The 90501-nt window shown below is 36.6% G+C and carries 91 protein-coding genes, 6 tRNA genes, 2 rRNA genes, 2 pseudogenes and 1 riboswitch; of the genes and pseudogenes, 74 read left to right on the top strand and 27 right to left on the bottom strand.

The genetic code is table 11. The features are described from left to right. Both JIN86_RS15625 and rrf read left to right on the top strand, forming a co-directional pair. Nucleotides 1–125 (top strand): 23S ribosomal RNA (locus tag JIN86_RS15625); the annotation flags it as partial. 115 nt (nucleotides 126–240) lie between these two features. Beyond that, nucleotides 241–356 (top strand): 5S ribosomal RNA (gene rrf, locus JIN86_RS15620). A gap of 120 nt (nucleotides 357–476) precedes the next feature. Here rrf and mbcS read toward each other — a convergent pair. Further along, nucleotides 477–2063: an acyl-CoA synthetase MbcS gene (gene mbcS, locus JIN86_RS15615; RefSeq protein ID WP_202342348.1), complete on the bottom strand. Its 1587-nt coding sequence runs from the start codon at nucleotides 2061–2063 to the stop codon at nucleotides 477–479. Between the two features lie 269 nt (nucleotides 2064–2332). Here mbcS and JIN86_RS15610 point away from each other — a divergent pair. The 16 genes and pseudogenes from JIN86_RS15610 to JIN86_RS15535 form a co-directional block, all read left to right on the top strand. Further along, a tRNA-Asn gene (locus JIN86_RS15610) sits at nucleotides 2333–2409 on the top strand. Between the two features lie 113 nt (nucleotides 2410–2522). Then, nucleotides 2523–2597, top strand: a tRNA-Glu gene (locus JIN86_RS15605). A gap of 55 nt (nucleotides 2598–2652) precedes the next feature. Next, a tRNA-Val gene (locus JIN86_RS15600) sits at nucleotides 2653–2728 on the top strand. 18 nt (nucleotides 2729–2746) lie between these two features. After that, a tRNA-Tyr gene (locus JIN86_RS15595) sits at nucleotides 2747–2830 on the top strand. 14 nt (nucleotides 2831–2844) lie between these two features. Continuing rightward, nucleotides 2845–2919, top strand: a tRNA-Gln gene (locus JIN86_RS15590). Between the two features lie 13 nt (nucleotides 2920–2932). After that, nucleotides 2933–3005, top strand: a tRNA-Lys gene (locus tag JIN86_RS15585). Nucleotides 3006–3190: 185 nt separating this feature from the next. Beyond that, on the top strand, nucleotides 3191–4096 hold the full coding sequence (gene rocF, locus JIN86_RS15580; RefSeq protein WP_131521039.1) for an arginase: 906 nt from the start codon (nucleotides 3191–3193) through the stop codon (nucleotides 4094–4096). Between the two features lie 133 nt (nucleotides 4097–4229). Further along, nucleotides 4230–4793: an RNA polymerase sigma factor SigW gene (gene sigW / locus JIN86_RS15575; protein WP_004225410.1), complete on the top strand. Its 564-nt coding sequence runs from the start codon at nucleotides 4230–4232 to the stop codon at nucleotides 4791–4793. A 13-nt stretch (nucleotides 4794–4806) separates the two neighbouring features. Further along, nucleotides 4807–5433, top strand: coding sequence for an anti-sigma factor family protein (locus tag JIN86_RS15570; RefSeq protein WP_004225400.1), 627 nt, complete (start codon nucleotides 4807–4809; stop codon nucleotides 5431–5433). A 149-nt stretch (nucleotides 5434–5582) separates the two neighbouring features. Then, on the top strand, nucleotides 5583–6419 hold the full coding sequence (gene cdaA, locus JIN86_RS15565) for a diadenylate cyclase CdaA (protein ID WP_004225397.1): 837 nt from the start codon (nucleotides 5583–5585) through the stop codon (nucleotides 6417–6419). Beyond that, nucleotides 6412–7488, top strand: coding sequence for a CdaR family protein (locus tag JIN86_RS15560; protein WP_004225396.1), 1077 nt, complete (start codon nucleotides 6412–6414; stop codon nucleotides 7486–7488). The genes cdaA and JIN86_RS15560 overlap by 8 nt, the downstream gene beginning before the upstream one ends. Before the next feature lie 213 nt (nucleotides 7489–7701). Beyond that, on the top strand, nucleotides 7702–9054 hold the full coding sequence (gene glmM, locus JIN86_RS15555) for a phosphoglucosamine mutase (protein ID WP_004225394.1): 1353 nt from the start codon (nucleotides 7702–7704) through the stop codon (nucleotides 9052–9054). 127 nt (nucleotides 9055–9181) lie between these two features. Next, nucleotides 9182–9697, top strand: coding sequence for a type 1 glutamine amidotransferase domain-containing protein (locus JIN86_RS15550; RefSeq protein ID WP_004225393.1), 516 nt, complete (start codon nucleotides 9182–9184; stop codon nucleotides 9695–9697). A 594-nt stretch (nucleotides 9698–10291) separates the two neighbouring features. Then, a complete protein-coding gene (gene glmS / locus JIN86_RS15545; protein ID WP_202342347.1) occupies nucleotides 10292–12094 on the top strand; it encodes a glutamine--fructose-6-phosphate transaminase (isomerizing) in 1803 nt (600 codons plus the stop codon). 113 nt (nucleotides 12095–12207) lie between these two features. Continuing rightward, nucleotides 12208–12552: pseudogene (locus JIN86_RS15540) on the top strand (heteromeric transposase endonuclease subunit TnsA); the annotation flags it as partial. A gap of 496 nt (nucleotides 12553–13048) precedes the next feature. After that, nucleotides 13049–13231: pseudogene (locus JIN86_RS15535) on the top strand (IS3 family transposase); the annotation flags it as partial. Nucleotides 13232–13349: 118 nt separating this feature from the next. Here JIN86_RS15535 and JIN86_RS15530 read toward each other — a convergent pair. Further along, nucleotides 13350–13814: a DUF2691 family protein gene (locus JIN86_RS15530; protein WP_202342345.1), complete on the bottom strand. Its 465-nt coding sequence runs from the start codon at nucleotides 13812–13814 to the stop codon at nucleotides 13350–13352. Nucleotides 13815–14349: 535 nt separating this feature from the next. On the opposite strand from JIN86_RS15530, the gene JIN86_RS15525 reads away from it, so the two are divergent. The 5 genes from JIN86_RS15525 to JIN86_RS15505 all read left to right on the top strand — a co-directional run bounded on the left by JIN86_RS15525 (nucleotide 14350) and on the right by JIN86_RS15505 (nucleotide 18441). Beyond that, entirely contained in the window at nucleotides 14350–14892 is a 543-nt protein-coding gene (locus tag JIN86_RS15525) for a sigma-70 family RNA polymerase sigma factor (RefSeq protein ID WP_202342344.1), read from the top strand. Then, nucleotides 14870–15877: a DUF4179 domain-containing protein gene (locus tag JIN86_RS15520; protein WP_202342343.1), complete on the top strand. Its 1008-nt coding sequence runs from the start codon at nucleotides 14870–14872 to the stop codon at nucleotides 15875–15877. The genes JIN86_RS15525 and JIN86_RS15520 overlap by 23 nt, the downstream gene beginning before the upstream one ends. 186 nt (nucleotides 15878–16063) lie before the next feature. Next, on the top strand, nucleotides 16064–16348 hold the full coding sequence (locus JIN86_RS15515) for a CD3324 family protein (RefSeq protein ID WP_107894599.1): 285 nt from the start codon (nucleotides 16064–16066) through the stop codon (nucleotides 16346–16348). Between the two features lie 319 nt (nucleotides 16349–16667). Beyond that, nucleotides 16668–17210, top strand: a complete 543-nt coding sequence (locus JIN86_RS15510) for a GNAT family N-acetyltransferase (protein WP_370568705.1) — start codon at nucleotides 16668–16670, stop codon at nucleotides 17208–17210. Nucleotides 17211–17676: 466 nt separating this feature from the next. Next, the gene (locus tag JIN86_RS15505) at nucleotides 17677–18441 is read left to right on the top strand and encodes an SDR family oxidoreductase (RefSeq protein ID WP_004225310.1); all 765 of its coding nucleotides are present in this window, start codon (nucleotides 17677–17679) and stop codon (nucleotides 18439–18441) included. A 248-nt stretch (nucleotides 18442–18689) separates the two neighbouring features. Here the strand turns inward: JIN86_RS15505 and JIN86_RS15500 are convergent, their stop codons facing one another. Together JIN86_RS15500 and JIN86_RS15495 are read right to left on the bottom strand one after the other, a co-directional pair. Then, a complete protein-coding gene (locus tag JIN86_RS15500; protein ID WP_004225307.1) occupies nucleotides 18690–18944 on the bottom strand; it encodes a GlsB/YeaQ/YmgE family stress response membrane protein in 255 nt (84 codons plus the stop codon). A 228-nt stretch (nucleotides 18945–19172) separates the two neighbouring features. Continuing rightward, nucleotides 19173–19514 (bottom strand): hypothetical protein, encoded by a 342-nt coding sequence (locus JIN86_RS15495; RefSeq protein WP_202342342.1) that lies wholly within the window; start codon nucleotides 19512–19514, stop codon nucleotides 19173–19175. 521 nt (nucleotides 19515–20035) lie between these two features. Between JIN86_RS15495 and JIN86_RS15490 the strand changes: the two genes are divergently transcribed. The 12 genes from JIN86_RS15490 (at nucleotide 20036) to JIN86_RS15435 (ending at nucleotide 32624) form a co-directional block, all read left to right on the top strand. Then, entirely contained in the window at nucleotides 20036–20524 is a 489-nt protein-coding gene (locus JIN86_RS15490) for a VOC family protein (protein WP_202342341.1), read from the top strand. 327 nt (nucleotides 20525–20851) lie between these two features. Then, nucleotides 20852–21844, top strand: a complete 993-nt coding sequence (locus JIN86_RS15485) for an ABC transporter substrate-binding protein (RefSeq protein WP_202342340.1) — start codon at nucleotides 20852–20854, stop codon at nucleotides 21842–21844. A gap of 135 nt (nucleotides 21845–21979) precedes the next feature. Continuing rightward, nucleotides 21980–23650 carry a helix-turn-helix domain-containing protein gene (locus JIN86_RS15480; RefSeq protein WP_202342339.1) on the top strand — a complete coding sequence of 557 codons (1671 nt, stop codon included), beginning with the start codon at nucleotides 21980–21982 and terminating at the stop codon, nucleotides 23648–23650. Between the two features lie 152 nt (nucleotides 23651–23802). Continuing rightward, on the top strand, nucleotides 23803–24495 hold the full coding sequence (locus JIN86_RS15475; protein ID WP_004225295.1) for a stalk domain-containing protein: 693 nt from the start codon (nucleotides 23803–23805) through the stop codon (nucleotides 24493–24495). A 212-nt stretch (nucleotides 24496–24707) separates the two neighbouring features. After that, on the top strand, nucleotides 24708–26066 hold the full coding sequence (locus JIN86_RS15470) for a TraB/GumN family protein (protein WP_004225293.1): 1359 nt from the start codon (nucleotides 24708–24710) through the stop codon (nucleotides 26064–26066). Between the two features lie 153 nt (nucleotides 26067–26219). Then, nucleotides 26220–27431: an MFS transporter gene (locus tag JIN86_RS15465; RefSeq protein WP_202342338.1), complete on the top strand. Its 1212-nt coding sequence runs from the start codon at nucleotides 26220–26222 to the stop codon at nucleotides 27429–27431. 163 nt (nucleotides 27432–27594) lie between these two features. Continuing rightward, a complete protein-coding gene (gene tlp, locus JIN86_RS15460) occupies nucleotides 27595–27831 on the top strand; it encodes a small acid-soluble spore protein Tlp (protein WP_004225290.1) in 237 nt (78 codons plus the stop codon). A 258-nt stretch (nucleotides 27832–28089) separates the two neighbouring features. After that, complete coding sequence (locus JIN86_RS15455) at nucleotides 28090–28623, top strand: RNA polymerase sigma factor (protein WP_202342337.1); 534 nt, start codon at nucleotides 28090–28092, stop codon at nucleotides 28621–28623. Further along, nucleotides 28610–30244 carry a DUF4179 domain-containing protein gene (locus JIN86_RS15450; protein WP_202342336.1) on the top strand — a complete coding sequence of 545 codons (1635 nt, stop codon included), beginning with the start codon at nucleotides 28610–28612 and terminating at the stop codon, nucleotides 30242–30244. Before JIN86_RS15455 ends, JIN86_RS15450 begins: the two co-directional genes overlap by 14 nt. Nucleotides 30245–30389: 145 nt before the next feature. Then, nucleotides 30390–30671 carry a transporter suffix domain-containing protein gene (locus tag JIN86_RS15445; RefSeq protein ID WP_103118974.1) on the top strand — a complete coding sequence of 94 codons (282 nt, stop codon included), beginning with the start codon at nucleotides 30390–30392 and terminating at the stop codon, nucleotides 30669–30671. Then, the gene (locus tag JIN86_RS15440; protein WP_202342335.1) at nucleotides 30661–31092 is read left to right on the top strand and encodes a MarR family winged helix-turn-helix transcriptional regulator; all 432 of its coding nucleotides are present in this window, start codon (nucleotides 30661–30663) and stop codon (nucleotides 31090–31092) included. The genes JIN86_RS15445 and JIN86_RS15440 overlap by 11 nt, the downstream gene beginning before the upstream one ends. Nucleotides 31093–31343: 251 nt before the next feature. Continuing rightward, entirely contained in the window at nucleotides 31344–32624 is a 1281-nt protein-coding gene (locus JIN86_RS15435; RefSeq protein ID WP_202342334.1) for a histidine--tRNA ligase, read from the top strand. Nucleotides 32625–32687: 63 nt separating this feature from the next. On the opposite strand, the gene JIN86_RS15430 is transcribed toward JIN86_RS15435, so the two are convergent. Continuing rightward, nucleotides 32688–34307, bottom strand: a complete 1620-nt coding sequence (locus JIN86_RS15430) for a hypothetical protein (RefSeq protein ID WP_202342333.1) — start codon at nucleotides 34305–34307, stop codon at nucleotides 32688–32690. Further along, on the bottom strand, nucleotides 34304–35086 hold the full coding sequence (locus JIN86_RS15425; protein ID WP_016992797.1) for an ABC transporter ATP-binding protein: 783 nt from the start codon (nucleotides 35084–35086) through the stop codon (nucleotides 34304–34306). Before JIN86_RS15425 ends, JIN86_RS15430 begins: the two co-directional genes overlap by 4 nt. 139 nt (nucleotides 35087–35225) lie before the next feature. Here JIN86_RS15425 and JIN86_RS15420 point away from each other — a divergent pair, with 139 nt between their 5' ends. From JIN86_RS15420 to JIN86_RS23815, 3 genes are all read left to right on the top strand, one after another. Next, nucleotides 35226–35750 carry a sigma-70 family RNA polymerase sigma factor gene (locus JIN86_RS15420; protein ID WP_004225272.1) on the top strand — a complete coding sequence of 175 codons (525 nt, stop codon included), beginning with the start codon at nucleotides 35226–35228 and terminating at the stop codon, nucleotides 35748–35750. Further along, nucleotides 35740–36567 (top strand): hypothetical protein, encoded by an 828-nt coding sequence (locus tag JIN86_RS15415; protein WP_004225271.1) that lies wholly within the window; start codon nucleotides 35740–35742, stop codon nucleotides 36565–36567. The genes JIN86_RS15420 and JIN86_RS15415 overlap by 11 nt, the downstream gene beginning before the upstream one ends. A gap of 104 nt (nucleotides 36568–36671) precedes the next feature. Continuing rightward, on the top strand, nucleotides 36672–36794 hold the full coding sequence (locus JIN86_RS23815) for a hypothetical protein (RefSeq protein ID WP_255538329.1): 123 nt from the start codon (nucleotides 36672–36674) through the stop codon (nucleotides 36792–36794). Between the two features lie 167 nt (nucleotides 36795–36961). Here JIN86_RS23815 and JIN86_RS15410 read toward each other — a convergent pair whose 3' ends face one another. Both JIN86_RS15410 and JIN86_RS15405 read right to left on the bottom strand, forming a co-directional pair. Continuing rightward, nucleotides 36962–38173 (bottom strand): Zn-dependent hydrolase, encoded by a 1212-nt coding sequence (locus tag JIN86_RS15410; protein ID WP_202342332.1) that lies wholly within the window; start codon nucleotides 38171–38173, stop codon nucleotides 36962–36964. A 4-nt stretch (nucleotides 38174–38177) separates the two neighbouring features. Further along, entirely contained in the window at nucleotides 38178–38873 is a 696-nt protein-coding gene (locus tag JIN86_RS15405; protein ID WP_202342331.1) for an L-2-amino-thiazoline-4-carboxylic acid hydrolase, read from the bottom strand. 136 nt (nucleotides 38874–39009) lie between these two features. Here JIN86_RS15405 and JIN86_RS15400 point away from each other — a divergent pair, with 136 nt between their 5' ends. The 4 genes from JIN86_RS15400 (at nucleotide 39010) to JIN86_RS15385 (ending at nucleotide 43970) form a co-directional block, all read left to right on the top strand. Then, nucleotides 39010–39891: a LysR family transcriptional regulator gene (locus JIN86_RS15400; RefSeq protein WP_202342330.1), complete on the top strand. Its 882-nt coding sequence runs from the start codon at nucleotides 39010–39012 to the stop codon at nucleotides 39889–39891. An 86-nt stretch (nucleotides 39892–39977) separates the two neighbouring features. Beyond that, nucleotides 39978–41432 (top strand): sodium/proline symporter, encoded by a 1455-nt coding sequence (locus tag JIN86_RS15395; protein ID WP_004231554.1) that lies wholly within the window; start codon nucleotides 39978–39980, stop codon nucleotides 41430–41432. Between the two features lie 176 nt (nucleotides 41433–41608). Then, complete coding sequence (gene pdxR, locus JIN86_RS15390) at nucleotides 41609–43057, top strand: MocR-like pyridoxine biosynthesis transcription factor PdxR (protein ID WP_202342329.1); 1449 nt, start codon at nucleotides 41609–41611, stop codon at nucleotides 43055–43057. A gap of 4 nt (nucleotides 43058–43061) precedes the next feature. Next, nucleotides 43062–43970: a D-alanine--D-alanine ligase gene (locus tag JIN86_RS15385; RefSeq protein ID WP_202342328.1), complete on the top strand. Its 909-nt coding sequence runs from the start codon at nucleotides 43062–43064 to the stop codon at nucleotides 43968–43970. Nucleotides 43971–44295: 325 nt separating this feature from the next. On the opposite strand, the gene JIN86_RS15380 is transcribed toward JIN86_RS15385, so the two are convergent. After that, nucleotides 44296–45135: a YitT family protein gene (locus tag JIN86_RS15380; protein WP_004231561.1), complete on the bottom strand. Its 840-nt coding sequence runs from the start codon at nucleotides 45133–45135 to the stop codon at nucleotides 44296–44298. Between the two features lie 203 nt (nucleotides 45136–45338). Here JIN86_RS15380 and JIN86_RS23975 point away from each other — a divergent pair, with 203 nt between their 5' ends. The 7 genes from JIN86_RS23975 (at nucleotide 45339) to JIN86_RS15345 (ending at nucleotide 50719) form a co-directional block, all read left to right on the top strand. Beyond that, entirely contained in the window at nucleotides 45339–45383 is a 45-nt protein-coding gene (locus JIN86_RS23975) for an erythromycin resistance leader peptide (RefSeq protein ID WP_115364072.1), read from the top strand. Between the two features lie 276 nt (nucleotides 45384–45659). Then, entirely contained in the window at nucleotides 45660–47108 is a 1449-nt protein-coding gene (locus tag JIN86_RS15370; protein WP_004231562.1) for an Msr family ABC-F type ribosomal protection protein, read from the top strand. 124 nt (nucleotides 47109–47232) lie between these two features. Then, on the top strand, nucleotides 47233–47676 hold the full coding sequence (locus JIN86_RS15365) for an SRPBCC family protein (RefSeq protein WP_004231563.1): 444 nt from the start codon (nucleotides 47233–47235) through the stop codon (nucleotides 47674–47676). A gap of 82 nt (nucleotides 47677–47758) precedes the next feature. Beyond that, nucleotides 47759–47878: a DUF4303 domain-containing protein gene (locus JIN86_RS23615; protein WP_237497305.1), complete on the top strand. Its 120-nt coding sequence runs from the start codon at nucleotides 47759–47761 to the stop codon at nucleotides 47876–47878. Between the two features lie 62 nt (nucleotides 47879–47940). Beyond that, nucleotides 47941–49062: a serine hydrolase gene (locus tag JIN86_RS15355; RefSeq protein ID WP_202342327.1), complete on the top strand. Its 1122-nt coding sequence runs from the start codon at nucleotides 47941–47943 to the stop codon at nucleotides 49060–49062. Nucleotides 49063–49668: 606 nt separating this feature from the next. After that, the gene (locus JIN86_RS15350) at nucleotides 49669–50196 is read left to right on the top strand and encodes a cupin domain-containing protein (RefSeq protein ID WP_202342326.1); all 528 of its coding nucleotides are present in this window, start codon (nucleotides 49669–49671) and stop codon (nucleotides 50194–50196) included. 103 nt (nucleotides 50197–50299) lie between these two features. Continuing rightward, nucleotides 50300–50719: an Rrf2 family transcriptional regulator gene (locus JIN86_RS15345; protein ID WP_202342325.1), complete on the top strand. Its 420-nt coding sequence runs from the start codon at nucleotides 50300–50302 to the stop codon at nucleotides 50717–50719. A 40-nt stretch (nucleotides 50720–50759) separates the two neighbouring features. Here the strand turns inward: JIN86_RS15345 and JIN86_RS15340 are convergent, their stop codons facing one another. Then, nucleotides 50760–51164, bottom strand: coding sequence for a carboxymuconolactone decarboxylase family protein (locus JIN86_RS15340; protein WP_202342324.1), 405 nt, complete (start codon nucleotides 51162–51164; stop codon nucleotides 50760–50762). 110 nt (nucleotides 51165–51274) lie between these two features. On the opposite strand from JIN86_RS15340, the gene JIN86_RS15335 reads away from it, so the two are divergent. From JIN86_RS15335 to JIN86_RS15315, 5 genes are all read left to right on the top strand, one after another. Next, nucleotides 51275–51694, top strand: a complete 420-nt coding sequence (locus tag JIN86_RS15335; protein ID WP_004231573.1) for an Lrp/AsnC family transcriptional regulator — start codon at nucleotides 51275–51277, stop codon at nucleotides 51692–51694. A gap of 15 nt (nucleotides 51695–51709) precedes the next feature. Further along, nucleotides 51710–52234, top strand: a complete 525-nt coding sequence (locus JIN86_RS15330) for a GNAT family N-acetyltransferase (RefSeq protein WP_202342323.1) — start codon at nucleotides 51710–51712, stop codon at nucleotides 52232–52234. Between the two features lie 22 nt (nucleotides 52235–52256). Continuing rightward, a complete protein-coding gene (locus JIN86_RS15325) occupies nucleotides 52257–52601 on the top strand; it encodes a YunG family protein (protein WP_202342322.1) in 345 nt (114 codons plus the stop codon). A 137-nt stretch (nucleotides 52602–52738) separates the two neighbouring features. After that, entirely contained in the window at nucleotides 52739–53332 is a 594-nt protein-coding gene (locus JIN86_RS15320; RefSeq protein WP_004231581.1) for an NADPH-dependent FMN reductase, read from the top strand. A gap of 75 nt (nucleotides 53333–53407) precedes the next feature. Then, nucleotides 53408–54346 carry a ring-cleaving dioxygenase gene (locus JIN86_RS15315; protein WP_004231582.1) on the top strand — a complete coding sequence of 313 codons (939 nt, stop codon included), beginning with the start codon at nucleotides 53408–53410 and terminating at the stop codon, nucleotides 54344–54346. A gap of 218 nt (nucleotides 54347–54564) precedes the next feature. Here JIN86_RS15315 and JIN86_RS15310 read toward each other — a convergent pair whose 3' ends face one another. Both JIN86_RS15310 and JIN86_RS15305 read right to left on the bottom strand, forming a co-directional pair. Beyond that, nucleotides 54565–55638, bottom strand: a complete 1074-nt coding sequence (locus JIN86_RS15310) for an LLM class flavin-dependent oxidoreductase (RefSeq protein ID WP_004231583.1) — start codon at nucleotides 55636–55638, stop codon at nucleotides 54565–54567. A 20-nt stretch (nucleotides 55639–55658) separates the two neighbouring features. Beyond that, nucleotides 55659–56864 (bottom strand): MFS transporter, encoded by a 1206-nt coding sequence (locus JIN86_RS15305; RefSeq protein WP_202342321.1) that lies wholly within the window; start codon nucleotides 56862–56864, stop codon nucleotides 55659–55661. Between the two features lie 248 nt (nucleotides 56865–57112). On the opposite strand from JIN86_RS15305, the gene JIN86_RS15300 reads away from it, so the two are divergent. Then, nucleotides 57113–57694: a TetR/AcrR family transcriptional regulator gene (locus tag JIN86_RS15300; protein ID WP_004231585.1), complete on the top strand. Its 582-nt coding sequence runs from the start codon at nucleotides 57113–57115 to the stop codon at nucleotides 57692–57694. Between the two features lie 84 nt (nucleotides 57695–57778). Here the strand turns inward: JIN86_RS15300 and JIN86_RS15295 are convergent, their stop codons facing one another. After that, nucleotides 57779–58168 (bottom strand): RidA family protein, encoded by a 390-nt coding sequence (locus tag JIN86_RS15295; protein WP_004231586.1) that lies wholly within the window; start codon nucleotides 58166–58168, stop codon nucleotides 57779–57781. A gap of 423 nt (nucleotides 58169–58591) precedes the next feature. Here JIN86_RS15295 and JIN86_RS15290 point away from each other — a divergent pair, with 423 nt between their 5' ends. The 3 genes from JIN86_RS15290 to JIN86_RS15280 all read left to right on the top strand — a co-directional run bounded on the left by JIN86_RS15290 (nucleotide 58592) and on the right by JIN86_RS15280 (nucleotide 61502). Beyond that, on the top strand, nucleotides 58592–59644 hold the full coding sequence (locus JIN86_RS15290; protein ID WP_009370575.1) for an AI-2E family transporter: 1053 nt from the start codon (nucleotides 58592–58594) through the stop codon (nucleotides 59642–59644). A 64-nt stretch (nucleotides 59645–59708) separates the two neighbouring features. Beyond that, nucleotides 59709–60242: a GNAT family N-acetyltransferase gene (locus JIN86_RS15285; RefSeq protein ID WP_004231614.1), complete on the top strand. Its 534-nt coding sequence runs from the start codon at nucleotides 59709–59711 to the stop codon at nucleotides 60240–60242. 228 nt (nucleotides 60243–60470) lie between these two features. Continuing rightward, on the top strand, nucleotides 60471–61502 hold the full coding sequence (locus JIN86_RS15280) for a S66 family peptidase (protein WP_004231615.1): 1032 nt from the start codon (nucleotides 60471–60473) through the stop codon (nucleotides 61500–61502). Nucleotides 61503–61544: 42 nt separating this feature from the next. On the opposite strand, the gene JIN86_RS15275 is transcribed toward JIN86_RS15280, so the two are convergent. Then, nucleotides 61545–62888, bottom strand: coding sequence for an MATE family efflux transporter (locus JIN86_RS15275; RefSeq protein WP_004231617.1), 1344 nt, complete (start codon nucleotides 62886–62888; stop codon nucleotides 61545–61547). Beyond that, complete coding sequence (locus JIN86_RS15270; protein ID WP_202342320.1) at nucleotides 62875–63342, bottom strand: GNAT family N-acetyltransferase; 468 nt, start codon at nucleotides 63340–63342, stop codon at nucleotides 62875–62877. The genes JIN86_RS15275 and JIN86_RS15270 overlap by 14 nt, the downstream gene beginning before the upstream one ends. An 86-nt stretch (nucleotides 63343–63428) precedes the next feature. Between JIN86_RS15270 and JIN86_RS15265 the strand changes: the two genes are divergently transcribed. The 3 genes from JIN86_RS15265 (at nucleotide 63429) to JIN86_RS15255 (ending at nucleotide 66922) form a co-directional block, all read left to right on the top strand. Beyond that, on the top strand, nucleotides 63429–64259 hold the full coding sequence (locus tag JIN86_RS15265) for a MerR family transcriptional regulator (RefSeq protein ID WP_004231620.1): 831 nt from the start codon (nucleotides 63429–63431) through the stop codon (nucleotides 64257–64259). Nucleotides 64260–64443: 184 nt separating this feature from the next. Further along, nucleotides 64444–65745: an SMI1/KNR4 family protein gene (locus JIN86_RS15260; protein ID WP_202342319.1), complete on the top strand. Its 1302-nt coding sequence runs from the start codon at nucleotides 64444–64446 to the stop codon at nucleotides 65743–65745. Between the two features lies 1 nt (nucleotide 65746). Beyond that, nucleotides 65747–66922, top strand: coding sequence for a DUF4272 domain-containing protein (locus JIN86_RS15255; protein WP_202342318.1), 1176 nt, complete (start codon nucleotides 65747–65749; stop codon nucleotides 66920–66922). Nucleotides 66923–66971: 49 nt separating this feature from the next. Here JIN86_RS15255 and JIN86_RS15250 read toward each other — a convergent pair whose 3' ends face one another. The 3 genes from JIN86_RS15250 to JIN86_RS15240 form a co-directional block, all read right to left on the bottom strand. Beyond that, a complete protein-coding gene (locus JIN86_RS15250; protein ID WP_202342317.1) occupies nucleotides 66972–68384 on the bottom strand; it encodes an erythromycin esterase family protein in 1413 nt (470 codons plus the stop codon). A gap of 138 nt (nucleotides 68385–68522) precedes the next feature. Beyond that, nucleotides 68523–68876, bottom strand: coding sequence for a hypothetical protein (locus JIN86_RS15245; protein ID WP_004231651.1), 354 nt, complete (start codon nucleotides 68874–68876; stop codon nucleotides 68523–68525). A gap of 22 nt (nucleotides 68877–68898) precedes the next feature. After that, on the bottom strand, nucleotides 68899–69582 hold the full coding sequence (locus tag JIN86_RS15240; protein WP_004231657.1) for a DUF2225 domain-containing protein: 684 nt from the start codon (nucleotides 69580–69582) through the stop codon (nucleotides 68899–68901). A gap of 333 nt (nucleotides 69583–69915) precedes the next feature. Between JIN86_RS15240 and JIN86_RS15235 the strand changes: the two genes are divergently transcribed. Both JIN86_RS15235 and JIN86_RS15230 read left to right on the top strand, forming a co-directional pair. Continuing rightward, nucleotides 69916–70689: a Cof-type HAD-IIB family hydrolase gene (locus JIN86_RS15235; RefSeq protein WP_202342316.1), complete on the top strand. Its 774-nt coding sequence runs from the start codon at nucleotides 69916–69918 to the stop codon at nucleotides 70687–70689. Between the two features lie 61 nt (nucleotides 70690–70750). Then, nucleotides 70751–71347, top strand: a complete 597-nt coding sequence (locus JIN86_RS15230; protein WP_004231661.1) for a DedA family protein — start codon at nucleotides 70751–70753, stop codon at nucleotides 71345–71347. Between the two features lie 30 nt (nucleotides 71348–71377). Here JIN86_RS15230 and JIN86_RS15225 read toward each other — a convergent pair whose 3' ends face one another. From JIN86_RS15225 to JIN86_RS15205, 5 genes are all read right to left on the bottom strand, one after another. Next, on the bottom strand, nucleotides 71378–72115 hold the full coding sequence (locus JIN86_RS15225) for a cyclase family protein (protein ID WP_202342315.1): 738 nt from the start codon (nucleotides 72113–72115) through the stop codon (nucleotides 71378–71380). A 91-nt stretch (nucleotides 72116–72206) separates the two neighbouring features. After that, nucleotides 72207–72312: riboswitch (SAM riboswitch) on the bottom strand. A gap of 81 nt (nucleotides 72313–72393) precedes the next feature. Continuing rightward, nucleotides 72394–72798, bottom strand: a complete 405-nt coding sequence (locus JIN86_RS15220; RefSeq protein ID WP_237497303.1) for a YuzC family spore coat inner layer protein — start codon at nucleotides 72796–72798, stop codon at nucleotides 72394–72396. Between the two features lie 114 nt (nucleotides 72799–72912). Continuing rightward, nucleotides 72913–74484, bottom strand: coding sequence for a helix-turn-helix domain-containing protein (locus tag JIN86_RS15215; protein ID WP_004231668.1), 1572 nt, complete (start codon nucleotides 74482–74484; stop codon nucleotides 72913–72915). Between the two features lie 464 nt (nucleotides 74485–74948). Next, nucleotides 74949–75899 carry an ABC transporter substrate-binding protein gene (locus JIN86_RS15210; protein WP_004231669.1) on the bottom strand — a complete coding sequence of 317 codons (951 nt, stop codon included), beginning with the start codon at nucleotides 75897–75899 and terminating at the stop codon, nucleotides 74949–74951. Nucleotides 75900–76051: 152 nt separating this feature from the next. After that, nucleotides 76052–77236 carry an MFS transporter gene (locus JIN86_RS15205; RefSeq protein WP_202342313.1) on the bottom strand — a complete coding sequence of 395 codons (1185 nt, stop codon included), beginning with the start codon at nucleotides 77234–77236 and terminating at the stop codon, nucleotides 76052–76054. Nucleotides 77237–77345: 109 nt separating this feature from the next. Between JIN86_RS15205 and JIN86_RS15200 the strand changes: the two genes are divergently transcribed. Next, nucleotides 77346–77729, top strand: a complete 384-nt coding sequence (locus JIN86_RS15200; protein ID WP_004231672.1) for a winged helix-turn-helix transcriptional regulator — start codon at nucleotides 77346–77348, stop codon at nucleotides 77727–77729. A gap of 50 nt (nucleotides 77730–77779) precedes the next feature. On the opposite strand, the gene JIN86_RS15195 is transcribed toward JIN86_RS15200, so the two are convergent. After that, nucleotides 77780–78625 (bottom strand): aldo/keto reductase, encoded by an 846-nt coding sequence (locus JIN86_RS15195; protein WP_202342312.1) that lies wholly within the window; start codon nucleotides 78623–78625, stop codon nucleotides 77780–77782. Between the two features lie 324 nt (nucleotides 78626–78949). Between JIN86_RS15195 and JIN86_RS15190 the strand changes: the two genes are divergently transcribed. Then, the gene (locus JIN86_RS15190; RefSeq protein ID WP_009370586.1) at nucleotides 78950–79390 is read left to right on the top strand and encodes a VOC family protein; all 441 of its coding nucleotides are present in this window, start codon (nucleotides 78950–78952) and stop codon (nucleotides 79388–79390) included. Between the two features lie 56 nt (nucleotides 79391–79446). On the opposite strand, the gene JIN86_RS15185 is transcribed toward JIN86_RS15190, so the two are convergent. Beyond that, nucleotides 79447–80325, bottom strand: a complete 879-nt coding sequence (locus tag JIN86_RS15185) for a LysR family transcriptional regulator (RefSeq protein WP_202342311.1) — start codon at nucleotides 80323–80325, stop codon at nucleotides 79447–79449. A 427-nt stretch (nucleotides 80326–80752) separates the two neighbouring features. Here JIN86_RS15185 and JIN86_RS15180 point away from each other — a divergent pair, with 427 nt between their 5' ends. The 8 genes from JIN86_RS15180 to JIN86_RS15145 all read left to right on the top strand — a co-directional run bounded on the left by JIN86_RS15180 (nucleotide 80753) and on the right by JIN86_RS15145 (nucleotide 87741). Then, nucleotides 80753–81421, top strand: coding sequence for a response regulator transcription factor (locus JIN86_RS15180; protein WP_004231684.1), 669 nt, complete (start codon nucleotides 80753–80755; stop codon nucleotides 81419–81421). Further along, nucleotides 81418–82791 carry a sensor histidine kinase gene (locus tag JIN86_RS15175; protein WP_202342310.1) on the top strand — a complete coding sequence of 458 codons (1374 nt, stop codon included), beginning with the start codon at nucleotides 81418–81420 and terminating at the stop codon, nucleotides 82789–82791. Before JIN86_RS15180 ends, JIN86_RS15175 begins: the two co-directional genes overlap by 4 nt. Nucleotides 82792–82901: 110 nt before the next feature. Beyond that, on the top strand, nucleotides 82902–83813 hold the full coding sequence (locus tag JIN86_RS15170) for an ABC transporter ATP-binding protein (RefSeq protein WP_202342309.1): 912 nt from the start codon (nucleotides 82902–82904) through the stop codon (nucleotides 83811–83813). After that, a complete protein-coding gene (locus JIN86_RS15165; protein ID WP_202342308.1) occupies nucleotides 83810–84520 on the top strand; it encodes an ABC transporter permease in 711 nt (236 codons plus the stop codon). Before JIN86_RS15170 ends, JIN86_RS15165 begins: the two co-directional genes overlap by 4 nt. Then, the gene (locus tag JIN86_RS15160) at nucleotides 84520–85257 is read left to right on the top strand and encodes an ABC transporter permease (RefSeq protein ID WP_004231691.1); all 738 of its coding nucleotides are present in this window, start codon (nucleotides 84520–84522) and stop codon (nucleotides 85255–85257) included. Before JIN86_RS15165 ends, JIN86_RS15160 begins: the two co-directional genes overlap by 1 nt. Before the next feature lie 18 nt (nucleotides 85258–85275). Continuing rightward, nucleotides 85276–86532: an erythromycin esterase family protein gene (locus JIN86_RS15155; protein WP_237497302.1), complete on the top strand. Its 1257-nt coding sequence runs from the start codon at nucleotides 85276–85278 to the stop codon at nucleotides 86530–86532. 69 nt (nucleotides 86533–86601) lie between these two features. After that, the gene (locus JIN86_RS15150; RefSeq protein ID WP_202342306.1) at nucleotides 86602–87486 is read left to right on the top strand and encodes a helix-turn-helix transcriptional regulator; all 885 of its coding nucleotides are present in this window, start codon (nucleotides 86602–86604) and stop codon (nucleotides 87484–87486) included. A gap of 96 nt (nucleotides 87487–87582) precedes the next feature. Further along, entirely contained in the window at nucleotides 87583–87741 is a 159-nt protein-coding gene (locus tag JIN86_RS15145) for a DUF1540 domain-containing protein (protein WP_004231699.1), read from the top strand. Between the two features lie 48 nt (nucleotides 87742–87789). Here the strand turns inward: JIN86_RS15145 and JIN86_RS15140 are convergent, their stop codons facing one another. Next, nucleotides 87790–88032, bottom strand: a complete 243-nt coding sequence (locus JIN86_RS15140) for a hypothetical protein (protein WP_004231701.1) — start codon at nucleotides 88030–88032, stop codon at nucleotides 87790–87792. A gap of 74 nt (nucleotides 88033–88106) precedes the next feature. After that, complete coding sequence (locus JIN86_RS15135) at nucleotides 88107–89444, bottom strand: aminotransferase-like domain-containing protein (protein WP_202342305.1); 1338 nt, start codon at nucleotides 89442–89444, stop codon at nucleotides 88107–88109. Between the two features lie 118 nt (nucleotides 89445–89562). Here JIN86_RS15135 and JIN86_RS15130 point away from each other — a divergent pair, with 118 nt between their 5' ends. Next, nucleotides 89563–90480 (top strand): DMT family transporter, encoded by a 918-nt coding sequence (locus tag JIN86_RS15130; RefSeq protein ID WP_202342304.1) that lies wholly within the window; start codon nucleotides 89563–89565, stop codon nucleotides 90478–90480. Nucleotides 90481–90501 lie beyond the last annotated feature (21 nt).

The following is a 90501-nucleotide window of genomic DNA, read 5'->3' as shown; positions in this document are numbered from 1 at the left end:
AAGATGAGATTTCCCATTACGCAAGTAAGTAAGATCCCTCAAAGACGATGAGGTAGATAGGTTCGAGGTGGAAGTGTGGTGACACATGGAGCTGACGAATACTAATCGATCGAGGACTTAACCAAAAAAGTTTGAAACATTCAATGTGCCGTTTATCCAGTTTTGAAAGAATAATTCTTTCAACAAAAAAGAGAGCTTCAAGACGCCGTAATACGCCGTGTATTGGAGGTCGAATAAAAGTCTAGTGATGATGGCAAAGAGGTCACACCCGTTCCCATACCGAACACGGAAGTTAAGCTCTTTAGCGCCGATGGTAGTTGGGGGCTTCCCCCTGTGAGAGTAGGACGTCGCTAGGCGCAAAAAGTCGCTACTGATACACTCAGTAGTGGCTTTTTTTATTTGAGCCGACTATTTTTTATTCATAAATATATAAAAGAAGGTATCCACAATGGATGCCTTCTTTTTAGATACTTAACTTAGTGTGTATGAACTGTAGTAGCTCGTAGTTCGATACGGCGAATTTTCCCTGATGTCGTTTTTGGTAACTCATCAATAAAGACGATACTACGAGGGTATTTATAAGGGGCTGTTAACGCTTTAACATGCTCCTGTAGTTCCTTTGTTAACTCATCTTCATTACATTCTTTGAAGCCTTCTCGTAAGATAACAAATGCCTTTACAATATGCCCCCTAATTTCATCTGGCGCAGCTACAACTGCACATTCTTGTACAGCTTCGTGTTTGTTTAATGCATCTTCAACTTCAAATGGTCCGATCGTATAACCAGATGAAATAATAATGTCATCCCCACGACCTTCAAACCAGAAGTAACCGTCTTCATCACATTTTGCTTGATCACCTGTAATATACCAGTCCCCACGAAATGCAGCTTGTGTGCGCTCTGGTTCTTTATAATATTCTTTAAATAAAGCTGGTGAAGATTTGTGAACAGCAATATCACCAACTTCGCCAACTGGTGCTTCCTTCCCTTCATTGTCGATAATACGTACAATATTACCTGGAGTTGGAACACCCATAGAACCAGGACGTAATTCTGTGTTTTCGAGTGTACCAATTAATAATGTGTTTTCGGTTTGTCCATAGCCGTCACGTACTTTTAGTCCAAAATGATTCATAAATGTTTCGATAACTGGACGATTTAAAGGTTCACCAGCAGAAACGGCACTTCGTAGAGATGATAGATTGTAGTCTTGTAAATTATCGATTTTCGCCATAATCCGGTATTCGGTCGGTGTACAACATAGAACATTAACTTTTTCATCCTGCATTAATTGAAGATAGGTTTTTGCATCAAATCCACCATGATAGACAAATGCAGTAGCGCCGAGCATGATTGTTGATAAAAAAGGACTCCATATCCACTTTTGCCAACCAGGAGCAGCTGTTGCCCACACGAGGTCCCCTTGACGTACACAAAGCCATTTTGAAGCTGCAGTTCTAATATGTGCATATCCCCAGCCATGTGAATGAACAACGCCTTTAGGTTTACCAGTTGTACCAGATGTATAAGAAAGGAATGCCATGTCATCACGTGTAGTAGCTACAGCTGTAAATGTAGCTGGCTGCTTGCTTGCTAATTCATCTAAAGAAGTCCAATCTTCTTTCGCAGCACCGATCACTAGTTTATTTTTCAATGCGTCTACAGAAGAAGTTATTTGATCAACTTCACTAGTAAAAGCCTCATAAGCAATAACTGCACTAGCAGAAGAATGTTCCATCCGATATTCTAAATCGCTTGCACGTAGCATCTCTGAACATGAAATAGGTACGATACCAGCCTTTAAGCAACCTAGAAAAACGAAATAGGCTTCAGGAAGTCGAGGAATAATAACTAATACACGATCACCTTTTTGAAGCCCCTTCTCCGTAAAAGCGTTTGCGTACTGATTCATTTTTTGGTTAAGCTCCACATAAGAAACTGTACGTCTCTCTTGATGTGTATTTAACCAACGTATTGCTTGGCGATCACTATCTTGCGAAAATTTTTCTAATTCCTCTGTGATGTTATAAAATTCAGGTGCAATTAAATCATTTGATACCATCTTGAACATCCTCCCCCAGAAAATTTGATAGAAAATTCATAAAACTATTTTTATTTTAACAATTACAATAATATACAGCAAGAATATTTAATACGTTAAATAGAAATATTAGAATTAATAGAGAACTATTATGCTTTCAGACGGATATGGGAGCAGTCTTCGACAAAAAATATAAAAATTTTCACAAAATGTGTTGCATTATTTATAATGCTTGCTATAATAATAAATGTACTTAAGAGGTTGTCTAAAACCAAAGTGAATAGCATTGTTCCGAAGTAGCTCAGTTGGTAGTAGCACCTGACTGTTAATCAGGTTGTCGCAGGTTCGAGTCCTGCCTTCGGAGCCATTTTTTTGTCCTTTTTTCATAGGCTATAATACATAAAATAATTTGTGAAAAAGCATTGCAATTATTAATTAAAAATGTTATTATAATTCTTGTCTTGTTTAAGACGTAATATTGGCCCCTTGGTCAAGTGGTTAAGACACCGCCCTTTCACGGCGGTAACACGGGTTCGAATCCCGTAGGGGTCACCATTTAAAACATAGGCTTTATAAAGAAAATAAACTGTGATATAACACCTGTTTCTATGGAGGATTAGCTCAGCTGGGAGAGCATCTGCCTTACAAGCAGAGGGTCGGCGGTTCGAGCCCGTCATCCTCCACCATTCTTATAGTGTTATTTCGGAGGGGTAGCGAAGTGGCTAAACGCGGCGGACTGTAAATCCGCTCCTTAGGGTTCGGCGGTTCGAATCCGTCCCCCTCCACCAGTTTTATAAATGATTGGGGTATAGCCAAGCGGTAAGGCAACGGATTTTGATTCCGTCATGCCTAGGTTCGAATCCTAGTACCCCAGCCATTTTTTCTTTTATGAGCCATTAGCTCAGTTGGTAGAGCATCTGACTTTTAATCAGAGGGTCGAAGGTTCGAGTCCTTCATGGCTCACTTTTTTAGAATGAAAATTATTCAAAAGTGTTATTTTAACTACAGATAACTAATCTCTTGCTGAAAACAGTAGGAGATTTTTTTATGTTATTTTTAAATGTATAAATATACACTTTTTTGTAGAGTTGAGCCAAGTGGTATATAGGCTTTACAATAATCTTATAACTTTTAGGGGGTATAAAAACATGAATAAACTTAATATTTCTATTATTGGAGTACCAACAGATTATGGACAAACACGCCGTGGGGTAGATATGGGACCAAGTGCTATTCGATATGCAGGTATTGTTGAACGTTTAGAGGCTATCGGACACGATGTACAGGATCAAGGGGATATTCGTGTTAGTCAAAAGCTTGCAGACGGAGCTGTGGATGAAAAATTACTAAATTTAGAGGAAGTTGTAGAAGTTAGTACTGCATTAGCAAATAGTGTACATGAAGTAGTGGAACAAAAAAAATTCCCACTTGTATTCGGTGGAGACCATAGCATTGCTATTGGAACATTAGCTGGATTAGGTGAGCATTACAAAAATCTTGGTGTTATCTGGTATGACGCACATGCAGATTTAAATACACCTGAAACAACACCTTCAGGCAATATACATGGGATGCCGTTAGCAGTTAGTATTGGGCTAGGACATGAACGTTTAGTGCAAATTCGCAACTATGCTCCAAAAATTAAGCCAGAAAACGTGATTATTATTGGAGCTCGTTCAGTAGATCCGGGAGAACGTGAATTGATTCGTCAACAAGGAATTAAAGTATATACAATGCATGAAATTGACCGACTTGGCATGACGCGTGTGATGGAAGATGCACTTGCTTATTTAAAGGAACGAAATGTAGATGGTTTACATTTATCACTTGATTTAGACGGACTAGATCCACTTTATACGCCAGGTGTGGGTACTCCAGTTCCAGGCGGAATTACGTACCGAGAAAGCCATTTAGCGATGGAAATGTTACAAGAATCAGGCATGGTAACTTCAGCAGAGTTTGTAGAGGTAAATCCTATATTAGATGAAAAGAATACAACAGCAAATGTGGCTGTTGCATTAATGGGTTCGTTATTTGGTGAAACACTAGTTTAAAGAAAATTTGACAAAAAATTGCCTGTTGCCACATTGCATAAAAATCTTTTGCTATAATTGAATTAAAACGAAACTTTTCTTATCGGTGCTTCGTATAGTATAAGACAGTTGTAAAGGTGGAGAAGTCAACACAATGGATGCGTTAGTAAATAAGAGAATAAAACAAGTGCTTAAAGGCGATCAAAACGCATTTGCCGATATTGTGAGTCTCTATCAGCACAAACTGTACCAAGTATGCTATCGAATGTTAGGCAACAAACAAGAGTCTGAAGACATTGCTCAAGAGGCTTTTGTGCGAGCTTATATGAACTTGCATACATTTGATCAGAAAAGAAAGTTTTCGACGTGGCTTTATCGCATAGCGACAAACCTCTGCATTGACCGTATTCGAAAAAAGAAACCGGATTATTATTTAGATGCAGAAGTAGCTGGTACAGAAGGGCTTGATATGTATTCGCAAATCGCAGCAGACGACCAGCTACCAGAGGAGCAGTTAGAACAAATGGAGCTGCAAGATCGCATTCAATATGAAATTGGACGATTGCCGGATAAATACCGTTCGGTTATAGTATTGAAATATATAGAAGAGTTATCGTTACAAGAGATTAGCGAGATTTTAGATATGCCGCTTGGAACGGTGAAAACGAGAATTCACCGCGGACGTGAGGCATTACGTAAGCAATTAAACAATCTGTAGGAGGGGGAGCGTCATGAATACTTGTCCAGAGCATATTATAGACTATATGCATGATTATTTAGACGGTGACATTAGTCGTGAGCATGAGCAAGAGTTGAAACAACACTTGCATACATGTAATGATTGTAAACAGTTGATGCAAGAATTGAGTGAAACAATCGCCTTTGTGAAGAGTGCTTCCCATATTACAGCGCCTCCGGGTTTTGAAGCAGCAGTTATGGCTCGTTTACCAAAACCAAAAAGTCGAGTAGGTATACAAAAATGGATTCGCCGGCATCCTTTCTTTGTGGCAGCAGCAGTATTTTGCCTATTCATGAGTGCTACATTATTGGGTAGCTTCATGGATGACCAGCATTTCTCAGTAACCAAGCAACCTAATTTAGTTGTGGATGGTCAAACAGTGATTGTCCCTGAAGGAGAAGTGGTAAAAGGCGATATTGTTGTAAAAAATGGCGATTTGATTGTTGAAGGAGAAGTTGATGGCAACGTCACAGTAATCAACGGGCAATATATGGCATCTTCAGCGGTAGTTTCAGGGAGAATCGAAGAAATTGACGAAGTATTTGAATGGTTATGGTATACAATTAAAAATTCTGTTAAGACAGCCATGACATTTGAGGAAAAAGAAGAAACTAAATAACACTCTATACGTCCTAAAAAATAGTGCACGTGAGAGGCTGAAAGGTCTACTCTTCTGAGTAGACTTTTTATTTGAAAAAAGTTACATTTGATAAGAATGTGATATACTTGAATGTGTATGGATTCGTAATGAAAAGTGGGGGATGCCACGTGCAAATTATCGAACATTTCACGGATTTAACGCCTGTGAATATTGTTATTAACTTCATTGATGTACTGCTCGTTTGGTACGTTGTTTATAAAGTCTTAACCCTCATTAAAGGTACGAAGGCTGTCCAATTACTTAAGGGAATATTCGTCATTATTATTGCACGAATTGCAACAGACCTTTTAGGGTTACAAACACTTGGCTGGATGCTACAACAAGTTATTGAGTTTGGTTTCCTAGCGATTATTATTATTTTCCAACCTGAAATCAGACGAGGTTTAGAACAAATTGGACGAGGAAAGCTATTCCAACGCTCATCTAGTCAAGAGGAAGAAGAACAAACAAGACTTATTGAGGCAATGAAGAAGTCTGTAAGTTATATGGCTAAACGTCGAATAGGTGCGTTAATTTCTATTGAAAAAGAAACAGGTCTTAATGAATATATTGAAACAGGTATAGGGCTAAATGCTGAAATTTCATCAGAATTACTGATTAATATCTTTATACCAAATACCCCGCTACATGATGGGGCTGTTATTATGCAAAAAGATAAAGTTACAGCAGCGGCTTGTTATTTACCTTTATCTGAAAGCCCATTTATTTCAAAAGAGTTAGGGACACGCCACCGTGCTGCTCTTGGTTTAAGTGAAGTTACAGATGCTATTACAATTGTTGTTTCCGAGGAAACAGGTGCAATTAGTTTAACATTAAATGGTAATCTCCATCGAAATCTTTCTCTAGAGGAGTTCGAAACATTATTAAGAAAAATGTGGTTCGGATCAGTACAAGAATCAAATGCATCCTCTAAGTTGACTTGGAGGGGGAAAAAGAATGGATAAAATGATGGATAGCCCTTGGGTACTTAGAATCATCGCGCTATTTTTAGCGTTTTTGCTTTTTTTCTCAGTGCGTACCGAGTTGTCACCTTTAAATAAAGCTACCTCAAATGAACAAACGGATGTTATTCGTGATGTTCCAGTGGATGTTTATTACGATAATGAGAATCTTATTGTGACAGGTTTACCTGAAACTGTGGATGTAACGATAGAAGGTCCGATGGCATTGGTTTTAAAAGCAAAGGGAGCTAAGGATTTTTCTATATTTGCGGATTTGAGCAATTTATTGCTGGGAGAACATGATGTAAAACTGCAATACGAAAATATTTCAGATAAGTTAAAGGTGACATTAGACCCTGCAACTGTTCATGTTAATATTGAGGAAAAGGTCACGCAGGAGTTCCGAGTGGACCCTGAAATGAACAAACGTTTAATCGAAGAAGGTTTTATCTTAAAAGAAATGACGGCCAACCCGCCAACTGTTTATGTAACAGGTGCAAAAAGTGCTATTGAAAGCATTAGTTATGTAAAAGCAACTGTTACAGGAGAGCAGGGCTTGAAGCAATCATTTACGCAGGAAGCAGCTGTAAAAGTATTAGATAGAGATTTAAATAAGTTAGACGTGACTATTGAACCTGAAATTGTGAAAGTTCAAGTAGATATAGCCGAGTATAGTCGAGAGATCCCAGTTGTCCTTAACGAAACAGGGCAAGCTGCCGAGGACATTACCATTAACTCATTAACATTTACACCGAAAATGATTAAAGTGTATGGTAGAAAATCAATTATTGACAGTTTAACATCCATTCCAATAACAGTTGACCTGTCAAAAATTACTGAGTCCAAAACTTATGAATTTGATGTAAAATTACCAGATGGTGTGACAAAAATATCTGACAAGAAAATAAAAGTGAAGGCAGATATTACAAAGGTTGAACGAGAAGAACAGCAGAAAACACCAGCTTCTACAGATGAAACGCCACCTCCAACTGAAGAACCTGATGTGACAGATGAGAGTACTCCAACTGATAAAAATACGTCAACTGAAGAATCGGAAGATATTGATTCTTAAACAATATGTGACTATAATTTTATTTTGATTCTAAATCAAAAATCCAATCAGGTTTGTAATTCAGGTTTCATCAAACAAACTGGCAGAGTGGAATATTACTAATTACCAATGAATGAACAAAAGCAGACTTTTCCAAAAGTAAGCGGACAAGTGTCTAATGCTTGATAGAAACTCACTAGGCACTGTCTTGCATTGAAGGAGAGAATAAGTAGAATGGGTAAATATTTTGGAACAGATGGCGTCCGTGGCGTCGCGAATAGTGAATTAACACCAGAATTTGCATTTAAACTTGGTCGTATAGGCGGCTATGTTTTAACAAAAGATGCAACTGACCGTCCAAAGGTTTTAATTGGTCGTGACACACGTATTTCAGGTGAGATGCTTGAAGGTGCACTTGTGGCTGGTCTTTTATCAATTGGGGTAGAGGTAATGCGTCTTGGTATTATTTCAACACCAGGTGTGGCATACCTTACTCGAATTATGAGCGCAGATGCAGGCGTCATGATTTCAGCTTCACATAACCCAGTTGCAGATAACGGTATTAAATTCTTCGGTCCTGATGGCTTTAAGCTAACAGATGCACAGGAAGCGGAAATTGAAGCGTTAATTGATGCGCAAGAGGATACATTACCACGTCCTATAGGCGCAGATTTAGGATCTGTAAGCGACTATTTCGAAGGTGGTCAAAAATATATTCAATACTTAAAGCAAACAGTGGATGAAGAATTTGATGGTATCCATGTAGCGCTTGATTGTGCACATGGTGCAACTTCATCTTTGGCTACACATTTATTTGCTGATTTAGAAGCTGACATTTCTACAATGGGTGCTTCTCCAACTGGCTTAAATATCAATGATGGTGTAGGCTCAACACACCCAGAAGGACTAGCTAAGTTTGTTACTGAAAAAGGTGCAGATGTTGGTTTAGCTTTTGATGGCGATGGAGACCGTTTAATTGCTGTAGATGAAAACGGAAAAATCGTTGACGGTGACCAAATTATGTTTATCATTGGTAAGCATTTAAATGCGGTAGGGCGTTTGAAGAAGCAAACAATTGTTTCAACAGTGATGAGCAATATGGGCTTCTATAAAGCTGTGGCTGACAATGGTATGCAAAGTGTACAAACAGCTGTAGGTGATCGTTATGTTGTGGAAGAAATGCGTGCGAATGAATACAATTTAGGTGGCGAGCAATCAGGGCATATCGTCTTTCTAGATTTTAATACAACAGGTGATGGCTTACTGACAGGAATTCAGCTTGTCAACATTATGAAGGCGACGGGTAAAAAGCTTTCAGAACTTGCAGCTGAAATGAAAATCTACCCTCAGCGTCTTGTCAATGTGCGTGTAACAGATAAGCATGCTGTGACCGATAATGCGAAAGTAGCTACAGTAATTGCAGAGGTAGAAGCTGAAATGGCTGGAAATGGTCGTGTTTTAGTACGTCCTTCAGGTACAGAGCCATTAGTTCGTGTCATGGTGGAAGCAGCAACAGAAACGGATTGCGAGCGTTTTGTCGAGCGTATTGCAGATGTTGTACGTGTAGAAATGGGTCTAACAGAATAAGAAATAGAGTGTAAACCCGATTTCCGTAAACAGGAAATCGGGTTTACTTATTTGAAAGGAATGTTTTAAATAAGCGAGATGGGGAACAGTAATTAGGAGTCACAATAACAAGGAGTGTTTAATTGATATGGCTAAAATTGCTACAGTTATAACAGATATGTTTGAGGACATTGAGTTTACAAGCCCTAAAGAAGCTTTGGAAGCAGCTGGGCATCAGCTAGTAACAATTGATACCGAAGCGGGCAAGGAAGTTAAGGGGAAGCATGGAGAGACAGTGAAAATTGATAAAGGCATTGATGATGTAAAAGCTACAGATTACGATGCATTATTTATTCCTGGTGGTTTTTCTCCTGATATATTACGTGCGGATGATCGTATAGTAGCATTTGCAAAGTCCTTTATGGATGAAATGAAGCCTACCTTTGCCATTTGTCATGGACCACAACTTCTCATTACTGCAAAGACATTAAATGGTCGTGACGCCACAGGCTATAAATCCATTCAAGTGGATTTAGAAAATGCAGGGGCAATCTTCCATGATGAAGAAGTATTTGTCTGTCAAAAACAGCTTGTAACAAGTAGAACGCCAGATGATCTTCCTGCATTTAATAGAGAAATTGTTAAATTATTAGACAGTAAATAAAGGATAGGCACAAGCATTTTAGATGCTTGTGCCTATTTTGTATTACAATGCTTATCAAAGTGCTTATGTATCGCTTTGTCTACATATTTGTCACGAAAATGCTTTAAGACTAGGTGTTTTTTATAACGAAAATTTGACGGATAGCATATGATTGAGTATGATGGAGAAGTTGAAGATGAGGTCCGACCTTATCCTTTAACGTGCGCCTAAGGAGGGAAGAAAGCGCAAAATCGGAAAACAATTATAGCGCCTGAGCTGAAGAAATCGGACGAAAAGATCTTCAGCAGACGAGGTGGAGGTTTATCGAAAATTCGGCGGATGCCTCCCAATCGACATACCCGATTGTCATTTTCCATTTTGAAAGCATTTGAGTGATTGAATGTACAGAAAATGGAGAAGGTATTGTAAAAGCAATAGATAAATAGATGAAGCTTCACATATCGAAGATCGCTATTCAGTTGGCTGAGTAGCTTGTGTGTATTGGAGTGCTTTATTTTTATAAAAATAAAGCATCGCTTGTACATTCAAAAAATTCGATAGGATGAGGCCTAGTTTGTCATTGCATTAAATTGACATTATCGGAGGACGAGAATTATGTGTGGAATTGTAGGATATATTGGTGAATCAGATGCAAAGGAAATTTTATTAAAAGGCTTAGAAAAGCTAGAGTACCGTGGTTATGATTCAGCAGGTATTGCAGTACGTAACGAGGAAGGCGTAACGGTTTTCAAAGAAAAAGGGCGTATTGCAGATTTACGAGAAGCGGTAGATGAAGATGTTGCTGCGAAAATTGGTATTGGTCATACTCGATGGGCAACACATGGTGTGCCAAATCGTTTAAATGCTCACCCACATCAAAGTGCATCAGGACGCTTTACACTTGTGCATAATGGGGTTATCGAAAACTATCACTTATTGCAAAAAACATATTTAAAAGGCATTCCAATGAAATCTGATACAGATACAGAGGTTATTGTGCAATTAGTAGAGTTATTTGTGAAAGATGGTCTAGGCACTGCAGACGCTTTCCGTAAAACATTATCTCTATTACATGGCTCCTATGCACTGGCACTATTAGATGCAGAGGCAGCAGATACAATCTTTGTAGCAAAAAATAAGTCACCACTTCTAGTTGGAATTGGTGAAGGCTTCAATGTTGTTGCGTCAGATGCAATGGCGATGCTACAGGTAACAGATCAATACGTAGAGCTTCACGATAAAGAGGTAGTTATCGTACACAAAGCAAGTGTGGAAATTACAAAATTAGATGGTACTGTAGTAGAGCGTGCACCCTATACGGCTGAGCTTGATATGAGTGATATTGAAAAAGGCACATATCCACACTATATGTTAAAAGAAATGGATGAGCAGCCTACAGTTATTCGTAAAATCATTCAAGCATATGAAGGTGACAATGGTGATTTAACGATTGATGGGGAGATTTTAGAAGCATTACGAGCAGCAGATCGTTTATATATTATTGCAGCGGGCACAAGCTATCATGCGGGACTTATTGGTAAACAATATTTCGAAAAAATGGCTGGTATCCCTGTAGAAGTGCATATTTCTAGTGAATTTGGCTATAACATGCCATTACTTTCAGAAAGACCATTATTTATCTTCATTACACAATCAGGTGAAACAGCAGATAGCCGTCAAGTACTTGTAAAAATTAAAGAGCTGGGCTATCCAACATTAACGATTACCAATGTACCTGGCTCTACGTTATCACGTGAAGCTGACCATACCTTGTTATTACATGCAGGTCCAGAAATTGCTGTAGCATCTACAAAGGCTTATGTGGCACAAGTAGCAGTACTTGCATTAGCAGCCTATGTGACAGCAAAGGCAAATGGCAAAGGCTTAGAATTTGATTTAAAACAAGAGCTTGCGATTGCCGCTAATGGCATCCAAACAATTATTGATTCAAAAGATGTGCTAGAAGACATTGCAGAAGATTACTTGAAAATTGCACGCAACGCATTCTTCATTGGCCGTAATATGGACTTCTATGTCAGCCTTGAAGGTGCCTTAAAACTAAAAGAAATTTCGTACATCCAAGCAGAAGGCTTTGCTGGTGGAGAACTGAAGCACGGAACAATTGCCTTAATCGAAGAAGGTACACCTGTGTTTGCGCTTGTCACACAAGCATCAGTAGGATTAAACATCCGTGGTAATGTCAAAGAAGTAGCGGCTCGTGGTGCATATCCATGTATTATCGCGATGGCTGGCATTGATGAAGATGGCGACCGTTTAGTCATTCCACATGTTCATGAATTACTAACACCGCTTGTATCAGTAGTACCTTTACAATTAATTAGCTACTATGCTGCACTTCACCGACGCTGTGATGTAGATAAACCACGTAACTTAGCTAAATCGGTAACTGTTGAGTAAGAACAAAAATTAGATTTAATATATGTGTAGCTTTGAAATAAAGTTACGATGTTTGTAAAGATGTTGCGAAGCTTTACCCCTTTGGTTATTTTTTAGCCAAAGGGGTGTTTTTTATGTCTAAAAGAACTAGAACATCTAAAGTTGAAAAGTGGATTAAAGAAGGGCGTGGTTCGGGAATAGGTGCCGATTATAAACCATGGTTAAATATTCAAGATGTTTCCTCATTGGGAGGATCCACTCGTTTAAAAGGTATCAAAACAAATAGGCAACATGAATTTCTATCAGATTTGAAACGAAACTACTTTTATTTAACTGAATATTCTGGTTTTGTTGTTGATATTCGAGAACAATTTCCTTTATTGCCGTTGGAAGAAACAATTGTCATTGCAGATGAATTAGGTCTTAAACATCCTACTAACCCTAAAACGAATGAGCCAGTTGTAATGACAACGGATTTTGGATTTAATCTCAAGTGGTCAAATAAAATAAAGACGTTATTTTGATGAAAGTGGCAAGGCAAAACAAGATATTGATTATTTCCATAACGGAGAGGATTTACATTATTTACCACACATTCATTATTGGAATTGGAGTAATCCTATTCCAAGGTCAGGTGCTTACCCAGCGCAATTTTAAAATAAAATAACTATGATGTGATTAAATTGTACCCTATAAGATAGACACTTTAAAAAAAGTCTATCTTATAGGGTACTTTTGTTTATAATGAGAAAAAAGATGTTGGAGTAGAGTGAAATGACCAAAAGATATTTTTAAAAAAAGAACAAGAACAGCTAAACTGTAACTCAAATGTACAAACGGCTAGTGAGAAAGCGATCACCTATACGGACGAATTTAAACGGCATTTTATTGCCGAAAAAATGAAAAAAGGAACAAGAGGAACATGCTGGTTTAGATGTTGAATTAATTGGTATAAAACCATTTAACAGAAGATTCCATTATACCAATCCACAATTCCAGAAACTTGTGAAGAAAATCGGATTAGGGCAATCCATGTCAAGCGCAGGAACTGTTGGGACAATACGCCACAAGAAAAATTTTGAGCATTTTAAAGACGAAACAAATATCGAGAAATGTGAAACATTAGAAGAAGTCAAACAAGAAATTAAGCGTTATATTTGAGAGCAATGGCATTTGAAAAAGCTGCCGCCTGCAAAGTATAGACAGTAGCTTCAACAAGTTGCCTAGCTTTTTTAAAAATGTCCTTTACAATGGGGATAGTTTAGATTTCATTCACTTATCCCCATACTGTCAAACTGGTATGTGTATCATTTTCATTAGTGATATATTTAATATTAGTGTAATGAAAATTTGTTGCACGTTCGAAAAGTTTATGAATAGTTGACTCATCTTTTGAAAAAATTGATACATAGCATGAGTCTATAATTAGAAGTGCAAGTTCACAAGTGCTTTTTAAAAAATCTTCATAACTTTTAATTTCCATTACCTCTTCAATATTTGGAAAAGCTTTTAGGTCAGTAAATATTAAATAATATTCATCAGTTGATATATATTCTAAGAATGATTGACCATTTAAAATAACACTGGGGGGAAATAGTTCTGAACCTAGTGTTCCTTTTTCTTTTTTGTAAGACTCTCCAGGACCTACTGACCAATACCAAGAAGGATTAATTATATTTGATAAAATATCAGATAAAAACTTGCCATATTCATTTTTAATCTCGAAAGATATACCTCGCATTTTAACACCCTTTCTATAATTTTTTAGTAGCTATAATAAATTTTAGTATAAATTTCAAAGACTATAAATTACAAAAAATAATTGTAGTATACGTCAGCGACCAAGGAAGGGTATCTCCAATATAAATCAAATCCTTTAATTTGTGTTAAGTGTCCGAGTCTTTCACAATTTGATATTCCATTCAAGTAGAGGATTAGAGACCGAAATCCAAGAAATCCTGTTAAACTAACATTTCTTGGATTTTTTACTTTGAATATTGTTAATACAATTACAGGTCTTCAGCAATCGGGCGCAATTGTTGAACAACATAGCTGAAAAATGATCAAATTTTTTTATAAAAATCTCATACTTATCTAAAAAGAGTACCTTCATTTTAATCAATCTTTATTCCAAACCAACACGTGCGGCTTTTTTCAACTAACTCAATAAAAAAGTACTTAATAAGGACTTATTAATTTGAATACGTCCTTTTTATTTTAGAAAAGTGCATCTTTTTTTGATGGACGGCTCTCTAATAGATAGGGTGGTGAAAAGGATGGCGGTTAACGAAAAGAAAATAAAACAATCAATCAGAGGGGACCGAGAAGCACTGCTGTTTTTGCTGAATCAAGAAAAAGAGAAGCTTTACAGGACTGCTTATAGCTATGTTCGAAATGAGGCGGATGCTTTGGATGTTTTCCAGCAAACGGTGTTGCTGGCAATTGAGTCGGTTCATCAGCTACGAGAGCCAAAGTATTTCACGACATGGCTGATGAAAATTTGTATCAATGCATCACTAAGTGTACTCCAAAAACAAAAGAACGTAATTTTAATTGATGAATTTAAATTTAACACTCTCTCCACTGAAATCGCAACATCTGATGAAAAGCTGGATTTATTGGATGCCATTTATGAATTAGATGAAAAATATAAAACAGTCCTACTCTTAAAATATTATGAGGATTTAACTTTCGAACAAATAGCAGAGGTACTTGGCGAACCGATTGGTACAGTCAAATCGAACGGCAAAAGAGCGTTAGCGAAAATCAAAAAGACATTGAAGGGAGCGTACATAGATGAACGAACAAGACCGATTTAAGGAGGCAATGAATGAAATTTCTGTTCCTTCTAAAGAATTAGATGCTATTTTGGCTGACGCTTTTAAGCAGGTGAAGAAGCAACGGAAATTCCCCTTTATACGAATAGTTAAATATACGGCTGCTGTGGGAATTTTAACGATGGGTCTCATTTCATCTGCTTTCGTATCACCTGCATTTGCTAACTTTGTAACGAAAATCCCGATTATTGGTCAGGCATTCGACTATTTTATCCAACTGGAAGACTACTATCAAGCATATGAAGAGGTTAGTACAGATATTGGTGTAGTCCAGGAAAGCAACGGAATTGAAATAATTATTGAAAAAGCATTTTACGACGGCAATACAGTAACTCTTTCATATGTTATACGAGCCGAAGAAGATTTTGGCTCATCCCCGACTTTTGAGAAGCTGCCAACGAATATAGTGAATGGAAGCTATGAAGGAGGGTATGTGAATGGTGTTGGCTATGTAGGAATGATGACGTTGTCTATGCGTGATAAAAAACAAGATAAAGTGAATATAGAATGGAGTCCTCAAGCAATTTATTCGGGGGGGAAAGTAATGAAAGGCGACTGGTATTTTGAATTTTCTTTAAGCAAGCTAGAAGGAAAACAGATCATAATTAATGAGCAAGTAAACAAAGAGGGTGTAACGGTGGAGCTAATCGATGCAATCAAAACAGACGTTAATTTAACGATTAACTACTCACAAGATATCGATCTTGCTGTTCATGAAAGATGGAATTATGTTGAGGCCGAGTTGAGAGCGATTGATAATTTAGGCAATAAATATGAAGTTCCATATAATGGTGGATCTGGCACGGAGGATGGGGATTCGAGTGAAGATATCACATGGAATGCAACAATTCATGGACTAGATCCCGAGGCAACATCGATTACATTTTATCCATTCGCTCATGTAAGTAATAGTCAAAGTGATAATAAACGAATTGATTTTGAACCTATTACGATTGAATTAAATTAACTTTATATATGGTATAATATGTATTAAATGTAAAGCGAAATTGTATTAAAATCTAAAAATCTAAGGAGGATTGAGTGTATGAGAAGGATTACTATTTTTGCATAGCAAAGGCTATTGCATAATAAAATAATTGAAAGTAGCCTTTGCTCTTCCTAAAAGAAATATTAAAAATTTAGGAGTGCAAAAATGAGCTATAAAAAAGCAAAGCATATACTTCCAACTGAGTTGGTGGAGTTAATACAGAAATATGTTGATGGTGAATATATTTATATCCCACGAAGAAAAGATAGTAAAAAGAGTTGGGGGTCCAGTACTGCAACCAGAGGAGAATTGGATCTAAGAAATTCTAATATATATAATGATTATCTATCTGGGTTGAATATAGCTTCTTTGTGTGAAAAATACTATTTGTCATCAAAAAGTATTCAAAGAATTGTATTAAAAGAAAAAAGAAAAAGAACAAATTTTTAAATTAAGCCAATGTGGTTTTATGCCGCATTGGCTTATTTATTTTTATGAAATAAGTTTGAGGTTTTTTCAAGTAATGTAAGTCAGATATAATCTAATCAACTCTTATAAAAGGTAAGGGGAACCAGCTAATTAATTTTTGAGACCCAGACGTAGTATATCTAGATTATTGAACTGAAGTGGAAGTATGTATTGGGCGGACATTGTTACTTAAGGAATTTTTTTTGTGCAAAATGAATATTGGCAAAGGAATAGGAAGGGGATAGATATGAACTATTTATTTACAATAGATTGTGGTGACATATTACTGAGATAATTTAGAATTGAAGATGCTGATGCTATTTATGAGCTTACTTCACAACCTGAAGTTTATAATTTTCTGCCAGATTGGCGTTCAACAAAAGAACAACGATTAAACTGGGTCACGAATTATGAAATACCAGACAATAAAAAGTTTTTGTTAGCTGTACCTAATATTAGTAGTGCTAATTATTTGAAGTTGGGAATTATATTGAAGGAAACTGGAGAATTTATTGGTTTCTGCAATACAGGTATTAAAGAAGAGCTGAGTGAACCAAACCGAGAAGTTGTTTATGCAATTTCAAAGCAATACAGTTGTCGTGGATACACAACAACTGCAGTAAAAGGATTGATAAAATATTTGTTTGAGAATACAGATGTAGAGCTACTTAATACAGTTGTTCTACCTCACAATTTAGGCTCAAATAAAGTTATTCAAAAATGCGGATTTCGTATTAATGGAGAAATTGAAATTGAAGACCAAATTCATTTTCATTACACCCTTAACAAAGAGGATTGGAAAGAAAGGGAAAAAATCACTAAGGCTATTGAAATATTCAACTAGTGGGAGTGTTTCAATAATAATGTAGACGTTTACTTACTAACCAAGCAACGTTCCTGTAATAAGTGGACTGAATGTTCTTAGTAAAACATTTAAATGTGAATAAATGTACTTAAACTAACCGGAGCTTATCTTCAATAAGGTACTCAGCAATCGGGCGCAATTGTTGAACAACATAGCTGAAAAATGATCAAACTTTTTTATAAAAATCTCATACTTATCTAAAAAGAGTACCTTCATTTTAATCAATCTTTATTCCAAAGCCATGTGTTTTTGGTTTTAAATAAAGTCATACCGTTTGTTAAAAAATTACACCATTTTATCCCTTTGGATACTATTAATCTAAAGGGGTGTTTTTATCCATAACGAAACACCCCTTGAAACCGAATAGGAGAGCAACATTTCAAATAATGTTCCTTGATATAATTCTCTATGTAATCTAACTATGTTTGAACAAGGAGATGGAAGCATGGGTAAGTTAGCAGGCAAAATCGCTTTAGTTACAGGATCAAGTCGAGGAATTGGCCGCAGTATTGCATTGCGTCTGGCACAAGAGGGAGCCTTTGTCGTCGTTCATTATGGGAAAAGACGTAATGAGGCAGAAGCAGTTGTTCACCAGATCGAACAAAGCGGAGGAAATGCTTTGGCGATTGGTGCTGACCTTAGTACTTTAGATGGTATTCAAGATTTATTTACTACCTTGGATGCTACTATTCGGGAATATACGGGCGGTGGCGGATTCGATATTCTTGTCAACAATGCTGGAATTGGTCAAATTATCAGTTTAGAAGAGACGACGGAAGAATCATTCGATGAGGTAATGAAGATAAATATTAAAGCACCACTTTTTGTTACTCAGCAAGCTTTACCACGTTTAAAAGATGGGGGACGTATTATTAATATTTCATCTTTTGTAACACGTGTAGCTTCACCAAGTGTTTTCACGTACAGTATGTCCAAAGGTGCAATCGACACATTTACGCGTATTCTAGCCAAACAATTAGGAAGCCGGAATATTACGGTAAACGCCATCCAGCCTGGAATTATTAATACAGAGATGAATGCTGAGACTTTGAAAAACCTTGATGGACAAAAATATGCAGCTGGTCTTTCAATTTTCAACAGATGGGGAGAGCCCGAAGATGTGGCAGATATTGTCGCCTTTCTTGCTTCCTCAGACAGCCGTTGGGTAACTGGTCAATTGCTAGATGCAAGTGGAGGATCTCACTTATAGAACATTAATAATCAAGCTTTGTATGGCATGGGCTTCCCCAATCAGGCACTATTGTTGTATAGGCTGTTCTGTTCTAATTGAATTCACGGAGCGGTGGATTATTAAGTTAATTAAGAACAAAGTAAAAGCGGCTCTCCACAGATATGATGTGGGAGGCCGCCTTTTTGTTATAAGCACAGTCACCATTTATTATTGGTTACATCTGATTCACTTAATCGTATAGAAACAAATTAAGAGATCTATTTAGCTTACGAAGCATTACGCAATGATTTCAGAATTACACTCAAAATGAAAACTAGTATAACTGCTCCAATAAGGGCAGGGAAGATATAGAAATCCGAAATTTTAGGACCCCAACTTCCAAGAAGCATACCACCAATCCATGCACCGATAATACCTGCAATAATATTACCAATAATTCCTCCTGGGATATCTTTACCTAAAATTATACCTGCAAGCCAACCGATAAGCCCGCCAATTATTAAAAACCAAATGAAACTCATACTATCCATCTCCTAATTTTGTATTTTAAATATTTTGTTATAGTGTTATATAACCTTTATTGAACTCTTTCAAACTATAAGGAGGAAAAAAAATAAAAATTAGGAGAAGTTTCAAAGGAGATAGCGGACATTGTCATGATACATCCGCTTCATATATTGACCTTTTGTATTTACATAGCAAATAGAAAGGCAAAAACCTTTTCGTTAATGCCTTTTATTTCACTTAGCTTAAATGGATCTTTTATAAGCATTCATTGTCGAAGTGTATTGAAGTATTTTGGGGTTCACTAGTCCCTCACGTAAATCCATCATCCCTAATTGCCCCATTCTACTCAGTAAAGGAATCAACCAACTACCACTTGGGGCACCTTGGAGCACTTTAATTTGGTCGGATGATAACTTTGAAACTTTACTAGCATTAATTGGTTCTTTTGCAGTTTCTATTGTTTCTTGAAAAGCTTTCAAATCAGTTTTATACATATTCACGCCAGTTTGTTCCGTAAAACCTTTATATCCGTAAGCTCCTTGAAGGATAGTTAACCTTATACTCATATCTTCCATAGAAACCATCTTTTAATACACCTCTCTCTTCATAGTATTCAAGCATCTTCATATATCTGCCCTTTTTATATTATCTGTAACACACTTTTATCATCGGGTGATTAACGAAATTTATTAACATTATATAACAATTATTATTTTATTTAATTAAAAGTTAAGGCTGTCACTACACATAAATAATCGGCTAATTCTTCCCTGTTTGATAAACAAAGTATCTGATTATCTAATGGGGGTTTTTTATATTTTTAATATATAAAAGCCTCCCGATGCACGGTAGGTATCCAAGACTTATATAAATTCTAAAATCCCTTGGAATTATAGTATAATCAAGAAATTAAGCTAGATTCAAACCCGGCCCTCCTCTGCTGTTTTGGTAAGTTCAGTAAAATTACCATGAGTTCGCCTATACTACTTAATGAACGATAGCTATTAATTACGGCACTAAAGGTATTTAACCTTTCGATTAAGCACTTGGGAAGCTATTCTGGAATTAAAATAAATTACTCAATAGGAGAAAGGTGGTTTGAAATATGAAAATCCGTAAGATTGATCATGTGGGGATAATCGTCAATGATCTTCCTTCAGCTAAAGCATTTTTTCTTGACTTTGGCCTTGAGGTGATAGGGGAAGGAAAAGTGGAGGGTGAATGGGTGAAGAGGATGGAGCAGGTAATAGGGCTTCAAGATATTAAAGAGGACGCTGCAAAATTGCGAACGTCAGCTAGTGACGCAAATCTAGAAATATTAATGTTGCGAACACCAGACGGTGAGGCGAATATTGAACTTGTAAAATTTAACGCGCCATCAAGTGAAATAGGCATCCAGCATCCTCTAGCAAATACTATGGGTATCCAGCATATTGCCTTCAATGTTGAAGATATTGAAGCCCTCGTTAACAAATTGGTAAAGAAGGGCGCAGAACGTATTAGTGACATTTATAGGTACGAAAACGCCTATAAATTATGCTACGTTCGTGGGCCAGAAGGAATTATTTTAGAGCTCGCTGAAGAAATCAAATAGTATAGCTAATCAACAAGTTTGTTGAGATGAAAAGAAACCACTAAAATGGTTTCTTTTTTGTTTCTATAGGGAGCTAATTTTTACGCTTAAATTTCACCATTTTCCCTCTTGAGGCTCTAAATAGATCATATAGTCGAAAACGAATGAATAATTCTTCACTAAACCTGAAGATAAAAAACCAAAAGGCTATCATAATCCTGATTATTGACATTTATCCAAATAAATTATTGCGTTTTTTTCATTGTTTCGCCCTTTCATAAAATCTATAATAACTCTGTAAATGATAATCATTTTCAATTAAAAATAAATCAGAAAGGGGCAACAAATATGAAGAAGTATATAGGAAAGCGAATTATACTATGGGGGAATTTCCTCCTGTTGCTATTGATATTAGCGGCATGTAGTTCTAATAGCAACACATCTGAGGCGCAGGAAAAGGAAAACGAGAAAAATGCTCAATCTGATGTGCAAGCAGAGGAAAGTGAGACAGCTGTTCAATATACAACGATTACAGGTGAACAGGTTGAAATACCTGCAGATCCAAAACGAGTCGTTTATATTGGTCAGACAGTTGGTGATTTCTTGGCGATGGATATTGCGATTGTTGGTAATAATCTACCTAAAGATTCTCCTAGTTACTATGAAGGCAAACTTGAAGGGATCGTTGATATTGGTAATCCTGCTGACTTAGAGACGATTTTGACTTTAAAACCTGATCTAATTATTAATGGCTATTACAAGGCGGATCCAAATCTTAATGAAGAATTATCAAAAATTGCTACTACGATTCCCTTTAACCCTGCTCTTCCTTATACAGAACGAGTAAAAGAGATGGGGAATATCCTAGGCAAGCAGGAAGAAGTAGCTCAATTGCTTGCTAAGTTTGAAACAAAGTCTAACGAAATGTTTGACAAGTTTCCATTAACAGAAGGGGAGACTGCAACAGTTTTCTATCAGCTAGGTAAGACGCTTTATGTCATGGGTGATCGTAGCCTAGGTGCTATTATTTATGGAAAAAATGGCTTTGCTGTTCCACCAGCAGTACAGAAGAAGATTATTGATGTAGAAGGGGTATCTTTCCTAGAGGTTTCTGAAGAGGTGCTTCCTGAGTTTGCTGGTGATCATTTGTTTGTCATTGTACAAGAGGATAGTGAAAGTGAAGCAGAAGCTGATCGGTTGCTACAAAGCCCGATATGGGGAACTTTGCCTGCGGTCAAAGAGGGAAAAGTTTATGTTGTTCCTAATGAATGGAATACAGATAATTTATTAGCTTTGGAGCAATTGTTCCAAAAGCTACCAGCGTGGATGCGCAAACAGTAAAAAATGTATCCGCCCAATCAATTTTTAAACCGCTAGTATTCTAAATAGCACATACTCGAACAATCGTTAATAATGGGTCATTATATGTTACAATAACGATAATGAGAATCATTTTCAATGTTTGGAGAGTTGCTTATGAATCTGTCATCCTTATATATTAGACTACAACACTATGATCGATTTCAAGTTGACCGAATAATGTCAGCTAATAGCCATAATGAGGGAATAAATAATCATGAAACAAATTTATGTACATTATTGATAGCACTCAGTCCTGACATACGACTATATGTAGACAAAATGGCAATCGATCTACGACAAGGAAGCTGCACGCTCATTTTACCTGTACAAAGCTACACGGTAGAGTCAAGAAACAAAGAGGCACAGCTTGCTCGCTTTACCTTTGAAACCTTTGAGGTAGAAGGAATGACCTTGAACCGAATTGCTCATCCACCCTTGCTTTATGGTTATCCCTATCATCTGTTATTTTCTCAAGTCAAGCAGGTATTAGGAAATGAAGCATGGATAAATAATCGATTTTGTTCCTCTCTATCCACATTAGAAATGGCCATGTTGCAAGGTAGACTTCAGCAAATTCTAGCTATGATGGTTCAGTTAGATGAACAAGCTAACCTGTTACAGAACGAAGAAAAGACAAAATTGGTTCAACAAACTGTACAGTACATAGAACAGCATTATGATGAGGACTTGACAGTTGAACAATTAGCTAACATGGCTGGAATGGTAAGATGGCAATATAGTCAAAAGTTTAAAGTATTGACTGGTAAAAAGCCGACTGATTATTTGACTCATGTACGTATAAACCAGGCAAAAAAACTTCTTAGTAATTCCACTGAGCCATTGAGAAAAATAGCTCGACAAATTGGGTTTAAGGATGAATATTATTTTAGTCGATGCTTTCATAAATTAACTGGAAACACCCCACGTGAATATGCAAACATTCACCTTTATACTCCAGAAAGAACAGTTATCGATTCATTTGGTAGAAAGATTCATGTTCCTAAAGATGCAACACGTATTGTGACTGATGGCAAATTTACACTTGGGGAATTACTTGTTCTAGGCATGCCCCCTATAGGAGCGGCCATCTCAATCATGAAAGATAACGTGGTTTATCACAATAAATTAAGGAACATTCATAGTATTGGGCATTGGGTCGATCCGGATAAAATAGCACAGCTGCAGCCAGAGTTATTATTGCTTAGCTATTTTCATCCTGAACATGATTTGCAGAAACTAGATGCAATTGCGCCTACTATTATACTGAGTAGCAAGCTTAGTCTATTTGAGCGGTTACGATATATTGCTAAACTATTTGAACGGAGTAAAGCGGCAGAGAAGTGGATTACTACATATGAGAACAAAGTAAGATTGTTACGTAGGCAATTAGCAGATGTTTATGTTGCTGGGGAGACGGCGACTGTTTATCTCAAGTTAGATACTAAATATTATGTTATGTGTCAGACTGGATTGGCTGCCAGCTTGTATGAATCTCTTAGCTTTCGTCCTACTCCTAAGGTAATGCTGCTAATCGAGCAAGGGCAAGCATGGATAGAAATTCAGCAGCATCAAATAAATCACTATGCTGGAGAGCGTAATTTTATCTTGTCTTCCCCAAAAGAATTACTAACGATTACGCACTGTCCACAAATCGCCACGTTAATCGAACTAGCTCCAGGTAAGACTCATTTCATAGATTTTACATGGAATCATTGTGATCCCATTACACGTGAACGGTTGTTAGAGGTACTACCGTCTATTTTAAAGAAGAAAATTATTCAATAATCAAAAATTAAAACTCGATACATTAGCTGGATCGAGTTTTTGCCATTAATCGTATAATTGCTCAAAAAATAATCCTGATATAAATCTTTAAAGCCTGTATGAAATTTCTGGTATAATTACATATATCTATGTTTATTTTAAGGAGTGATTTTATGAAAAAGCTATTTATTATAACTAGTTACTTAGGTTTTTTTATAGTAGGAGGTTTGACTTTTACCTACTTTTCAACAACGGAAGCAGCAAGTGACCTGAAAAAGATTAGCGTGTCTCAGGATCCAATTAATTACTATGTAGATAAGGTTGAGAAAGTACCGCCAGAAGGTCAATCTGGATTTAATTATCAAGGCACAATATATGTCCCAATGCGATTTATTGCTGAATCTTTAGGTGAAGAAGTAACATGGGATGGGAAAACAAAATCCGTTTATATTGGTGATGTTCCAAAATTCATCGCTTTAAAAGATGTAAAACCTATTGGAAGTGATGAAGACCACTTCTTCCACAATCCAAGCTCTGTCATTATTAGTACAGGTGAAAAATTTGAGCGATCCTATCAGCTCGGTGGTTATCATGGAGGAGGCGCAGTTCAAGACCATGCAGTGGAATACTTAGCCAATGGAAATTACAAGGGATTCGAAACCTATTTGGCACCAATTAAAAAATTAGCAGCTAATTCCTTCGGAGCAGGTTTCTTGAAAATTTACGCAGATGGTAAATTAGTTTTTGATAGTGGAGCAATCAAAGATAAGGTAAAGGTTCATGTTAAATTAGATGGAGTTTCAAAGGTGAAGTTTGAACTGGAAGGTAGTGGTTTAGGTATAGTAGATCCTAAATTTATTCAATAAACCTTCTACCTATTAAACAAAAAAGACGATGACATACTAATTTGTCATCGTCTTATTAAATTCAACCTCTTCATAACTATTTCAAAATAGAGAAATGTCAATACATATTTGTAAATATTTGCACTTTTACTTATAAAATAGTTGGAGAGTATATGGTATAATTTCATACGATACTGATACATAAAATAGGAAAAGGGAGAGAAAAGAATTTGATGAAAAAGATGATGAAACGAACGGGTGCAGCGTTGCTTGGTGCCTCATTAATGCTGACGACAGTTGTCCCTGTGATTCATGCTGAAGAGCAAACAACACCCCTAGTACCGTCGATAAGCGAATGGGCAATAGAAACATTAAATGAGGGCGAAAAATACGGGGTCTACTCAACTGATTGGTACTTCGATGGTTTTCTTCAGGAAATTCCAGTGGACAAAGTAAATGAACTACTAGCTTTAACAGAAAAGAAGATTGCCTCTCTAGGCTTAGCTGAAAATAAACAATACAAACCAGTAAGTGTGAAAAACGATAATACACGTGGTGATATTGTCAATCGCTTGTATAATATTGTGGCACGGTATGATTTACCTGTTGGTACAGATGCTGTTCAATTTATGAAAGAGCAACATATATTACAAGGCTCTCCAAATGGATTGCAGCTAGAGAAAAAGGCAACCACTCAACAGGCTGTTTTGCTAGCTATTCGTTTCATTCAGAGTACATATGCACTTGCAGAGCAAGGATCTAAAGGGGTTGCTTGGGTAGTAGAGGACGAGGATACGCTTATCTACTTATTAGGTTCTATTCATTTAGGAACACCAGACTTATATCCATTCGATAAAAAATTAGTAACGGCATTTGATGAATCGGATGCACTGTTAGTAGAGGCGAATATCTTGGATACGGAAGCACTAGAATACTATTCGGAGAAAGCAATGTATACAGATGGCTCAACATTGAAAGATGCTGTTGCACCAGAAACATATGCGAAGCTTGAACAAGTAGCAAAACTTTATGGTCTGCCAATGGACCAGCTAACAGTTCAAAAGCCGTGGATGCTTTCGAGTGCATTATCGATGCTAGCTATGGACGATTCATTTGGTATGACACCTCAAGAGATGGCTATGCACGGTATCGATATCTACTTTTTATTAAATGCACAGTTGCAGCAAAAGCCAGTAATTGAATTAGAAGGTACAAGAGCACAGGTTGATATGTTTGAAGGATTATCACCAGAGGCACAGGAGCAGTCATTAGTCGCTGTACTGGATAGTATTATTCATCCATCGGAAGAAAATCAATCTGTAGTACTTCAAGAGTGGTTTACAAGCTGGAAGCAAGGAAATGTTGAAGAGTTTGCAAAAAGCTTCCAAGCAATGGAAGGTACATCATCTGAATTTAATGAAATGCTATTTGGTCTACGTGATGAACAAATGGCCAAGAAAATCATGAATGTACTGGAAGAAAAAGAAGGTAAGTACTTTGTTGTTGTTGGTTCAGGTCATTTCCTAATTGATAAAAATATTCGCTATCATTTAGAGAAAAACGGCTACAAGGTAAAGCCATTTTATCAATAAAGAAAAACTAAAAAGGCAACCCAAAGCGATGAACTTAGCTAAGGGTTGCTATTTTTAGTTGCACCGATATTCTTCAATAGATATGATTATCTAAAGAGATACTTTTATGTAAAAAAAGACCAATCATTCGTTTAGATAATAGAAAGGGGACTTATGAGCATTGCTAGGAAGTATTGGCTCATTCTATTTGGCTTTGGTTTCTCGTATTTAGGAAATTGGGTAAATCTAGTTGCCCTCAATTTATTAGTTTGGCATTTAACAGAGTCGCCTACTGCTATGGCGAGTATATTTATTGTAGGACCGATTGCTCGAATTTTAACAAGCTTTTTTGCAGGCTCCATTATTGATCGATCGAATAAACAAAAATTAATGATCTATAGTGATATTATTCGTGGCATATTGATTTTATTGTTACCTTTTACGTCCTCTATTTGGCTCATCTATTGCGTATTATTTTTATCTAATATAGCAAGTAGCTTTTTTGGACCAAGTAGTACCTATTATATTTCAAAATATATTCCAGACGAAGATAAACAATCCTTTAATGCAATATTAGGAATGTTTAGCTCAGGCTCATTTTTAATTGGGCCAGCATTGGCTGGGTTTATCATTGCCATTTCCGATGTATACGTAGCGTTTTGGTTTAATGCATTGACGTTCTTTATCTGCGCGCTCTCTATTTTTAAGCTTCCCGCAGTAGAAGATCATCAGGCCATGCACCGAAAACCTATTACTTGGAGGATGCTAAAAGAGGATTATGGTATTGTCTACGCTTATATTAAAAAAGAGCAAGTCTTTGCCAAAGTATTTCTTTATTTTCAAGGTGCATTGATGATTGCCTTTGCATTAGACTCACAGGAAGCTACATTTATTAAACAAAACCTACAAGCTTCAGATAGTCTATACGGTGTCATCGTTAGTATCGCTGGGATTGGGGCAATAATTGGTGGAGCAATGGCTGCTCGCTATGCTAAAAGGTTTTCAACAAGACAATATATTGTTTATGGTCTGCTTTTGACCACAATTTGCTATACATTGTTTTACTCTTCACCGAATGTGATAATGGCGATTGTTAGCTTTATAGCATTAGGAATATGTATGTCATTTTGTAATGCAGGCTACAGCACCTTTTATCAAATAAGTGTACCCACATCAATTATGGGCCGTTTTGGTAGTGTTTCCACAATGGTCATTAATGTGCTACAGATTGTCTTTACGTTAGCCTTAGGATTGCTAGCGGAATGGCTCTCCCTACAAATGGTCTGCATCGCCTTTGGAATCGTAGCAACTTTCATCTCTCTAGTTTTATATGTATTTATGCATTCAAAATCTGCCTATGAAGGTTTGAAGGAAGAGCTTGTCTAAAAGTCCTGTCAGGCTATTAAATGGCGAAACTTAATTGCTTCTAATGAAGGTAGAATTATTGGACAGATAGCGATTAAAGGATGTTATTTTAGTAAAAGTTAGCACTCATATAATGATAAAATCATTCCAAAATAACCTTATGTCACAATTTGAGGAGGTTAACATGGCTAATTTAAGACATCGAAAACCGGATGATCGATCCAATAATGTTGAACGCATTCGTGATATTGTTAAAAATACTGAAGAGAAAGTGCAGGAGGCAGAAATGAGTATGGAATTTGCAGATCCTCTAGAAAGTAACAGGCTAAAGGAAAAAAATAAGCGACGTAAACAGTCAATTGAAGCTTTAAAAGAGGAAATGAAAGATGAAATGACAGCAAGAAAAAAAGGCGAAATTTAAAATTAGTTTCTTGAAAAATCAAATGTGATTTATGATATTGCCTACACTTACCATTCCCCAGTTGGCAAAAACAGATGGATTAGATGTTCTATAATGGACTTCTATATTGCCATCTGTTTTTATTTTGCACATGTTAATTTGATTTTTTTACATAAACACTAAATTAAAAAAGTACGTATATGAATTTCTTAAAAAAATGAACCTTTTCTAGTAACCATTTGTTTATAACGTAGAACCATCAGAAAGGAGTGCCTTGAATTGACAGAACGTGAATTATTCGATTCATACAACAAAGATGTTTACCGTACCTGTTATTACATGCTACGGAACGCCCAAGATGCGGAAGATCTCTGCCATGACGTATTTGTCACCGTCTTTCGTCAGGATTGGAGAAGTGTAGAGCATACACGTGCTTGGATTTTACGAATTGCGATGAATCAATGTTTAAATTTGCTTAAAAGAAAGCAGGCTCAGTTAAAAAAAGTGAGCCAGGTACAGTTGCTACAGGAGCAAACTACGGCATCAGTTAAATCTGTAGACACCATTGTATTGGAGAAGGCCGCTGAGGAGGAATGGGAGACACTACTCAGACAGCTACCAGAAAAGTTAATGGCTGTTGTCACCCTACGCTACATTGGTGAGTTATCATTAGTGGAAATTGCGGAAACACTAAAGATTCCAGTGGGAACAGTGAAATCGAGACTCCATAAGGCATTGAAAATCATGCGCAAAAAACTAGAACAAAATCAAAATTTATGGTTGAAGGGAGAGAATCAATTTGGAACGCATTGAAAAGCAATGGAAAAAAGAGATGAACGCAGACCATAACATAAAGTATCCTGACTTTGAACAAATGTGGAACAGTATCCAGCAGGATGAACTAAAAATGGTAGATGAACCGATCGAAGTTCTACCTCGAAAAAGAAAGAGATTTGTTTTGGTTGCAGGATTAGCCGTCGCTCTAATGGCTACACCTGTCTACGCAGCACTGAATTATGATTGGTCAACTATTCTTTCTTATAGAGCTGGTATTCAGTCTGCATTAGATCAAGGCTTAGGGCAGACGATTGAACAATCTGTTACGAAGGATGGGTTTACGCTAACTGTACATACGGCGTTTATCGATGATAACAGAACCTTTCTTTTGTATAGTTTGAAACCTGATGCCTCTTGGGATGGAGAGGATATAGGTTTTGAACATACTAGGCTGAAAGATTCAAAGGGTAACTTTATTGAAGGGAATTATACACATTCTTGGAATGAGGAGCTTGGTACCTTTCAGGGTTATTTTGAAACGGATTGGGTTGCTGAAGGACAGATGACAGATGTGGAGCTTATGATGGAGAATATTCAATTCATCAGCGATAAGAAATATTCTATCGACTATAATCCTAATGACTTAACTACGCAAGTGTTTCCTATTCAAAAGGACGGAGTTGACACGGTGTCTATTCAATCTTTTGCACAAGATGAGGGTAAAATATTGCTTAAAACGGCAGTTACACTTACAGATTTAAAAGTCCGAAATACAGGGATATTCATTGAGGCGATTAATAATACGAATGATGCAATTGAAACAGGGAAAAGATCTTTCATGGGAAAACAGGGAGCAAAAGGAGAATATTTTAGCCAGCAACTATTCGAGTCTGAAGCCTTACAAGAAGAGGGAACTAAATTCCAAATTTCTTATAATCGCATACTAGAAACAAAAGAAAGTACTTGGAATATGGAACTAAATCTCTCTAAAAAACAACTGGAAAATACGTCATTTAAGAAAGTACTAGATATTCCAATTGACAATGTGCCTGGTGGAACTAAAATTCATGAAATGACGGTTACACCGACCCAAGTTCGATTGATTCTTACTCAAGAAAAATATGAAACTTTCCCTTATATGGATTATCAACTGGATGTAGGTGGAACTTTATTGACTGGGTATATTTCGGGTGAGGATGGAAATCCTAATGAAACAGAGCTACGCTTTGAAATAACTGGACTAAATGCAGCTTCTTTGGAAAATCAGCCTTTAACTTTCGTTGCTAAGAACCGTGTTGAAGGTTTATACGGAGACGACAATTCAATCCAATTAACGAACATATCAGCAAAGCCTCAAAGTGTAACATCTAATATAGCAGGGTACCCAATTTCATGGACTTATTATATGAAGGACAATAACCTCTATGTGGAATCATTAAGCCCTGATTCAGGGTTTGCTGGAGTCAATCAAACCTATTATTTAGAGGATAAAGAAAAAATCTATGGAACGCCTGAATTTATGGGCATTCTTGAAAATAACAAAAGAATGGATGTTTATGAGAATTTTGACAAGAAGGAGCTAGAAATTCTCATTTATAAATATTTAACTAACAAGCCAAATGATGAGCTACGTATACCCCTTACATTTGGAAAATAACTAAATTAGTAACCCCATCTATTTGACTCTTTACTATTCAAATAGATGGGATTTTTGTTATAAAGATTAAAGAGCTTTACATAAAAAGAAATGTATCATATAGTTTAGTTAATTTAAATAAATTAATTATTACAGGAGAAGATACATGACCTCTAACGAAAAAACACAAAAATCTTTTGCTTATAAGCTTGGATTAGGTATTATTATCTTTTCACTTTCTTTATGGTTAATCCCAATTATTACACCTTTCACACCGATACCTACAAAAGTAAAGGCAGGAATTATACCAGGAAGTATTATTTTGGCTGAAATCTTATTTTGGCTTGGTGCTTTACTTGTTGGAAAAGAAGTAGCCAACAAATTTAAAAGCTATCTAAATCCTAAAAAATGGCGAGAAAAAGGTGACACTCAAAAAAATGAAGAATAACCAGGTAGCGGAGCAAATAAATAAAAACATTGAATATATTTGGATCATGCTTGAGAAAATGGAAAGAGCTTATACTAATTTCTCCTTAAATAATCAGCAATATGTTCTTTTAACATTAGTGATGCGTCATCCATCCTGCACACCTTCAGAACTAGCATATAAAATGGCTATTACAAAAAGTGCAGTGAGTCAGCAATTAACCAAGCTTGAACAGGATGGCTATATAGTGAAAAGGCAGCATGAGGAGGATAAGCGTGCCTTTTCTGTTGAATTGGGTGAGAAGGGTCTATTATATAAACAGAAAGTTGATGCCTTTAATCAACAGATTACGAAAAAGTACCAGGCTAACTTAACAACTGAAGAGTTAGCTAAAATGTTAGCTACTCTAGAAAAAATGAAAAAAATACTGTATGAATTTTAGAAAAAGTTTGACATTTTATTGGGTGTGTCTTATAGTAACCCTTAATATAAAAGGGGGAATAAACATGGTCATTACTCTTGTCCAATCATTCACAATAAAACATCATCATCATCACTAGTCTTGCTATCTTTATTAACTTATTAATATTGAATAGGAAGACTATTTCTCATGTAATCGTATAAATAAAGCTGATTTGAAGCTTTATCGTTATACGGTTTTTTTATTGCTTTAAAAATGAGGAGGAAATGATGATGAAAAAAATGGACTACCAAAATGTTCGAGGAACACAAGATTACTTACCAGAGCAGGAGGCTACTCGTCGTGTGATACGACGTACGTTAGAAGATACATTTATAGCCTATGGCTGCAAGCCGTTAGAAACACCTATTCTTAACTATACAGAGCTGATGGCTTCTAAATATGGTGGTGGTGCTGAGATTTTACAGGAGATGTATACATTAACAGATCGAGGTGAGCGAGATTTAGCGTTACGCTATGATTTAACAATTCCATTTGCAAAAGTTGTAGCGATGAATCCAGCGATTGCTATGCCATTTAAACGATATGAGATTGGCAAAGTGTTTCGAGATGGCCCGATTAAGGCTGGTCGTTTTCGCGAATTTACACAATGTGATGTTGATATTGTTGGAATAGAATCACAGGCTGCTGAGGCGGAGCTAATGATGATGGCGATAGATGCCTTTGATCAGCTTAAATTGAAAATTAATCTCCAATTTAATAATCGCAAGCTTTTAGTCGGTTTGCTGCAATTATTTGAGGTTGAACAGGATCAAATGAATCGCGTCATTTTAACGTTAGATAAGATTGAAAAAATAGACGAGAAAACAATGCTCATAGAATTGAAGGCATTGGGGTTATCAGATAATAGTATTCATAAAATAAAACACTTTTTAGAGAAACGTCCTCAAATAAGTATGGCGTATTTTGAAGGATTCGCGACCGAGAATGTCTTTTTACAACAAGGTTTACAGGAATTAATGGAACTAACTTCTTATTTAGAGGCACTTGGAATAAGTGAGCAATGTATTTTCAATCCATTTTTAGCAAGAGGACTTGAAATTTACACAGGAACAATTTATGAAATTTTTTTAGCAGATGGAACAATCCGCTCAAGTATTGGTAGTGGGGGACGCTACGACAATGCGATTGGTGGCCTTTTAGAGACAAATCAAACCTATGCTACTGTTGGTATTTCATTTGGTTTAGATGTCATCTATACAGCATTAGAGCTATCGGGAAAAATAGAGCAAAACGCTCCTAGCGTGGATATTTATATAATTCCTCTGGGAACAGAAAAAGAGGCACTAAAGCTAGCAACTGCATTACGGCGAGAAAAATATAAGATAGAAGTTGAGCTAAGTGGGAAAAAAGTGAAAAAGGCGATGGAAAAAGCCAATCGTGAAAACACGCCGAAGGTTATTGTATTAGGGGATAACGAGGTCAATCAAAATATGTATAAAATAAAAGATATGAAAAGCGGTGAGGAAGAAATCGTTGCGTTTATCTTTTAAACACTATAGCATGGAAAAAACGGCTGATCCCACTCTATTATAGGATTTGAGCCGTTTTTTTGGTTATTTTTCCGATTTAAAAACCAGTTTCCATATCAAGATGTTGATGAAGAAAAGCACAATGAAATATATAGTAGCGCCGTATGTTATCTGAGCTATCAAATAGTGAAGCCCTACAAGTAAGCCTAAAGGAATCAATAATAAAAGAATCTTCCAGCCTTGTGCATCGTTAACTTCATCATAGGGTTTGGTAAAGGGTAATTTGTTTGTCATCATGACGAAACAAAGGATGGTATATAACCAGCTTGTTATCAAAACAACTAGTAAATCAGGGATAATTCGAATACCATAAATATAGCTAAAGACTATACTTAGTACTAAAAATAACGGAGTATACAATTTAATTAAAAATGCCTTTAAGCTACCTTTTTGTAAATCTGTATAATCTTTAAGCGGGAGCGTTTTATAAACCCATGCGGCCTTATATTTAGCAGAGTGACCAAGCATAAGGACAGCGGATGGTATAATCATCATACTAAAATAGATATTTAAATAGCTTATACTACTAGCATAATCGACTTCTTCCCCTCTGCTAAAAGTAAACATAAAAATAAAGGGAATAATAAATGAAAAACCTAAAGATGGGTAGACCTTTAGCTTAAACTCTCGCTCTTGCTTCATCATCAGAGTTGCGAAGCGATAGAAAGCTCGTTCCTCGTGTGTTCTACATACAATGGTTAATAAAAACGACTTTAGTCGATTATTCTTTTCCTTTTTAGATTTACTTGTACTTAGCAGTTTTTGGAGATTACGTTCAAAGGTTGGTATGAGTTTAATATAGATCCAAATTGAAATAATAGGTACAATCACTGCTAAGATGGTATAAATGGCTGTCAATAAGGATGTGTCACCATGCAGTATGAGTTCATAAGGCGCAGCAAACCACATCGGTATTAAGAAGAGGTTCCACCAATGAAACGACACTACCATATCTAAATTGACGAATTCAAAGGATCGAATAAGAACTTGATAGCCAATCATCAGCATTAGAGATAAAGCAATTTGTACATAATTAATCATATCCTTCAGCTTTTCACCATCGAAGAAGCGTAAAATGGCAATATATAAAATGGCTGTGATGGCAACTATAAATAAATTCATTAATAGAATTTCAAGACCTGTTAAAATAAAAAATACAATCCCTTGAGTAAAAAGGCTGACTATTAGAGGGATGGCTGTGAGGGCCAATGTTAAATAAGATAAATAAATAAAAATATGCATAAATTTTGCTGCATTAATTGTTTTAGCCGAAATAGGCTTAGTTGAAAGTATGCTTTTATCTCGTATATCTAAAAGCACAGAAGAAAAGTCAGAAATCAATGAAGTCATAATCAAAAAGATGATCATTGCAAAGGCAATACTCATCTGAAATAGAAAATTTTGACCAAATCCCATAAGCGGGATAAGTATAAGCCCGAATAACATATAAATCCATAGAGACTTAATGTAGCCGTACTTTTGATTGTCTTTCTTTTTGTTTTGATTAAATAGGGTAGGTACTTTCCGTTCATCCATCGTTAATTTTATATGGAGGATTTTTCTCATCATGCCATAATCAATGCCCATTTTTATAAAAAGCCATCGGAATTTATCAAGCAATCGTAGCGTTTTGAAATCTGTCATAATCGTCCTCCTCGAACGACGGACACAAATTTTTCTCCGATTTCCTGATGTTCATGAAATCCTGTTAACTGGTTAAAAATCCTTTCTAATGTTCCTTCGGTATTATCTGCTTGTAATTGGGCAAATGTTCCATCCGCTGCGATTTTTCCATCATACAGCAGAATGATACGGCTACTGATTTTTTCAACGACATCCATAATGTGGGATGAGTAAAATATAGTCTTTCCGTTCGCAGCTAGTTGCGTTAAGATTTCTTTAAAAATCATGACACTGTTTGCGTCTAGGCCATTGATTGGTTCATCTAAAAATAGCAGGTCTGGATTATGTATTAGGCTTGCAATAATTAGTAGTTTTTGACGCATGCCTTTAGAATAAGAGGAAATTCTAGAATGGTACGCTTCACCAACTCCAAACAGTTCCATTAGTGATTTGGATTTGTCAGCCGCCTCCTCTAGCTCTAATCCATATAGCTGGCCGATGAAGGTTAAATACTCATAGCCTGTTAAGTTATCATAAACATCAGCGATTTCAGGAACGTAACCAATTCGCCGTTTATAATCAATTTGATCTTGTCTTATGCTTTTCCCAAAGAGCTTAATTTCGCCACCATAATCACCTTCTAGCCCTAGAATAAGTTTTACAGTTGTACTTTTACCAGCGCCATTGGGGCCAATATAACCAATGATTTCACCTCTAGCTGCATGAAGGTCAATTCCTTTCAGGATTTCCTTGTTTCCATAACTCTTCGTTAAATTCGTAATTGTTAAAATCTCTTCCATTCTATAGCCCCTTTCAGTTATTTAGAAAAATTAACCATAATTACACTATATCATATTAAAAGAGAGGATATTCCTTTAGTTTAAATGAAACCAGTTCATTCCTAGCCTTGTCTAACGTTATAAGAGGGGAGGGATCGTCATGACACCTAATGAGAAAGAAAAATTGCTTTATGAAGTAATGAATCAGCATGGAGATTATTTAAAGCGATTAATTTATACATATGTAAAAGAACCACAAAAGACAGAGGATCTTGTACAAGAGGTTTTTATTAAATTTTATAAAAGCATCGATGTCTTTGAAGGACGTTCATCCGCTAAAACCTATTTATATCGAATAGCCGTAAATGAATGCAAAAATTATTTGAAAAGCTGGCATTATAAAAAAGTTGAAGTGACGGAGAAAATGAAAAACTGGCTAAAACGAGACTCCCTAGAACTGGATATTTTACAACAAGAGCAGAATCAGTCTATAGGGCAATTAGTCAATTCTTTACCCACTAAATATCGTGAAGTGATTTGGCTGCATTATTATGTTGAATTATCAATAGCAGAAATAGCTGAAGTGTTAAAATGCTCACCTAACACCGTAAAAACAAGGTTAGCCAGAGGACGAAAATTAGCAAAAATTACGATAGAGGAGGGTGATTTAGAATATGAATATTAAAAATGAACTTGAGAAATCTATACCTACATCTATTAAGCTATCCGAGAATGATAAAGCGAGTATTCAGGCTAAATTACACCAATCTCACAAACCTAAATATCAATGGAAGCCTTTAATGGTTTCAATATTTGCGGTTCTCCTAATTGGAATCAGTCTCATACCTACTATTCAAAATGTGGAGCAAAATATATCGCCAACGGATTCTTCCCTAGCTATTCCTGATGAGCAAGAGGATACAGTTGGAGAACCACTTCCACCGCTTACAGAAGAAATGAAAAAGCAGTACTATAAGCAATATGTAAAAATTATAGAAGAAGCGATGGAATTGAAATCAGGTTTAAACATTGCTGTTGGACCAATTGAAGACTTCGAAGATGAATATTGGATTTCACCTGAAGAATTTGAAAAGAACATTCAATCTTGGGTGAAACAACACTTAGCCACAGAACGAGAAAGAATTAATAATTACCTGATTACACCAGAACCTGTAATTACGAGTGAAGACGGTAGTACAACTAAAAAGACCTATATGTACTTCCCTGATATTTTAAGAACTGTGGAGGTAACAGGGGATTTTGAAACACAATATAATGCATCTCGCAAACGCCAAATGTTTTCTTCTGTTGAAAATGTTTCTACAAAACTAATAAAAACGCAATCAGGAACGTGGAAGCAAACCTCCTATAAAACAGCTTTAATTGACGACGGGCGAACATTTAGTATTCAAATAGAAGGGATTTTTGAATTAAATAACGCTCAATTTGAGAAGAGATTTACCATTGAATTTTACTGTGATGAAAACGGAAAAATCTATTAATATTACTTTAAAATTGAACAAGCTTCATTTTCCCTCTAATTTTTATTCTTTGCTGTCACAAAATGGTGATGAATTTAGTTATACAGATAGAGAGGAGGAAGCTTGTGACTATACCAACTAAATCCAATAAGAATATGGGCGCAGATATAAAAGCTATAGTAGAGAAAGTTCAAGCAGGGGATATCCAAGCTTATTTGCTCAAGCGGTCAATGAATATGAAACTTTGAAGGAACAGCTTACCTATCATTTCAAGGTGATCGTCTAACATATACCCTGAAAAAATAGCCTTTCATTTAAAAGATGATTACTCAAGATAAAAATGAAGGCTATGAAAAATATTAAAAAAGCCATTCTCAACAATATAGAGAATGGCTTTCTTCTATAATATAGTAGTCTATCTAGCAAGTTCCACAACAGTATCATAAAAAATATTAGTTGCTACAACAATATCCTCATCTGAACTGTATTCTAAGGGATTGTGACTAATACCATCCTTTGAGCGGACGAATAGCATCCCAATCGGTGCAATTTCAGCAATATTCATTGCATCATGCCCAGCACCACTTATGAGAGAATAAGGTCGTATACCTTGCTTTTCAATACTTGTAGTGAGTTGCTTTTGTAGCATGGCATCCGTTTTTGCTGGTTTAATACGCTGCAATACTTTTGAAGTCAATGTAACATGTCTTCGTTCAGCAATTTGTTGCAGCTGTTGCATAATTTCTTGTTCTAATGCACTTACTTTATTTTCGTCAATATCACGAAGATCAATCGAGAACGTGACTTTACCTGGTATAACGTTTGTCCCATTTGGAGAGACCGTTAGCTTACCAACCGTTGCAACGGAATCTGTTGTATTGTTTAATAGTTGCTCAATAGCTAAAATCATTTCGCTTGCTGCAGTTAGAGCATCCTGACGAATCGGCATAGGTGTAGCACCAGCATGTTCACTGACACCCGTTACGGTTACCTCTAGCCATAATGGGGCTGCAATACCTGTGACAACACCGACTGGTAGGTCTTCATTTTCTAACACTTTTCCTTGCTCGATATGCATCTCTAAATAAGCTTTAATATCATTACGCTGTACTTTTACTAAAGGATAAGGTGCTAAATCGAAATACTTCATGGCTTCTTCAATGGAAATGCCAGCTTCATCTGAGTGCTGTAACTGCTCCTCCGTTAAAAGACCAGCCATTGCACTACTGCCAAGGAGCCCGAAGCCAAATCTCGTTCCTTCCTCATCCTTAAAAGCGACAACTTGAATTTTTTTAGAGGGTAGCAACTGTTGCTCATGCATAGAATGTACCACTTCAATTGCTGCTAGCACCCCTAATGCTCCATCATATTTACCACCCTCTGGTACTGTATCGATGTGAGAACCCAGCATAATGGTTTCATTTCCTCCACCATATGTACCAATAAGGTTTCCAACTGCATCGATTGTGACATTCATACCTGCTTGTTCCATATAAGCTGTGACTAACTCAATGGCCTGCTTTTCTTCTGGTGTGAACGAGAAGCGGTTAATGCCACCTGTCTTTTCATTGCGACCAATTTGACTTAAGTCTTGAAGATGCTGTACGAGCCTAACTCCATTAATCATGACATCACTCTTTCATTTGGAATTGGAAGTGGCACTGTCCTTCACGTAAAACAAATTGATCATGTACCACCTCTAGGCTTTTATTGTACCCTTTAGCAATAGAAGGGTCGATGACTTTACAATACAAAATGCCGTATTTACCCATATCATCATCTGCCCATTGTTGACCTAATGGGCAATGAGTAAACGTTTGTTCAACCTCATTTTCTTTATAAACGGTTTCGATTTCAAACAAATCACTACGACCCATATCATAGTTAGTTAAATAATGCTCCACGGAATTTTCTAGGCCGTTTGAGCGAGCACGTTGAGCAATTCCTTGGCCTCGCTTAAGGCCAAAACGTTCTACTGCCCGCATAATCACTTGTTCACCAGCTTCTCCATATTCGTCTACAACTGGCTTGGCAATCTGTGCAAACATTTTGGAAAAACGGGCGAACGTTGTTAAATCCGCAAATTTCTCTTCACCCTCGACACTTGATGGTAAATATTCAAAGAAAGAATGATTTTCGCCTTCTGCTGTTGCCTTTTTAGCCATTGCTTCAGCATCCTTTAAACCAAACGCCTCTAGACCTTTTTTTACTAATCTCCGACCATGCTCTCCATACTGCTCTGTAATGGAGAGATGTAATTCTGTAAACATTTTTGCTGTAATTATGTCCATAGATAAAGCCTTCATCATTAATTTTTCCTCTGCCATTTTATGAGCCCCCTCATTAACAAATCATATTGATTTACTTGGATTTTATTTTTATTATAGAGGTGGCTAGTAATTTAAATCAAATGAATATTTACACAATCGAATATGAAAAAAAATCATAAAGGGGCAGAATAGCATGGCTACATTAGCGCAATATATTGCTTTCCACACACTTATCGATACAGGAAATTTTACAGAAACAGGCTTAAAGCTCAATCTCACACAGTCTGCCATCAGTCATACGATTAGTAATTTAGAGGCAGAATTAGGGCTTTCTCTAATTATTCGAAACCGCAATCATATTGTTTTAACGAGTGAGGGGAGAATTGTTTACGAACACATCTCAAAAATATTGCAGCAACACCAGCAGCTTGAAACCTCTGTAGCAAATTTAAAAAATCTCATTGGGGGGACGTTATCGGTTGGTATTCTACCAAGTGTTTCCTTGGTGTTATTACCAAAGGTTTTAGCGTATTTCGAACAGCATCATCCAGACCTACAAATACGTTTGATGGAGGGAGATTATGATCAAATCGAAGAATGGCTTCATAATGGCGTTGTCGATATCGGTTTTTTAGTGCAACCAAATTCTAAACATCTTGTATTCGATGCGATTTTTAATGATGAGCTTGTTTGCATTATGGCACAGGAGCATCCATTAGCGAAGGAAGAGATGCTCTCTCTAGAGCAATTGCAGGATGAACGCTGGATTATGCCTAAACGTACGATTGATCGAGATGTATCAAGGATTTTAGCTAAACATAAAATACATCCCAATGTAGTCTATGAATTATCAGTAGACCAAGTCATTTTGACAATGGTCAATGAAAATTTAGGCATTTCTGTTGTACCCAACTCCCTTTTACTACATGCACCAAGTAACCTGATTAGAAAAAAATTTTATCAAGCTTATATTAGACAGGTTGGAATTGCACATAAACACAGTATTCATCTTTCTCCAGGAGCTTTGAAGTTTGTAGAAATATCGAAATACTTTGCCTCCTTTTTACAAAATTAGTTATTGACAATTAAAAAAACCCGAACTATTATCTGATAAAACCAATTGGGATTGTTTAGATTAATCAGATGGAGGACTTTGGGTATATGCATACAATTGTTTATGTTGAAATATTTGTCTATTTACTCGCTATGCTAGGAGTAGGGATTTACTTCAGTAAAAAAGATTTATCACATAATGATTACTTTCTAGGGGGAAATAAACTACCGGGCTGGGCGTTAGCCTTTTCAGAGCGTGCAACGGGTGAATCCGCCTATATGTTTTTAGGGGCAATTGGCTTTATTTATGTGGCTGGGCTATCTGGCATTTGGATTTTATCTGGCATGCTTTTAGGCGTTGTTGTGTCATGGCTATTTTTATCAAAGCGCTTTATGACAGAGCAACAAAAATATAAGGTGAATAGCCTAACAGATTATATTGCTGTTAAATTTCCAAAGCACGCAGATATAATTCGTTGGTTAGCTTCTGCAGTATTGGTGTTATTCTTTGTTTGCTATTTAGCAGCTCAATTTTCCGGGATGGGTAAAACGATTTATTCATTCTCAGGACTCAACATCACATGGGGAACAATTATTATTGGAACAATAATAATTGCCTATTCATGTATGGGAGGATTTATGTCTGTTGTTTGGACAGATACAATCCAAAGTTTTTTAATGCTTATCTCATTCGTTATTGTACCAATTGCAGCTTATATGGAAATTCAACATCAAGGTTTAAGCATTTCAACAGAGCTAGCTCAAATGGGCAATGGTGCGGATAGTTGGGTTGGAGGCTTAAATGGACTTGCCTTAGGGGCAATGTTATTTACAAATCTATCATGGTTCTTTGGCTGGCTTGGGGGGCAACCTCAATTGAGCTCTCGCTTTATGGCTATTACGACTGAAAAAGAGCGAATTACTGGCCGTAATATGGCGATTATTTGGACATTAATTGTCTATGTGGGTGCCTTTTTATCTGCCATTTTCGCGTCCACTTTGTATAAGCAAGGTTCTATTGAAGATCCTGAAATGATATTACCGCATATGATATTTGAAATTTTACCACCTTGGGTTGCAGGAATTATTGTGGCTGGTATTTTAGCAGCTATTATGTCAACGGCTTCGTCTCAATTGTTAGTCATCACAACATCGATAAGTGAGGACATCATTCATAAAACATTACGTTGGAATATTTCTAGCAAAAAATTAGTTCACCTTTCTCGTCTAGTAGCTGTTATTAGTGGGATTGTGGGTATTATGATTTCACTCAAATCAGGTTCTGTGATTTATAGCTTAGTATCCTTTGCATGGGCAGGGATTGGCAATACATTTTCGGTTGTGATCCTTTTAATCTTTTTCTGGAAACGTGTTTCAGGCATTGGGGTCATTGCTACAATTATTGTCGGTTTTATTAGTGCGATTGTATGGTCCCTGTCACCTATGGAGGCTGTTGTGTCAGCCAAGGCAGCGACATTCTTTATTTGCTTAATTGTTGGAGTTGTGGTGTCTTTAGTATGTCCTGATAAAAAGGAAAACGGTCTTAATAATATTTTAAAATAATAATAAAACTCCTCTTTTAGTGATATCTTTCTTAAAAGAGGAGTTTTCTTTTTATGCTTATGACCATGTTGAAATATGATAGAAAGAAGAGCAACCACTCTAACAGGAAATTACATAATGTGTGGACCTTTTTGGTTATCAGGGTTTATGCAAAAATGAAGCAAGGGGGTTAGGAAGTGTTTAGTGATTTTAAGCTTATGGATGAACGACCAGTTTATGTACAATTGAAGGATTATGTTCAAGACATGATTGTCAAGGGGCATCTGTTGGAACATCAAAAGCTTCCATCTACCCGTGAACTTAGTAAGTTATTAGCGGTCAGTAGAAACACGGTGCTGAACGCATATGCCGAATTAGAGCTAGATGGCATCATCTATGCAGTGAAAGGAAAAGGGCATTTTATCGGAAAGGTTACTACATTGAAAACTTCTTCTATTGAAATAGATTGGAAACAAAGACTGAATGAAACAACTTTATTAGCTGATGAAATTGATTTAATACGACAAGATATACACTGGAAAAAAGGCATGATTTCATTTACTAGTATAGCTCCAGAAGAAAAGCTTTTTGATGTGGAAAATTTCAAAAGGGCATTTCTCACAAGGATGTCCATTGAAGGAGATATTGTCTTGAACTATGGCTATGCCAAGGGGTATAAGCCCTTAATTGATCATCTTCTTAGCTATATGGAGATGAAAGGTGTGGACATTTCGAATAAGGATATTTTAATTACAAATGGTTTTACAGAAGGTCTAGATATTTTATTGTCCTCATTAGCTAAAAAATTAGGGCGTGTACTATGTGAAAATCCTACACATCATGCAGCATTGAAGCTTTTCCGTTTGCATGGGCTAGATGTCCATGGCATCGATATGCAAGATGACGGGATTGACATGGAACAGGTGGAAAAAACGTTAGCAGATCAGGATTTTGATTTTGCCTACCTTATCCCGTCCTATCATAATCCAACAGGAATTGTCACTTCCTCCGAGAAAAGGAGTACTATTTTTCAGCTTTTTTCCCAATATCAAATACCCATTGTAGAAGATGGTTTTAATGAGGAATTAAGGTATTCAAGCTCGCATTTGGCACCCCTAATCGCTTTTAGTGGAACAGGTAATAACATTGTCTATATTGGTAGCTTTTCTAAAATACTTTTCCCTGGCTTACGAGTTGGCTGGATTTTAGCAGATAGGGAGTTAATTGATAGCTTGGAAAGTATGAAAAGAGCTCGAACAATTCATACATCAACACTGGATCAGGCAGTGTTATATCAATATTTACAGGATGGTTACTTTGAAAAATATTTAAAGAAAGCAAGATTTGTTTACAAGAAAAAATATGAGCTTGCCCGTCAAGCCTGTATGCAATACCTTCCCTTTAGCAGGATAACAGGGGATGGGGGACTTCACCTTTTTATAGAACTAAAAGAGGATGTAGATGCACGTTTGTTGCTTGAGAAGTGCTATGACAAGGGCGTGGTATTTTATCCAGGCGATGTATTTTATACAAATGGGAGAGGTAGTAATACATTTCGTTTAGGTTTTTCTAGGTTAGCAGATGACGATATTGTTCGAGGTATTCAAATCATTGGTGATACATTGACAAACGTTATGAGGAGTTGAAAAAATGAAGGTTGGCGTAATTATGGGTGGTACTTCCTCTGAAAAGCAGGTTTCCATCATGACAGGTAAGGAAATGGTCGCTCAATTAGATAAGCAAAAATACGAAGTTGTGGCCATCACATTAGATGACAACAAAGAGGTAATTGACAAGGTGGGTGATATTGATGTGGCTTTGTTAGCACTTCACGGTAAGTTTGGGGAAGATGGTACGATTCAGGGGGTGCTAGAAACGTTAGGTATTCCTTATACAGGAAGCGGTCTTCTAGCAAGTAGTTTGTGCATGGATAAAAATATGGCTAAAAAAATTCTTCGATATGAAGGTGTCGCAACTCCAGATTGGGTGCATCTCATAAAGGGAGAGGAGTTGCCCTTACAGGATATAGAGCTTATGGGTTATCCACTTGTAGTTAAGCCAAATGCTGGAGGTTCTAGTGTGGGTGTCCAAATTGTCCATGATCGGAGTGCCTTATTGGCTGCGATTACAGAGGTATTTAAGTGGGATAACGAAATCATTATTGAGCAGTATTTGATGGGTGACGAAATTACATGTCCAATACTCAATGATCAGCTATTGCCAGTCCTGTCAATCAAACATACAGCAGTATTTTTTGACTATCAGGCAAAATATGATGATGCTTCTACAGTAGAGGAACCTGTGGAACTACCACTTGCAATTCATGACCGAGTGGCAAAGGCTGCGATGATTAGTTACAAGGTTTTAAGATGCACTGTCTATGCAAGAGTAGATATGTTAATTAAGGATGGCGTTCCTTATGTGTTAGAGGTTAATACATTGCCTGGCATGACGCAAAATAGCCTCCTACCAAAAAGTGCCCTTGCTGCGGGGATCAGCTATTCAGCACTATTAGACAGCATTATCGAAAGCTCTTTACAGATGGATAGAAATAGGTAAATAGAAAAACAAAACCGCCGATAGAATTTTTGTGAAAGGTGAAAATGGATATCCGTTGCAAGCTACTTCTAATGAGTCCTTAGATCGTTACTGTTAGGATGAAAGATAAGGAAAAGACACTTTTGCACATATGGTTGATTGGAATGGAGCCAGCGTCACTCCTACGGGATTAAGCGACTCATCGGACGCCGCCTGGAAAGGACGCTGGCGTAAGGAAAATCCCCCTCGCTTTGCCAAAAGATCTTTTTTCTGCTAGTGACATGAATCTTTTTTCAACAACATAAAACACCTTTTGTTGTTACCTACAAAAGGTGTTTTGACTGTTTTATGATTTTGCTAATTCAATAAAGCCTTCTCCGAAAACGTCCCTTACATCATGAATGGCAATAAAGGCGTCCTTGTCTACTTCTTTGACAATTTTTTTAAGCTTTACAACTTCTTGCTTACTAATAACAATATACAGGATTTCCTTTTGTTCCTTTGTATAATAACCATGACCTGATAGAACAGTTACCCCACGATTCATATAAGCAGTAACCTGTCCAGCAATGTCTTCAGGTTTTTTAGAGATAATGGTAACTGCCTTTTTAGGGTTAACCCCTTCAATAACAAACTCCATTACCTTTGTACCAACATACAGCATAACAATTGTTAGCATTAATGCCTCCGCACCAATGATAAAATAAGATGAAAAAGCAACAATTAAATCAAAGAATAAAAGTCCATAGCTAATACTCCATCCAAGATATTTGTTCGTGATTCTCGCTAAAATTGTAGAACCTGCTGTTGTACCACCAACTCTGATAATCAAGCCAATACCGACTCCTGCAAATACGCCACCAAAAATTGTATTGACGATAATCTCATCTGAAGAAATAGACCATGTTTCTGTTAAATGTAAAAATAAAGAGTGGAATGAGACCGCAATGATTGTATAAATTGTTGTTTGTCTATTTAAAAATTTATAACCAACGATAAGTAAAGCTGCATTCATAGCAAAGCTGACAATACTTGGCGACCATCCGAACAGATAATAAGCAATAATCGTTAAGCCTGTTACGCCACCTTCACCTAAATCATTTGGAATAACAAATAAGTTAACTGCTAGGGCAAAAAGCAGTGATCCAAGCATAATCATTAAAATATCGATAACGTATTTCTTCATTCACATAACACCACCAAATCAAATTTTATTTTTTCTTAAATTCCATACTATATCAGGTTTTCACCAAATGATATACTTTTTGGAATGTTCATTTGTGATATATCGACAGTAATTAGTGTGTCTTTAGAGAGAACTTTGGAAACTTGACATATTATAGCCAGAATTTATAATAGTCGTAACACCGCTAGGAGGGTTATTAAAAAATGACACATGCTATGAGACTACGTTTCCCAATATTGAACCAATAACTGAATAGGGCCAAACTCTGTTTTGTGACACCAGAGTAAATGGGATAGTCTGTCCTTTTTTAATCATCTTCATCATCATGAGAAAAAGAGACGCTTGTCTTACAATAAATCTCTTTTACTTTACATCACAGGCAAATTGTCTGTGTTTTTTTTATTGAGTGTAGGGAGGAAAGTGAAATGTATAGTCTATTATTCTTTTGATACGAGCTTTGATTAAAAGCTCGTATCGATACCATCGCTATCGATACGGAATGATCAATTTCGGGAGGTAGTAATATGGAAAAGGTTTGCTTTGAGTTAGAGAATGTAGTCGTTACTTATTTAGATAAAGAACTTTTAAATATTGAAAAATTAGCTGTGCATCAATTTGACCGGATAGGTATCGTTGGTAAAAATGGTGCAGGTAAAAGTACGTTGATGAAGTTACTTGCTGGCAAGCAACAACCGGTAAGTGGGAAATTGAAAAGACATGTTCATTTCGGATATTTTGAACAGATGGAGGCACCAACGTTAATAGAGGCAGATCCACAGTTATTAGGGAAATTAGCAGTACCTAAGTATTCTGAAGGATTAAGTGGTGGAGAGCAAACAAGATTAAAGCTAGCTCAATTATTTACTTCTTATGAGGAAGCTTTGCTTATTGATGAGCCGACAACACATTTGGATCAACTCGGAATCTCCTTTTTATTAGATGAATTACGTTATTATTATGGGGCACTCGTGCTCATCAGCCATGATCGTGCTGTACTAGATGAGCTGGTTACAACGATATGGGAGGTAGATGGTGGTAAGGTAACGATCTACTCAGGCAATTACAGCGATTATGTCATGCAAAAGCAATTAGAGCAAGATCAACAAAATCAAGCTCATGACCAATATTTGAAAGAAAAGAACCGACTTGAAAAAGCTGTAGATGAAAAAATGAAAAAAGCTGAAAAAATTGCTCAGGCAGGCAATATGTCTAAAAGAGAGGCTAACGCTAAACCTAATCGTATGTTTATGACAAAGTCCAAAGGCACAAGTCAAAAAGCCGTACAGCGTGCAGCAAAAGCTATCGAACATCGGATAGGGAAGCTTCAAAAAGTAGAAGCGGTGCAGGAAGAAAGAAAAATTGTTTTTCGGCAATCAAAAGCATTGGCATTGCATAATAAGTATCCCATTATGGCAGATCGATTCACTTTATATGCTCAAGATAAGGTGCTATTACACGAGGTCAGTTTCCAAATCCCGTTAAGTAAAAAAATTGCGCTTACGGGTAACAATGGCAGTGGTAAAAGTACATTACTAAAACATATAGCCAATAATGGTGAGGGAATAACTATTTCTCCAAAGGCTAAAATAGGTTATTTTCATCAGATGGGCTACCAGTTTGCTGATGAGGAAACAGTGCTACAATTTTTAAAGAATCGCTCTGAATATGATGAAAGTTTATTACGAAGCGTACTTCATTCCATGCAGTTTGCTGGCACTGATCTACAAAAGAAAATTACCACACTTAGTGGTGGTGAGGCCATACGTCTTCAGCTTTGTCAGCTGTTTTTAGGAAATTATAATATTCTGCTGTTGGATGAACCAACTAATTTCTTAGATATTCAAGCCCTTGAAGCCCTTGAACAATTTATAGCTGCTTATGAGGGAACAATAATCTTTGTCACACATGATAAAAATTTTATCGACAATGTAGCAGATATTCAGTTTACTGTTCATAATAAAAAGATATTTTAAGTGGAAAAGGTGTGATTCTCTTAGGAGAATCGCACCTTTTTTAGTGAATTTTTATTAGGAAGGAAGGTTAATGGAAAATTTCGGCGAAGGTGTAGATAGATAATATGAAAAAGGATGATGAACGATGATAAATACGGATGTGACGACGAAACTAAAAATCAGTCAACCAGCCCATAAAGTATTTGAAGCCATTATTTCCCCTACTGAAATCGGGCATTATTGGTTTTCTAGCAGTTCTGAAAGATGGGGAGAAGGTAAAAGAATTACGCTTAAATATGAGGAATATCGTGCAGAGGGTGTGATCACCGTGCTTGAAATGGAGGTGAATAGAAAAATTGTGTTTGTTTGGGGAGAAGAGCATGGTGAAGTGACGATGGTTACCATCACTTTTGAAGAATCACAAAGTGAAACAATTATTACTGTTGTAGAATCAGGGTTAAATGCACATGACCCAGAAATTGTGACAAAAATGATGGGCCAAAAAGAGGGGTGGGTCTATACATTAACATGCCTCAAAGGATATTTAGAAAATGGGGTTAGCAATTTAAGAGCTTCTCTAATTCATTAAAGAGAAGGTATGTCAACGATCGATAACATCGAGCAATTGGCAGCAAGAACTTACATTACGGCTAGCAGCAATGGAGTTAGCCATGAAAAAGCTTGATGAAGAAGGACTATTCGAGGTGAATCAAGCAAGGGATTCTGTATGCATACTTGTAGAAGTGATGCCACCAGAAGAAATTAACAGAAATAGCATTACGATTAAATAACCAGTCGTCTACAGCATTACAGCAATGGTTGTTAGAAGCAGCTGAGTGATGGAGGAATGATTATGAAAAAGTTATATTGGATGATTGGCGGTGTTTTGGTTTGTATAGGTTTTGTATGTAGCATTATTTTTTGGAAGTTTCAAAAAGAAATCAAGAAGAACGATCCTGAATATATCGTGCAATTTATCAAGGAACATAAAGAGGATAAAAATATTTCCGTAGCCATTCAATATAATCAACAACATTGGGTGGAGCTAAACACCAAGCAACAGCTACCGTTAGCAAGTACGGTTAAAATAATCGTAGCCATCGCCTATGCGCAACAAGCAGCTGATGGCCGTATTAATCCTAAAGAGCAAGTAAATCTAAAGGAGTTAGAGGCATTTTACATTCCTAAAACAGATGGTGGCGCACATAAAGCATGGTTGGCGCAGTTAAACCTTCAGGGTGCAGATAGTGTACCTTTAAGTGAAGTAGCAAATGGCATGATTGCCTATAGCTCCAATGCAAATACGGAATATTTAATGCATGTATTAGACTTTCAAATAATTAATGATGTGCTTACACAGTTAAATGTAGAGCATCATGAACCTTTGTATCCAATTGTAAGTGCACTTTATATTCCCATTCACTTGATGGAGGAAAAAAATTTAACGAAAAAAGCAACGTTAACTACATTGCGAAAAATGGATATGGTTGAATATCGTGAACGTGCATTGGCTATTCATGCAAATTGGATAGAACATCCTTTAACAATTGAGGAGAAAACAAAAGCTCAAAAAATGCTCAATATGGATTTTCAAAAGATATGGTCTGATCGTTTAATAAGGGCCACAACAAATGATTACATCTCTATTTTAGAAAAATTAAATGGTAAAAATTTCTTAAGTCCAGAAGTACATAAATATTTAGATCCCGTGTTGGAGCAATTGATGCAGAATCCTAGAAATCAAGCATGGTTAAAACATGCTGGTCAAAAGGGAGGATCGACTGCATTTGTGTTAACATTAGCAGCCTACGCGGAAGATAAAGATGGAAATCAAACAGAGATAGCCTTTTTCGCTAACAACTTAAATACAATGGAGCAGATTAAGCTCTCCAATAGTATGAATAGTTTTCAATTGAAATTTCTTACAGATGATAAATTTCGTAAACATTTGAAAGAGGAATTTTCCGAGTTGTGAGTTGCCCATAGATAAGGCAACTCATACTATTGGCTACGCTCATCAATCAGTTTTTCAAGAAATTCTGAGAATGAAGAGGCATATTCATAGATCATGTCATTCATTAAGTCATAGCACATAACTGGAAATTCGCCGTGTTCATCTTTAGACGATCGATCAAAGAAGTACAATTCGTCAGAGTCTGGAACAAATAAATCCAATCTATTCGGATACTGTTTACACCAATCCTCATCAGCCAAGTTCAGGCGATGTATATAGAGAATATCATGATCATTGATGTCTCTGTAAGCTGGTTGACCGATTGAGAAAATAGTTCCATCATTCAGCTGTCCATTGCGATAATTTTTTTAACCTACAGCAATAGGATTGTGGTAAATCGAATCCTAACTCTGCTTCTACTTCTACAATCCATTCATGTTTAACAACGTGTCCAGAAAACCATTTAATCGCAGGATTACCTGCAAGTTATTTTGTTAATCTAGTATTCATGGTACCTACCTCCAGTCTATATATAAATATTACTCAATTAAGTCACACTACATGTGAGTACCTTCTTTCATTCAATTGCATACTATAGCGTTATCATGCATGAGAGGATTGAGATAAATGTACCACCCTTATTACGGTAATTATCAATCGTATCATTACGGTTATCAACCTGTTTATTGGGCCTATCCAAATCAGGCAGAACGAGCGCCAAGAAGTAATGTCCAGAATGATTTTGGACCAACACCATTTGTTATCGACATTGAAGAGGCTACAAAGCGCAATAAAAATTATCGTACAGCATTGTGGACAGGATCAAACTTACAAGTAACGGTGATGAGTCTTAATGTCGGAGAAGATATTGGTTTAGAAATACACCCACATGTGGACCAATTCATTTGTATTGAGGAGGGGCATGGATTAACTCAAATGGGGCCAACTAGAGATTATTTAAACTATCAGAGACATGTCGCAGAAGATACGGCTATTATGGTACCAGCAGGAACCTGGCATAATGTTACGAATACAGGGGATAAACCCCTAAAGCTTTACACGATTTATGCGCCGCCAAATCATCCATTTGGGACTGTACATGTAACAAAGGCTGATGCGCTTGCTGGAGAAGCGGGTTATGGACAGCATGACTAGGGATCATAAAAGCGTGTTTTCATACAAAACATGCTTTTTTCTTCAAATATGATAGAATGTGTTTTAATTGCAGATAATAAAGATCCTTAATGAAGGGTGATGAATGATGAAGTATTCAAAAGCAACAAATTATGCTTTACATACAATGGTGTTTTTAACACGCAATCCTAAAGGAAAATCAATGAGTGTAGAATCTGTAGCAGAAATGCAAAAATTATCTCCAACCTATCTTTCCAAAATATTAACTAAGCTTGTAAAGGCAGGTTTAATTGAGTCGAACTCAGGTGTCAACGGTGGTTATCGCATTTCTAAGCGCCCCCAAGAAATATCGTTTTTAGATGTGATATATGCAATTGAAGGACAAACCTCATTATTTAGTTGTTCCTCTGAACACAACGATTCCTTCCATCATCAAGGCTGTCTCATTGAACAAGTGATGGTGGATGCTGAAAATAATATGAAAGAAGAGCTTAGTAAGAAATTTATTATAGATATAGCTCATAAAATGGAATTAAAAGGATAGCATCCTGAATAGGAGCTAGGGTTTCTCCCCTAGCTCCTTATTATTTTAATTGCATGAGTGCGCCAAAATATTGCTGTGCTGTCGTGAAGCAAATAAATGCTAGTAGCTCACTAATCTCCGCTTCTGTTAAATATTCTTTTAATACAGCCGTGACATTGGGGGCGGTGTGCCCCTTAGCAGACAAGAATGCTTCTGCAAAACCCGTACATACTGCTGTTTTCTCATCATAGTGCTGAGGATTGGGCTTCCCTTTAGCCTGACAATACTGACATCCGTTTTTTTGAGCTAATGTTTTTCGCACCTCTTCTTTTAAAGGAGCAGATAGATGTCCCTCTTCTTCTAGTACATCTCCTAACTGCCGCCAGTGAAGCTGAATTCCCTCGTTGTAGCCTAATAATTGTTGAAAGGGTGTTAAGCCCTTGTCATGCAATTGAATAAGTGTCATCAATCATTCCTCCTTCTATTAAATAGTGTAGAATCTTAATAACGAAGTTAACATATCAATTCGAAGGAAAATATGATTGTTTTCTTTTAAAAAGAAGGGATATCTACACAATGGATTTCATGAATGAAATAATACTAAAAGAATTAAAGGCAGATAGTCGAATTTCTATGAGCGAGCTAGGAAGAAGGGTTCATTTATCTGCACCAGCAGTTCGCGAAAGAATAAGACAATTAGAGGAACAGAAGATCATTAAGAGATATACATTGGATATTAATAAAAAAGCCTTGGGTTATCCAATTGAAGCGATTGTTGAGGCGACAATCAAAAATAACCGCTATGCAGATTTTAAAGAATATCTGAAGGTTTATACAAATATAGACTTCTGTTATCGCATTTCAGGTGAATCATGTTTTTTATTAAAGGGGCATTTTCAATCTTTTCCTGAAGTAGAGCAGTTTATTGATGCATTACAGCCATATGCGCATACAAAAACTAACTTTATTTTTTCAGATATATGTGAGGACATATAAAGGAAGGAGATAGTTATGGAAATCAAATTATTTAAAGAAGAAATTAATGATTTAGTTCATTTATTAACGCAAAATAAATGGTTGTATCACACCAATCCATACATAAAAGAAGAGGCTGTTCGCACCGCATATGCAGAGGGGTACTATCAGAACAATCGTGAAACACATTGGATACTTGAAGATGGAGAAAAAGTTGGTGTTATCTTTATTCATGATATAGATGATACGATCCCTCTTTTTGATCTGCGCTTAGATGCAAATGTTCGAGGCAAAGGATACGGTGTCAAAGCACTTCATTGGCTACAAGAATACCTGTTTGGCGAAAGAGGGAAGATTCGCATTGAAGGCTATACAAGAGTTGATAATATCGGAATGCGAAAATGCTTTAGTAAAGCTGGCTTTGTGAAGGAAGGGTATTTAAGAAATGCTTGGGAAAATGGGGATGGTACCGTGACAGATAGTATTGTCTATGGTGCCATTAAAGATGATTGGGTAGTAGGGAAGTCGACACCAATAAGAATGGATGAAGTTCCATTTTAAAGTGTTTGAAAGGAGTTTTTGCATGGAAAAAGACGTATTAAATGCCTTAAGAAAATCATGGTCCATACAATCAAGTTCTAAATGGAGTGTGGACAACCCTGCAAAAGGACAATGTGGCGTCACTTCATTAGTTGTGCAGGATATTCTTGGCGGAGAAATTAGAAAAACATTTCTTGAGGAAGGCTGGCACTTTTATAATATCATTAATGGAGAAAGAAAGGATTTCTCGGAGGAACAATTTCCGTCCCTGATCGACTACCAAGATATTGATTCAAATAGAGTAGAGGCTTTTCAAGATACTAATGATAGTCAATATCGTTATTTAAAATCACAAGTTTATAAGCTTTTAGGAAAGGTAGAGAATTAATTATCTCTGCCTTTTTAATTTTCAAAACAAAGTTGTTGACGTTTATAAAAATATCGTGTTATCATTATCTCGAATTCAAGATAAATAAATTCAAGATAAATGAATTCGAACCTTTAGCTTCGTCAGGAGGTACAATTATGGGGTTTTTTAATAAATTATTTCGTACAAAAAAAGAGGAGGAACAAACAATGGCAGAATTAAATATCGGTATTATTATTGGATCAACTCGTGAGGGACGTGTAAGCCCTCAAGTAGCACAGTGGGTAAAGGAAATTGCAGATCAACGCGGAGATGCCAATTATACAGTGATTGATATTGCTGACTATAAATTACCATTATTGGGTGAGCCAGGACAGGATGCTTCAGGAGCACAAGGTTGGTCAGAAATTATTGCTAAACAAGATGGCTTTGTATTCATCGTACAAGAATACAATCACTCTATTACAGGTGCATTAAAAAATGCACTAGACTACTTACGTGTTGAATGGAATAACAAAGCAGCTGGGATCGTGTCTTATGGTTCTGTAGGCGGTGCTCGTGCAGCAGAACATTTACGTGGGATTATGGGTGAGCTTTTAATCGCAGATGTGCGTGTTCATCCAGCACTATCATTATTCACAGATTTTGAAAATGGCACAGAATTCAAACCAAAAGAAGTACAAATAGATTCAGTAAACCAAATGTTAGATCAATTGATCCCATGGTCTAAAGCGTTATATACAATTCGCTAAGCTTTTACAGATTGAGATAGGTTTAAAAAGGGCACAGTATAGGGGAGAAAAATAGTCATGAAAGGGCTTGTTAACATGAAGAAACATACAGCAGGTATACACCATATCACAGCGATCGTAGGACATCCGCAAGAGAATATTGATTTTTATGCAGGAGTATTAGGCTTACGTTTAGTAAAACAAACAGTAAACTTTGATGATCCGGGCACATATCATTTATACTTCGGTGACAAGGGTGGGAAACCAGGAACAATCATTACCTTCTTCCCTTGGGCTAATGCTTATCAAGGACGTATTGGTGATGGCCAGGTTGGCGTTACAACGTATGTTGTACCAGAAGGGGCACTGCCATTTTGGGTTAATCGCTTAGCGAAATTTTCAATTCCTTTCCAAAAAGCTGAACGTTTTGGTGAGCAAGTCATTCAATTCGATGATCCACATGGATTGCATATTGAGCTCGTGGCACGTGCGGAAGGCGGGCTCAACGAATGGTCTTTTGGTGAAGTAACACCTGAGGTTGCTATCAAAGGATTTGGTGGAGCTACACTATTCTCAAGTCACCCTGAAGAAACTGCAAAAGTTTTAACAGAAGTAATGGGTCTTGAAAAGGTAGCGACGGAAGGTGACTATACGCGTTATACTTCTAGTGCAGAAATCGGCAATACAGTGGATTTAAAAACAGTTGCAGGTCAACGTGGCCAAATGGGTGTAGGAACTGTGCATCATATTGCGTGGAGAGCTCAAGATAATAAAGATCATTTAGAATGGCAAGAGTATGTGATGAATCATGGACAACATGTAACAGAAGTAAAAGATCGTAATTATTTTAATGCGATTTATTTCCGTGAACCTGGCGAAATTTTATTTGAAATCGCTACAGATCCTCCTGGATTTGCTCATGACGAGACAAAAGAGACAATGGGTCGTCAATTAATGTTGCCACCTCAGTACGAGCAGCACCGTGAACAATTGGAAAGAACATTAATTCCCATTAATGTACGTGAACTGGATTAAAGGGAGAAAGTCGCTTGATTTCGATTAATCCTTAAAGTAATTCAGAGCGAGAAACTTGTAGAGCAGATAAATGAAACAGCTGCTCTTTGCCTGTTACAGATAGCGAACTTGTACGAATAGAATTTAATCAAGCGAAAATGTTGAGTTAATAACATTTTCGCTTTTTTTATTATCAATACCATAATACAAATTTACTTCGCTTTTACACACAAAAGACTTTAAAAAAGCGGATGTGCTTCTTGTTCCATTTCTGCCTCCCATTTAGCCACTTCTTCACGTACACGAGGAGCAACCTCTTTACCTAGTAGTTCGATAGCTTGCATGACTTGATCATGTGGCATGGTACTTAAAGGCACGTACAGCATAAATCGTGTAATTCCTACGTGCTTGCGTAGGTGAATAATTTTTTTAGCAACAGTATCTGGATCACCGACATAGAGTGCTCCTTCAAAACTTCGTGCAGCATTATAACTGGAACGGTCATAATAGGGCCAGCCTCTTTCCTTGCCTAATTTATTCATACCAGCCATTGTTGATGGGAAAAAGGTGTCTGCTGCCCATTCCGTACTCGGTCCAACAAAACCTATTGAATGAGCACCTACCTGAAGTTTTGATAAATTATGACCTGCATGAAGTGCTGCCTTTTTATATAGCTGAACAATCGGAGCAAATTGTATTGGGCTGCCACCAATAATTGCTAACATTAGGGGTAAACCTAAAAGCCCAGCCCGAACAGCAGATTGTTGATTTCCTCCACTAGCTACCCAGATTGGAAGAGATTTTTGAACTGGTCTAGGATACACACCTAAATGATTGATTGCTGGTCGATGTCTTCCTTCCCAAATTACTTTCTCAGAATGACGAATGCTAAGTAGTAGGTCTAAATGTTCCTCAAATAGTTCATCATAGTCATGTAAATCGTAGCCAAATAAGGGGAAGGATTCGATAAAAGAACCACGACCTGCCATGATCTCTGCACGTCCATTTGATAGTCCATCCAATGTGGCAAAATCCTGAAAGACACGCACAGGATCTGCTGAAGAAAGAACAGTTACAGCACTTGTGAGTCGAATGCTTTTCGTTTGAGAAGCAGCAGCAGATAGCACCATTGCTGGAGAAGATGCAGCATAGTCTTCTCGATGATGCTCGCCAATGCCAAAAACATCCAAACCTACTTGATCTGCAAGAATGATTTCTTCTACTACTTCACGTAAACGCTGTGCATGACTAATTACTTCACCACTCTGAACATCTGGTTTTGTTTCTACAAAAGAAGTAATTCCTATTTCCATTTGTTATCTCTCCTATCAAACTAATAATTTGTAAATCGTTTTGTCATTGCCCAAAAAAGAAGGGCGATTGTACTGATAGAAGCTCCAAGGAAGGATACACCTTCCCAGCCGAAGAGTGCATACGTCTGTGTAGAAGCGATTGAACCGCCTGCGCTTCCGATAGAATAGAACACCATATAGCCAGCTGTAAGACGGCTACGTGCTTCTGTACGTAATGGGAGAATCATCGCCTGGTTTGTGACATGAACTGCCTGTACAGCCAAATCAAGCAACACGATACCTACAACTAATGCCCATAACGATTGTTCTAAATAGTTAATAAACAACCAGGAAAGGAGTAAAAGCATTAAGGCAATACCTGTTGTTTTTTGACCATATCCCCGATCTGCTAACTTTCCTGCATGTGCAGCAGCTAAAGCACCAGCCACTCCAACAAGACCAAATGCTCCAATGACACTGTGTGAAAGAGATAATGGTGTCGCACTAAGTGGCAGAACAAGGGGCGTCCACAAAATACTGAAATCAGCAAAAATTAGCATGGCTATAACTGAGCGGATGCGTAATGTTCGTTCTTGAATAAACAGGGTAAACACGGATTGAATTAGCTGCCAATAGGATAGTGATTTTACTTCTCGTTCTCCTTTTGGTAACACTTTTAGAAACAGACCAACCATTAACAGCAAGAGGGCGGCAGAGACAAGATAGACAGAACGCCAGCCCGCTAGATCTGTTAATAGACCAGCAAAGGTACGAGCCAGCAGTATACCTATGACGATGCCACTTGTGACAATGCCAACGACACGACCACGCTCTGTAGAAGAAGCCATAGTTGCTGCGAATGCCACCATCGACTGTGTTACAACGGCAAGTAGACCAACTAAGGCGATACCCGCAAATAGCACTGCAACATAGGTTGCAGTACCCACTATGAGCAAAGCCACTATGGATAATAGCATTTGTCCTATAATCAAGCGTCCTTGATTTAGTAAATCGCCAAGTGGTACTAGAAGAAGTAAGCCTAGCCCATAGAAAATTTGTGTGATAGTAATAATCAAACCAATAATTGATTGATCAATAGCAAAATCATTCGATAATTCATCTAGCAGCGGCTGAGCAAAATAAATATTGGCAACAGACATTCCGCAGGCTGTAGCGAATAATATTGTTACAGTTCGGGATATAGATGATGATTGATTTATATGAATCGCATCATTTGCATTGGCCACACTATAACCTCCCTTTTTAATTGAATTGTGATTATAATATACCGTTCGGTACAAAATAATTATTGGTAAATATATCTTAACTACATTTGACTTGTCAATGTTTAATTGAGATATATTTTCTTCTTAATTCGGTTGATGAAATGAAATTGACAATAAAAAAAGCAAGATATAAAATAATTACATACTGTTTAGTATCGTAAAATATAATGATTAACTTACTATTTCTTTCTAATGGGGGTGTATCTATAATGGCAAGAACGCGTGAATTTGATGAGGCAAAAGTGTTAGAGGCCGCAATGCAATTATTTTGGGAGAAAGGATATGAAGCGACTTCTTTAAGTGATCTTACGGCTAGAATGGGGATTCAGCGTCCTAGTATTTATTCAACGTTTGGGGATAAAAAGGAGCTATTTGAAGCGGCACTTCGTAGATATACGACATCTCGCGCATCCGAAATACGGACAAAACTTCAAAGTTATGCCTCTGTAAAACAGGCGTTTTCTATATTTTTTGAAGATGTGATTACTGCAGAATATACAAAAGATCTTAGTAATGGCTGCTTTTGTATCAATACAATGGTTGAATTAGCTCCACATGATGAGAAGTTCGAGATTTTGACGAGAGAGCATCAACTCTATCTATCAGTAATTTTTCAGGAGACAATTGAACGGGGAATTCAATCAGGAGAATTAGAGGCGAACACGGATGCAAAGTCTTTAGCGCAAGCATTAATTGTTGCGTTAATAGGGTTAACAGTTATGCTGAAATCGCAGCCACAACGCTCGTTTGTTGATAACGCTATTGCAACAACGCTAACATTACTTAAATAATAAGGCAATGCCCCTTTAGCAGTGCTAAAGGGGCATTGAAAAAATAAAAATGCACACATTTAGTTTATAAAACATAGGATGAATTTATAATTCCTTACAAGCCCATGCGTCAATCTCAACCTTTAAAGCTGGTGTAGCGAGTGCAACGACATACATTAATGTTGTACATGGAAGATGTTCCCCCAAGAAGTCACTGATAATTTCCTTTCGTTGAATAGCATCCATATCTCCCACTAAATAAAAGACGAGCTTTGTAATATCTTGAACTTCCATATCGGCACTATCTAGATTTCTTTTAATATTTTCAAGTGCTATCTTCAATTGAGCTATTGCATCTTCAGGTATAGATCCATCAGTTATCATGCCGATTTGTCCAGATAGTGTTAACCACCTCTGAGGCCCCGTCACCTCAATTTGATGAACATAAGGAGCAACAGGTGGATGAATGTTCTGAGGGTTTCTCGCAATTTTCATAGAATCAGTCCTTGTCTCTGTTTAATTTATATCTCTAATCAAAATAGCATAAAGTAATAGTTGTTAAAAGTTCTATACAAATACCATTATAAAAGAACATACAAATTGGATATGCTGGTTTAAAGGGTTATAATAGATTTATAGAATTTTGGCTAATACGCTGGTAAAGCTTTCACAAAGGATAAGAGTTTCGACTTTTTAATTTGACAAGACATACAATTCACTTCAAACCCGCCTTAGGTTTTATACAGACACTTCTAAAAGAAACATACATTTCGTCTTATTTTGAAGGTAGATGGCTATACTCATTAAATGAGAGGGAAATTTTTACATAAGAATGATGCGTATTGTTATAAATCAATTTTATAGTGTAGCCCCTAGGTAGCAGAGGCAGCGAGGCCGTTTTGTAGAAGGAGTGAATAAATGAATAATTTCTTTCGGAGTAATGGATTTAAGCGTTTTATTATTCTAGTTGGGATTGCTCTTGCATTATATTTAATGCGTAGTATGATCAATCTAATTTTACTTACGTTTATTATTACTTATTTGATGAACCAGCTTACTACCAAGACCACGAAAAGCATAAGAAAATATGCGCCGATGAATGAAAAAGCTGTGACGGTAACATTATATCTTTTACTTGTTGCGGGTATTGTAGCTGTTATTTACAAATATTTACCGATTGTGACCCAGCAGATCACACAGCTTTTCGACCTCATTGCAAGTTTTAATCTCGACCCAGATGACAATGAGATTGCGAGATACTTAGCACCGACTTTTGAGAAAATAGAGCTCGGGAAATATTTAGAGCAAGGTGTGGATTTAACTCTTAAAAATATTACGAATATTGGTAAAATCATTATGCAAATATTGATTTCTCTAATTTTGAGTTTATTCATCTTGTTAGAAAAGAATCGTATTATTGAGTTTACAGCTAAGTTTAAGGATAGTAAAATTGGGCCGCTTTACGATGAGCTTCATTATTTCTCAAGAATATTTATCCGCTCATTTGGTAAAGTAATTGAAGCACAATTTATTATTGCTGCTGTTAACTGTGTGTTATCCGTCATTGCCCTTTCTATTATGGGCTTCCCACATTTGATTGCACTTGGGATTATGCTCTTTATTTTAGGCTTAGTTCCAGTCGCAGGCGTTATCATCTCATTAATACCATTAAGTATTATCGCATATAGCATCGGTGGCTTGATGTACATCGTCTATATTTTAGTTATTGTCATGGTTTTACATGCCATTGAAGCTTACTTCTTAAATCCAAAGCTTATGTCTGCCAAAACAGATTTACCGATTTTCTATACGTTTATGGTCATTCTCTTTTCTGAGCATTTCCTTGGTGTATGGGGACTAATCATAGGTATTCCACTATTTATGTTCCTGCTTGATATTCTAGGTGTAAACTCCTCGGAAGACCCTGCGAAGAAATCGGTGAAGGTACACACTGAAAAACAAATGGAATAGTTCTAACAAAGGAATCATCTATATACATGATGATTCCTTATTTAATGCACAAGAGGTGTTTATATTGATAAAAGGTCAACAGGTCTATTTAAGAGAAATACGTGAAGATGATTGTGATAGTATTATAAGATGCTTTCAAAATGAAGAAATCATGTATATGACAGGAACACGGAACATCTTAACAAAGGAACAAATCAAAGAGGCAATCAAACGCTTTAAAGCAGATTCTTCTCGCTATGATTTTGCTATTTGTTTAGTCGATAATGATCAGGTAATTGGCGATTTGGCAATTATGGAAGTTGATTTAGATAATAAGAAGGCAGTGTTCCGTATAGCTATACATAATATAGAGAATTGTGGAAGTGGTATGGGGTCAGAAGCAGTTAGACTTGCTCAAAGATTTACATTTGAGGAGCTAAATCTGAATCGCTTAGAATTACAGGTATATTCACACAATAGTAGAGCAATTAAATCCTATGAAAAGGTCGGCTTTAAAAAAGAAGGTGTTTTGAGACAGGCCTTGTTTATGAATAATACATTTTCAGATGAAATCATTATGAGTCTGTTGCGTAATGAGTATATGAAAATTCAAAAGTAGAAATTTAACCAGCGCAGATTTTTGTGTTGGTTTTTTTTCTGAACACAAGTATAATTGGTAAAAATTTCTGTTTATGTGTGAAGGACAGAAATAGTGTTGAAACATACATAGCCGTATTTTTAGTTAAAATGTATTCTAAATCTGATGTACGAAACTAATTAAGAGACCCAAAATCGTCTTGTTGTTGTAAAACAATTATTTTTTGAAGGCATAAAGGAGAGATGGTAAATGAAAATACAATATCCTACTTTAAAAACACCTCTTACGATTGGTGTGACAGCACCCTCTAGTGGCGTCGAACAGCATCTTCATCTATTAATAAGAGAAGCTGAAAAACAATTAATACAAAGAGGAATGAAAGTTATTATTGGAAATACTACCTGGACGCAGCTTAAAGGTAGAAGTACAACAAAAGAAAAGCGAGTCTCTGAACTTATGGACTATTTATTAGATGAGCGTATAGATGTCGTCATGCCACCGTGGGGAGGCAGTTTTTTAATGGAGTTATTACCTTTAATCGATTGGGACGAATTAAAAAAAGCGGGACCCAAATGGATATTAGGGTATTCAGATATTAGTACTTTATCTTTTGTATACACAACCATGACGGGGTACGCATCCGCACATGGGTTGAATTTTACTGAATTATCTGCACCTCAATGGGATGAACTTTCTTCTAAATGGATAGACGTAATTACATGTAAGACTGGCCATACAATAACTCAAAGCTCTTCTCACTATTTTCAATCGAGCTGGGAGCAAGTTTATAGAAATCCTGCTACAGGATTTTATTTTGACAGTGAAACCGAATGGAAAATTCTAAACCAAGAGGGTAGTAATCGTATGACAGGTAGGTTGATAGGTGGCTGTTTAAATACATTGCAAATTCTTCTAGGTACGCCCTTCGATTACGTTCAATCCTTTATTAAGGAATATTGCTTTGAGGAAGGAACAATATGGTATTTAGAAAGTGTTGGTATGGATGCGGCACAAATCTACCGAGCTTTGTGGCAATTAAAGTTCAATGGTTGGTTCAATAAATGTAATGGTGTTCTAATCGGGCGAGCAGGACTATATGAAAATCTAGGGGACTTTACATTGGAGGATGCATTAGGGGATATTTTTGACGATATGGGAATACCAGTTTTCTATGAAGTAGATATTGGACATGTCCCCCCTCAATTAATTCTAGTGAATGGAGCAGTTGGGGAAGTAATAGTAGAGGAAGGAAGAGGTACGCTAAAAATGCAATTTAGTTAGGCAAACATATTCAAAGGGGACCTTGATGAGGTCCCCTTTTATTTAAGCATGTTCAGGAGATGAAAGGGTTCTTGGATTTTTCCTAATGAACAAGTAAATAAGCAAGGCTGTAATTCCCTCTGCTACTGGGAAGGTCCACCAAATAGCCTGCGAGCCAAGTATCTTGGGTAGTATGATGAGAGTAGGAATAAATAAGATAATACTACGTAGTAACATAATTGTTGTGGCAATACGAATTTTTTCAATGGATTGAAAGAATTCTGCGAACACCATGTTGATTCCTAAAAATACATAGCCAATGGCGAAATGCACAAAGCCCTGTGCTGCCATACTGCGAATTTCAAATGAGCTATCTCCGAATAACGCCATTAATTGAGAAGGGAAAAGAAGAGCTATAATAGCTGTTATTAATCCTAAAATAAATGCGGTAGCTAAACCGATTTTTAATAACGCTGTTAATCTTTCTAATAATCTTGCCCCGTGGTGATAGCTAACTAACGGTTGTAGAGCCATACCGATCCCAAGGAAAATAGTTAGCAAGACAGTATGAATATAATTGACCATTGCATAGGCAGTAACGCCATTCGCACCCAAATAATGTAAAAATGTCACGTTATACAAAATAACGATAACTGCAACGGAAGCTTCAACAATAAAGCTAGGTAAACCTATAGCAAAAATTTTTTTCAAATCTGATAGATTTAAAAATGAAGTGACAAATTTTAAATCAGATTGAGGATGGAAAAAATGGAGACATAGCACAGACGTACCTATAATTGTAGCTATTGCTGTCGCTAAGGCACAGCCAGTTACACCATAATCTAGTACGAAGATGAAAACATAATTTAAGAGTATATTCAAAGCCGATGTTGTAATTAAGCCCAGCATAGCCAATTTTGGATTGCCATCATTTCGAATAAAAATGCTTAGTAAATTTTCAATTGTGTAAAATATCCCAAAGAGCAAAATTACATGTAAATACTCCTGCACATATGGATACGTATCATCGCTCGCTCCGAATATATAAGAAATATCCTTTAGATTTAACGCGAGAAATCCAATAATTGTGATGACAACCACTAGCATTGTAGAAAACGCCAATGTAAATAGTTGATGGGCACGTTGCTTATTGCCCTCTCCTAGAGAAATCGAGAAAAGAGTAGCTCCTCCCATGCCAATCCATAGAGAAATAGAGAGCAAAATAGAGAAAATAGGAACAGCTATATTCACTCCAGCTAACGCTGTAGGTCCCACACCATGACTAACGAAAATGCCATCTACCAATATATTGACGGACATTAAAAGCATCCCGATCATTGCAGGGAATAAGTATGAAAAAAATAATGGTTTCAGTGGCTTTGTTTCAATTGGATTAATGGTTGTCATAACCATGCACCTCCAAAACCATTACTTTTTCCCCTTTATCATCTAGCTCACCATTAAATATAAAACCGAATTGTTTATATAGCTGGATAGCTACAGCGTTATTGTCATATACACTTAAATATATCTGAGGACAGTTGAACTTTACTGTTAAATATTGAATAAGTTGCTGTAAAAAATGTTTTCCCAAACCTTGTCCTTGGTATTGTTCTGCAATTAGATAGCGATCAAGCCATACTCGTTGACTATAATCATCATGAGGGAATAGGCCGTACATAGCGAAGCCTATAGCGGTGTTATCTTTATACAGACCTAAAGGCGTAAAGCGTCCATCCATTTTCGCCTCTGCTAAGCATTGGTCTGTAGATTCAATAAAATGTTGCTGATTGTCAGCGATACGTAATGCTAAAATTTCTTTCTTGTTAAAAACTGTAATGTCACGAATCTCCGTGAACATAATGTCAAAACCTTTCTATTTTTATTTTGAATAGGTACAATCTAAAGTATATAGTAACTATATAGTCAAGGGAGGAAACTCAAAAAGTGCTTAATAAAAATGTAAAGTATTTTACAACTGGTGAATTTGCTAAATTATGTAAGGTCAATAAACAGACACTTATTTATTATGATCAAATTGGTTTATTATCTCCCATCATGAAGGATAGTAAGGATTATAGGTATTATTCACTTGCTCAATATGATTTTTTCGGTGTTATTGAATTATTAAAGGCAGTGGGTATGTCCTTAAAGGATATTCAACACTATATGGCAGAGAAATCACCTGAAAATTTTTTAGAATTGATGCACCAACAAAAAGAGCATGTTGCGAAGAAACGTAGAGAACTAGAAATGATTGAAAATATTATTGATGTCAAAATCAAAATGACAGAGGAAGCACTGCATCTAAATTTTAAGGACATCACGATTGAGTATTTTCCTGAAGATACATTATATTTGAGTAAAAATATTGAGAATTCTACAGAAGAGCAGTTTGTGAAGGCTGTATCTGACTTTATTGAGGAATTGGATCGCTCTCAATTAGATACAGGGTATCCCATTGGAGGGATAACAAGAAGAGAGCAAGTGTTAGCTGGGAATTACGATAACTATAGTTATTTGTATATTGAGCAGCCTCATCCAAGAGAAGGGCATCCTTATTTTAAGGCGATAGAGGGTGAATTTTTGATTGGTTATCATGTAGGCGCCTCCTCAAAACTTGGTGAGACATACACACGGTTATTTAATGTCATGTATGAAAAGGGTTATGAGCTAGGTCAGTATGTATACGAGGAATACATTTATGATGCCGTAATGAAAAATCGAGAAGAAGAGTATGTAACCAAAATTATGATGGAAGTAAAGAAAGTAAAATAATTCATTAAGACGTAATAGAAAAGAATGAATATAGCTGAGTCATTTATCATATACGAACGTTTAGATGGCAGTAAAATAATAGCATTTTGTCATTCTATTTAAAGTTAGCCTAATCAGTAAATGATTTCCTGACGATAAATAAGAAGTATGACATCACATGAGCCTTATATGGAGGTTAGAGACAATGTGGATTGAGCGTTGGAATCATTTAGTAGAGCGGTTGAAGCAGCAGGGAGCTTATGTTCATCCGATTGAAATACGGCCAGTCGCTACCGAGCAAGAGTTACAGCAGGTTGAGGAAAGACTTGGAGTACAAATCCCTAATGGGTTTCGTCAACTGTTGAAAAATTGCTCAAAGCAAGTAAGTATTTATTGGTCATTACCAGATGAGGCGATACTTCCCACTGAATTGCTAGATACGCCTTCTGGTGAGTTTGGCTGGAGCCTAAAAGCTCTAGACTTTCCTTACTTTGGAGAGAATGATGAATCGTATGAACAGCAATATTTACAATTTTTTACGGCTGGTAATGGAGATGCTCTTCTTCTTAAGCTTGACGACGAAACCGTTTGGTATTGGAGCCATGAAGATGATGAGCTTGATTTGCTTGCTGCCAGCTTTCATTCGTACGTTGATAATATGACGGCTTTAGGCTGTATTGGAGTAGACTGCGGACAGCATCGTCAATTTTGTAGTGAAAATGGATTGGATATTGAATTGGATCGCTCACAATTATGGCTAACTTGGGTAGAACAATATTTAAGCTCTAATTTACAGCAGGCTCAATCCAGCTTAGCATCTTTACTTCATTATGTTTCCATGCATGGTGTCAAAAAAACAAGCGTGCAGGAGGCATTTTTGCATTTTGATGGAGTACAGGTGTATCAGGCTCTTCGACATAAGTTAGAGCGAGCTCAATCTCAATCAGAACAAAAGGCGTGGAGTGAAATTTTAGTCAAGATATGTCCGAGTGAGGCGGGAAATTGGGCGAGAGAACTTTGGCAAGGACAGATTGACGTACCTGACTGGCTGCGTGATTATGTAACAGTACATTGTTTGCCAGTTAATGAAGGACAATCTTTTATCTTAATGGATATCGAAAAAGATAGAATTGATGCCTATACTGCCCTATATCGTCTACGCCAATTTCACCATCCAAATATTATAAACTGGATGAGATCCTATGTCACGTTTCCTATTGATGGGTGGGATACACTTTTAGCTGAGTCACAACCAAGCGCAGAGACGTTATACGAGTGGTTAAATGGCAACGAAGTAGAGAGGCTAACATCCATCCGAGCCGTTTGTCAGATGATGCAGCGGGGAATCACACCAACAACTATGATAGACGAAGAAAAATGGCGTCCTTTACTGGCGTATTGGGTTGAACATGAGGTGCTACGGAAAAATAAACAGCTGTTTAGCCAAGCGCTTAGTTGTTTGGAAAATTGGTTATTAAAATGCTATATGCGACTAAGGAGAGAGTAGATTGAACCATTTTACGATATTCGCTTCCAAAAATGATACAGATGATATTCAGGATAAACTATCCGATGTATTGGCAAAAAGCTTCATTATTGAAAAAGATGAAAACGAATATTTATTAAAATCAAGAGGTTTATTTAATAAATATAGATGTTCTATAAACATTTTAACTGAAGATACGAACCCTGATTATTTTGCAAAAAATATACCTGGGATGATGGGCTTTTACGATAAAATTCCATTTAAAGATGAACAGCTAAAAGAACGCATAATGATTCAAATATCAGTGTTCAATACGGTCGTTGCAATCGAAATGGACAAAGAGATGACAGAAGACCATATGCAGCAATTTATAAAATTACTAGCAAGCATAGGGGGGATTGGTTTCCTATCAGATGGTACTTTGTTGGATCAGAACGGTATAGTTATTGTTTATCCTAATGGAGAATCAGGTCCATCTGATTTTCAACCACATGCTTGCACAAGAAAGATACATGCACAAGAGGTCACATCAGCACAGGGAGAGGCACGAAAAAATAGAACGATAGCTTTTTTAACAGAGAAGGAGATACCTTATGCTTCTTCGCTTCCTCAGCTACCACCAGTAGAAAATCTTCAATTTAAAAGCCAAGAGGATATTGCAAGAAGAGCGGTTGCCCTGTTGATTGTTATTCAATTTGCTTGTGATGTAGCACAGAAGGGTGATATTGAGGGGTCTAGAGAGTTCTTTACCAATATGCTACGTACATATGAGGTGCATGAATTTTTAACGGAGCATGAAAAATGCTTTCTTGAGGCTCAGCATCCTGGTGCTCAAGAAGCAGTCAATATATCATGGCAATATGAAGCCTATTGGATACTTATTTGGGCATTGGGTCTTGTGGAAGAGCTAAATTTCCCTGACGATGTATGTGATTGTGAATTTGCAATTCAAGTAGTTTCTCGTTGCGAGACATTTGAGCAATTTTATGGTCAAACGGTACTGCGCAGTAAGGAAGATATAGTGGATGAGGCGGATAAAATTTACAGATTACATTGGGCTTGTGTAGATAGCCGCATCAATGGACAAGAAGCTCCTTTAGCATTAAATGAAAGTGTTGTGATGGAAAGACGGAGGGGCTTATTTTGGATGATTGGATATCAAGGCGAAGAATGGGATACTATATCGATGAATACTTAAAACAATAGCAAACTAGGAAATCTAGTTTGCTATTGTTTAATAAGAGAGATTATTTGATATAAGTTGGTTTATTCACCTGATCTATTAAAAGTAGACCATCGTATTGGTCGCGCGGAACAAGACTTTCCTGTATCATTCCCCAACTATAGGATAAGCGTGGTTCAAACATCCATGAATTGCCTCGTTCATTTTGACGATTGCGTAAATCGATGAATGTGTAAGGTTTATTTGTTGAAGACAGAATATCTTCAATAGATCCTTTGACAGGAGGTAAAACAGGCATAGGTTCTCCCATATTATTTGCTGTCTCTCCACTAGTCATGTATAGACCTAAGACATAGCTATATTTCTTATAGATATCAGGTAAACGTTCCCCCATTAATTTAACTGGGTAAGGAGATCCCATTACATCCGATTGTGCTTTACGAATATGATCGTTATGAGCCCATACAATAAACTTTTCTGTTGGGTACACCTCTTCAGCTAACCAAAGTAAGTTCTCCATCATCGCTTGATCTCGCCATTCCATAGTTTGCAAAAATGATTCTATATTATTTTGTTCAATGTCGATATTGGACTGAATTGTTAACTCTATATATTTGTCTGCTAGTCGAATACGATCTGCTAGAGTGCGATCCATTAGTTTTACAATATGAGGCTCTTTTGGATAAGCTGCCTGTAGCTCTTTTTCTTTGATTTGTATTTGTGATTTTACCTGTTTATACACATCAATTATAGTAGCTTTTACTTTTTGATAGCCCTTCAAATCTTTTCCAGAGCTCCATTCAGCAAGTTGCTTCTCAGCTTCATTGAATTGCTGAGCCAACTTGGGGTTTTGCAGCCAATCTCCGTTCGTAAATGCTCCTTGCTGTTGAATATCGAAGCCAGTAAGTACAAGAGGTTGCTCGGTTGCTTGCGTCGATTTTGCATAGTCAAACAGAGGCAACGTTTCTTTTGTCCACCAAACGCCGAAAATGGCATCCTTCATCGTTTGTAGAGCTGCTTGTTTATCAATTTGTCCTTGAGCATTCATCACATTACCCATACCACTTTCAAAGGCAAGGACATTATAGCCCATATCTTGATGTAAAAATTGTATTAAACGTGTTTTCGCTAGATTGAATTGCGCCACTCCATGAGAGCTTTCCCCTAAAAAGACAATACGTTTATCATGTAATAAAGGTTTTAGCATCTCTAAATCGTCAAATTTGTTAGCGGGAATTTTTTGTCCGTTAAACGTTTCAGGCTGGATGGATGACAGGCTGTATGCATGGTCATTCGCCCATTTTTTCCAATCAAGTAATGCTTCATTAGAAGTCCTAGCTTGTTTGACGGCAGAATCGTTTTTAATAATCTCCTCATTTACAGGGACAGCAGCAGAGACATTTACTACTCCACTTACTGTCATTAAACTTGCCAGTGCAAAACTTAATAAAACCTTATGCTTCCTAGCTTTCCTCATTAATTATCAGCCCTTCACTTTATATTGATACTAATTATAGAAAGGCAAGTTTAAAGTTTAGGAAGAATTTGTTTAAAATTAGTTTAAATTTAGTATGTAAAAAAGAAAAACACCTCCATTTGATGGAGATGTTGGATGTTATTTATAGTGATACGTACTTGCTCTTACATGGTTACGTTGAATTTGGTTAAACCATGCACGATCCTTTTCTTCTTGTTTTAATGTCCCAACAATGGAGGAAGAGCAGCTCACGCAAATTTTAGCTTGCGTAATCTGTCCACATCGTTCGCATGGCGCCCCTAAATTAGGAAAAATGGAGTTCTTTAATTTTCCTCCTTTTACCCATTTGTAAAGCAGCTCAGATGATACGCCTGTTAGAGCGACAACTTCTTCGTTTGTTAGGTAGCGATTATTTTTTCTTAATAAAAAATGATGTAGCTCTGAAAATATATCCTCTTCTCTCACATCAATTTTCTTTTGAAATAGCAACATAATTAGTCATCTCCTCGTCCCATTAATTAATGATTTCATTAATTGTTATGGGTTGTTCGTCATATTTATAATTTTCCCAACGATTGCGTGCAAGCTTGCGATATTTTGGCGAAACATTTCGATCAGCGATTAAGCGTGAAAATCCTTTTTTTGCTTCAGGAATATCACCAAGTCGAAGGCTTAATTCAGCATGTAAAAACTGAATTCTCTCTCCACCTTCTTGATTAGAGGCAAAGGATTTACTATAAAAGTCTCTAGCTGCAAAAAGATAACGCTTTTCGGATTCTTCGTCCTTTTTTAATCGATAGAGCCAAGCAATTTTTAAAGCGAAATTCGCCATTAAAAGAGATTCTTCCATTGACGCACGGGATACTAAATAGGCGAGCTTAAAACTGATAATGGCATTATCAATTGTACGTTCCTGACAGATATCCATAGGTTTCTGGAGCTCTTTAATGTATAGTTCATCAATGAGTAGCATGAAAGGTCCATATGTTCGTGTCATAGATTTATGGTAGGCATAGCCACAATGTGGACATACAGCAACTTCATATAGCAAAGGGTTTAGACCATCGTAAACAGGCATGAAATCCGTTTGTTCTTCGATAATTTTATATCGATTAGGGCGAACTTTATATGTTGTAAACTGCTTTTTGCAAAATTTACAATCAACACTACTTTCATAGTAGTAAATGTTAAATGCCATAAGAATCAACTCCTTTGCGTGTTCTAAATTTTTATTTCTTTTGTTCTATTTATACGTAAGATTTTATCGTTCAATGTATTTAAGTTATTATCTTTTATTTTAACAATTTTGTGTTCTTTGGTATACTCCTTTAGAATTATTAAAATAAAAATATTCAAGGAATTTTTAGTTAAATATTATTATAAATACGCTTGTAATAGTTTTTATCGGTGGTGTAAATGGAAGTTGTATAGTTTACTTAAATTTTGTCAAAATACTTTCACATATTTCAAGCGATAAAAATTATAAATTTAATTTTATTGGTTCTAAATAACTATAATGGAGATACTCAAAATGAAGTGTAATATCGTGTTTTTTGATGTAGACGGCACATTGATTAATTACGAGGATGGCTGTGTGGAAGAAAGTACAAAACAAGCTATTCAGCTATTGCAAGAAAAGGGAATCCATCTTGTAGCTGCTACTGGAAGACCCTTATCTATGTGCTATGAGTTAAAAGCGCTGGGGATTGAAACCTTTATTACAGCAAATGGAGCCTATGTAAAACATAAGGAACTTGTCATACATAAAACTCCGATTGCCAAAGAAATTGTCCACAATGTACAGGCTTTTGCACAGACACAGCAGCATAGCCTAACATTTTTTACAGAGCAGCTATCCATGAATAGCATACAAAGTCCAGTAGCTTTAAGAGCGATGCAAGAAACTTTATCTTTACGGGATTTTCCACTTATAAATGAAAGAATTGTAGATGAAGAGGTTTTTCTCATGTGTTTATATGCGGATGAGCTGGCAGAAAAAAGATATACTAGCCAATTTTCGAATATATTTTTACAGCGTTGGCATCCTTATATTGTGAATGTATTACAGCAGGATGTTTCGAAGTCTATAGCTATTAAAGCGGTGCTTGATTATTTTAATATTGACCCTAAGAATGCGATTGCCTTTGGGGATGGGGATAATGATATTGATATGTTGGAGTATGTAGGAGTAGGAATTGCTATGGGAAATGGTAGTAAAGCTCTAAAAAGAGCTGCCAATTTTGTTACAAAGAAATCTACGGATGGCGGTATCAATTTTGCTTTACGTCAGCTTCAAGTCATTTAGAGCGCTGAGGTTACACTATATATAGCAGGTAGATTTTAATAAATTTTAGGTGGGATGATTTATGGCACATCACGTGCAGTCTCTAATTGAACATTACGGATACTTTGGGATTATCGTGATTCTAATTGGAGGTATTGTTGGGGTGCCACTTCCTGATGAGGTGTTTCTAACTTATGTAGGCTATAGTGTTTACCGAGAAAGTCTTGAACACATTCCTGCTTTGGGCAGTGCAATGATTGGTGCGGTTGGAGGCATTACCTTAAGCTACTATATTGGTTATCGTTTTGGCTTACCGTTACTGCAGAAATATGGCCCTAGAATTCATATTACAGAGCAAAAAATTGACTTTACGAAAAAGATGTTTACAAAAATAGGACCTACCCTATTATTAATTGGCTATTTTATTCCAGGAGTACGCCATTTGACAGCATATATTGCGGCTATTAATAATTATCCTTATAGAAAGTTTGCACTTTTTGCCTATATAGGGGCATTTATTTGGACGTTCACATTTATATCATTAGGAGAGATGCTTGGAGAGAAATGGCGATTTGTTGGATACTATTTAACTCATTATAGTATCTATCTTATCCTTTTATTTATTGTAGGGATGCTTATTGCTTACTTTTTATTCAAAAAAAGAAATGGACAAACATAAAAGTCGGTATACGCTATACCGACTTTTATGTTATGGCAAAATAGCAAATGAGCGCACAGGGAAGCCAGATGCTTTTTCTGGCTTAGGTACGATATTGAAGATGATAGCGCCTTTCGCAGGTAGCTTGTCTAAATTAGTCATTAGCTCAATTTGATAGGTGTCCTGGTCAAGCACAAAATATTCGCCATCTAGCTTGCCATTTTTACGAAAATTAGCAGCAGAGTCTGTATCGAATGTTTCATGACCAATTGCGCTTACCTTACGTTTTGTTAGTAAAAACTGTAAAGCTTCTAAACCCCAGCCAGGGATATGGTTATGTCCATCTGCATCCTTATTACTGAAAGCCTCTTTATCTGGCCAGCGCTTACTCCAATCTGTACGTAATGCAACAAATGTTCCTGCTTCAATTTCTCCATGCTTGTCCTCAAAATTAAGAATATCTTCTACACTTAATGTAAAATCATGGTTGCTCGCAGCCTCTTGTGATTTATCAATAACAACAAGGGGGAGAACAAGCTCTTTTAGTTCTAATTCTTCTAAGTAGCGAGTATCTCGCACAAAATGAATGGGTGGGTCGATATGTGTGCCATATTGACCAGGGAACGTGAATTGTTGAGCGAAGAAACCATCCTTATGAGAAAATAATGTTTCAAATTTAGCGTCCTCAAACATAAAAAAATGTGGTGAATTAGGGCCGAAAGTATGTGTTAAGTCAACCCACTGTTTCGATTTTAATAATTCCAATGCTTGCAAAAGTTCATTCGACATCGATTTCCCTGCTTTCTGTAAAAAATAGTGGTAAATAAAAAGGAGTCCCCTAATAGAAGAGGACTCCTGCTTGAAACAACGGTAGTTCTTCTTCTCATCTTCAAGGCTGATCATTTTGCCAATTGGAATTAGCACCATACTGTTAGCTGGTTGCTGAGACTTCATCGGGCCAATCCCTCCGTCTCTCTTGATAAGAAAAGTAATATAAGAATTTTCAGAAATAACAATACAAACACTTTAGCATAGTTTTTTATAGTTTACAAGTTCACTAGGAATTTTCACCAATTCAAATTTAAGGTGACTCCACAACAATCATGATCAATAAGACGTATTCTAAAACTGTCTGGTGTATAGTTTGTTTCAAATTTCACCGTAATGCCTGTTGATGTGATTAATTTTTCAACCTCTGTTTTATTTGAAAGTTGAGCAGCATTCATTAAATCATGTGCGAATTGTTGGGAGCTATCTATTTTATCCGTAAGTAATTGGGCTTGTTGCATCATCGCCTTTATCCGTGATGCTGAAGCTTTTAATTTGTGTGTATCGATAGGTGGAAAAGGATTATTGGTCGGCATTGCTAGATGTTGCGAAAAGGGTCTAGTGGCAAAATGATTAGCGATAGGCGATGTTGGATAATGATAGGGATGCACAAAATACGGATAAGGATTGTAATACAAGGTCATTCCTCCTATCCTATAACTGATACCTTATCTTATGTAGCCAAACGGCTTTCGGTGTTATTAGCAGTGCAATGTTTAGGACAAACATTTAAAAAGGAAGCTAAAGTAAGCTTCCTTTTAGCCAAGTACATTCAAGACATCATCAATTTTTTTACTATGTGATAAAATGCCATAATTCATCCATGTTAAAAAGTCTACTTCATAGACACAGTTGCTTTTAACGGCAGCTAGGTTTTTCCAAGTAGGAGTTTTTAAAATAGCACGTTCCTCATTTTCATAAATGGAATGTTGTTTATCAAAGGTAATAAATAAATGATCAGCATCTAATTGCAACAATTGAGCAAATGTCAGTTGTGCTTTACGTTGATTGTGCGGAATACTCCATACTAGTGAATGTGGCATTAAACCTAAGTCACGATATAAAATGGGGCCCGTATAGCCACATTCAGGGCCCGCGTATAGAGTAATGCCAATGGCTGAAATACGGAGAAATGCCACACTTTGCCTATAAACAGATTTGCTAAGAATTCCTTTTGCTTGTTGTACTTTATCTTCATATTGTAGGATTACGTCTTGCATCAAGGAGGTTTTTCCTGTTAGATCTGCAATTTTAAATAAAGTAGATTGCCAATTCTCTCCAGGGTGTGAGAGATGGCAGACGGGGGCTACCTCATTTAAATGGTGAAAGGATTCCCAACGCTCTACACCAGAATCTAGCATAATTAAAGTCGGCTTATAGTAAAGGAGTCGATCCATTTCTCTATTTTGTACATCGATATCTGGCACTTCCTGTAGACCTAAATAGTCTTGTTTTCCCCATTTTGCATGACTGAATTGAGCAATTGGCGTAATCCCAAGCGCAACAAAGAAATCTTCTAAGAATGGTGCAAATACACGTAGATGGCTGCTTTGATTTCTTCGATATTGTCCTGGAGAGATGCCGACATGTTCTTTAAAACGACGATTGAAATAATACTCATTATTAAATCCGACAGATTGGCTAATTTCAAATACTCGATCATTTGTTGTCATTAATAGTTGCTTAGCTTTTTCAATACGTATGTTATTTAAATAGTGAAGGGGAATTTGTCCCGTAATATCTTTAAAAATGCGCGTATAATTCCACCTTGGTACGTCAGCTAGCTGTGCTAGCTGCTCAACTGTCCACTCCTTTTCAAAATGTTTATGTAAATGGTTAATGGACTGCTCAACAGATTGGCGATCATTTTTTTGCATCTGCTTGGGTATGGTTTGATGTAAGAGCAATAACATCAGCTCTTGAAAGTGCACATGCTGCTCAAAAATCGTGTGTTCATGCTCCGCTAACCGGTTCTGATAGATGACTTCTAGCAGTCTATGACATTGTGAAAAGGGGAGAAGATGTCGTTCGATGATACTTGTAAAATGACTATATGAATTCTGACTATTGCTGAGATTGACAATGTTGAATTGTAATTGATAAAAACAAAGGTGCTCACTTTGAATGTGGATACTAACCGTGTTATTTGGCGGTATCAATATGCACTTTTCTTCACTAAAATGAATGGTGTCATGATCTATTTCTAGTTTTCCACTACCATTCATTACGATGAAAAGTGTATAGAAATCACTACTAATCAATAATTTTTTTGATGATTGAATTGCATAAGAGATATTTTGTAACGTATAAACATGTGTTAAGTTACCCATTGATAATTCACCCCTTTGTGTTGAATTGGCATAACAACACAAAGAAAGCCCTCATTAAGAGCGTTCTTCATATTGTTGAAAAAGATCATATGACTAGTAGAAAAAGCCCGTTTAGCAAGGCAAGGGGTTGATTTCCGCTCCGCCAGCGTCCTTTCCAGGGGGCGTCCGATGAGCCGCTTCACTCACTTACGTTCGCTCCAGGGTCTCATCTGTGACACTAAATCCCCTTGGAGTGACGCTGGCTCCACTCCAATCAACTATGCTGCTAACGTGTCTTTTCTTCTTTCGTACTAGCAGTAGGGAACAAAAAAGTCTATTAAAGAGAGAATAGGCACTTATTTCAATGTGAAGAAGTGATGAGTGACAACACCTATCCATGTTCTCCTTCACAAAAGTGCTATTGATTATTTTGTTTTTTAACACTAAGCCAAAGAAAGCCCTCGTTAAGAGCTTTCTTTTGAAAATTATTTGACGAACCATTTCTCTAGATCATCATACTTTAGCAAATTGGCTGTGATTGCGCCTGATTGCCAATATGTGCGGTCAGCGATATAGACGTGCCCATTTTTTACAGCAGGGAGTGTTTTCCATAGTGTACTATCTAACCATTTAATAGCTTCTTGGTTTTCTTTAGACTCCCATGTACCGTTTGAAGGGAAAAGGATGATATGATCCGCATCTAATTCCGTGATAGCCTCTTCTGATAAGACCTCTTGGGACTCTGCCATATCATGGGCTAATGGATGTGGTGTTAAGCCTGTCTCTGTGTAAATATAGCCAGAGTAGCGATTTTTAATGCCAAATAGCGCTAATGTATTATCTGCTACATTTAGTCGTACAACAGCGACTGTTTCGTCTCCAATTGATTCATCTAGTTTTGCTTTTAAATCGGAAACACGTTGTTCATATCGATCAACCATTTCTTTTGCTTTATCTGGAATATTTAAAACATTAGCTATTGTTTTTGCAATTTCACGTGGATCTTGTAGAATATCTTCCTTCAAGCGGTAAGTAGGCGCTACCTTTGAGTACTCCTCATACTTTGCTTTATCTGCGGCACCATCTACAATGATTAAATCAGGCTTGGCTTGTAATAATGTTTCCATGCTACCAGTAATGTCGAACTCAGGGACATCTAATCCTAAATAATCCTGTTTTCCCCAAGATGGGTGATACCATTGCACAACGGGTTTTACATCCAAAGCAGTTAAATAGTCTTCCAAATAGATAGCAGCTACACGCTGTGGATTTGTAGGAATTTCTACTTTTCCAAACTCGTCTTCTACAATTCTTGTATCTTTAGATGATTGTTCTTCTGTAGCTGTATCCTCTTTTACTTCATTTGAGCCACAGGCACTTAATACGAATATTAGTGCAAAGAAAACTACAAATGAAAAATATCGACCTCTACGCATTTTATTCACTCCTATAGATTTACTAAAACAGTATTCCTTTAAATTAGAATGATAATCATTCTCGTTTGGTTCAAGTAAATTATAGGATACAACATATCAACAAACAATACACATTCTCTACTACTTTTTTATACAAAATGAAATTCAGAGAGTTATTGTTTTTTGTTATCGAAAAGTAACCATAAAAGTGTAACAATTGCTGCTAGCATAACCATCAGGAATCCGTATATAGGCGTATGCGCCAACGATTGGTGGCGAATAATAAAGCCTCCGATATATGAGCCTAAAAATATGCCTATGTTGAAAGCGGAAATATTCAATGCTGAGGCCATTGAAATTGCTGATGGAATATATTTTTCAGATAGTAGAACAGCATATAGCTGCAATCCTGGGACATTCATAAACATAAACAATCCCATTGTCAGCACCATCATTAATCCCATAATAGGTGATTCAAGAGTAAAGCCAATGCCAAGTAATGCCAATGCAAGTCCAACAAAAATAATAAAGATGGAACGTAGTGGATTATGATTAGCAAAATGACCACCTAGAGTATTACCGATAGCTACACAAATACCATAGACAACTAGAATAATGACGACTGCATGTGGGGAATACCCCATATATTGCTCTAAAATAGGTGAAACATATGTGTAGACAACAAAAACACCGCCGTATCCAATTGCGGTAATAAATAGTATTAAGATCATTCGAATATTGCCTAATACTTTGCCAATATCACGAATAGAGATGGGATTGCCTTTCGATAATTGGCTAGGTACTAACAATGCATTACTAAATAAACCGACAATTCCAATGACGACAATAAAAATGAATGACATACGCCAATCTGTTACTTGTCCAATAAATGTACCGAGTGGGACACCTGTTACAGTAGCTAATGTTAAGCCAGTAAACATAAAGGCGATAGCACTTGCTCGTTTATTTGGTTCCACTACATCGGCTGCTATAACAGAAGCGATGGACATAAACACACCATGTGCTAATGCTGAAATAATACGTCCGATTAATAGTAAAGCGAAATTAGGAGCTAAAGCGACTGCTAGGTTACCCACTATAAAAATGGACATGACAAGCAATAATACGGTTTTTCGACTAAGGCGGGATGTTAGAGCTGTTAATAATGGAGCCCCAACAGTTACCCCTAGTGCGTATATAGAAACGGTTAAGCCAGCTGTGCTAAGAGAAATACCAAAGTCATCTGTAATTAATGGTAAAAGTCCGACACTGATAAATTCAGTGGACCCTATACCAAATGCACTGATAGCAAGTGCTAGTAAGGTGAGTTTAGCATTTGGCTTTTTTGATTTTGACATTTTACTACGATCTCCTTTGCTTTTTTTATTTTGTGTAGTAATATTCATACATACCAAAAAGATATGTAGAGTACTTTTCGTTACTTTTGGATATTACAGGAGGTTTACGATGCAAAAAGTTTACAATATTGGTGTCGAAGCTACACTAGAAGTTATTGGGGGTAAATGGAAACCAGTTATTCTTTGTCATTTAAACCACCATGGTAAAATTCGAACAAACGAATTTCGACGATTGATTCCAGGTATTTCACAAAAAATGCTCACAAACCAATTAAGGGAACTGGAGCAGGCTGGGTTAATCAATCGAAAGGTCTTCAATCAAGTACCACCAAAAGTTGAGTATTCATTAACACCTTATGGACAAGGAATGGAACCAATTCTGAACATGCTTTGTACGTGGGGTGAAAAACATGTTGAATTATTACAGGATAAAGGTGAAGATGTTCTGTTAAAACAACGTGATGATGATATCGCCATGCAGCAGACATCATAATGAGGGGAGAAAGAGACTGTCATATACAAGACAGTCTCTCTCCTCTTTTTTTATAGAGCAAAGTCAAATTCATCTGGATTTGGTCCAACACGTTGTTCACGATTCATCTCATTGATTAATGCCATTTCTTCGTCTGTTAAAATAAAGTCAAAAATATCAGCGTTTTGCATCATACGCTCTCTACGTACTGATTTTGGAATTGTAATTACTCCATTTTGTACATCCCAGCGTAAAATAACCTGAGCATTTGATTTTCCGTATTTTGTTGCGATTTTTGAAATTGTTTCATCTTCAAGAAGTCCACCTTGCATTAAAGGTGCCCATGCTTCAAGTTGAATTTGGTGCTTGTCACAGAATGAACGAAGCTCCACTTGTTGTAAGCGTGGGTGGAATTCCACTTGGTTCACAACAGGTTTAATACGAGCAAATGATAATAAGTTTTCCAAGTGTGCTACAGTGAAGTTACATACACCGATTGCTTTGATCTTGCCTTGTTCATATAGGTCTTCAAGTGCTTTCCACGATTCAGCATATTTATCTTTACCAGGCCAATGAATTAGATAAAGATCTAAATAATCTAATCCTAATTTTTTTAGGCTCTCTTCATATGCTGCAATTGTTTCATCATAGCTTAAACCATCGTTCCATACTTTAGATGTGATAAACAAATCTTCACGACGTAAGCCAGTAGATGCTAGAGCTTGTTTAATACCTTCTCCTACACCTGTTTCATTGCCATAAATAGCAGCAGTATCGATACTTCGATAGCCAACCTCAATAGCGTTTTTTACCATCTCAGCTGTAGCATCATTTTCTACTTGAAAAACCCCTAAACCCATACCAGGCATTTGAAGCTCATTATTTAAAGTGATTGTATCTTGTAAATGAGTAATCATTTTTAGTCCTCCATGTTTTGTGATTATTTGATTGCTTACTCATTATGCTGCTAAGAAACTCTCAAAAAAAGTACGTACTTTTTTGTGTCATAGAAACGTAGAGGTAACTTTTGTGAGCTGGCAATGATTTGAGGAATAAAAATATTTATTGATGAAGTTAAAAATGTTACACCTGATTGGTCTTAACAACTAGTAAAAAATATTGAGTGGCCTACAAAAAGTCTTTGGAGACAATTAATCAAATATTTTTCTTGCGGTAATAAAAGGAAATATACGTTCGGTAGAGAATTAAAGTAGTAATACTTTAAAAAGGGGATTTTGAAGATGAATCGTTTAAATTTAATTACATTAGGTGTTAAAGATATGGTAGAATCGCTCAATTTTTACCGAGAGGGGCTGGGTTTTGAAGTGGTGGTATACGGAGAAGAGACGAATCCCGATGTCATGTTCTTTAATAATGGAGGAACAAAAATATCGTTATTTCCAATTGAACGTTTAATCAAAGATATCAATGAATCCAATCCACCAGAGATTAGCCAAGGCTTTGGTGGAATCACTCTTGCCTATAATGGTAAATCAAAAGAAGAAGTAGATCGAGTCTTTGCATTAGCAAAAAAGGCGGGTGCAAAAATTGTTAAGGAGCCCGTAATAGTATTTTGGGGTGGCTATAGTGGCTATTTTCAAGATCCAAATGGCTACTATTGGGAAGTTGCCTATGGCGACATGTGGCAGTTTGATGAGAATGATATGCTGATTATTCAATAACTGTTCAAAAAGAGAGCAAACTAACGCTTCTAATTTGTTCTCTTTTTTATTAATCGTTAATAATAATGCTCCCTCATTAAATCCACAAAGTTTTGAGCAGCTTTAGATAAATAATGATTCTTCAGCCATACGAGTCCTACTGCGGTGGATAATTCTGCTGATGGAATTTTATATGCATGAAGTGGTAAATCTCCATATTGCTTTAAAATAGCTTCAGGTACGATAGAGGAGCTAAAGCCAGAAGCGATTAAGTTCATTAACAGTGCCGTATCTGAGCATTCTCCAACAATCCGGGACTGCAACTGGAAGCGAGAAAATGCTTCTAATATCGAATAATGTACGCCTAAGCCTTCAGTGCTTGGTAAAAGGATTGGCCAATTTTGTATGTCAGCTAAAGATACATCGTGTTCTAAGAAGTCGAATTTTTTGGATTGTATAAAGTAAAATGGTTCAGTGTACATATGAAGAACAGAGAAATCATCTAATTCTAAAGGTAAGCGAATGATGGCAAGTTCTACAACACGGTCCCTTACTAATTTACATAGATAAGAAGATTCGTTTTGTTGAATTTTATAAGTCACCTTTGGATAATATTGTTGAAATTGTTGTAGTAATGGAGGTAGCTCAACAACTGAAAATGTATTAATGCCCAATGTCAATCGACCATGAAGGCCTAATCCAATATCCTTAACCTCTGCTTCTGCCTCTTCCATTAATTGTGCAACCTGCAATGCATATTTATATAACGTATTTCCCGCTTCAGTTACTTCAAAATACTTGCCGCTCCTTTCTACCAACTTTGAACCGAGTTCTTCCTCCATCGTTTTTAAATGCTGACTTAATGGTGGTTGAGAAATATGTAACCTTTCAGCCGCAGCAGAAATCTTTTTTTCCTCCACAATTGCTATAAAATAGCGTAGCTGTCTTATATCCAAACATAAACACCCCTCTATTTATAAGTAAAACCTAAGTAAATTATATTTCTCTAATACTTTTAATATAGTTAGGGCCATGTTAGCATATTTATCAAAAAAACAAGAAGTGAAGTTTCTTTTTTTTAGCACCTAAATGTGAAGTGAGTAACATTTATAGAAAACATTTACACTTTAGGGGTATATGATTCTTACCATGCTTTGAGGTTTGCCTTGTAATACAGATTCCCAACACCTTTCTAAATGAATTTGAAGCATGTGATAAAGTAGCAACGTATACAATAAAAGAGCAACTTTTAGTAGTTGCTTTTTTTAATAAGTCAACGTTTTTGAATTTCCTAAGAAAATAAATAACAGTTCCCCTATAATAACCATGTATGGAAATTATAAATTTTTTATTTCAAGTTAAATGTATCAAGGAGGATGAACATTGATTCGTATATTGTACATAGAAGATGAAAAAGAAATCGGACAATGGGTAAGCAAAGAATTAACTGAACGAGGCTATGATGTGACATGGCTAGAATCAGGGGAGGGGCTTGAGCAACATATTAACTCAAAAGATATTGCTATATTGGATGTGATGCTACCTGGATTGGACGGTTTCTCCATAGGTAAAAGAATTAAACGGGAAAATAAAGATCTGCCAATTCTAATGTTATCAGCACGAACAGCTGTTGAAGATAAAATTGAAGGGCTACATTTTGCTGATGATTACTTAACAAAGCCATTTCACCCTGATGAGCTCGTAGCAAGACTGGAAGTATTATTAAGAAGATATCAAAAAAGTGAGGATGTACTGACATTGCAGCACCTTAAAATTGATACGAAAGATATGCAAATAATCAATACAATTGATGAAGAAGAAATTCTTTTGACAGGAAAACAATTTTATTTATTACAGTATTTTATTCGTCATTTAAATCAAATTTTAACGAAGGAACAACTCTATGAGGGTGTTTGGGGTGAGAGCTATATAGAAGGTGATAAAACACTCATGGTGCATATTCGTTACTTAAGAGAAAAAATAGAAATCAATCCTGCAAAGCCTATGATTATTGAAACAATCCGAGGCATTGGCTATAGGGTGAAACAATGAAATTTTTTCGATCATTATTAGCAAAATATATGCTCATTATTTTATTAGCCATATCTATTGTACAAATTTCCTATCTGGGTGTTGCTATTTTCGTATTAGGCATTACAAAGACAGGGACAGGAGAATTTTCAAGTGGAGTACTTGTAGAAAGTGATATTGAAGAGCAATGGCATGCACAGGCTAAAAATATGACCAATGCAACAGATGATGCGATTACGCAGTTATTTCAAAAGTGGCAAGAGCAATTTCCAACAGCTTCTATGTTTTGGGTAAGTGAAGAGGGGAACTTACTGACTACATGGAATGTGAAGGATCAGTTACCAGCAAAATGGACACCAGCCTATACAACTCAATTTATAAAAGAACGTTATGGAGATGATCCATTTACTGTTATAGCCTTCTTAGGTGATGACATATCAAATGGCTTTATTGTATTAGAGATTCCAAGGGTAGCTTTTAATCCTCCACTTATAAAGGTCTATGATAACTATGGTAACTTCTTATTTTTTGGTGTTATTGCGGTTATTTTATTTTTTATTGTAGTTTCGCTTTTATTTTTCAAGGGAATTCGAAAAAGACTATTATATCTGCAAGAGGCTATGGAGATACGTGATGTAGATGGTTTACCTATTGAAATTCAGGTGAAAAAACGAGATGAGATTGGGCAATTGGAGCATAGTTTTAACAGAATGGTTTGTGAACTGCGAGACAGTAAACAGCGTCAACAGAAGGAAGAACAGCTAAGACGTGAATTGATTGCTAATCTATCACATGATTTAAGGACACCTTTAACGAAGGTAAGAGCCCAATCCTATACAATTAGCAAAGAAGCGTTATCTGAGGAAGGGAAGCAGGCATTAAAGGCTATGGACACATCCATAGTGAATATTGATGCTTTAATTGAAAATTTGATGTCCTACACATTGCTTATGGCAAGTAAATATAAATTTGAACCGAGAGACATCAATGTTATCCGATTTGTAAGGGAACATCTAACGACATGGTATCCAGTTTTCGAGCGAGAAGGTTTCACAATTGATATTGAGCTACAGCCATTTGAGACTATTGAATGGCGTGTTGATCCATTATGGTTAGGGAGAGTATTTGATAATATTTTTCAAAATGTACTGCGCCACGCGAATAGTGGTAAGTATATAAGTGTGAAAACGGAATCGACGGAGTGTTATACAGCATTTATTGTGGAGGATCATGGTCAAGGGATGAAAAATGAGTCGAATGCAAAGGGCGCTGGAATCGGCTTATCAATTGTTGATGTCATGATAAAGGGCATGCATCTTGAATGGGATATCCTTTCCGATCACTCTGGTACAAAAATTATCGTAAAAAAATCTGCGAAGCTTGAGAAATAAATGCCTCGCAGATTTTTTTTATGATAGAAATGATTTTTTAAACAAAATTTAAACGTAGCCATACCTTTTTTTAAACTTCCCTTTTTAAGATAGTTAAAGAGGTGAGGACATTGGAATATATCGTACAAACACAAAACTTATCAAAAAGCTTTGGGAAAGAGCAAGCTGTCTCAAATTTGAACTTGCAAATACGCAAAGGTGAAATATATGGATTTTTAGGTCCGAATGGGGCAGGTAAAACGACTACAATTCGAATGCTTCTAGGTTTAATGAAGCCATCTTCTGGAACAATTAAAGTCTTTGAAAAGAATATTACGAAGGAACGTATCCAAATTTTAGCTAAGATTGGTTCGTTGGTGGAAAACCCTTCTTATTATCCACATTTAACGGCATATGAGAATCTAGAGGCACTAAGAAAAATACTAGGTGTACCGAAAACTCGAATCGATGAAGTTTTGGACATTGTCCGTTTGAAGGAAGCTGCCCATAAAAAGGTCAAAGGTTTCTCTTTAGGAATGAAGCAACGTCTTGGTATTGCTGCTTCTTTACTACATAGTCCTGCATTACTTATTTTAGATGAACCAACGAATGGCCTCGATCCTTCAGGCATTATAGAGATTCGTAATTTAATTAAAAGATTACCAGAGGAATATGGCATGACCATTATAATCTCCAGCCATTTATTATCAGAGATTGATCAAATGGCAACACAAGTGGGGATTGTTTTGAAAGGGAAATTAATTTTCCAAGATTCTATTGAAGCTATGCGTCGATTTGCCCAACCAAAGGTTACCTTTAAAGTAAACAATGGTGAAAAAGGATGGCGCTTCTTATTAGCAAATGGTATTAAGGCAGATTATCAGGATGGGGTGATTTTCTTAGAAGAGTGCTCGGATGAAAAGGTTGCTCATATTGTCCAAGTTCTTGTTCAGGAGGGTATATCGGTATTCCGAGTCGAGGAAGAGAAACGTTCATTGGAGGATATATTCCTCCAAATGACGATGGGAGAACAGGGGATATGATGGGAAAGCTATTAACTGCTGACTTCTTAAAAATCAAACGTAAAGGATTATGGCTTCTAACGCTTATTGGCCCTTTAGGGGTGGTTGCTCTGCAAATGGTCAATTATGGCGTAAGAAAGGATTATCTCTTACAGCAAAGTGAGGATGATTGGGGCTATTTCTTATTAAATGTGCATTCATTTACACCGCTTGCCATAGTCTTGGGTATTGCCATTCTTACGTCATTCATAGCAAGCATTGAAAATGAGACCAATGCTTGGAAGCAGCTCATTGCATTACCTGTTTCCAAATTAACCGTATATTTGTCTAAATTTACGCTGTTAGCTATCTTACTATTTTTCGCCTCAACGTTATTAATGTTTTTTACGCTGAGCTACGGGCTGTTTTTAGAATTAGGTGACACGGTACCTTACATGGAGCTTGCCAAATATAGCTATTTCCCTGCGTTTGCAGCATTACCTATCTTGGCACTTCAATTGTGGATAGCGAGTGTAAGTCATAATCAAGGGGTTCCGATAACTGTAGGCATTTTTGGGGTGATTTTTGCCTATTCTTCCTATGTTCTTCCAGATTGGATGATATGGAAATGGCCATCATTGATGAACCAATGGAATGAGCCGATGATCAATGTCTTATTAGGCGTAGGAATTGGTATCTTACTCTATATTATCGGCATGGTTGATTTTGCAAGAAGGGACGTGAAATAATGATTGCTTTACTTCAAGCTGAGTGGTTTAAGTTACGTAAATCAAAAATGGTACCAATTATTTTAGCAGGACCCATGATGGGACTTTTTATAGGACTATCCGCTAATTTAGAGGACAACATGCAGGGGATTGAAATCAATGAGTGGTATATATCGTTATTTTCGATGAATTTAACATATGCTCTATTATTTTTACCTCTTATTTCTGGTGTTTTTACCAGTCTTATTTGTAGGTATGAACATCAGTCTGGTGGATGGAAGCAGCTTTTAGCATTACCAGTAACAAGAGGGAAAGTATTTGTAGCTAAATACATATTGATTATGCTGCTTGTCTTAGCAATGCAGATATTGTATTTAGGCTCGGTCTTTGCTGTTGGGATGGTAAAAGGCTATACAGATTCTTTTCCTATGGAGATTGTTTGGAAAAGCATAGTAGGAGGCTGGGTAGCGACATTGCCATTAGTAGCCTTGCAATTGTGGATGTCCATTATGTTTAAAAGCTTTGCTGCTCCATTTGCTGTTAATGTCATATTTACTTTACCATCAATTTTAGCAGTGAATTCTGAAAGAATTGGTCCGTATTATCCTTGGGCACAACCCTTTTCGATGATGTATATAGGAGGCAATACAGACGATGTATTCTTTGTACCGTGGGAGCAATTGTTAACCGTAGTAGGTGGCGGATTCATCGTATTTTTCCTCGGAGGATATTACTATTTCCAGCGAAAATCTATTTAAGCTAAAAGGAGAATGAGAATGCTGAAACGTAGCTTACGTTTTTTAACTGCATCGATGCTATTAGTAGCTTTAGTAGGATGTGGACAGAGAGAGGCTGTAAAAGATGCCGCACAATATACGAATGAAATTAAAGATATCAACATTCCTGATGATGTAAAAATTATTGGTTTTGGGGAAGCAACACATGGCAATATCGAATTTCAAACATTAAAAAGAGATATATTTAAAGCGATGATAAAAAATGAAAATGTCCATGTTTTCGTTTTAGAAGGAGATTTTGGTGGTGCCCAGCAGATAAATCAATTTATCGAAAACGGTGTCGGAACGGCGGAGGAAGCTATAAAAGCGTTAGACTATGGCATCTACAAAACAGAACAAATGGTAGAGTTTGTGCAGTGGATGCATGACTATAATCAGACAGTTGATGATCAAGAGAAAATTTATTTTTATGGCAATGATATGCAGCGCTATGATTACAGTAAAAAGGGGTTACTTGATTATTACGCCAAGGTACATGCTGACAATGCAAAAAGATTCACGACTAAGCTAGAGCATGTTTCCAACAAAACGATGAGAGAATTATCGGATAGTCAGCTAATTGAGCTAGATAAAACGATTGATACAATCATCAACGATTTACAATCAAACAAAGCGATGTATGAGAAAAAATCTTCAAAGGATGAATTCTCCTTTGCTGTTCAATATGCGGAAATTATGAAGCAGCGTACGCAATTATTTTTAAATGAAGATAATTATATGAATTTACGGGACGAATATTTAGCTGAAAATTTACAATGGATTATTGAATATGAAGCAACGCAAGGTCATGATAAAGTATTAATGTCTGCTCATAATGGTCATATTGAGAAAACTTCTGCTACGATGGCAGGCTATCAATCGATGGGGCATTATTTAAGTGAGCAATATAAAGATCAATATTTTGCGATTGGCACAGACTTTGTGAAAAATACATTCCAGGCACAAAATGGGTCTGGTGAACGAAAGGAATATACGATTGAGCATCACAATGCTTTAGTGGATGCCTTTAGTGATATTGACAATAACATCTTTTATGTGGATTTTGAAGCTGCCAAACAATCGAAGGAGCTTGCGAATATTCTTTCAAAAAAGCAAAGAATGGGCAATATCGGCGATGATTTTCGTCCATGGTATAAGCTGACACAAATGCTGTACACCATTAAAATGACACCTGAGGAAGCCTATGATGGTCTCATCGTTGTGCAAGAAGCAACACCAACAAAAATAATTGATTAAGCTAAATTTAGCAACCTTCATCAAAAAAACGGTTTCCATCTCCAGTATGATAAAGATGAGGTGAGTAACATGGAGTATAGTCAAGCGACACAAAGAACTATTGCCTATATCGAGGAGCAATTGATGGAAGAAATTTCTTTTGAATGTTTTCCTAATACTGCTGGCTATTCGAAGTACCATCTAAGCCGAATTTTTAAGCAAGAAACGGGATTTACGATTGGTGAATATATTCGTATACGTCGGCTAGCTATGGCAGCGAGTTATTTGATGTACTCTAATGTATCGATATTAACGATTGCTGTTACACTTCAGTTTCAATCACAAGAGGCTTTTACAAGAGCCTTTAAAGAAGTTTATGCTTTACCACCAGGGAAGTATCGAAAAGTAATGCAATCATTAAATATGATGGAGGAGGAACATTACATGGAAACAGTTGAACAGGTTAAAGGTTGGGTGTTGAGTGGTGCTAATCCAGAATTGTATAAATTTCATACAGATGACAAGGTATTTCATTCAGGGAAGCGTTCAGGAGTATTGTATTCCACAACTGCCTCAGCAAATCATAGTCAATTTGCTACAATGATGCAGGGTTTTCAGGCAGCTGACTATAAAGGGAAACGCTTGAAAATGTCATGCTACTTAAAGACGGCAGATGCAACAAAGTGTGGTGCATGGATGAGTATTGACAATGGTACAGGAGATACGATTCAATTTGATAATATGGATCAACGCCCTGTGACAGGTTCTACTGAATGGAATCATTATTCTATTGTCTTAGACGTACCTGAAGAAGGTCATTCCATTTATTTTGGTGTGTTACTAATTGGTTCGGGTAAAGTCTGGGCAGATGGCTTCCGTTTTGAAGAAGTTGACAACAAGGTACCCTCAACAAATATGCTTACGCAGGAACATTTATCAAATCATCCTACTAATCTAGACTTCAGTATGGAGTAAATCAGACAGCACTGACAAAAGTGCAAGATGACTTTTTTGAATAACGTATTGATTACCTCTAATTTGTTAAAGATAACAAGGAGGAGGTGTGAGACGATGGCACAAGAAATTCTTTGTGAAGTCAATAACTGCACATTTTGGGATTCTGGTAACAAATGCACAGCTGAAAAAATTTATGTTGTCAGCCAAAAGGGACAACATGCTTCCAACAGCGAGGAAACAGACTGTAAAACATTCGAACCTGAAACGCATTAATGCCAAAAGGGTAGCCATGTATATGGTTACCCTTTTTCCCTGTCTTTATTAATAAATATCTACCTTTTCTTTGTTAAATAAAAGAGCATGGGCATTTTTTACTTTTTCTTCTACATAATCCAGTGAGTATTTACCAACAGAATCTGTTAAATCCCCAATTGCCCGCGACAAGTTATCAATAATCGGAATTAATTTGTGCATTTCTGTGCGATGCTTTTCTTTGTGCATCTCATCCATAATTTCATATGCAAGACGTTGAATCTTCCTTAGTCGCAATTTCTCAGATTGCATTGAATCCTCCTTATTGAACCAATTTATGATGTCTAATTATATGAGCTACAATAAGGTTTCATGAATAATGTGCTTTAGAAATAATTGCTCGTGTTATGAAGGGCTAGCGCAATTTCCCTTATGCCAACATCAATCTGGGATTCGTCTATATTCGATACATTTAGTTTGATAATACGTTCCTGATAAAATGCATCTAAATAATTGCGTTTAATAGGATCTAACAAAATATTTTGTTGTGCTAAATGATCAATAATCTTAGAAGTATTCACCTGTCTCGGTAGAATGATATGGCTATGCATACAGATTTCCTTAGAGGATTGATAGTCTGCCAGATGAGTTGCTATAGATTGTTGAAGTTGATTTGCTCGGCTTGCATAAGCTTCACTGACTTTTTTCTGATAACGTTCAAACATACCACTTTTCAAGTAGAGCTCTAATGCAGCTTGGGAGATCATGGAGCTATCAATATCAGTGGTATTTTTATACTGTTGAAAGGTATTTATCAAAACATTTGGTAAAACGGCAAGTCCAATACGTAAGCCAGGAAACATGATTTTAGAAAAGCTTTTTAAATAAATAACCCGATCCTGTGTATCCTCCGTAAATAGGGGATCTATTTTTGTATTTTGCTCAAAATCCGCTAAATAATCATCTTCAACTATATACACATTATATTTATAGGCAAGTTTTCGGATTGCATCCTTTTCTTTTTTACTATAGGAAGTTCCTAGAGGGTTGTGCAGACGTGGCATCGTATAAAAGAACTTTATGTCGTGTTTACTAAAAATGTTTTCTAGTTCATCTAAATCAATGCCATCCATTGTTCTTTTGATGCCCATTGCCGGAAGTTCATAGGTTTTTAAATAATCCATATACAAATGATAGCTAGGTTGTTCCACTAAGATGGTTGAGCGACCATTTGGAAAGGGCATTATACTTAGCAAGGATAGAGATTGTTGGACACCTGAAGTAATGAAAATATTTTCTTCCTTTGTAAACAGTTGATAGCCTGTTAATAGTTTTTTTGCTTCCGCTATTAATGACGGTAGGCCTTTTGGTGTCCCATATCTAAATAAATCTGCTTGGTATGTGTCGATGGCTTTATTAATACAATGCTGAAAATCTTGATAAGGGAATGCATGCCAATTGGGCGAAGATGTAGCAAAATCTATGTAATTTTTCATTTTTGGTTGGATGGGCAGTTGATGATCAACAACATAGTAGCCACTTTTAGGCATTGAATAGATAAGATGCTGATCCTCCAGTTTTTTTAAAGATGCTAAAATCGTACTCTTACTACAGGAAAATTGCTGTGATAACTGGCGAATCGAGGGGAGCTTTGCCCCTGCTTGAAGTGAGCCTGTTTGGATCTGAGTCAGGAGCTGAGAATAAATCCATTCGTATTTAAGCATACATAACCTCCAGCACATCTGTATCGGTACAGATGTGTTTTTTTTATATCGTCAATAAGTTCTCTATTTAATACGATAACTATACCGGCCGGAATGTTTAAAGAAGGAGTACTATCCTATGTCAGAAAATAGAAATGCCTATATAGCAGCAATAATTTATGCATTTGTCATTGGGCTCTCATTTATGTTTGTGAAAGTTACGTTGACTGTAGCAAGTCCTATTGATATACTTGCACATCGTTTTACTTTTGCATTCATCGGTATTGTTATAATCATGGTAATGACAAAAAATAAGCTAATAATGAACATGCAGGACCTACTAAAAATATTACCGTTAGCCATCTTGTATCCAATTGCTTTTTTTACCTTTCAAGTGCTTGGACTTGCTAAAATTTCCTCATCAGAGGCGGGAATTATTCAAGCGACAATCCCTATTTTTACATTAGCATTGGCAGGTTTATTGTTAAAGGAAAAAGCTACACGGGGTCAGCTTGTATCTGTAAGTTTGTCTGTACTTGGTGTCATTTATTTATTAATGATGAATGGAGCAAATGCTACTACAGGAAATATTATAGGAAGGGGATTTATATTACTATCAGCGATTGCGACATCGCTTTATACTATTTTTGCTAGAGGGCTTACCAAGAAATATTCTTTACTAGCATTAACATATGTCATGACATTATGTGGATTTGTTATTTTTAATGGAATGGCTCTTGGAAGTCATATGATGAATGGAACACTCAATGAATTTTTTAAGCCATTAACACATGCTCATTTTGTCTTCGCTATTTTATATTTAGGTATACTATCTTCACTCGGTACATCCTATTTATCCAATTATGCTTTATCTAAATTGGAAGCATCTAAAATGAGTGTCTTTAGCAATTTTGCAACACTTATTACTATTTTGGCAGGGGTCTTATTTTTACAGGAAGATTTCCATCTAAATCATCTTATTGGTGGCATCATGATTATTATTGGTGTGATAGGGACGAATTATTTTGGGCGGAAAAATGTCGAACAAGTGAGATAATGAATAGCAACTATTTTAGTA

The sequence above is a fragment of the Lysinibacillus sp. HST-98 genome, assembly GCF_016757845.1.
GTDB lineage: Bacteria > Bacillota > Bacilli > Bacillales_A > Planococcaceae > Lysinibacillus > Lysinibacillus capsici.
The sequence above is the reverse complement of the archived record's forward strand: the minus strand, read 5'-3'. Positions and strand labels throughout refer to the sequence as shown.

Coding starts and splice junctions, on each gene's coding strand:
- JIN86_RS15165 (WP_202342308.1), top strand. CDS start 83,810: ATGATGGGAAAGCTATTAACTGCTGACTTCTTAAAAATCAAACGTAAA.
- JIN86_RS15145 (WP_004231699.1), top strand. CDS start 87,583: ATGGCACAAGAAATTCTTTGTGAAGTCAATAACTGCACATTTTGGGAT.
- JIN86_RS15475 (WP_004225295.1), top strand. CDS start 23,803: ATGAAAAAGCTATTTATTATAACTAGTTACTTAGGTTTTTTTATAGTA.
- JIN86_RS15190 (WP_009370586.1), top strand. CDS start 78,950: ATGAATCGTTTAAATTTAATTACATTAGGTGTTAAAGATATGGTAGAA.
- JIN86_RS15445 (WP_103118974.1), top strand. CDS start 30,390: ATGACCTCTAACGAAAAAACACAAAAATCTTTTGCTTATAAGCTTGGA.
- JIN86_RS15380 (WP_004231561.1), bottom strand. CDS start 45,135: ATGAAGAAATACGTTATCGATATTTTAATGATTATGCTTGGATCACTG.
- JIN86_RS15240 (WP_004231657.1), bottom strand. CDS start 69,582: ATGGCATTTAACATTTACTACTATGAAAGTAGTGTTGATTGTAAATTT.
- JIN86_RS15440 (WP_202342335.1), top strand. CDS start 30,661: ATGAAGAATAACCAGGTAGCGGAGCAAATAAATAAAAACATTGAATAT.
- JIN86_RS15175 (WP_202342310.1), top strand. CDS start 81,418: ATGAAATTTTTTCGATCATTATTAGCAAAATATATGCTCATTATTTTA.
- JIN86_RS15400 (WP_202342330.1), top strand. CDS start 39,010: ATGGCTACATTAGCGCAATATATTGCTTTCCACACACTTATCGATACA.
- sigW (WP_004225410.1), top strand. CDS start 4,230: ATGGATGCGTTAGTAAATAAGAGAATAAAACAAGTGCTTAAAGGCGAT.
- JIN86_RS15260 (WP_202342319.1), top strand. CDS start 64,444: ATGTGGATTGAGCGTTGGAATCATTTAGTAGAGCGGTTGAAGCAGCAG.
- JIN86_RS15500 (WP_004225307.1), bottom strand. CDS start 18,944: ATGAGTTTCATTTGGTTTTTAATAATTGGCGGGCTTATCGGTTGGCTT.
- JIN86_RS15410 (WP_202342332.1), bottom strand. CDS start 38,173: ATGATTAATGGAGTTAGGCTCGTACAGCATCTTCAAGACTTAAGTCAA.
- JIN86_RS15430 (WP_202342333.1), bottom strand. CDS start 34,307: ATGACAGATTTCAAAACGCTACGATTGCTTGATAAATTCCGATGGCTT.
- JIN86_RS15205 (WP_202342313.1), bottom strand. CDS start 77,236: ATGTCAAAATCAAAAAAGCCAAATGCTAAACTCACCTTACTAGCACTT.
- JIN86_RS15235 (WP_202342316.1), top strand. CDS start 69,916: ATGAAGTGTAATATCGTGTTTTTTGATGTAGACGGCACATTGATTAAT.
- JIN86_RS15550 (WP_004225393.1), top strand. CDS start 9,182: ATGGCTAAAATTGCTACAGTTATAACAGATATGTTTGAGGACATTGAG.
- JIN86_RS15365 (WP_004231563.1), top strand. CDS start 47,233: ATGATAAATACGGATGTGACGACGAAACTAAAAATCAGTCAACCAGCC.
- JIN86_RS15490 (WP_202342341.1), top strand. CDS start 20,036: ATGAAAATCCGTAAGATTGATCATGTGGGGATAATCGTCAATGATCTT.
- JIN86_RS15150 (WP_202342306.1), top strand. CDS start 86,602: ATGGAGTATAGTCAAGCGACACAAAGAACTATTGCCTATATCGAGGAG.
- JIN86_RS15195 (WP_202342312.1), bottom strand. CDS start 78,625: ATGATTACTCATTTACAAGATACAATCACTTTAAATAATGAGCTTCAA.
- JIN86_RS15280 (WP_004231615.1), top strand. CDS start 60,471: ATGAAAATACAATATCCTACTTTAAAAACACCTCTTACGATTGGTGTG.
- JIN86_RS15275 (WP_004231617.1), bottom strand. CDS start 62,888: ATGACAACCATTAATCCAATTGAAACAAAGCCACTGAAACCATTATTT.
- JIN86_RS15335 (WP_004231573.1), top strand. CDS start 51,275: ATGGATTTCATGAATGAAATAATACTAAAAGAATTAAAGGCAGATAGT.
- JIN86_RS15245 (WP_004231651.1), bottom strand. CDS start 68,876: ATGTTGCTATTTCAAAAGAAAATTGATGTGAGAGAAGAGGATATATTT.
- JIN86_RS15290 (WP_009370575.1), top strand. CDS start 58,592: ATGAATAATTTCTTTCGGAGTAATGGATTTAAGCGTTTTATTATTCTA.
- JIN86_RS15530 (WP_202342345.1), bottom strand. CDS start 13,814: ATGCGAGGTATATCTTTCGAGATTAAAAATGAATATGGCAAGTTTTTA.
- JIN86_RS23615 (WP_237497305.1), top strand. CDS start 47,759: ATGAAAAAGCTTGATGAAGAAGGACTATTCGAGGTGAATCAAGCAAGG.
- JIN86_RS15340 (WP_202342324.1), bottom strand. CDS start 51,164: ATGACACTTATTCAATTGCATGACAAGGGCTTAACACCCTTTCAACAA.
- JIN86_RS15495 (WP_202342342.1), bottom strand. CDS start 19,514: ATGGTTTCTATGGAAGATATGAGTATAAGGTTAACTATCCTTCAAGGA.
- glmM (WP_004225394.1), top strand. CDS start 7,702: ATGGGTAAATATTTTGGAACAGATGGCGTCCGTGGCGTCGCGAATAGT.
- JIN86_RS15310 (WP_004231583.1), bottom strand. CDS start 55,638: ATGGAAATAGGAATTACTTCTTTTGTAGAAACAAAACCAGATGTTCAG.
- glmS (WP_202342347.1), top strand. CDS start 10,292: ATGTGTGGAATTGTAGGATATATTGGTGAATCAGATGCAAAGGAAATT.
- JIN86_RS15355 (WP_202342327.1), top strand. CDS start 47,941: ATGAAAAAGTTATATTGGATGATTGGCGGTGTTTTGGTTTGTATAGGT.
- JIN86_RS15415 (WP_004225271.1), top strand. CDS start 35,740: ATGAATATTAAAAATGAACTTGAGAAATCTATACCTACATCTATTAAG.
- JIN86_RS15395 (WP_004231554.1), top strand. CDS start 39,978: ATGCATACAATTGTTTATGTTGAAATATTTGTCTATTTACTCGCTATG.
- JIN86_RS15345 (WP_202342325.1), top strand. CDS start 50,300: ATGATGAAGTATTCAAAAGCAACAAATTATGCTTTACATACAATGGTG.
- JIN86_RS15435 (WP_202342334.1), top strand. CDS start 31,344: ATGAAAAAAATGGACTACCAAAATGTTCGAGGAACACAAGATTACTTA.
- JIN86_RS15225 (WP_202342315.1), bottom strand. CDS start 72,115: ATGTCGAATGAACTTTTGCAAGCATTGGAATTATTAAAATCGAAACAG.
- JIN86_RS15210 (WP_004231669.1), bottom strand. CDS start 75,899: ATGCGTAGAGGTCGATATTTTTCATTTGTAGTTTTCTTTGCACTAATA.
- JIN86_RS15330 (WP_202342323.1), top strand. CDS start 51,710: ATGGAAATCAAATTATTTAAAGAAGAAATTAATGATTTAGTTCATTTA.
- JIN86_RS15155 (WP_237497302.1), top strand. CDS start 85,276: ATGCTGAAACGTAGCTTACGTTTTTTAACTGCATCGATGCTATTAGTA.
- JIN86_RS15570 (WP_004225400.1), top strand. CDS start 4,807: ATGAATACTTGTCCAGAGCATATTATAGACTATATGCATGATTATTTA.
- JIN86_RS15130 (WP_202342304.1), top strand. CDS start 89,563: ATGTCAGAAAATAGAAATGCCTATATAGCAGCAATAATTTATGCATTT.
- JIN86_RS15350 (WP_202342326.1), top strand. CDS start 49,669: ATGTACCACCCTTATTACGGTAATTATCAATCGTATCATTACGGTTAT.
- JIN86_RS15135 (WP_202342305.1), bottom strand. CDS start 89,444: ATGCTTAAATACGAATGGATTTATTCTCAGCTCCTGACTCAGATCCAA.
- JIN86_RS15425 (WP_016992797.1), bottom strand. CDS start 35,086: ATGGAAGAGATTTTAACAATTACGAATTTAACGAAGAGTTATGGAAAC.
- mbcS (WP_202342348.1), bottom strand. CDS start 2,063: ATGGTATCAAATGATTTAATTGCACCTGAATTTTATAACATCACAGAG.
- JIN86_RS15160 (WP_004231691.1), top strand. CDS start 84,520: ATGATTGCTTTACTTCAAGCTGAGTGGTTTAAGTTACGTAAATCAAAA.
- JIN86_RS15315 (WP_004231582.1), top strand. CDS start 53,408: ATGAAGAAACATACAGCAGGTATACACCATATCACAGCGATCGTAGGA.
- JIN86_RS15405 (WP_202342331.1), bottom strand. CDS start 38,873: ATGGCAGAGGAAAAATTAATGATGAAGGCTTTATCTATGGACATAATT.
- JIN86_RS15370 (WP_004231562.1), top strand. CDS start 45,660: ATGGAAAAGGTTTGCTTTGAGTTAGAGAATGTAGTCGTTACTTATTTA.
- JIN86_RS15420 (WP_004225272.1), top strand. CDS start 35,226: ATGACACCTAATGAGAAAGAAAAATTGCTTTATGAAGTAATGAATCAG.
- JIN86_RS15525 (WP_202342344.1), top strand. CDS start 14,350: ATGGCGGTTAACGAAAAGAAAATAAAACAATCAATCAGAGGGGACCGA.
- JIN86_RS15140 (WP_004231701.1), bottom strand. CDS start 88,032: ATGCAATCTGAGAAATTGCGACTAAGGAAGATTCAACGTCTTGCATAT.
- JIN86_RS15295 (WP_004231586.1), bottom strand. CDS start 58,168: ATGAAAATTGCGAGAAACCCTCAGAACATTCATCCACCTGTTGCTCCT.
- JIN86_RS15300 (WP_004231585.1), top strand. CDS start 57,113: ATGGCAAGAACGCGTGAATTTGATGAGGCAAAAGTGTTAGAGGCCGCA.
- JIN86_RS15515 (WP_107894599.1), top strand. CDS start 16,064: ATGAGCTATAAAAAAGCAAAGCATATACTTCCAACTGAGTTGGTGGAG.
- JIN86_RS15485 (WP_202342340.1), top strand. CDS start 20,852: ATGAAGAAGTATATAGGAAAGCGAATTATACTATGGGGGAATTTCCTC.
- JIN86_RS15215 (WP_004231668.1), bottom strand. CDS start 74,484: ATGGGTAACTTAACACATGTTTATACGTTACAAAATATCTCTTATGCA.
- JIN86_RS15220 (WP_237497303.1), bottom strand. CDS start 72,798: ATGACCTTGTATTACAATCCTTATCCGTATTTTGTGCATCCCTATCAT.
- JIN86_RS15465 (WP_202342338.1), top strand. CDS start 26,220: ATGAGCATTGCTAGGAAGTATTGGCTCATTCTATTTGGCTTTGGTTTC.
- JIN86_RS15520 (WP_202342343.1), top strand. CDS start 14,870: ATGAACGAACAAGACCGATTTAAGGAGGCAATGAATGAAATTTCTGTT.
- JIN86_RS15325 (WP_202342322.1), top strand. CDS start 52,257: ATGGAAAAAGACGTATTAAATGCCTTAAGAAAATCATGGTCCATACAA.
- JIN86_RS15505 (WP_004225310.1), top strand. CDS start 17,677: ATGGGTAAGTTAGCAGGCAAAATCGCTTTAGTTACAGGATCAAGTCGA.
- JIN86_RS15250 (WP_202342317.1), bottom strand. CDS start 68,384: ATGAGGAAAGCTAGGAAGCATAAGGTTTTATTAAGTTTTGCACTGGCA.
- JIN86_RS15230 (WP_004231661.1), top strand. CDS start 70,751: ATGGCACATCACGTGCAGTCTCTAATTGAACATTACGGATACTTTGGG.
- JIN86_RS15470 (WP_004225293.1), top strand. CDS start 24,708: ATGAAAAAGATGATGAAACGAACGGGTGCAGCGTTGCTTGGTGCCTCA.
- tlp (WP_004225290.1), top strand. CDS start 27,595: ATGGCTAATTTAAGACATCGAAAACCGGATGATCGATCCAATAATGTT.
- JIN86_RS15385 (WP_202342328.1), top strand. CDS start 43,062: ATGAAGGTTGGCGTAATTATGGGTGGTACTTCCTCTGAAAAGCAGGTT.
- JIN86_RS15560 (WP_004225396.1), top strand. CDS start 6,412: ATGGATAAAATGATGGATAGCCCTTGGGTACTTAGAATCATCGCGCTA.
- JIN86_RS15320 (WP_004231581.1), top strand. CDS start 52,739: ATGGGGTTTTTTAATAAATTATTTCGTACAAAAAAAGAGGAGGAACAA.
- JIN86_RS15200 (WP_004231672.1), top strand. CDS start 77,346: ATGCAAAAAGTTTACAATATTGGTGTCGAAGCTACACTAGAAGTTATT.
- JIN86_RS15270 (WP_202342320.1), bottom strand. CDS start 63,342: ATGTTCACGGAGATTCGTGACATTACAGTTTTTAACAAGAAAGAAATT.
- JIN86_RS15480 (WP_202342339.1), top strand. CDS start 21,980: ATGAATCTGTCATCCTTATATATTAGACTACAACACTATGATCGATTT.
- rocF (WP_131521039.1), top strand. CDS start 3,191: ATGAATAAACTTAATATTTCTATTATTGGAGTACCAACAGATTATGGA.